Consider the following 112,679-nt stretch of genomic DNA (forward strand, 5'->3'; position numbering starts at 1 on the left):
CAAGCCCCGATCGCCTATCGCCAACGGCCGGCCCGCCTCACCGCGGCGCCGGCCGTATGCTTTTTGATCAATAGACGCCCGTCGACTGCTGAACGGTCTTTCTCATTTACTATGGTGCGGTGCGGCATGAAATTCGCCGCGGCCAAAGTTTGGCCCCAGGCGTCGGGCTCCCTCCAAGGCGGTGGGGAGGGCGAGCGCCGTAATCAGGTGAGGGCTTGAAACGCGCCTTCAGTAGACGTTGGAGACTTGCATGGGCGTCCAAACCCCGGCGGCTGGGACGCCGTCGCAGCAAACCTTGGCCAACGTTCAAATATTGAGGTTAGTCGCGGCTGTCATCGTGGTTTTTGGTCATGCCCAGCAGGAACTGCGGGAGATGGCGGGCCCCACAGCTTTGGCAAGCTGGCGCCCTATCCCCTGGGGGTTTGGCGTAGACATCTTCTTCGTCATCAGCGGTTTCATCATGTATATCGTGGCGGGCGACAGCTTCGGCTCCCTAAGCGCGTCGAGAAGGTTTCTAGCCCGACGCCTCGAAAGGATTGCTCCGCTCTACTGGATCTTCACCTCGGCGCTCCTCGCCTTGACCCTCTTGGGCTTCGGTAGTGCAGAGAAACCCGACTGGGTCCAGACGCTTGCGTCCTATCTGTTCTTTCCCGTGCATCGGGCAGATGGAGCCATCAGGCCGATCTTGAGTGTAGGATGGACGCTCAACTACGAGATGCTCTTCTATGTCCTGTTCGCCCTAGCCATGCTCTTGCCCAAGCGTGTAGGTATAGCGGCGTTATCGGCGACTCTGTTAACCCTCGTCGCGCTCGCGCCCCTGGCTCGGCAAGGCCCGGCCTTCGCTGTGTACTGGACCGATCCGATCATCCTGGAGTTTGCCGCCGGCCTTCTTCTAGGGTCTCTCTATAAGCGGCAGGTCAGGCTCTCGATGCTGGCCGCTGGAGCCATGGCCATCGGAGGCTTCGCGCTTGCAGCCGTGACCTGGCCGCAGGCGCCCCGGGCTCTCATCAGCGGGTTTCCGGCCGCTTTAATCGTCACTGCCGCCGCGCTCGGACCCAATCCGACACGACCGGGGGCCTTTCAGGGCGCGCTCATCGCTGGCGGCGACGCCTCCTACGCCTTGTACTTGAGCCATATCTTCGTGATCAACGCCGTGAGCCTGGTTTGGGCTCGGGCGGGCCTGAACGCGCCGCTGCTGTTTCTTGGCCTGACCCTGGCGGGCAGCATCTTGATCGGCGTCCTGGTTCGCCTGGGACTGGAGAAGCCCATCTTGTCGTTGATGCGAAAGCGTCGAGGTCAAGCCACGGGCCAGAGGCGCCGAGACGTGAAGCCCGAAAGAGCCAATTCTTCCGCGTCGGCCTATTTCGTCGAGCGATAAACAAGGGACGCCGCAGGGCGGCGTCCCTTTGGGCGGCTTGAGCCGCTCTCTTTGGGCGACCAGGGTCGCTCCTGCTAAACGGGTCGATCAATAGGCCTTTTGAAAGGGAACGAGCACGGCGGTCAGCACCAGGATCTTCAGATCGCCAAACAAACGCCATTCATCGATGTATCGGTTGTCGAACTCAATGCGGCGGCGCATGTCCTCCGTCGTCTGGGTCTCGCCCCGCGCGCCCATCACCTGCGCCAGCCCGGTCAAGCCGGGCTTCGTGCGATAGCGGGCTGCGTAGTCGGAGATCAGCGCGCCGTAGTAGCGGTCGTGGGCCAGGGCGTGAGGGCGAGGCCCGACAAGGGACATCTCGCCGCGAAGCACGTTGATGAGCTGGGGCAGCTCATCGATGCTGGCGCGACGCAGCAGGGCGCCGACGGGCGTGACGCGCTGATCGCCACGGGTGGCCTGGCGAATGGTATCGCCATCCTCCGTCACCGTCATGGTGCGAAACTTGAGAATTCGGAACGTCTGGCCGTGAAGTCCCGCGCGCTGCTGCCGGAACAATATGGGCCCCGGCGACGTCGCCTTCACGGCCAAGGCCGTCACGATCATCAACGGCGCGAGAAACACCAGCAGCCCCAGGGCCAGGCCGATGTCCACGATCCGCTTTCCGAGGCTTTCCGCAGGGCCGGCCACCGCCGCCATGGCCACATCGGTCATATCGATCCTCTCGTCGCCGTTAGCACCATCACCGCGCGCCAATTTGAAACAACCTTGTTCGTGCTCTTACCGCATCGCAATAGCCGTGCCGGGGCAAAGTGCAAGGTTCCTTGTAATCGCCGTAGCCGTCAGTCACATCTGCCTGTCACAGCCTACAGGCGTATGATTGTTGTGCATTAGCGCACCCCTGCGACAAGCCGATGAACCGATTGGCTGTTCGACTTCGCTAGAACGCGGGACTTTCTTGGGCCCGTCAATCCCGTCACGCGACGAAAGTTAACCTGGTTGCTAGAAGCTTGGCCATAAAATCCCTTTTTATCTCTACTGCGAACGGCGCAGATCAACGAAAACTGCGCGGTCGGCCCCCGTCAGCCGGAGCAACCTGAAGCGCCATCTGCCTAAAGATTCACCCGATGCGCGAAACCACGAGCCTGAATCCGCCAGTTCAGCTTCAGTAGGATCGGTCATTTGGGGAGGGGGCTGCGTCATGCAAACGATCAGGGTTGTTGAGACCGGAGACGGCTGGCAGGTCCGCTGCGGGGATGAAGTTCTGTTGCAAGACGCTGCCGAAGAACCCTGTTTTACATTCGCCCTGGCGACATCGAGCCGGATGTTCGACGCGGGCATGCGCTACGAAGTGGTGCTCCAACGCCTCGATAGTCTAATCGTTCCGGTGGACTGAGCCGTCGGCGCCTTCCAAATCGACTGCGGAGACGGTCGTCAAACGCCCGGACCGGCGCAGCAGCCGCGCAGCTTCACGCCGGACCTGCGGTGAACGGCTCGACCACGTGCTTGAACTGGCCGTGAGCGCGCGCTCCAGATCGGCGCAGAGGCACAGAGCTTCGACTTGGAGCCAGCGCTCGGATCTCTCCCTCAGCCACACCTTGCGCTCCCTACTCACCCCGCCAAGACTTGGCATTCTTCAGTCTGGGCGAGGGCGGCGCCTTGCGCTGTGCAAACTGGCACAGGCTCGCGCCGGCAAGCGCAAGAGGGCCCGGGGGCCCGTTGGGCCCCCGGGGTTTAAGTCGCCGCCGAGGCGCGGCTGCTTGAGACTAAGGTCTCGGAGGATCGGCTCCAACCGGCTTGTCGCCGAACGCCCCGCGCCGCCTGCGTCGGGTTCGTTTGGGGCTGTGGAGGCAGTCGCCGCTCAAGTTTTCAGCATAGCGGCCTGATTTCGTATCATCGACCTGAGTACCGCAAGACTACGGCGGCAAGCTGAGCCGGAGGCGATTGTCGGGTACGCGACGTTTCCAAAGATAATCTCGTGAAGGGCTTCCCAAGTCGGAAAAATCATTGATACTTTCGCCGCAGTACCGTCGCTTAACCGCTTAAATCATCATGGTCGTCTGTCGCGAGCCAAGCGCTCTACGGCGTCCTAGCAAGCGTGCGAGGGGACTTTGACGCCACGACCGCAACAAGTAGGCGACACGGCGGTGATGCTCGGAGTGGTGGCCAAGGCCCCTGCGAACCTTGCGCTTCTTGATGTTGACGGCGCCTACTTGGCGGCTTCTGGCCCGCACCGTCGTCAGCTCGGCCTGCCAAGTTCGGGCGAGATCGGCGGTCAACATCTCCACATGTTGAAGCCTGAACTCGCCGAGCGCTTCGATGCCCTCCTGGCGCTTCACTCAAGCGGGCGCCCCGCGCGCCTCAAGGTGCGGGTCAGCCGCGCCGGTCCGCTTTGCTGGTGGACCCTCACCCCCGGTCCTGACGGAAGCTATCTGCTTTGGTCCGAGGAGGACGTCGGCGAGCGGCACGGCGCCGACGACGCTCGCTTCAGACCGATCTTCGACAAGGCCGCCCTGGGCGTGGCGCATGTCGCCCTGACCGGAGACTTTCTCGACGTCAACAGGCGGTTCTGCGCGATTACCGGCTACTCCGCAGAGCAGCTGCTAAGTACGGGCTTTCAGGCGATCACCCATCCTGAGGATCTGACCAAAGACCTTCGCCTTATGGAGGCGCTTATACGGGGCGAGGTGGAAACCTACAGCCTCGAGAAGCGCTATCTGCGCGGCGACGGTTCGACGATCTGGGTTAATTTGACGGCGTCTGCGGTTCGCGACGAACTGGGTGAGCCTCAAGCGTTCATCGCCATTGTCGAGGACATCGAAGAGCGTCGGGCGGTCGCCGAGGCCTTGAAGATCAGTGAAGCTCAAGCGCGCGACCAACTCGAAGAGCTTGAGGCCATCTATCAATCTTCGCCCGTCGGCTTGGCGTTTCTGACGCCCGAACTTCGATATGTTAGGATCAATCATCGTCTGGCCGAGATGAATGGCGTGGAGGTCGGCGCACACTTGGGGCGTTCGGTCGGCGAAGTGGCCCCTGCACTTTTCGACCAGATCCGCGACATCGCCGAGCAGCTGGCCGGCCAGAGCACTGCCAAGGCCTACGAGGTTCACGGGGAAACGCGCGCTGCGCCGGGCCAGGAGCGATACTGGCTGGAGTATTGGGTTCCGCTCACGCGACCCGACGGAGCGTTACGCGGCTATAATGTCGTGGTCGAAGAGATCACCGAGCGACGGCGCAACGAGGAACGTCGGAAGTTGTTGATGGACGAGCTGAACCACAGGGTGAGAAATACGCTCGCCGTTGTTCAGTCGATCGCAAGGCAGACCTTCGCAGGCGTGCAGGCCGAAGATCAAAAACAAGCGTTCGAAGCGCGCCTGATGGCGCTGGCTGCGGCGCATGCTGTGCTTGTGCAGGATAGCTGGAGCGCGGCTGACCTTGCCCAGATCGCCACGGCCGCCGTCGGTTCACAGTCGGCCGACCGTCTGTCGATGACCGGCCCCCCTGTCGCCGTCTCACCCGAGACAGCGGTGTCTCTATCGCTAGTGCTGCACGAACTTGCGACCAACGCCAGCAAGTACGGCGCACTGGCCAACCATGATGGTCGTATCGAGCTGACCTGGGCCTTAGAGCAGGACGGCTTGATCCTGATATGGCGTGAACGCGACGGACCTAAGGTGGAGACGCCGACACGGCGCGGCTTTGGCTCGCGCCTGCTGTCGCGGGCCTTCAGCGGTCAGAACGACCGGGCGACGATCGAACTGCGCCCTGAAGGTCTCAACTGCACCATACGCCTGAACGCTACGGCCCTTGTCCTCAAATCCAATAGCCCAATTGAGTCTTGTGGGCAGGCCGATGCGCCGGGATCAGCGTGTTGACGACAAATCGATCGGTGGTTTGGCCCCGATTTGGAGAAACCGATGACGGCCCAAGAGCCCCGGATTATTCCGCCCGATCCCGACGCCTTGGAAGCCGAGGCCGAGGACCTGATGGACAGCGCCGTGAACGCCGACGATCCGATCGTCGTGGCGGCGTTGAGGCGTATGGCTATAGCCAGTCGTATCGCCGCAACCATGGCCAGGGCCGTGGAAGACAGTCCAGGCGTCCCACCGTCCAAGCCATGAAATCCTGCTTCAGCTTGCGCCGCCACCGGGCCCGCGGCCCGGTTCATGTTGCTAGTGAGCGGCGTTTTCATTAGCCGGACGCAGTGCGCAGCGCGCGTCGCGGATTTGGCCGATCATGCCAAGCGTTGAGGACTGAATCCTCTCCCAGCACAGACGCTGGGCGCGAGTGCCGGCCCTCGATTGCGCCTCGGTCATGTCCTGAGCCAGACGCTCCAGGATAAGATCAAGATCTATGGGCTCGTCAATCTGATCGCAGAGGTCAAGCAGATGGGCGAAGAAGACGTTGGCGACGATCTCCGCGGCCATGGCGCGCTCACGGTGACGGGCAAGCTCCGTCTCCAGCCGCTCCAGGCGATCCAAAAGGTCCATGCGCATCCCCCTGTCGGCCGCCGCCGCCCACTCTAGCCGTGACGGTGGTGAGATCCAGTCTGGTTGGATCACGACGGCCGCGCACACGCGCTTGGGCCATTCTCAAGGCAATCCATGCCGATCAGCGGCCAGACCCTCGGTGACGACCTCTGCCGCCTTATCCAAGGCGATCGGATCGCGATGTTCGCTCGCAACGGATTTGTGCTCGGCTTTGAAGGGGGCGAACATCGTGCTGAAATGGCTTTCGCCACGCGCCAGCAGAACACTTGGCGCGCCTTCTTCCACCACCTGCCCCCCCTTCATCACCACCAGGTGATCGACATGCAACACAGATGTCAGCCGGTGGGTGATAACGACGGTCGTGAGACCCCTGCGCGAGCTTTCCAAGTCTGCCTGGATGGCGTCTTCGAGGGCAGCGTCCAACGCGCTCGTGGCTTCGTCGAGAACGAGGACCTCCGGGCGTCGCAGTAAGGCCCGGGCCAGCCCCAGCCGCTGCCGCTGTCCGCCGGAAAAATTGGCCCCTTGATTGCCGATCCAATGGTCCATGCCTTCGGCCAGCTCATCGATCAGCGGCTGTAGACCGGCGATCTTCGCCGCGTTCGAAACCGATGCCGGACTTGCCTGACTATCGGCCACGGCGATGTTCTCACGCACCGTACTCTCCATCAGCTCGACATCCTGTCCGGCCACCGCGAGCCGGGTCAACCAATCCTCCCGGCGCAGCGTGTCTAGGCGTTGGCCATCGACGAGGATCTCACCCGCCGAGGGCTCATCGAGCCTTAGTAGAAGGTTGACGATGGTGGTCTTTCCAGCACCGCTCGGACCTACGATCGCTGTCCTCTTACCCGCCGGAATGGCGAAGGAGACAGCCTTGAGAATATCATCCTCGTTAGCGCCGTAGGCAAAGCAGACAGCCTCGAACCTGATGCCGTCACGCAATCCCTCGAAGGGCGCATCCCCGGTCGGCGCGTAGATTTTGCCCGGGCGCGCCAGCATGGCCGCAACCCGTTGCAGGGCCGCCTCGAGCTGGGCCAGGGACAGCATCCCGTTCTGGACTTCTCGTAGGGGGCCCTGCATCCGATAGAGCAGCGCGACGACAGCAAGCGTCGCCGCAAACGGCGCCGACAGGCCTTGGGCCAAAAGCGCGACCACCACGAGGATGATGACGTAGCCGAGCTCAGACAGAGGCGAGAGCAGCGAGAATAACATTGCCGTGCGCCGCGAGATTTGGCCCGCGTCGGCCGAGGCCGCCTCGAAGCGCTCCTGATAGGCGCTCTCTTGGGCGAACGCGCGAATGGTTTTCATGCCTTGCAGGCTATGCAACACTTTTTCGGCGACGGTCTGATTGACGTCGGCGGCGGCCAGGCCCAGCCGGCGCGCGGGACGGGCCATGACGTTGAGCAGGCCGAACAGCACAGCGCCCATCGTCACGGCCGCCACCGTCAGCGGCCATGAGATGGTAAGCAGAACAATGCTTATCACCGCCAGATAGGCAGAAGAGACGACAATCCTGCACAGGACGCCATAGGCTGTCGACACAGACCACGTTTCCTCGGCCAGCAGGCTGAGCAGACGGCCCTGATCCTGTCTTCGAAGATAGGCGTAGTCGACCGTCATCAGCTTGGCGTGCAGCCGCTCACGCACCAACTGCCCGAGACGATTTTGTCGATTGGCCGAGAGCACTGCGTAGCTGGTCGAGAAAAGAACCTTGGCCGCCATCATCAGCAATACGAAGGGCGCGACGAAGATCGGAGAGGGCAGCAGATCCAGCATGTGCGTCAGCAGCGCGCCGAATGCGCCGCTCAAGCCCCGTATACCCTCGGCCTGTCCCATGGCGGCGTAGAGAAAGAGCACCACCAGACTTATGCCGAGACTTTCGGCTAGTGAGGACAGAACACCAAGCAACACCACCAAGGCCAAAGGCCATGCGCGAATGTCCAGCAATATGGCGAGATCCGCCAACCGCCGTGCGGATAGCTGAAAACCGGTCTTTAGGCCGCTCGGTCTGATCATCGGGCCGCGTCCATGACAGCGGACACGAATGGGACGCGGGTTGACGCGCCTGGAGCGACGCGTCGACGCAACAGGCGGGCGCCAGCCCGGCGAACCGCGCTTTGCGACAGCCGGACAGCCTTGCGCGCGTCCAAACGCACGACATGCGCGAAGATGATGGCCGCAGACCGCAGACGCCGGTTGCGCACCGCCTTCCAGAACAGCCAGCCGGCAAGTTCGACCTCGCCGCGATCGACCTCCGCAGCGTAACGCGGATATTTTGCTTTCATCTCCTCGCCGACCATGCGGTACGAGCGCAGCATCTGGGTCACGTCCGATGACATCGCTTCGGGCAACCGGCGATAGCCGGTGAGGAAATCGGCGACTACGGCGAAGTCATGCCGTTCTGCAATTCTGAAATATAGCAGCAGGTCTTCGCAGCCTTGGGCGCGGCTGTCCCTCAGCCGGCTGCAATAGCCCCCGGCTTCAATGACGGCGGCTTTACGGATGAGGGGCGAGCTGCCGTTGCCGATCAGGTTACCCCTGCAGAGCCGCGCCAGGACGTCGCCTTCATCGCGGGGGCGATGGTTTGTCTCGACAATGCGCCCCTGCGCGTCGATCACCGCATACCAGGTGTAGACCAAAGCAACGCTTGGTCCACCGTGCTGAAGAACGCGCAACTGCCTCTCGATCTTGTCGGGAGACCACAGATCATCGGCGTCGACCGGAGCGATGAGCGCGCCGCGACAGGCGGAAATGCCCAGGTTGCGAGCAGCCGCCACACCGCCATTGGCTTGTGTGAGCAAGCGCACACGAGCGTCCTGCTGCATGTGCGCGCGAACGCGTGCGACAGTGCCGTCCGTGGAGCCGTCGTCCACGACCAAGATCTCGAGAGGGCTGTGGGTCTGGCCACGGACGCTGTGCAGCGTGGCGTCGATGGTGAGCTCGGCGTTGTAAGCCGGTATGATCACCGAGACTTCCTCCTCGCCAAAATCCTCGGCCTTGGGTCCGTGTGAAAGCGCGCCGGCGAACTGCGCCAATCCCCAGTCCCCGCGCACTTCCAGACGCGGCAGGCGCGCTTGATCGCCCCACACCGACGCTAGGCCTTGATGGCTCGTGAAGCCAAGCTGGAACCCAGCCGAAGAGATGACGCGCTGGTACCGCTCGTCGATCAGGCCGTAGGGCGCAGCAACCGCGACGACGGGCTTGCGCGTCCATGCTTCAAGCTTCGCCCGCGAGCTTATCGCCTCCTCGAGAAGTGCAAGGCTGCTCAGCGCAGTGGCTGCGCCATGGGTGGCCAGATGACTGCCAAAGTTCACACCCTCTTGGTTAAGCCTGTCCAGCACCAGCTGATCCATCAACCGCGCCGGCGGGCCGGCTGCCTGATCCCAATCGGCCGACTGGCCGACACGGTCGGTGACGGTGAACACCGTGGCGCCAAACCCGCAGGCTTGAAGGATCGGCCAAGCGGCGTCGGCGAAGTCCTGGTAGGCGTCATCGAACGTGATCAGGATAGGTCGGCCGGGGAAGGCGCGGCGCTGGCGGATGTGTTCAAGCAAACGTTCTGGGGTGACGGTGTAGTAACCGTGCCTTCTCAGGAACTGCATCTGTACGCGGAAGTCTCGCGGGCGCACGCGCCAGGCCGCCAGGGCCTCGGGGCCTTCGTCAGCAATGCGATGATAGGCGAGCACGGGGACGTCCCAGGTGGTGGTCTCGGCAAGCAGCTGGCTTTTCAACGCCGCCGCGCCGCCCCGGACGACATACTGCTCCAACGCCAGCGGCAAGTCGGCGACGATCGCGCGGCGCTGAATCTTAGGCGATGGGGAAGTGGCCTCGCCGCGCCGGAAACAGTCCACGCGGTAGAGCTCTGTAACCGTAGACGACTCAAGACGAAGCTCGGGGTGAGCCGAGAACGCCTCGTGGATCACCTTAGCGCCGTAGGCCTGGTCCCAATCAAACCCGGTGCTGTCGGGATCATCTCGTAACAGGAAGTGGTTGGCCATCACCAGCCGCCCGCCCGGCGCCAAGGCCTGTGCGATCTTGTCGACGACAGCGGTCAACGCCGGCCGATCAGGAAGATAGTAGAGCACCTCCGAGCAGACGATCATCTCCAGGTCGGCGGGCAAGGCGTCCTCGATGAGGTCCAGAACCTTAAAATCGACATTGTCGTGCGGCCGGCAGCGTTCGGCGGCGCGCGCAAGCGCGCGCGTCGAAATATCAGCCGCACTGACCTTCTCGACCGATGCCGCCAGACGTTCTGTGAACCGCCCTTCAGCACATGCCAGCTCCAAAACGTGCTTGGGCTTGCCGGTCAGCACCGCTTCCAAGGTCAGGTCATATTTCTCGGTCTCGTAGGCGCAACCGTAGTTCCACGGATCCTGCACCTCGAACACCCTGTCCCAGACCTGTTTGCGGTCGGGGGCGTCGAGAGGGGGAGGGGCGGCGGCGCTGTCGCAGGCCCGAGGGACGTCGCCCAGCACCTCCTGCCAGGCCCGACGCCTGGCGCTGGTCTGCGCGGCCAAGCTGAACGGCCCCGGCGGGCCCCATCTGGCCAAGGCCGCGTCCAGAAGAGCTCGCTTGAGCGCACGAGCGTAGGTGCGGCGCGACCGGGCCGAGGGAGCCGTCAGCGCAGCAATCAGACGCGTACAGGCCTCGCGCCAGAAGGTCATCGACCACAGGGCCCCGGAGGCGAAAAAAAATCGCTTCGGGGTCAAGGTCTGAGCGCAAAGACCGGCGAAGTCTCCGGCCGTCAAAGGCCCAAACAGCGGAACCTCCGGCGGAGCTCCCCGAGCGCCGGGCATTCGCACGACGAGGCGATCAACATTCGCCGGCGGGTCATAGCCCGTCAGGGCGTTGGGTCGCACGCGCCGCACGGCGGTATGCTGAATGGCGCCCTCAAAACTTTCTGGCGCATGCCCAATCGCCTCACGTTCCAGCGCGTAGATCAGGCCGCGAACGTCCAGGGGCGCGCGCGCCAAGCACTGCAAGACCGTCTGCAGCTTTGGCAGCATGGCCGACAACAGGTTTGGCGCCTGGCTCAACGGTCGCCGCGCGCCCACAGCGAGGCCCGCTAGGACCGTCTGAGCCAGACTATCGGCGCGGCCGCCAGTATCGATCCGTGGGATGGTCTCGAACAGGGCCTGGCCGTCTTGGCCGCTCCCGATCTTGGCTGCGGCGCACCAGGCGACGAAGTAGGTCTCGCGCGCAGCCAGATCGTTATCCTCAACTCCCTTCTTCCACTGCGCAAGGCTGCCGCCCACCCGAGGATCGGCCGCGTAACCGCGCCGAAGAACAGTCAAGCCGTCCCGGCACATCGCATCGAAATCCGACGATAGGGATCGCGCCGAAAGGCGGTAGTCGGCCAGCACGAGCGGGACGGCGCGTAGTTTCAAGCCCTGCCTGGCCAAGCGTTGCCAAAGATCCCAGTCCTCACAGGTCGGCAGATCCGGATCGAAACCGCCGACGGCCATAAGCCTTTCGCGCCGGGTGATCACGCAATGGAGCGCGATGGGACATTCCTTCGCCAGGAGCTTGAATCCGTCAGCGGCAAGACGCAGGTCGAGGCTCTCCGCGGCGATCGATCCGTTAGTGGTCACGCGCCGATAGCCGCAATAGATCGCCTCCCATCCGCGCGGGTCTTGCGAGGGTGCGAGCATGTGCGCGACATAAGCGGCGCTAACGACATCATCGGCGTCGAGAAACGCCACCCACGGGGTCTGCGCGAGCGAAAGGCCAAGATTTCTCGCCCGGCAGACGCCTTGATTGATTGTCGACCGCCTGATGATGCGGTGATCGCGCCTCGCATAGTCGTCGGCGAGCTTGGCGGTGCCATCCGTGGAACCATCGTCGATAACGATCGCCCTCCAATCGCCCCGCGTCTGCGCCATGAGGCTGTCCAGGGTGGCGCCCAGTGTCGCCGCGGCGTTGAACGCGGGAATAACGAAGGTCAGTTCGCTCATCGCGTCCTCCAAAGGCTGCGGCGGAAGTAGAAGACGATCCCGCTGATCAGGCCGCTAAGCTCTGTCAAGGTGAAGGCGTCTTCAGGACGGGCCCTGCCGAGCGCCCGTCGCTTAAGGCTGGCGGCGTAGTGCAGCGGCAAGGTCACCAACAGGCGGCGCAATTCACCACCTGAGGCGTGCGCTTCCCTTTGCACCAATAGGGCTGCGGCGTGTCCGCTCATGTAGGCGTGCAATTGCCGTTTGAGGCCTGGCTCGTCGCGGCGATGGTAGTGAAAGACCACGGCCGACGGCTCGTATCGGCAGAGGCCTCCGCGCTTTAGGATGCGGTGCCACATTTCGGAATCGCCCGAGCACCCGGCCGCCCCGACATCGAGACGTTCGTCGAACAGGCCCGCCGCAAGCAGCGCCTGGCGGCGGAAGGCCATGTTCGCACCAGCCCCGATGCGCCACACCGCTGGCGGATGAGGCGCAGACGCTTGCAGAAACTTGGGCGAGAAGTCGCGCCGACGATATCCGAGCCGTCGGCTCAGATGGCCACTCGACGAGCAGCAGGCGAGGGCGCTGACCTTAGAAAAAAGTCTGGAGACCCCCGCCGCCGGGCGCGGACGGCTGAGAGGCGCATGGCGGCTGTTTTGATTTCAGGTGGAACGTCGGCCGACGCTATGCGCTCGGCGCTGACCTCTCCATATTGTCGCTCCAAGCCTGCACACAGGCACAGAGCTTCGACCACGACCCACCTTTGGGCGCGTTCACTTTTTCCCATTGCTTGTCGCCTAGTCTTCCTAGGGCGCGATCCCTGCCGCGCCACGCCATTCGCGAGTTACGCTCACTCCTGCTCCGCCGACCGCGTCAGCAGGCCCCCCAGAACGCTACGCGCGACTGCGAATGCTCGGCACGTCCAGGCACCGCAGTCTGTTGCACCTTTGCAATAAGCTTCGCCCCGACCGGCTTGTCCAGCGCTTTGTATAACGCGGGTCGCAGATTCGCCCCTCAGGTGTGATTGCGGACTAAAATTTCAATCAATGATTGAAATCAATGCGTTAAGGCGGGGTGGGATGAGGGGGCGGGCCTCGTGGGGATTTTGAACCAGCGCCAGCCAGGCAGCGTCGCGCCAGCCCTAAGCCAGGCGGTCCCCGATCGCCAGGCGTGACGCCCAAGCCACCCCGCTGTCCCAAAATTGCATGTCCGCACCAAGCGCAAGGACATACGCGATTTGACGCCCGTCTCGCATGGCGCCGCTCCCAACGCCGGGCTCTCAATCAGGCGTGGGAGCGGCTGCCGCCGAGAACACCGTTCGCGGCATGGCAATCATCAACGGGGGCTGCGTGTTTGCAAGGCTTCCGGGAGCACGATCATCCTGTTTTCACATCGTTGGCGCAAATTGATCAGGGCGTCGCCTAGAACCGTCCCGACTGAGCCGCGTCCACGAACGCCTCGACGTTGGGTGATCAGCCGCAGACTCGCCGCTAGTACGTCTGGATGGAGGTTCTGGCGTAGCAATCGTTCGCAAGACGCCTCTCCGAATTCGCGCTCAAGGCGCGCGCATATGCAAAATGCCTCGACGCTGATCCATTGATTGGTGCGTTCAGCGCTTTTGATCATGTCCCACCCACCGTCAAGCGGGCGCACACGCGCCCGCGAGCGCGGGTCTCGGAACCGGCATTCCACGACGCGCGCTAACGAAGGGTTAAACTTTCGTGAGCGGCAAAGGTTGCAGCTTCATAATGCCCAGAGGGCCGCTAGCGACTGCGCGAGGCCACGAGGATGAAATCCGACTCTCGCTGCCCATATCGTCCGGCGGTCACGCCGCGGATGACGGCTGCGGCGCATTCGTAAAGAGCATATGCCAACGGTAAGCGTCGCTTGAAGGCGGCGACATGACTTGAGATGTATGTGTCGAAAAGCGCGATCTTGAAGCCACGGCGCTGCAGCTCGGCCTGAAGCTGGTCGGGATCGGAACCCTTCACCAAAGCAGTCGGGAAGGGCGCGTAGCCCGGCTTGCCGGCATTTTTGCTTCCTCTCACATACCGGTGAAAGGCGACATGCACCCAAAACGGGGTCCACTTGGTGATAAGGCCTTTGACCGAGCGGTTCAGGGGGCCTTTTATGATCATCAGGCCGCCCGGCTCCAGAGCCTGGGCGACGTTTTCAACCGCCGCGATTGGCCGTGGAAGGTGCTCCAAGACGTCCCAGAAGACCGCGGCGTCGAAGCGTCGGTGCGCGAAGTCGAAGTCGTGGATGTCGCCCACCAGCTTATCGTGAGCGTAACTGTTTCGCGCGATCTGCTCGGGTGACAGATCGATCACTGTGTATCTTGCCCCGTCCAGCGGGATCATCGTGCGCGAACCGCCGCCAGCCTCAAGGATGGAGCGCGGCGCCTTCACGGCCAGCAGAGCATCGAGCCTGTCGCGACACCGGCGAAGAGATGCTTCGAACTCGTCAGCGACCATAGGCTCGCCAAGATCTGCGCGTGCAGACCCGCGATCACGGATATAGGATTGCTTCAAGGCCTTCCCCCAAAGACCGCCGAACCGGCAGCTCAGCTGAGCTTTAATGCAATCTATCTTTTGAGGATCAAGTGCGCTGGGCGCTTGAGCGTTATCCGCTGGGCAGTCTAAAGCCGCTCGCGGCCCATAACATAACGCCGTTCGCCGCCTTCAGCCCGCCTCAAGGCCGCCGGCCAAGATCGCGCCGACGAACGCCCTGAAGCAAAAAGGCAAGCTCCGCCCACGCTCAAGGCAGGCCTTGCCTAAAAGCTGGGCGGAGCGCACGCGCTTGGCCGCCGCGAAATTTCCCCTACAGCAGCGACGAGATCGCCGCGCGGGCCGCTTCGCCGAGGTCGGGGCGCTTGAGTGCCAGGGCGACATTGGCCTTCAGCAGGCCGATCTTGTCGCCGCAGTCGTGGGTGTCGCCTTCGTAGACATAGGCGTGGAAGGCCTGGTCCTGCATCAGCTTGGCCATGGAGTCGGTGAGCTGGATCTCGTTGCCGGCCCCCTTCTCCTGGCTGGCCAGCAGGTCGAAGATCTCGGGTTGCAGGATGTAGCGGCCGGCGATGGCCCAGTTGGACGGGGCCGTGCCCTTGGCCGGCTTCTCGACCATGCCGCTCATGGTGGCCAGGCGTCCCTCGACCTTGCTGGGAGCGACGACGCCGTACTTGTGGGTCTCGCTCTCGGGCACTTCCTCGACGCCGATGATGTTGCCGCCGCCGACCTGATCATAGACCTCGATCAGCTGGCGGAGCGCCGACTTGGGGGAGTCGACGATGACGTCGGGCAGCAGCACGGCGAACGGCTCGTCGCCGATGATGTCGCGGGCGCACCACACCGCATGGCCCAGGCCCAGCGGGGCCATCTGGCGCACGAAGCTCATCTCGCCCGGCTTGGGCAGCTCGTCGCGCAGTTGCTTGAGGATCTCGAGCTTGCCCTTGGCCTCGAGCTGCATCTCCAGCTCGATCTGGTGATCGAAATAGTCCTCGATCGCGCCCTTGCTCCGACCCGTGACGAAAACGAAGTGCTCGATGCCGGCGGCGCGGCCTTCCTCGACGATATAGGACAGGATCGGACGGTCCACGACGTTGAGAAGCTCCTTCGGCGTCGACTTGGTCCCGGGCAGAACGCGAGTGCCCAAGCCGGCGACGGGAAGGACGGCCTTGCGGACGGGTTTCATGAGCACCTCCGAACGAAATTGCCCGGTGCGAACGCGCAAAGGCCAAGCTTGTTCCAGGCAAACGATCGCATCTCTCTGGTGATGCAACGCGACGCCTTGTCGCGGCACAACACGGTTCGACGACCCCGATTCCGCTACCGCCGCAACAAACTTTGCCTTACTCACGCAACGCTATCGTCGACCCAGGATTTTCGCCTGAGGGGCGCAGGATCGAGGCGCGGTGAATGCCGAAGACCAAGGAGCGAACGGACCGATGGGTCGAGGTTGAAGCGCTGTGCCTGTGCGCCAGGTTGGAGCGCCTCTATGGCGCGGCGGCTCCGGGCCAACTGGTCGGATTGGACGAGCACCCTGCTGTTCTCAGGCGGGCGTCCTCCTTGTCGCGGCGGCGCCGAACATTCGGCCTGCTTGGCTTTTGCTCTGTACTGATCGGCCTGTGCGTCATCGAGAGCGCTCCAGCAGCTCGACGGCCGATTGCTGCGAGCGCTGGCGGCGTGGTCGCGGCCTCGGTGATCTGGCGCTATGATCGCTGCGGGCCGAGCGTTGCCTGTCCAACCTAGCGTCAAAGCGGCCCAAAAGCGGTAGGAGGGGCACCTATGAGCGCGGATGTAGTCAGTCTGGCAGACGCGTTAACAGGCGTGACCGAGATAGACACTGGCTAGCCACACCAAGCTGACCGTCCGGACGGCGGCGGGACCAACTTCGGCTCACGACCATTAGTGGTGGGTGATGGCGCCCGCTTACTTGGAGCTGTGTCGGTAGCGGTGGAGTTGCCCAGTTCCCAGGGCAAGAATGGCGAGTTGTTCCATGATCTTAGGATCGAAACCACGCTTTCGACCAGCCAAGCGCGTCGGTAGCAGTTTCTTGCTCCGCCCAGCCATATGATGCAGCGCGAGCTCGGCCGGTCGCGCGCTGTAGTAAGTTTGATCGCCCAAGCCTTCAAGATGACCTCGCGAAAGGATCATCATCCATCAGGAAGATGAAGCAGAGGTTGGAGGCCCGGCCCGGAATCGAACCGGGGTAAACGGATTTGCAGTCCGGCGCGTAACCACTCCGCCACCGGGCCACCGGGTCGACACGCTTGCGTCGGCGAAGAGGGGGTCTGGCTATCAGAGGGGCGCCGCCCCCGCAATGGCCAACTTCATCTCATCCACACAAACTAGCGATTGTCACGGCGTGCTCCAGGCTGGCTCCAACAGCCTGGAAACGAAGGCTGCTTTGTCTCCGGGCAGGAACCGCCCATAATGTCGAGCTACAGTTGCGGCAGTGTCTTGGATGGCATAGCCGGCTTGCTCGAACGATCCAGTGCGCTTCAGGATATGCGTGGCCAGTACGTCGCGCACATTGTGCGGCCCGTGAGGCAATATCCCCGCTACCGCCCCTCTACCTGTGTAGGGATTGAAAACGCCGTATCGCTGAATTGCTTCTCTCCACGCCATGTAGAACGTTGCACTATCATAGCTCGCATCCTTGGTTGTTGACCTTTTGACCGTTTTCACAAAAAACGTGCCTGGATCACTGGCGATCGAAAGAAGTAACGCCCGGTGCCGGGATAGGTAGACTTCTATTTGCGCGTAGAGGCCGCCAACGTCGGGCAACCGCAGAATGTACGGCTGATCCGCAAAATAGGATGATCGCGCATTCTTGAATGCCACGGCAGGAATCCGGATCGTCCAGCCGTTTTTGTCTCCATCCCAATTCAATTCACCGCACCGCAATGCCTCAAGCTGATTCATTGGAGTTGGCCTGTCACCTCGATTGCTTGCCCGTAGCTCTCGAAGATTTCTCTGCCTCAAACCAGTGTGCAGCCCAAGCATGAGCATCAGGTACGAACGTGTCGCCTCTGCCGCCGCAATCGGGTATCGGCGGCGATCGGGTAAAGCACGGAGTATTTCGGCGGGGATGCGCGCGTAGACCTGAGCAGGGTTGTCGGCCTCCAGGATAGGGAGGATCGCTTCAAACGGATCTCGATGGACCTTGGCGACCCGCTTGACGTCTTTCGCCCAGGCAGAAAACTTTGCGCAGGCTTCATCGCAGTATGCGTCCCAGTCAGCCTGTGCGCGATTGACGTCTTCAGGCGTAATGACATTTGGAACTTCCGGCATGCGGCCAGCGAGATGCGGCGACTGGCCACTAGTCTCCGGATCGCACCCGGCCTCATTTCGCATGATGACTTGCTCAGGTCGAGGAGTAGATGGGACGAGCTTTGCGACGAAACTCACCACTACACGAAACTATGGTCTCGCGATGTACAGCGTATCGCTAAGGTGCATAGGGATGGCTTTGCCGCGATTGATACAGTTTTAGATGCCGACCGTCCCGCTGAGGCTTACAACAATATAGCGAAAGAAGTTTTCGGCAGATTGCCCCCGAGCGGAGCGCCCAGGTATGAGGCCATACGATCATTCTTGATGATTTCGATAGGATTACGCACAGGGTTTCGTCAAAAGAATTTGCGCGAATTGCGGATTTTTGAACAAGGCAACAGCGAGATTCCACTCGAACAACTCATCGAGTTGAGATGCGGGCAAATAAGCTTTTGCAAAGAGAGCAAACTATGGCGAGTGTTCGTCCCACATCATGCCTTCAAAAATAGCTCTTCCGGATACTTCAAGGGGAGGCACTATCGACTCGATTTGTCCGACTCCGGCGAACTTTACCCGCTTCTAGAGGAGTATGTGACCTACGGACGCCCCGCTCTTCTGGCTGGACGCACAGATGAAAATTTCCTCTTCACGAAAAATATGCGGTCTAAACGCGTGAATAGCTCCGGATATAGCGAAACCGGATTCTATGAAGCGTGGCGCCAAATAATCCAGCGATATGGCATCTATAATCCATACACGAAACGCGGAGCAATACGCGGGCTTTTACCTCATGGACCACACGCAGTTAGGCATATACTCGCAACACATGTGATTAAAACAACCGGCTCTTTCGAAATGGCGGGCTATGCCATTCAGGATACAGCAGAAATGGTTGAGCGGCACTATGCGCGCTTCCTGCCACAAGATAAAGCAGGGATAGCAGCAGCAGTTTTACGTGACTGCTGGACTTGATCCAAAGCTACAATCTTCTGTCACAACGACTAGTGCAGAAAGCCCGCCTGAGAATTAAATTCAGGAAATACAACTGAAGTGTCGCCATTCGCTTGGCGGCCGGCGTCGAGCGCTTCACGAACGCCCTGGTCGAGAGCGTCGAGGCCATTGCGCAGATCGCCGCCCACACCCGCACAAGCGCCCGTCGACTTCGTCGACGAAGCCCAAGCGATTACATGCAAAATACGCACAACAAAGATTATCGGAAATAATATGCTGGCCAATCTGGAGCGCCGAGGGTCTGAGCTTTCCGAATTGGCTGCAATCGCAACGCCACGTCGGATTCCGCATCCATATTGGCTGCAACTGTCCAAGATGGTTGCACGGGGTCATCATGCGTTTCGGGCCAAACTGACCCAGGCTGCAGCTGACATGCGCGATTGCATCGCCGGCGGCCATTGCAGAGCCTGAACAGCCAGGAGATCAGCTTCGTGGTCAACGGCGACGCTCAGCAGGATCGCAACGCTGGCATCGCGCTGAGCCTCGAACGCTCTCACTTACCGGGCTCAAAGAGTGACTAGCGCCACGGGCAGACGTTGATCGCCGGCCCGAAAGCAGATTTCCGGCGAGTCGCACAGAAGCCAGGCCTCTTCGCGGCGCCGGGATTATTCGAAGACCGGGATGTGCGAACCCTGGCCATGGCCCCCACCCCCACAGCGCCGGCACACCCTATCGGATGCGCCGTCAACAGGCCGCAGACGACGGCAAGCTGCGGGAACCGAAGACTTCAAATACGTCGTTGATGCGAGGTTGATCTCCAGAAGAGACGTGGAATATCAGCTCGACGCCAAAATGGGCGCACGCCCTCTGGTGGCCGCTCGCTGTCCATCAATCGACTTGGTCCTCACTGAGCGCTCGCGCCAGAGTGATAACGCTGCGCCTTTGCCGGGCTGACAATCGCGGGAACGCTCTGGCGAGCTCAAGACCTTCGCGCGTCGCCATGAACCTGTCGACCGTCTGCGCGATGCCGTCCTGCCTTGCGTTTTCAGGCCGCGGCTCGTCAAGCCCTTCGAAGAACCAGTCTGGGCGGACGCCGAGCGCAACCGCGATTCCCCGCAGCTTGGAGGCGCTGACGCGATTGGCTCCGCGCTCGTATTTCTGCAGCTGTTGAAAGGTGAGCCCCAGACGCTCGCCCAGTTCACCCTGGCTCATGCCGATCAATTTGCGGCGCATGCGGATCTTGGCCCCCACGTGCAGGTCGACGGGGTGTGGGGCTTGGTCTTCGGACAAGGTGCAAAGCTCCTGGGGCAGGCCGCCCTTGGAAAGACGCAGCGATAGTGAAGTTCCGCCACTTGAGAAAGAACATTATTCTCCAAGGGAAGCACGCTGACGGCCTCGCCCACGATCAAGGCGCTTCTGCTCCATGTCGCAAAATCGCGACGCAAGGCGCCGCTGACCATCGCCGGGATTGAGGCTTCTTTCGCCGCCTCGGCTCTGCCGGTTGTGGAGGCGATGACCGCCAGCGGCGGCGCGTCAGACCGCGGTGCGCGCCTAGGACCGAGCGTCCTTCCCAAGAAGCCTTTCGACGCTCGCCGTCAGCAGCTCGCTCGGAACAGGCTTGATCAGGGCCTCGTCCGCGCCGAGACCCAGCGCCATGTCTAGAACGCCGCCAGGGCTGAGCCGCCTTGCTCCGGCGCTCATGGCGATTATCCGCGTGGTCGGCCACCGCTGCCGGGCCTCGATGATCGTCTCGACCCCTTCGCGAACGGGCATCAGCAGATCGATAAGGACCAAATCGAAGCTTCGGATTTCGAGCTTTTCGATGGCCTTGCCGCCATGCTCGGCTTCCTCGACCTCATGACCCGCCTCACTCAGGGCATGGCCGTAGACCTGACGCGAGAGCTCGTCGTCATCGACAATCAGAACACGCCCCAACACCGCCTCCCCTCCTGATGACGCTTGGGGCGCACTGGCGCGCGCCCACAGGTTGCTCAACGGCGCAAGCCGCCCTGTGGTTTCGTGTGTCAGCACGGGAAATCCAACCCGAGTTTGTCGGGATGCGGCTGGGCGCCACGCTCGCCGATGGGCAGGGCATGGCTTCGCCCCTGTGCGCAGACCTTGGTTCAATCCGTCCGCTCGCCGCGCTGAAAGCGACGGCCACGCGCCGGCCGACATTCGCTGATCCGCCCCCGTCAATCACCATGGCCGCGCGGCCGGCGCTGATGGCGGTGATCCAGCATCCGCCCGCCGCCGTATCCAGCGCGACAGAGGAGGCGACATGTTCGACAAGGTCATCCGCATGGCCGCCGTGACAGGCCTGGCCGCCGCCTGCGCGGCGTGCGCCGGCGGCGGCGTCTCGCAGTCCGGTTTCCTCGCCAGCTACGAGGGCCTGGGCAAGCGGCCCGGAAGCCTTCGCGCCATGGTGTACGAGCGCCGCGACGAGGCGATGGCTGGAACCATAGAGCGGCTGTGGATCGCGCCGGCCACGAGCCACGCCGGCCAGACCTGGTCGGTCGACGAAGACGATCGCCAGGCCGTACTGACCGAGGTCGACCGCCAGGTCTGTTACGAACTCAGCAAGCGCTTCACCCTGATCGACGCGCCATCCCCCGAGGCCGGTACCGTCAGGGTCGGGGTGACCCGCATAGACCGCACCAACCAGGCCGGATCAGCCGCATCGGCCGCGGCCAACTTCTTCATTCCGGGTCCCGTGTCGGTGCGGGTCCCTGGCGGCGTGGGCGGGCTTTGGGCCGAAGCCGAACTCCTGACGCCCAGCGGCGCCCAGGCGGCCGCCCTGGTGTGGAGCCGCCAGGCCATGGTGCTGGGCGCCGACAAGCCTTCGCTGTCGCCGATCGGGGACGCCCATCAGTTGGCCGAACCGTTCGGCGACGCCGTGGCGAGCGCCCTGGCGCCGCGCGAGCGCAAGCCCCGTCCCGTGGCGACACCCGACCCGTGCGCGCGCTTTGGCCCGCGACTGCGTCCTGAGGGGCTGATCGTGCGCATGGCCACGGGGCTCTATCAGCCGGCGCTGAGCGGGAGCAAACCTCAGGCGCGCGATCCTCAGGAAGACCAAGAGAAGCCCCCGCCCAAATGACGACGGCCGGCCTCGATCGACAGCCGAGGCCGGCGTCACCCGACGCCTAAAGACGAACGAAAGGCGCCAGGAGCTTGCCCAGTCGGCCGGGCAGCAGGATCTGACCGTCGAGAGCGGCGACGCAAAGGCACGGCTCCTTGGAGACCACCTTGGGCTGGTGCGTCACGCTGGGATCGGCCTCTTCGAAATCCCCCCGCGAGAACACCCCGTCCTCGGTGGCGTAGGCGCCGTCGATCACGCAGGTCAGCTCGACGCCCCCGTGAGTGTGGCGGGGCGCCGATTGCCCCGAGGCGATCCTCAGCAGGATGACGCGGCAATCGCCTTGCCGGGTTCCGAGCACGTCGCGAACGTGCACGCCCGGCCCCAGCCAGCGCCAGGGTCCGAGCGCGAACTGGTCGAGCGGCGCAGGCAGGACAGGATCGGCCGAGGCCGGCCTGGGTTCGACCTCCAGCTCGACGGCGTCGAGCCGCGCCATGATCTCCTGCCGGGCCTGCGGGCTCAGCGTTTCGGGCGCCTGGTCGTCGAGCAGCACGCCGCCCACGGCCGCGCCGAGCTCGGCCCAGGGGCGCGTGGCCGGCCGCAGGCTGAGGTGTGCGGCCACGACGACGGCTTCGGGAAAGCTCAAGGTCCCCGCGGCGAAGGCCAGCAGCCGTTCTTCGCTGGGCTGTCGGCGAAGGCTCATGATGCGTCCCCCCTGTCCCTTTCGATGCAGGCCCGCAGCTTCATCATGCCAAACCGGATACGCGCCTTGACCGTCCCGAGCGGTACGCCCAGCGTCCTGGATATTTCCGCATGGGTCTGTTCCTGAAAAAAGGCCATTTCGATGGCCGCGGCCTGGTCAGCGTTGAGGCTGAGCATGGCCGCCCTCACCCGCTGGGCGTCCTGCGCCCCGCTGAGGATGGCGTCAGGCTGGGCGGGCTCTTCGGCCTCGAGATGAAAATCCAGCTCGTGAAGCGTCACCGAGCCACGCCGGAAATGGTCGATCCGCAGGTTGCGGGCGATGGTGAAAATCCAGGCCGCCGCCGAAGCGCGCGCCGGATCGAAGAGGTGCGCCTTGCGCCAGACGGTGAGGAGGGTTTCCTGGGCCAGTTCCTCGGCGGCCGAGGCGCTGGCGCCGCCGCGCATCAGGAGCGCCTTGATCCGCGGCGCATAGTGGTCGAACAGGCCTGCGAAGGCTTGCCGGTCGCGGCTTTCGCCGACCCTTACGACGAGCTCGTCGAGCGCGCGTGACGGGCTCACGGCGTGACGGCTTGCAGGGTGTGCGGATAGGGCCCGAGTCGCATGCATGGCGATGATACGGCAGAGCCTCGCGGCTGGATCACCGGAAGCAAAAAATACCCCGCGCGCCCATCCGATTGCTGAGCTCGGCCGTAAGGCCTCGTGACATGCACGCCCCTGCGGGGCGCCCCTTGCAACGAGACCGCCTCAGATGAGCGACACGTCCCCGGATTTCCCCATCGCCGGCCGCCCGCGCGGCTCGACCCTTTTTGATTTCGTGGTGCGGCTGCTCTCGGCCGGTTGGACTTGGGGAGAGCTGACGATCGTCACGCCCGGCGGCGAGCGCCGTCACCTGGCCGGCGCGGTTCCAGGGCGGGCTGCGACGATCGTCGTGCGCGACGCCCGCTTCGCAGCGCGGGTCCTGGCCAATGGCGACATAGGTTTCGCCGAGGGCTTCATGGCCGGGGAATGGGAAAGCCCCGACCTGGCGGCCCTGCTGACGACCCTGGCCAACAACTACGACCACATCCGGCGATTGTTCGACGGCGGACTGCCGATGCGCGTCGCCAACTGGGCGTTTCACCGGCTGCGGGCCAACACCCGGGCCGGATCGCGCCGCAACGTCCACGCCCACTACGATCTGGGGAACGCCTTCTACGAAGCCTGGCTTGACGAGACCATGACCTATTCCTCCGCCAGGTTCGAACACCCGGGCCAATCGCTGGAGGCGGCCCAGATCGCCAAGTACGAACAGCTCGCCGCCCTGATGGACCTCAAGCCCGGGCACAGCATGGTGGAGATCGGCTGCGGCTGGGGCGGGTTCGCCCAGTTCGCCGCCGCCAGGATCGGCGCTAGGGTCACCGCGGTGACCATCTCGCGCGAACAGCATGACTTCGCGCGCCGTCGGATCTTCGAGGCCGGTCTGGCCGAGCGGGTCGAAATCCGCCTGATCGACTACCGCGACCTCGAAGGCCAGTTCGACCGCCTGGCGTCGATCGAGATGCTGGAGGCGGTGGGGCGCGACTACTGGGGCGTCTACTTCGACAAGGTACGCTCGCTGCTAAAGCCCGGCGGCCGGGCCGCGCTCCAGGCCATCACCATCCAGGATGCGCTTTTCGACGACTACGACGCCCGCACCGACTTCATCCAGCGCTACGTGTTCCCGGGCGGGGCCCTGCCTTCGGAGAACCGACTGGCGCCGCTGATCGCCGCCCGGGGCCTGCGCTGGCGCCGGACCGAGCGGTTTGGCCAGGACTACGCCAAGACCCTGGCGCTGTGGGCCCAGCGCTTCGAGAAGGCCTATCCGCTCATCGCCCAGGGGTCCCAGACCTTCGACAGCCGCTTTCGCAGGCTGTGGACCTTCTACCTCGCCTACTGCGAGGCGGGCTTTCGCACCGGCCGCACCGACGTCATCCAGATGGCGATCGACAGGCAAGGCTGACCGCCCCGCCGCCTCTAGAATCTCGCCGTCCGCCAAAGGCTCGGGTCCGATAATCGACACCGGCGCCGCTGCCAGCGAGGACCGGCGCCGGCCATCCGCTGTGGGCTGCTGGATCGAGCGTCGCCGCTTCGCGCGAGCGACGCTCGACAGAGCGGCATCAGAGATCGACCTTGGCGTTGTCGCCCATCTGCGGCGCGGCGCCCGTCACGACGGCGGCCGCCATCTTCACCAGCGCCACCGCCTTGCCAGGACTGTCCCACAACTCGCCACGCTCGGGGGTGAGGGTCAGCAGCCGGATCGTCGGATCATCGGCGTCCTCCCACCAGGCCTCGTCGGCCTTAGTCCAGAGCTCGGCGATCTTGGCCCGGTCGTTGGACAGCCGGCCCTGGCCCGAGACCAGCACGTATTTGTAGGCGCCGTTGTCGGCCCAGGCGCACGACACCACCGGAAATCGCTCGAGCTGGGCGTTCTTCTCGCCGCTCTCATCGACCAGAAAATAGATCGCGTGCTCACCTCGCCGCACCCGGGCCGAAAGCGGCCGGCTTTGCTGCGCGCCGCCGTCCCAGGTGGTGAACATGCAGATGTCGATCTTCTCGGCCAGCTCCCAGATGCGATCGCGCACCTCTTCAGGGGGCTTGGGATTGTCGTCTTGCCGCTCTTTCACGGGCGCCTCCTTACTTTGAAGTGCGTCAACGCCTCGCTCGCCTCGCCGTTGCCCGCGTCAGCAACGACGTCCTGCGCAAATGATCCTGGCCGTCAAAGGCCGACCGCCAACGATACGTCGGCTTGCCGACAGACTGGGCAACGCAATCGGCTCAGACCCGTTCAAGCGTGACCGAGAAGTGTTCGGGAGGTTATGGATCGATGTCGGATGGGACTTCCCGCATTTCCACGGGCAACGAGGGCCTGGACCTCATCTTGAGGGGCGGGCTTCCGGCCAACCGCCTCTATCTGGTCGAGGGGGAGCCCGGGTCGGGCAAGACCACCCTGGGCCTGCAGTTTCTTCGTCACGGCGTCGCCGCCGGGGAGCGTGTCCTCTACATCACGCTGTCGGAGACAGCCGAGGAACTGCAGGGGGTGGCCGCCTCGCATGGCTGGGATCTCGACAAGATCGACCTCTTCGAACTCTCGTCGGCCGAGGAGGTGCTGGGCGAGGACCGCAAGCAGTCGGTGCTGCACGCCTGGGAGGTCGAACTGGGCGGAACGATCAAGCTCATCCAGGACGAGGTCGAGCGCGTATCGCCCACGCGCGTCGTGTTCGACAGCCTGTCGGAAATGCGCCTGCTGGCGCAGGATTCCCTGCGCTATCGCCGCCAGGTCCTGGCGCTCAAGCAGTATTTCGCCACGCGGGCCTGCACGGTGCTGCTGGTCGACGATCTGACGACCAACGAAGGCGGCCGCGACAGCCACCTCCACAGCCTTTGCCATGGCGTCATCACGCTGGAGCGCCTAACCCTCGAATTTGGCGCCGCAAGACGGCGGATGCAGGTCCAGAAGCTGCGCGGCGTCGACTTCATCGCCGGCTATCACGACATGGAGATCCGCCGTGGCGGCCTGCAGGTCTTCCCCCGCCTGATCGCCGCCGAGCACCACACCCCGTTCGTCGGCGAACCGACGCCCAGCGGCGTGGAGGAACTGGACGCGCTGTTCTCAGGCGGCCCCTTGCGCGGCACCTGCACCTTGCTGACCGGTCCGGCGGGCTCGGGCAAGTCGACCATCGCAATGCAGTACATCGTTGCGGCCTGCGCACGTGGCGAGAAGGCCACGCTGTTCGAGTTCGACGAACGGGTCGGCACCTTGATGGTCCGCGCCAAGGCGATGAACCTGGATCTCCAGCCCTTCATCGACCAGGGGCTGTTGAACGTGCAGCAGATGGATCCGGCCCAGATGTCGCCCGGCGAGTTCGCCGCGCTCATCCGCAAGGAGGTCGAGGCGCGCGGCGTGCGCATGGTCGCGATCGACAGCCTCAACGGCTATCTGGCGGCGATGCCCGAGGAAAAGCAGCTGATCCTGCAGATGCACGAGATGCTGTCCTACCTGAACCAGCAGGGCGTCGTGACCTTGCTGATCAACCCTCAGACCGGCCTCGTCGGTGGCATGACCACCTCGCTCAACGTCTCCTACATCTGCGACGCCGTGGTGCTCATTCGATTTTTCGAAGCCGACGGTCGGATCCGCAAGGCGATCTCGGTGCTTAAGAACCGGGGCGGGCCCCATGAGGACACCATTCGCGAGCTTCGCATCGACAGCGGCGGCGTCCGCGTCGGCGAGCCGCTCACCCAGTTCAAGGGCGTCATGACAGGCACACCGGAATATGTCGGCAAAGGCGGTCCCCTGATGGAAGACCGCGGCCTTGCCCAATAGGCGCATCCCCGAAGGCAGCTGCGTCCTGGTCGCGGCCCCCTACGGCAGCGACGCGCAGAACATCGGCCGTCTGCTGGACGGCCGAAACCTGCATTGGCGGGCTTGCCCCACGCCGCAGGCGATCGCCGAGCACCTGAATGAGAACACCGGCGTCGTGCTGGTCACCGACGAGGCGTTGCGCGGCGACCTGTCGGTGCTTCGCAAGGCCCTCGAGCGGCAGGCGGAGTGGTCCGACACCCCCTTCATTCTGCTCGTCGCCCGCAACGCCCGCGCGCCGGGCGGCGCGGAACTGGCGCGTCTGGCGCTCGGCGACCTGACGACCAACCTCATCGTCCTGGAACGCCCCCTGAGCTCTATCTCGCTATTGAGCGCGGTCGACACCGCGCTTCGGGCCCGGGCGCGGCAGTTCGATCTGCGCGATCGCCTGGCCGAGCTGCACGCCAGCCAGGCGGCGCTGATGGCCAGCGAGGCCGAGGTGCGGCTGATCGCCGACGCCCTGCCCGTCCTGATCGGCTTCATCGACAAGGATCTCGTCTACCGCTTCGCCAACAAGGCCTATGCCGACTGGTTCTATCGCGATCCAGCGGACGTCGTCGGCCGCCACGTCGGCGAGGTCGTCGGCGCCGAAGGCTTGGAAAGCCGAATGCCGGCCATGCGCCAGGCCCTGGCGGGCGAGCCCGCCCACCTCATCCTGGCCTGGCCTCACGCCGACGGGCGCCGCCGCGACGCCGACATACGCTATCTCCCGCGCTGGGGCGCCGATGGCCAGGTCGACGGCTTCCACGTCTTCGTCGCCGACGTCACCGACCACGTCCAGGGCGAGGAGATGCTGCGCCTGACGGCCCAGGCGCTGGAGCATCGGGTGCGCGAACGCACCGCGGCCCTGGAGACGGAGATGGAGCAGAGGGCCAGCGTCGAGGCGGCGCTGCGCCAAAGCCAGAAGATGGAGGCGGTCGGCCAGCTCACCGGCGGCATCGCCCACGACTTCAACAACATGCTGACGGGCGTGATCGGGGCGCTCGACATGATCAAGCGGCGACGGGCGGCCGGCCGCGACCAGGACATCGACCGCTATATGGAGACGGCGCTCGCCTCGGCTCACCGGGCCGCCGGACTGACCCATCGCCTGCTGGCGTTCTCCCGGCGCCAATCGCTCGACCCGCGGGCGCTCGACGTCAATGCGCTGGTCCTGTCGCTGGAGGATCTTATTCAGCGAACCGTGTCCGAGCAGATCACCGTCGACTTCCAGCTGACGGCCGACGCGCCGGCCATCGCCGACGCCAACCAGCTGGAAAGCGCGATCCTCAACCTGGCCATCAATGCGCGCGACGCCATGCCCAACGGCGGACGCCTGACCATCGAGACTTCCACCGTCGACATCGACAGCCGGTATGTAGAGACGCGGCCCGACACGAGGACGGGCCGATACGTGGTCATCGCCGTGTCCGACACCGGCGTCGGCATGGCGCCGGACGTTCTGGAGAAGGTTTTCGACCCGTTCTTCACCACCAAGCCCATCGGGCAGGGCACGGGCCTGGGCCTTTCGATGGTCTACGGCTTCGCCAAGCAGAGCGGCGGCCACGTGCGCATCCACAGCCAGCCTGGCTTTGGCGCGTCGGTGAAGGTCTTCCTGCCCCTCGCCGGCGACGAGGCCGCGGCGGTTCCTCAATCAAGACCGCCGGCGCCGGCCGACGGCGCGGGACGCACCGTGCTGCTGGTCGAGGACGAGGCCGCCGTACGCCTGCTGGTCCGCGAGGTTCTCGAGGAACTGGGCTATCGCGCCATCGAGGTGGCCGAACCTCAGGCGGCGATCTCGGTGCTGAAATCCAAAACGCCGATCGACCTGATGGTTTCCGACGTCGGGCTGCCCGGCATGAACGGGCGCCAACTGGCGGAGGTGGCGCGCGACGCCCGGCCCGACCTGGCGATCCTGTTCATCACCGGCTACGCCGAAAACGCCGCGATCCGCGCCGGCTTCCTGGGCTCCAACATGCAGATGATCAGCAAGCCCTTCGCGCTCGACGCCCTGGCGGCGAAGATCGGGGAAATGATCTCGCCGCCTCAATGCCCCTAGAAGCGCGAGCGACGCAGGATCCAGACTCGCGTCGAGAAGCCGACAGACTTGACGGCGGCGTTCGGGCCACGCCAGCCCCGCTCCCATCGAAGTTCGGATGTGAACAGCCCAGGCAGAACCAGCGGGCGCCTCGGCGGTCCGGTGAGGCCAATCGCGGTTATGGCTCTGGCGTGCGGAGAATTTTGCTATCCGCCATACCCCTTATGAGATTGAACGCGGACGCTCCACTCGCCTGGGCCGCACCCCGGAGCGATTGACCCAACGTCGACAATGAGAACAAAAAGGGAATAAATCTGTTCTCGTCTCCATGTCCCGCCCACCAGCCCGCCTGCCGCGCTCGACGCGCTCCGCCGCAAGGTCGCCGTTCGCGCGCGCCTGGGCGCCTGCAAACTCGAGACCTCTTCGGCGCGCTCTCCAGTCGGCAGGACCGCTCAGCTAACCCGGCGATCTGTCATGGGCCTCACAAGGAGCAACATGCCAAGCCAACCCGCCCTCTTCGACCTGCCCGATACGCTGCGACCAGCGCCGGCGACGGGCCTGCCGAAGGGTCTCGCCTATAGGCCCGATCTGATCGCCCCCGCCGAGGAGGCGGCGCTGATCGAGGCAATAGCCGCCCTGCCCTTGGCCCCGTTCCAGTTCCACGGCTATCAGGGCAATCGACGCGTCGTCTCCTTCGGCTGGTCCTACGACTTCGAACGCGGCGTCCTAGAGCCGGCCGCGCCGATCCCTGGCTTCCTGCTGCCCTTGCGCGGCAAGGTGGCGGCTCTGGCAGGACGCAATCCGGACGACTTCCGCCAGGCCCTGGTCATCGAGTACGCCCCCGGCGCCGGTATCGGCTGGCATCGCGACCGGCCGCAGTTCGAGATTATCGCGGGGGTTTCGCTGGGCTCCAGCTGTCCTTTGCGCTTTCGGCGCGCACTCGGCGACGGCTTCGAGCGCGCCACTCTGCGGCCCGCGCCGCGCTCGGCCTATGTGCTGACCGGTCCCGCGCGCGAGGTCTGGGAGCACTCGATCCCGCCAGTGGCGGCTCTGCGATATTCGGTGACCTTTCGCACGTTTCGCAAGGATCAAACCTAGCAAGCGGCCTTGCCAAGATCGAGCGCAGGCCCAGGGCGCCGACCCGCCGGTCCTGATCCCACACTTCCACGTCGACCGCCGAGACATGGTCGAGCAAGGCGAGGCGGGCGTAATCCAGCGCCTCCGCGTGGCTGGCAAAATCGACAGCTCCACGCATCAGGCGGGAGCACGGGGCGATGACCACTCTCTAAGCCGCCAGCGCCCGGAGGCTCGTAGCCGGCGATGGAGGCAAGGTTAGGCTGCATCATGGCGACATGCGGGCGCGAGCATGGGAACGAATTGTTACAAGCGCCCAGCGCCCGGAACGTCCTCTCGCACGAGGGATTGGAGAGCCAGGAGCCTTCCCATGTCCGAACACGCTCGTCACCCCGCGTCCCCGGCGCACCCACGCATCGACATCGACGACCCAATGGAGCTGGCCCGCTGGGCGCATCGTCTGGGCGTGGCGGAGGCGGACGTGATCAGCGCCGTGATCGAGATCGGGCCTAGCAGCGACGCTGTAGCCCAGCATGTTCGCACCATGCGCGACGCCGCCGGCTGAGCCGGCCTTTGCGGATCGCCACCTACAACATCAACAACGTCGGCAGCCGACTGGACAATCTGCTGGACTGGCTGGCCGAGGCCGAGCCCGATGTGGTCTGCCTGCAGGAACTGAAGGCTGAACAGAGCCGATTTCCGGCCGAGCCTCTGGAGCAGATTGGCTACGGCGCGGTGTGGAAAGGCCAGCGCACCTGGAACGGCGTGGCGATCCTCGCGCGGGGCATGACCCCGGTCCTCACTAGAACCGCCCTCCCCAGTGATCCCGATCCAGGGCAGGCCCGCTACATCGTGGCGGCGGTAAACGGCGTCCTCGTCGGCTGCCTCTATCTTCCCAACGGCAATCCCGCGCCGGGCCCCAATTTCACCTACAAGCTGGCGTGGTTCGACAGTCTGCTTTCCCACGCACGCGCTCTGCTCGATAGCGGAGCGCCCGTCGTCCTGGCAGGCGACTACAACGTCGTGCCCACCAAAGCCGACATCTACCCCAAGAATTCCTATGGCGGCGACGCCCTGCTGCGTCCCGAGACCCGTGAGGCCTTCAGCCGACTGCTCGACCAGGGCTGGACCGACGCCTTGAGGGAAGCACACCCCATGGCCCCGCCCTATACCTACTGGTCCTATCTTCGTGAGCGTTGGCCCAAGGACAAAGGCCTGCGCATCGATCACCTGCTGTTATCGCCCAGACTGGCCGATGTTCTCGTGGACGCGGGCGTCGACCGCTGGGTTCGGGGCCAGGACAAGGCCAGCGATCACGCGCCAGCCTGGATCCTGCTCAATCCATGACCTCTCCCCCCGTCACGCCCGACGGGCGTTACATCGTCGTGCGCGGCAGGCTCTGGCGTCGGAGCAATCCCGACCTGCCGCCCGCGCGACGCCAAACCCTGATCGAACAACTGATGACCGCGCGACGGGCGGTGCGCTGGGCGCGCGCCGCCGGCGACGAGGCGGCCCTTGCCGCCGCAAGAGCAGAGGTGCAGGCCGCAAAAGTCGAGCTTGGCGAGCGCGGAGCGGTCTGGTGGGCTGACGGCGCACCGGATCTGACCGGGCGCCAGGCCAAGACCACGCCCTATGCGGATTGGTGGGCGACCCAAGGGGACGGCTAGCGCAGCCGCCCATCGTGATCTAGCCTTCGATCATGCCCCCGCGCCTACGCCCGACCGCTCGCATACTGACCCCGGCTGGTTGGACCGGCCTCGCCATCTTGCTGGTGCTCGCTGCAAGCGCGTTTGCACTCGCCGTCCATTCGCGCATTTGAACTAGGAAGAGGCCGCCGAGCCGCGGCCAGGGGCGCGATAGGGGGGCAGGCCGGTCGCACCGGCGTGCGGCGGGTCAATCCAAACGGCGAACCTAACCACCCGCTCGACCAGACCATCCTGGAGAGCATGGCCGCCCTGCCCGACCTCCTTGGGCCAGCCTCGGGTGTCGTCGATCGGGCCGCAGTGCTGGATCAGCTCAATAGCCTGGCGCAGAACGCCAACTAGATGGTCACCCGCGACCTTGCCGCGCTGGTCGACACCGGCGCGCTGACTCGCACCGGTGCGAACAAGGCCACGCGCTATCATCTGAACATCGCCATCACGCCACTCTCGTCACTCGATGAGCACGACATCGCCTAAGCTCTACCGTCGCAGACCGATTTGGGAAACTGAGATTGAGGCAAGGCCTTAGCTTCGCGCACACGGCCGATGGGAGTGAAAGGGGGAGCTCTGGCGCGCTGATACGGACACCCTAGAGAACTATGAGTGGGCATTGGCGATCTGAATCGCAAGCATGCGTCCGCCATCTAGGTTTGAAACCACAAGCGCCCGCTTCCCCTCGGAGTTGTCGTAGGCCGTCTTTGACTGCGCGGCGACCCTAAACAATGTCTATGGATCGCCTCTGCTCTAGGGACGCGCCCGTGACCGATTACGCTAGGTACGCAGTTCGCAACGTGGTGATGGGCGGCGGTGTCGGCGTGCCGATCGAGCAGTCGCTTCGCGACTGTCTACAGCTGTCGCGCGCAGCCGGTCACCTTCGCGAGGTAATCCAGCTCGATCGGCGTGACGTGCGCCACGCCCTCCTGCTGACCCGTGAGCGTTCTGCGGCCATAGAGGCTCCAGAGGAACTGGTAGAGCCCCCGCGCCTCCGCCGAAGCCCGGGCATTGCTCAGCGACGCGGAGGCCATGGCCGGACCAACGGAGGCCAGCGCCAAGCCCGAAGCGAGGGCAGCACGCCACGACAGCCTCCGCATCGCCCCGACCCTCCAGGCCGCGGCCCCGGCGAGATCAGGCCCGGGCAAGCGGCACGATCTTCAGCTGAGTCTCGACAACCTCTTTCGCGGCTCCATCGATCGGAAGATTGCCCTGCTCCCGTCCCCAAACCTCCCGGAAGGCCGCGACCGTTTCGGCGGCGGTGCTGAGGACCAGCTCCTCAGGCAGCCCCGCCTTGCGAGACATGACGATCAGCTCTTCCTGGCCCAAGTCCGACCAGCGCTTGCTGCGTGACACCTTCAGGGCAGCCTTGTCATCGGGGATGTAGGCCTGGGTCGCGACGAAATCATAGGCCGGCGCCAGGGTCGCATTGATCCCGTCCCGATAGAGCAGGGACCAGTTCTTCAGATGCATGTCGGCGTTGCCAATCAGGGCGCTGAACACCAGCCGTCGGATGAACTCCGTCAGCCCCCGCTCGCCGGTCTCGCGCCAGATCACCCCAGCGATGCTGCGGTAGGAGGCGCGTTCGTACTTGTCCTCCGGATAGACGCCGAAGACCTGGGCGAAATCCTCCGTCTGCACACGCTCGCCTGTCTCGAGACGATCGAAGCGCCGGGTGGCGAACACACCGCCCTCCAGCCGGCCGACATCCGCTGGCAGACCATCGATGTCATCGAGATTGAGCAGCTTGATCTCAGGCGTCTCGATGCCGATCGCACACGCCAGCGACATCATCGCGTACTCGTTTTCTGAGACCCCGGCATACTGAGCCGATGGCAGCTTGACGATCCAGTCGCCGCCGTTGCCGTGCACCGGGATGGTCAGACCCTTCTTCGGGCCGGACAGGGCGGAAAACTTCAGTTGGACGCCGGCGAGCGAGAAGCGCAGCGCCCGATCGTTGCGCGCGGCGGGCGCGGCGTCGCCTGGCCCGCCGGCGCCGACTGGCGGACCTTCTCCGTCCCCTGACATGATCCGCGTCGCCCCAGGCAGGTCAGCGCCGAGCGCCCAGAGCAGAAAGAACTCGCGACTGGACTTCACCCCGGCGCGCTCAGCCAGATAGTCGCGCATGCGCCCTTCAGGGAGGAGATTGGAGAAGTACGGCAGGAGCCGCGTCTGGGTGCTCCTGTGGTCACGAATGAGCCCGCCCGTCGCGCTCTTGAACGACAGGCTCAGCGTCGGCCGCTGAGCGTCGTCGGTATAGTCATCATCGAACGTGAAAATAGAGCGGTCACCGCCCAGGGCCGTGATGGCGCCGACCCTGCGGTCGCCGATCCAGACTTGAAGGATATCGACCATGGCTCAGTCCTCATCGTCCAGCGTATAGGCTGGCCGCTCTCCGGTTTGCTGACCATGAACCAGCTTGTTGCGCAGCGACGCCAGCCGGTCGACGCCCCGGCGAAAACCACCAAGATCACTCCCTGGCTCACGAGCCCGCTCACGCAGGTCCTCGACGATGTCTGTCAGTTCGGCCTGGGCGGGAGACGACTGGAACAGCGGCTCAAGGGGATGAAGATCGCGAGCGAGCGTTTCGAGCCGGTCAAGCAGCGGGTCGTTGGGATAACGGACCCGCAGGTCACGAGCGATCCGCATAAGATCGTTGGCCGCGCCACGGACCGTGCGGGCATCCTGGCCCGCCTCAAGCTCCCGGAGCACGGCGTTGACGCCTGAAAGCGCCGAACGCGGAACCAGGACCGGCTCCAGGTCGAGAATACGAGCAAGCTCAACGAACGTGGCCAGGCGCACGTCGGAGGCCCCGCTTTCGATTCGGGAAAGCTGAGCCTGGGTCAGCTTCATTCGATCGCTGACATCGCGCTGGGACCAGCCCTTACGGCCCCGAGCATCGCGCAGGGCGTCTGTCAGGGCGCGTGTCCGGCTTTCCACTTTGATATACCTTTATGCATCAGATCCCAGCCATCATATAGGAAACTGTATCGTTCCGCCTACTACCATCAGCAGCACGATGTCGTATTTAATATCAATGCCCCATAGCGATACATTTTTCCATATCAAATGGAGTCGAGCCACCCGTTTACCTCGGGCCGCTGGCGCGTCGGCGAACACCGCAAGCCCAGAACAGAAAGGCAGACGCCCTTACACAGCGCTGCGGCTCCGACGCGCCTCCAGCGGCCCGAAAAACCTTCGCACAGGCGGCCAAGCAGCGCCTTCGCGCCGAAGACGGCTCATATCGCCGCGAACACGTCCGCGCCGTAGCTCAGCGCGTCGAGGTGCTTTCGACGAAAGAGATCCAGATAATGGGAAATCGAACCGATTTGCTGCGAACGCTGGTCGCCTCATCGGGCGAAACTACAGCGATCATCGAAGTTCGCAGTTTCAAACCGAAGTGGCGCGCCGCGATGCACAATAGCGAGCACTACGTATTCTCTATTTCACTCTAAACTACGCCAGACTACGACGATCGCATTTTCTTCATCTGCATTATCATGAGAACGATTCCAACCGTCAACACCTACGACATCTGACAGACCTAAAAGACCTTCGAACCTTTTGATTATATCGTGCGCTAACAGTCCTTGGTCCATACCGGAGCGCTAGCGTCGCGTCGGCTCTTCGGCACACGGCCTAATGGTTGCCTACGGGCGGGCACGCGCTTTGATTGGGCCTACGCCCCCGCGCTTTCACGCCGGAACGTAGACGCCTCCCACCATCTAGACGCCCCTGGATGACACCCTAGGCGTGGTGAAAGCTGTCATCAGGTATATTTTCATCCGAGAGGCGATCGAGGAAGCCACCACACTGGCCGCATTCGACTACCGCTCGCAGGCCACCCCATCCCCGTCGCGATCGAGGCCTGGCCGGTATCCCGGCTCGCCCACACGTAGCGGTGCCGCGCCCGCCGCCCGCGCAGCGGCGCAGTTCGGATAATAGGTCGCGCTCGAAGACAAGCTCTGAACCCGCTGTCGCGCGCCGCCCCCGCCTCTGGAGCCGCCGCCGCGATGGCAGTGGTAGTCGCCGGTCTTGCGGTTGGTGTGGCAGCCCTCGGCGTTAAGCTCGCCGCCGTGGGCCAGCGCTTCCCCGACGCTCGCCCAGGTCAGCACCGCCGTCGCCATCGCGATCTGTAGCGCTCGCGCCATGCCCGATCCTCTTCGTACTGCCGGATATCGATAGCGCTTGCCGCAAGCTCTACCATAAATTAGATCGCGCGTCCCTCTCTCGAAAGTCGAGCGATGTGAAGGGGGAAATTTTGAAGAGAGTGATTTGCGTTGCGAGCCTGCTCGCCGCTGCCGCTGGCCGGTCCGGTCCAGGCCCAGAACTGGACGGTGGAACTTAATGGCGCCAAGGCCGGCGACCTCTCCGGAGCAGAGCTTGGCCTCGGCTACACACTGTCCAAAGGCAAGTTCCGGCTCACCCCGATCGTCGGGGCCTTGATCTATCAGGGCGACAACGACCAGTACGCCAGCCAGACCTTGAGCAACGGCCGCACGATCTGCCGCGACACCAGCAACGGCCAATTCGCCGACAAGGAGAACTGCAACAACGTCGCGGCCAAGGCCTATGGAAAGCTCGAAGCGGCTTATCGTATGGGCAAGAGCCTTGAACTGGGCGTCGGGGTGCGGGTCAGCGACGAGACCACGCCCTATGGCGCGCTTGGCGTCTACACCAGCGAGACGCTCGCGATCCGCGGCTTTGCAGGCAAGGACTATTACGGCGCCGGCCTCATCGCCCGCTTCTGATGGTTCAACGTGCGGCGGGTCCCCGCCGCACGCCTTGCGAAGCCAAGCGCCTGGATAGCGCCCGAGCAGTTCATCCACCGAAAAACACCGCACGCCCCGATCCGCCCCCTGGCGGGAATCGTCGCCTCGCCACTCAATCAGGGTTAACGCCGAGATACTGGGGAGGGGTGAGCATGACGATGATCTGGGGCGCTGCGCGCCTTGTCGCCGACCGTCGTACGGACAGCCAGGGTAACGGCGTCATTATCGATGGACGGCGCTTCCTGAGCCTCCATCACCGCGACGGCGCCTTCCTGCGCGGCGGGGGCCATTTCGCCTTCAGCCGCCGCGCTCCCGACGGCGAGCGGACGATCCTGCACATGGAACGCGCAGACGACATCGCCATGATCGCAGGCCCTGGCCACCCGGCCTGGAGCGATGCCCTCAGCAAAGGCATGAACGAGCTCTTGATCAGCCTGACCGATTGACGCCTCGCGGCGGGGGCCCGAAGGCAGGCGAAAACCCCGCCCGACGGCAGCGCGCCTCAGGAATGCCGAGAGGCTTGAGGACCGCTGCTTGCACAATGGCCCGCGGCGACGCCCCCTGCCCGTCCACCCCATCGGCGCAGCCACGGCCCCGAGCACGCCGGGCGCCGAGCGATCGGCTAGGCGGGCCGAGGCGTTTGTGACCACCGGCGTCATCGAGCCGGCGATGGATGGCGCCGATGAGCGCGGAGCAATTCAGGGCAGTGTTCATGTCGGCTGGACGCGACAGACGCCGCCGAGTTTAGAGCCGTCGGCGGCTGAACCCCGATACCCGCGCCAGCACGTCGTTGACCGTCCGGGTCCTTAATCTCAAAGAGCCGCTAGCAGCGCCTCGTTCATGGCCTGCAGCTCGCTGCGCAAGGCGGCGATTTGGGACTCGGTCAACGGCAGCTGGCGCACGACGGAGCGCCGCGCCTCCAGAGCCTTCTCGCGCAGGGCCCAGCCCTGCGGCGTCAGGTCGACCCAAACCCTGCGTTCGTCCACATCGTCGCGCGAGCGGACAAGAAGACCCTTACTCTCCATGCGCTTGACGAGCGGGGTGACGGCCCCGGTGTCCATGCAGAGGATCCGCCGAAGGTCGCCCATCGTCGCCCGCCCGTTCTCTTGCCAGAGCGAGATCAGCACGAGATATTGCGGGTGAGTGAGGCCCAGCGGCGCGAGCATCTCGCGATAGAGCCTGGTCACCAGGCTGTCTGATGTCTGCAGCGCTAGGCACAGCTGCTGATCGACCCGCAATTCGTCGAACGCGCCTTCGGAACCCATCGGGCCCGTGGTGCCAGGATCTTTCTGCGCCATATGTCAGGTTCTAGACCAACTTTGCCGAGACATCAAAAGAGGTCGGCCGGAGTGGAAAATATCGACATCGATATAATCGACTCTTAAGCACCTGTGTGTGAACTAGGACGATGAGCTCGCGCGCATCCTCGCCGTCCCCGCAGGAACCCAACTCGCCCAACCATCTCGTGGTAGTCGGCCCGGCTGAAGCCGACGGCCGCCCGAGCGTGTCGACGATCGTCATCGCCCAAGGTCTTCGCTATTGGCTGTTGGGCGCTTGGGCCTTGCTGCTCGGCGTGTGCTGCGGCCCTTACCTCGCCTTTGGCTGGTTCATCGGCTGCTGCGCCCTGGGGCTGGTGAGGGGGCGCATCGAGCGCGCTCTCACGCGCAGCGCCCGGGTCAGCGTCGGCGCCGAGCTTACCGTGATCGCCACCCTGACCTCAGCGGCCTGGGCTTTGGCCCCGCTGTTGGCGTGGCGAACCCGTGGTCCCTGGTCATTGGTCGCGACCATCACCTTCCTGTTCGCGGGGGTCCTCCTGGTCGCGACCCAGTTTCGGCATCTCCCCAGGCGCGCCCTGATTGTCGCGACGCCCTATCTGGTGGTGCTGGCCTATGTGCTCGCGACCGCGCGCAGCGAGCCTGGGCGTTGGGCGCTGCTGGCGGCCGCGGGCGTGGCGGGCTCGGCGATCCTCACCAAGGCCTTCTTCGGCCGCGTCCACAAGGCGCAGATCGACGCCTTCCAGGCCGAGCAGGCGCGCTTGATCGCGGCGCTGGAGATCGCCCGCGACGAAGCGACCGCCGCCAGCGACGCCAAGTCGGCGTTCATGGCCGTCATCAGCCACGAACTGCGAACGCCCATGAACGGGGTGTTGGGGGCGGCGCAGCTCCTGCGCAACGGCGCCTTGGACGCGCAGGCGCAGGAACTGGTCTCGGTCATCGACGAGCAGGGCCGCACCCTGGCCTGCCTCCTGGACGACATACTGGATTTCGCGCGCATCGAGGCGGGCAAGCTGGAGGTCTCGCTCGTCGATGTCGAGCTTGCGCCGCTCGTGCGCCGCATCACCGCCCTTTGGAGGCCCCGGGCGCAGGAGAAGGGCCTTAGCCTCGAGGTGGCGTTCGCCCCGGATCTCCCTGACGCTTTGCTCTGCGACCCGATCCGTCTGGGCCAGATGCTTCATAATCTGCTCTCCAACGCGGTGAAGTTCACCCAGGCAGGCGGCGTCAGCGTCACCGTCGAGGCGGTCCCATCGCAAGGTTCCGAGCGCCTTTGGATCACGGTCGCCGACACCGGTCCGGGCGTGACGGCCGCCGGTCAGGCCCGTCTATTCCAGGCCTTCAGCCAGGTCGACAGCTCCAGCACGCGCCGCCACGGCGGCGCGGGCCTTGGCCTTGCGATCTCCCGCCGTGTGGCGGGCCTCCTGGGCGGCGATCTTCGTCTTGAGCCGAGCCAGGCGGGCTCACGGTTCGTCATCGATCTGCCGCTGGTGCGTCGCGCAGCGCCCGAGATCCTCGCCGAACCCGAGGCGCCAGATGCAGCCTCCCCCGCGCGCCGGGTCTTGGTCGTCGAGGATCACCCGGCCAACCAGCGCATCCTAGCCGCCTGGCTCGAGGGCCTTGGACACCAGTGCGTCGTGGCCGAGAATGGCGCCGAAGGTCTGGCGGCCGTCCGCCAGGGCGGCTTTGATGTGGTGCTGATGGACGTCAACATGCCGGTCATGGACGGGCTGGAGGCGGTCCGCGCCATAAGGTTCGAGGGATTTTCCGTGCCTATCGTGATGCTCAGCGCCAGCGCCGGAGAAGCTGACCGCGCGGCGGGCCTGCAGGCGGGGGCGGACGGCTATATGGCCAAGCCGGTGCAGTTTGCCGCGCTCCACGCGGTGGTGAGCCGCCTGGGCCCGAATGCTCGCGTTCCAGAGGCCGGGGCCGCGTGATGCGGCAGGGTCCTTTATTTCCGCGGCGATGACGAGCTCACGCAGATCGCCGCTCCAGGATCGTTTTGGAGATCAGGATCGCCGCCGACAGGCCCAGGCAGACGAGGTTGCTGAGCACCAGCGGCCAGCCTCCGCGCAAGAGCCCGTAGATCGCCCAGAGCGTGAAGCCGGCGACCGTGAGGGCGAACATTCGAAGCGAGACTGCTGAAGCATCGCCCTCACGCCAGATCTTGATCAACTGGGGCACGAAGCTCCCCATAGAGCAGAGGGCCGCGCCCAGCCCGATCAGCGCCACAAGGTCAAAATTTCTGGTCATTGCGCGCAGCCTGCCTGCCCTTTGGCGCAATAAGCGATCGGGGCGCTGATGGTTTCACGCCGCCGCGGCCAGGGCCAAAACCACCCTCCTCGCCTATCAAATGATGGCTGCGGCTCGCGATACGAACCTCTGGCGTCGCGCCCTTATCGCCCACCGCTATCCGCCAGGAACCGTCTGACGACGGCTGTGGTTTGGCCTCCAACGGACGACCGCCCTTGGGTGCGTCGCCAAGTCTCAAGCTCAGAGCGAGGGTTTCATGGTTCGCGTCCTGACCGACCATTGCGATGGCCAGACTTGTGCGGCCTTGGAGGCGCGCGGCTGGGAGGTCGTCGACGCCGAACAGGCGAGCCTGGATCGTCTGGGCGACCTGGCGCAGGTCGATTTCGTCATCGCCGGCCTGCGTCCGGACCACTATGAGGAGGACCTGCGCCGGCTCGCCATCCTCAAGGCCGTGTCTCCCGATTTACCGCTGGTGGCGGTGGCGGAAACCCTCGAGCACGACGGCGTGCTGGCCGCCGATGTGCTGATCGACGTTCCGATCCTCCGCTCAGGCGCAAGCCAGGAGCTTCTCGAGGTCGCCCTGGCCGCGGCCGAAACGTAAAGAGCCGGCTTGCCCTGTGGATGGCCGCCGGAGCCGTTGCGCGAGCAGACGATCGTCCGGCGCGCCGCGTCGCCGATGGCGTCAAGGCCTCGGCAGTCGAGCGCCATTTCCTTGCAGATCCTAACGGAGCTTCCCGCGTGAGCGACGCCTATGCCGCCATGGCCGACGATGGTCTCACCCTGCCTGCGGCCGCCTTTGCCGGGCCGCGCATCCTGCTGGCGGGGCCGGTCGACTACGACATGTATCGCCAATTCCGAGAAGCGCTGGGCAGCGCCGACCAGGACCTGGTCATTGTCGAACTTTCGACCCTGGGCGGCGATCCTGAGGTCGCGCGGATGATGGGCGAGGACGTGCGCTTCCACAGCGAGATCTCCCCGCAACGACGGTTCGTTTTCCTCGGCAAGGCGGCGATCTATTCGGCGGGCGCGACCTTCATGAGCTTCTTCGCCTCGGCCAACCGCTACCTGACGCGCGGCGCGAGACTGATGATCCACGAGCGAAAACTCTCCAAGAGCCTGGAGCTCAACGGCCCCCTCACCTCGTGCGTGGCGTCGGTCAAGGCCGTGCTGCACGAGATCGAGCATTCGATCGCTATCCAGAATGAAGGCTTCGCCAACCTGATCGCCGGCTCGTCCGTGGACATGGCCACCGTTTTGAAGCGCGCCCCGTCCAATTGGTACATCGAGGCCGAGGAGGCCCGCGCCCTGGGGCTGATCCGGGCGGTGATCTGAAACGGGGCCGGAAGGCTTTCAAGGCCGCGCGGCTCGCCATAGGCTTTCGAGGACCTGGAGGCTTGCTTGAACGCCCCTGCCCGCCCCGCGCCGGACGGCGCCTTCTTCGCGCCGGCGCATGATGAGACCTTGTGGTCGGACGCGCCCAGGATCACCGGCCATACCGTCGCCGACAGCGACGGCTATGACGTCAAGTTCGTCCAGGTGTGGCTGCGACCGCCGCGCGCCTCTGAGATCAGCGGGTTTGGAAGAACTCCGCGTCCCATCCCCGATCGCGCTCCCGACATTGCGTTTCACAATGTCGGCGACGCCCCACCGCTCGGCTTTTGGCACTTTCATCCCAGGATCGAGGCCTTCGAGGTGGCCTACGACGAGGATGATGGTTCGGCCTGGTGGGTGCGCGCTTGGCTGAGGCCCGCCCCATGATCGCCGCGGTTCGCTCGCCAGTCCGCTCTGCGTCTATCGGCGACAAGGTCGAGCGCCGCGACGAGGGCCTCCAGCCAGAGCTCGCCGCGAGCGTCCTGGGGAGCGTGGCAATGGCCAAACGGCAGGTTCCTGCCGGCCTGGCCAGACCTGTCGCCCAGCCTTAGCGAGCCGGCCATGTGCAACCTCTACAGCCTAAGGACCGGCGACCTCTTCGACCTTTGGTCCAAGGCCCTGAGGCTGCCGGTGGTGTGGGAGGGTCACGCCAGCAATTTCGAGCCGCGTCCAGAGATCCGCATGACCGAGACCGCGCCCGTCGTTCGCCACGTCGCCGACAAGGCCGTGGTGTCCATGACCAGGTGGGGCTGGCAGGGCGCCAAGGGCCCGGTGTTCAACTATGTCAGCCAAGCGCGGGATTTCTCCCAATGCGACCGCGTGCTAATCCCCACCGACGGGTTTTACGAGTTCACCGCGCCGCAAGCCGGCCAGAGGCGCAAGACCCGGTGGCGGTTCAAGATGCCAGGCGACCCGGTGTTCTGGATCGCCGGCATCGTCAAGCATGGCGCCTTCACCATGCTGACGACCGCGCCGGGCGCCGATATTGCGCCCGACCATGACCGTCAGGTGGTGGTGCTGCCCGCGCGCCGCGGCCTGGAATGGCTCGATCTGTCGCGGCCGGCGGCCGAAATCCTCACCGCCCTGCCGCCTGGATCCCTTGCGGTCGAGCGTGACTTCCCGCCGCCGCAGCCCGCCGGGCTTTTTGGATGACAGACGATGCGGTCGACTACTGGCGCGAGGTGGCGCGTCTAGGCGTCATGGCGCTGGGCTTCTCGATCGGCAGGGCCTTCGGCGCGCCTGTCCTGTCGGCCGAGTTCGTCGAACCGCTGGACGGATGGACGCGCCGGGCCGCCAAGGCGGCGCTGGCCCTGCATAAGGAAGCGCAGCTTAGCCAGGACGCTGTGTTGGTCGCCGCCCATGACGCGCTGCTGCAGGCGCTGAAAAGCAGCGCGGCCGTCGCCGAGCTCGCCGCTTACCAGACCCGGCTGGCCCAGACGCTCTGGACGTTCATCCAGGAAGATCCGCCCCGGCTGATCGAGGCCTTGGGCTACGCCGAGGATTAGGGCCTGGTGGTGGCCGGAACGCGGACATAGACCGTGCGCGGCCCGCGCAGCAGAAGGCCCAGCAGAATGCCGACGCCGATCGCAGCGGTCAGCGCCAGGGTGGGCCTTTCGCGAACCTTTTCCTTGACGACCAGCAGGCTGTCCTGGATGTGCTCGCGGCCGCCGGCATAGAGCTCTTCAGCGCCGGTCTTGAGGCTGCCATAGGCCTCCTTCGCCGACGCACCGGCCGCGCCAAGCTGGTCCTTGGCCTTGTCGCGATGGCGCACATTGGCCGGGGAAATGCCGATGTCGGTCATGATGTCTCCTGGGAGGTTGTTGGGCTCGTTTGCCACAACCGCGGGCAAGCCCGCCGGTTCCCTCGCGGCCAATGTGGCGTCTCGGCGGACGGTGGGTTACATCGGAGCGATGTTCACCGCGTTCGACGCCGCCCGCGCAGACGCTTGCGATGGCCTGACGCTGGCCCTGATCCCGGACCCGGCCCTAGCCTCAGCGTTAGGCAAGGCGGCGACCACCTTCGCCGGCGCTCATCGTCTGGTGGGTCGCCAGGCGCGGACCGACCAGTTGGCCTTGCCGCTGTTCGACCTTGGCCGGTACGCGGGCCTTCCTTACGGCATCGTCCGTCAGGCCCAGGAAGCCGCCCGGCGCCTGGTACTGCCCGCGCCGTTCGAACTCATCATCGACCGTGTCGAAGCGGTGCGAGGCCCTGGCGGCGCCTGGATGGCGCGCCTGACAGGACCAGAGACGCCGGCCTTGATCGCCTTGTACGCCGATCTGGCCGCGTCCCTTCGGCGCTCAGGCCTTGGCCGGCGCATCGCGATCGCTTGGAGCGCCGGCGCGCCGTTCCTGGAAACCAACATCGCCTTCCCAACCACGCCGATCTCGCCCATCGTCTGGCGGATCGACGCGCTGTCCCTGCTGCACGACACCCCGCCCCGGCGTCAGGTCAGCCTGGGACGATGGACCTTTGGCTAAGGCTTGGCTGCCGGTGGAGCAAGCGTGCGCCCAGCGGCGTTGACCCGCCATGACAGATCCACTTTCGCCCACCCCCGCGCCCGGCGAGCCGCCGACCGAAATTCCGCCAGGGACGCCCAGACCCGAATTCGACGATCCTGTGATCCCGTTCGAGGATCCAGGCCCGGCCCCGCCCATGCCCAAGCCCGATGATGGCCGCCCCTACGACACGCCCCCGCCTGGCCCTTGAGCTGGCGCGCATGATTTCGCGACCCGCGCCAAGGGCGCAACGCGCTCAGCGGATCGCTGCGACGTTCCGCCTCATCGAGATGGATCAGGCTGGTTGAGGGGGCGCCAGGCTGGAGACCTGGCGCCGGCGCCAAAGCGCCGGCGCACCCCGCTCACCCAGGTCAAGGACGCTCGAGCTACCGGCCGGAAAAGACGTGAACCTCCCCGCCTTCGGCCGCGATTGTGAAGGCATCGCCGCTGATCTCGGCGTCGCGGGCCATAGCCTCGTAATCGATATAGAGCCGCAGGACCTCCGGGATCTGCGTGCTCTCCTCGGTCAGCTCCTGGAGATAGTCGGCCAGGCTCGAAAACCGCCCGCGATAGCCGTCCTCGATCAGGCCTTCGGCCTCGCCAAGGTCGCCGTTGACGTGGCCGAGCACCAAGGCGCCCAGCTCGCCACGCTCGCGCAGGAAAGCGGCGATCTCCACCACCTTGGCCATCGGCGTATATTCGCCAATCTCCACCGCGCCAAAGCCCTCGTAATCGTGGATCGCGTACTCTTCGGCGTCCGGCTCGGGCGAGGCGGCCAGCATGGCGGCCACCGCCGCCAGCACGGCCTCAAGGTCGTCCTCGACCTCGATCCAGGCGCCGTGCAGCACGCCGCAATTGTAGGCGCCGAGGCACGCAACATAGATGCGCGGCTCAAGGATTTCAGCAGCTTGTCCCATGGTCCTCATCCTCAAGGCAGGGGTTCGTCATCGAACCCTTGCCCGTCGGCGAGACCGGGTGTGCAAGCGGAGGGGCGGCTTCGCGGGGACCCGGCTGCAGGGCACCTCAAGGCCCGAAGCTGGGCGGAAGACGATCCGAAGCGCGCCGAGGGCGGAGCCCTAAGCCATCCGGCCGCGGCAGCGGCCGGAGGGAAATTCCGCGCTAGCGCGCTCGCGCGCCAAGGCCCGTGGCGGCGCAGACCACCGCAATGGAGCCGGGCCGATCTTCCCGCTTATTGAAGGGTGCGTCGTCCCAGATCCCCGAGGCGCTTGAGAGGCCGCTATCGCGTCACTGAGCGCGCCGAGGGGCCATGGGAGGGGCGTCAATCTCGCCGCGCCTGCGACGAAGGCGTTGGCGTATCGCTGAACGGCGCGACCATCATGAGAGCTGGCTCCGCCCCATCAGGGGTTGGAGGAGGCGATGGCTGCGTCGCCGACGACTACGGAGTCTTACCCTTGAAGGTGTCGCCAACCTCGGCGGCGCTTGGGCCGTCGGGTCCGGCGGTCTTCTGTTCGGCCTTGCCCGTCTTGATCGTGCCGGCCTCCGAGACCAGCCCAGGCCGATCACCCAGCGGCAACGCCTCATTGGACTTTCGTCCATCGGTGTTGGGCTGTTCGCTCATGGTCTTCTCCTGTCTTGGGTTCGTTCGTTTGTCCGCTGTCGATCAGTCCGCGCCATTGCCCGGGTCATCGGCGCTCGGATCGGATGTCGCGTCGGTCTTGCGGTTCGGGTCGAGCGCCGGCGGCGGCGGCGCTTCCAGGCCGGCATCCTCGCCCGCCGGTTCAGGGATCGTCCCGTTGTCCTGGGCGTCCATCAGCGCTCTCCAGAGCCAGGCTCGGCCATCTTGCGGTGTTGCTCGGCCAGCACGCTCTGGGGCGTCACGGCCGCCATCGCCGCTTGCAGCTTATTCTTGAATCCGGCGACCACGTCGCCCTCGCCCTTCTGCATGGCGCGGTAGCCCACGAGCGCGACATCGGCCGGATCGGCCTTCTTGGGGTCCGCGCCGACCTTGGTGTCGAGCATGTCGGCGCGGTCGAAGAACTCGGTGTCGGTCGGGCCCGGCATCAGGCAGCTGACCGAGACCCCCGTGTCCTTGAGCTCGTTGCGCAAGGCCCAGGCGAAGCTGTCGAGGAAGGCCTTGGTGCCATTGTAGACCGCTTGGAACGAGCCTGGCATCAGACCCGCGATCGAGCCGGTGATGAGGATCCGCCCGCGGTCGCGATCACGCATGTCCCGGGCCACCTGCTGGATCAGATAGACTGTGCCGGTGATGTTGGTGTCGATCACGAACCGGGCTTCACCCCAGTCCTGGTCGAGGAATCCGTGTCCCAGGCCACGGCCGGCGTTAGCCATCAGGGCGTCCACGGAGCGATCGCCGATCAGGTCCACGAGTTGGTCGACGCCTTGCGTGGTCGACAGGTCCGCCTGCAGGCATTCGACCCGCGTGCCGTGCTGCTCCAGGCCGGCCTGGGCCTCGACAATCGACGGTTCGTCGGCGGCGATGATCAGGTCGTAGCCGTCCTCGGCGGCCAGCTTGGCCAGTTCGTAGCCGATCCCCGACGAAGCGCCGGTGATCACGGCCAGGGGGCGTTGATCTCCGATCATCAGGCGGCTTCCTTCTGCCAGTCGGGCTTGAGGACGACCTTGGTCACCTCGTTCTGGTTTTCCTTGAACATCTTGTAGCCGTCCGGGGCGCTCTCGAGCGGCAGCCGGTGGCTGATAAGGAAGGTGGTGTCGATGACCCCCTCGCCGATCAGGTCGAGCAACGGGCGCAGATACTTCTGCACGTGCGTCTGGCCGGTGCGGATCTGCAGGCCCTTCTCCATCAGGGCGCCGATCGGGATCTTGTCGCCCATGCCGCCATAGACGCCGGGGACCGACACCCGTCCGCCGGTGCGGCAGGCCATCAGCACTTCGCGGAGCACGTGGGCGCGATCGGTGCCGATCCGTGTAGCGACCTTCACCGCATCGACCACGTTGTCGATCGAAAAGCCGTGGCTTTCCATGCCGACCGCATCGATGCAGGCGTCCGGCCCAATGCCCCCGGTCATGGCCATCAAGGCCTCGCGAACCTTGACGTCGTGATAGTTCAAGACCCGCGCGCCCAGCGACCTGGCCAGTTCGAGCCGGTGCGGATGGTGATCGATGGCGATGACCTTGTGCGCGCCCTGGATCAGGGCGCTCTGGATGGCGAACAGGCCAACCGGGCCGCAGCCCCACACGGCCACCGTATCACCCGGCTCGATCTGGCAGTTCTCGGCCGCCATCCAGCCGGTGGGCAGGATGTCGGACAGGAAAAGCACCTTATCGTCCTCCAGGCCGTCGGGAATGACGATCGGTCCCACGTCGCTATAGGGCACGCGGACATACTCTGCCTGGCCGCCGGCATAGCCGCCGGTCATGTGCGAGTAGCCGAAGAGGCCCGTCATCGGCGCGCCATAGGCGATCTCGCCCAGGTCCTGGGTGTCGGAGGGATTAGAGTTCTCGCAGCCGGAGAACTGCTGCTTCTCGCAGTGGAAGCACTTGCCGCAGGCGATCACGAACGGGACCACGACGCGTTGGCCCTTCCGCAAGGTCGAGCCAGGTCCGGTTTCGACGACCTCGCCCATGAATTCATGTCCCAGAATGTCGCCCTTCTCCATCGATGGGATCATGCTGTCGTAGAGGTGCAGGTCCGAACCGCAGATGGCGGTCGAGGTGATCTTGATGATCGCATCGCGCGGATTGACGATCTGGGGATCTGGAACAGTGTCCATTCGCACGTCGTGTTTGCCGTGCCAGGTCAAAGCGCGCATCGGCGGCTCCGTCAAATGAGGTTGGGGTCAGCCTTGCGGCGCGGCGTTAGTGGTTTTCGCGGTGGAGATCTCGCCCGTCTCCATCAACTGCTTGAACCGGCGCAGCTCGCGGCGCGCCTGAATCTTGGGTTCCTTCTGGAAAAGCTTGGCGATGAGCTTGCCCAGGTCTCCCCCCGGCGGTTCGTAGACGATCGTGGCGGTCACTTCGGTCCCCCGTCCGGGCGGACCATCGCGAAACTCCACGCGCCCGAAGTTCTTGATGTCGGCGCCCTCGACCGACTCCCAGGCCAGAAGCTCGTTATCGACCTCGTCGGTGATCACGCTGTCCCACGCCACGGTCTTGCCCGCCGGCGCCTTGACCACCCAGCGCCAGCGGCGATCGTCGCTGGGCGTAATGCTTTCGACGCTCTCCATGAAGCGCGCCAGATTGCGAAAATCGCGCCAGAACGCATAGAGCTCGGCGCGCGGCCGATTGACGGTGACGGTGCGTCCGACGAGGGCCGCCTCGTGCCAGCCGCGTTCTTCGGCGATCTCGTGGGCGACGTCACGTTGGTGTACGGCGGCGGTCAGCGGCGCGTCGCTCTGCAGCGCACGGCCGATGGTCTCTTCGGACATCGTCGATCTCCTGGGTTCGGCCGATCAACCGCCCGCCCCCGTCGTTGTTCCGAAAGCCAAGGTCCAGGCCGACCGCCTCCATCAAATGACGGTCCGCGGCGAAAACCGTTCGATCACCTAGGCCGCAAGGCGTTTTCGGTGCGCGGCGCTGAGCCGACTTGTCGACATTGGAACGCGCGCTGGGGCGTGTCGTTTGTGCTGCTCGCCGCTGATGACGCGGCCAGTGCAACCGCGGGAGAAGGCCGGGACGTGCAATATGCGTTCAAGCCGAACCATTTCCCGCCTGAACGGAGTGCCAACCATGTTCGGTGGCGATCGCCTCTCGCGCCTTGGCGGCTTCAGCCCGCAATTTCCTGACGCCGACGCCTTGCACAAGGGCTTGGCGCACTGGAACCACCGCCGCCTGTCGCCCGGGGCGCCGAGCGCGGATTGGCGCTCCGCTATCGAGGAAGAGCGGCTCATGAAGGAGGTCGAGGGCGAGTTCATCGAAGCCTTCCGCGATCTCGTCGCGCCCCTGGTCGATGCGGTCCCGCAAGACGCCGAAGCCTTCGTCTCATGGTTCGAGGCGCTGAAGGACCACGGCCCTGGCCAATGGGATCCCCTGTTCGACTGGCTGCAGGGCGCGGCCAGCCTTGAGGATATCAAGTGGTTCCTGACCCAGGAGGCGGCGGGCGAGGCTGGTTTCGACGATCTGGTCGCCTTAACCCAGGTCAAGATCCCAGACCGCGCCAAGCTCGAACTGGCCCGCAACTACTGGGACGAGATGGGTCGCGGCAGCGCCAAGGGCATGCATGGCCCGATGCTCTCGCGAACCACCGCGACCCTGGGCCTGACCCCCACCATCGACACCACGCTCTGGCAGTCGCTGTGCCTGGCCAACACCATGACCGCCTTCGCCACCACGCGCCGTTATGCGTGGCACTCGATCGGCGCCTTGGGTGTGGTGGAGCTGACCGCGCCAACGCGGGTGTCTTGCGTCGACGCCGGTCTCAAGCGTGTCGGCGTCTCGCCCGAGGCCCGAAAATACTTCGCGCTGCACGCCCATCTCGATATCGAGCACTCCAAGGCCTGGAACACCGAGGCCCTGCTGCCGCTCGTGGACGAGGATCCCACGCGCGCCCGCTACATCGCCGAAGGCGCGGTAATGCGCCTGATCTGCGGCGAGCAGTGTTTTGAGACCTATCGCGCTCATCTTTGGGCCCACACCCACCCACTGGTTTACGCGGCCGAGTGATCGCGATGGCGACCATCCTGGATGTCCTGCCCTACGACGGCGGGTGGTGCGTGAAGATCGCCGAGACGGGCGAGGTTCTCTTCTTCACCGCGCGCCGGCGCGCGGTCGCTAAAGCCCAACGCCTGGCGCGCGTCTGGCCGCGGAGCGCCAGGGTCAAGGTCCACGCCCGACGGGCGCCAAGCCCTGAGCGCGGACGCGCGCCGGAGGACTTTGTCTATCCTTTGGGAGCGCCGGCATGACCAGCCAGGCGCGGCGCGCGCCCCGGCCGGCGGCAACGCGCTCGAAGATCGCCGCTGACGACGTGGTCGTCCGCTTCACCGTCTCGCCGACCCCGGCAGGCCACTGGCTCTGGCAGGTCTTCGACCACGATGGGCAGCCATGCGTACAGGGCTTGGCGGCGTCTCGAAAGCACGCCGCCGCGTTGATCATCCATGAGCTTCTCAGATCGCGGAGCGCCGCGGCCGCCCTTGCTGCCGAAAAGCTTTCGGCCAAGGCGGCCTGAGCCCGCCTCGTCTGCAGGCTTGCGCCGCGCAGCGGACCCGCGCACGTAAACGGCGCTCGACCGGGCGTTACAGCGCTGACGGCCGCGATCGGCGGCGGCGATCAGACCGGGTCGTTCTGGAGGCGAAGATAGGTTGGATCGAACTGGCCAAGCCGCGCCAGGGCCTCCCAATCGTTGATGGTCACGTGACCAGCCTTCCAGTCCACGAGCCCCTGTCGCCGCAGGTCCATCAGCACCCGATTGACGTGGACCTGGGTCAAGCCGAGCACGTCTCCCAGATCAACCTGCGTCATGGGCAGAACAAACCCGAAGTTCTGGGCGATGCCCGCCGCCTCGAGCCGCAAGTAGAGTTCGCAGATCAGGTGCGCCAAGCGACTGGCCGCGTTCTGTTGCCCAAGCGCCACCAGCCACTGACGATGGATCGCCGCGTCGACTACGGTTTCCAGCCACAGCAACCGCGTCAAATGCGGGTGCTGTTCGCTGAGGCGACGCAGATCGTCGTGGGCGGCGGGCGCGACGACGCAATCGGCCAAGGCCACGACGCCATGGTCCATCTGCCGCATCAGCAGGCTGTGCAGGTCGACGAAATCGCCGCCAATATTGATCTCGGTGAGCTGACGCCCGCCGGTCGGCGTCAGTGTGAACCGGGCGCAAAAGCCGCTGACGACGAAGGTGCTGAAATTGGGCCGGTCGCCGGGCTCGACCAGCGCCTTGCCGGCGGCGACCCGGCGCGTGGGCCCGAGAAGACCGGCCAGCGCCTCGCGCTCGATCGGGGAGATGACGTCGCGCCTGGCCATCTTTTCGATGAGAGGCGTGATCAAAGGGGCTGGCGACATGGCGAAATGGGGAACCTCCCCTCTCCCTTCACGGACAATGAGCTTTAAGGCCGTCAAACGATCGAGCCGATAACCTAGATCAACGCGGACCGGCTGCGATGGGCCTAGACTCCTCGCGCCCGGAGGTTTCGTTGCTCACCCCGTTTATCTTTATCGGCGTCACCGACGATTGCAGGACGACGTTTGTCGATCTGGATGTCGAGACCGTGGATCCTGAACGCCGCGCGCAGGCCTTGCTGGCCGAGCATCGCAGCTGTCAGGAGATCGAGGTCTGGCGCGACGACCAACGCATCGCCGTCATTTCCCGTGCGCCAGCGGAACCGACGGCTTGAACCGCCTTTTGATAGCCAGCCTCGACCGGTTCGGGCCCTTGCGCGAAGGCGTGCGCGAGCGCCTGTCGGCGTGCGCCCCCACGTCTGAGACATTCGAGGCTGGTGATCTGATCCTGGCTCCCGGCGAGCGCTCGTGCTTGCGGCTCCTGGCGCGCGGTCTGGCCGTGAAGCAAACGGTGCTCGGCGATGGTGGGCGCCAGATCTTCAGCGTGGCAACGCCCGGCGACCTGATCGACCTGGCCGGCCTCTTTGTCGGGGTCGACTACGAGGTGCGGGCGCTGGGGCCTTGCGAGGTGCGGAAATTCAGCACCCTGGAGCTTCGCGCCATGCTGAGCGACCATGCCAGTCTTCTGGCCACGCTCTGCCGTGCGGTGCTGACCGAGGCGCGCGCCCTGCGAGACGGCCTCGTCAGCCTGGGGCGTCGATCGGCGGCGGCGCGGACGGCCAATCTCTTTTGCGAGATCTACTGGCGGCAAAAGACCTTGGGCCTGGCCAGCGACAACCGCTGCGCCCTGCCGGCGGTGCAGGGCGACCTCGCCGATGCGCTGGGGCTTTCTGTGGTTCACATCCATAGGGTGCTGCGCGGCCTTCGCGACGATCACCTGGCGACGGTCAAGAACGGCGTTCTGCAAATTCTCGACTGGGATCGCCTGGCCGCGCTGGGCGGCTTTGATCCTGAAGTCTTTCGCCCCCAGACCGAGGCTGGAGAAGGGTCCGTCCTGCGTCGTCCCCAACCGAGCCGACGGGAGGCGTGATGCGCGACCAGGATCATCAATTGATCATCGGAACGCGGTCGGGGAACGGCGGGCTTGTCAGGGGGCTTCAGCCAAGGGTCAAGCCCGGCTCCAGGCGAGCCTTCAACTGTTGAACCGACGGGCGACAAGTCCGCGCAAGGGTCACCTCTCACCGACCACAGCGCGTCGACAGCCCAGGACCGAGGGATCGCCTTTCGATGACCCTGTCCGTGATCCGCCCCGGCCCCCTGCGTCCCGAAGGCTGGGCGAGAAAGGGCGGCGCCCGACGCTGGTCGCCGGTAGAAACGGCGGTAGGCCAAAGACCATCGAAAGCGGCGTCGAAGAAGCGGTCAGCGCACCTCCGACGGCGCCAGGCGGGCGTGTGAGCATGACCACCTTTCACTTCGACATCGACAGCGACGGCGCGGCCACGACCGAACAGGTTGATGCGGCCGACGCGCCCGCAGCGATCAGACAAGCCTTGCTGCTCGTCTCGGAAATTCTCCGCGACCATGCGCTTTGCGATCACACCGCCATATCCCTGCGCATCAGCGTCCGCGGCCAGGACGAGCAGGTCGTGTGGCAAGGCAGCGCCCGCGGGCTCCAGCCGGTCGCGGAGGACAACGAGGTCAAGGACGCAGGCCAGACCCCGAGCTGATCGCTCAGGGTCAAACCTTCTCCCAGGCCGTCGCCGCTTCAGTGTTCCCCCAGGCCAAACGGCCCACCCCAAGCGACCCCGGGATCGTCGTCCCAGACGCAAGGGGAGACAGCGCCTGCATCAGTTCGCTCCGATCAAGCCCGGCGCGGCAAGGGGCTGCTGACGCCCCTTGCTCGCGCGAGGAACGCCTAGCCGACACGCGGCTTCATCCAGACCTCGACCTTATCGACGGCGCCGGGGCCATCTTCGTTGAGGGCGATCTCTGCGCGCCAGGCGGCCACGTCAGGATGATGGTCGAAGAAGGCCAGGTCATGGGCCGCATGGACCTCGAAGAGGCTGTCTGCCGGACGATCGGGGATCTCGCCACGCGCCTCCAGGGCTGTCCCGCCGACGAGGCCCGGTTTGAGCCAGATCAGCACCTCCCAGTCCTCGACCTGCGCTTGGCCAGGCTTCATGGCCACCTTGTAGCGCTCGACATCGGGATGCTGGTCCCAGAAAGCCTCGTCGTGGGGCTTGCCGCGGATCAGAAGGTCGGCGCCTTCGGGGGCGGCCGGCGCGGGGATGGGCGCGGCCTGGGCGGGATCGGACGAAGGCGTCTCGAACATCGAGCATCTCCTTGGGGTGAGAACAGCGCGGCGGCGACCACCGCGAGGTCTGAACGCGCGGGACCTTCGGCGGTGTCGGGTCCTACGCCCATCCCGCCCGGTCAGGCGCGCCCTGCCCTGCCTTGCCGCCGACCTGGCGCCAGGAACCGCGTCCGCCTTCCCAGCAAATGATGATCATGGAACCTGGCCGCCGGTCTGGCGGCTTTGCCAGCATGGCCCGGTTTCTCAAGCGCAACGGATTGACCCTGGTGCTGATGTCGCTGTTCGCCGCCAGCCTTGTGGGTCAGTGGCTGACGGGATGGCGTGTGGCCGTCGAGGACCTTCAACGCCATGGTCAGGCTGATATCGGGCTGATCAGCTATCTCTCCGACCCTGCCTTCGTCTCGGCGGTTTTCGAGAACTGGGAGAGCGAGTTTCTGCAGATGGCCGTCTATGTCGTTCTGACGGCCTATCTCGTCCAGCGCGGATCATCGGAATCCAAGGACCCCGACGCCCCAGAGCGTGACCTGCTCCCCAGCAAAGATCCAGACGCCCCATCGCTGGCCCGACGCGTAGGGCTCTTGCCCTGGCTCTACGCCCACTCGCTTGGTCTGGTCTTGACCGGCCTGTTCCTGGCCGCCTTCCTGTTGCACTGGACATTCAGCGCCAAGCACGCTGCGCAGGAGGCGGCCACGCACGGTCTGGCCGCCAAGGGCGTCCTGGCCTATCTCGCCGACCCGCAGCTTTGGTTCGAATCCTTCCAGAACTGGCAAAGCGAGTTCCTGTCCACCGCCGTGCTCGTGGTGTTGTCGATCGTGCTGCGCCAAAAGAATTCGCCGGAGTCCAAGCCGGTCGCCGCGCCGGACAGCAAGACCGGCTCCTGAGCGGGCGTAAATCCTGCCTGTCGCAACCGAAGCTTTGCTTTGACGTTGTCGTGCCCGATGGGCTGCTGCATGCAAGAACGGCCCCACTCTCGACCTCGCCTTGCCGGATCGCCGCCTCCTCATGAGCTTCAACGTCTCCAAGATCCTGGCGGGTGGCGAAGTGGCCAAGCTGCTTGAGGCCAATAGGGACGTCGCGGGATTGGGCCAACCCTCGACATGGCCCCAAGCCTTGCGCCAGCAGGTCAATGTGGTGCTGGGCGCGGCGTTTCCGATGTTCCTGATCTGGGGTCCCGAGCGGATACTCATCTATAACGACGCCTATCGTCCCATTCTCGGCGACAAGCACCCGGCGGCGCTGGGCCAGCCCTTCTGGATGGTGTGGCCGGAGGTGCGTCCCGCCATCGAGCCGATCATCGAGGCGGCTTTCAGCGGCGCGGCCGCGTTCTACGAGGACTTGCCGGTCACACTTCACCGGCATGGCCAGGCCGAACCGGCGTGCTTCACCTTTTCCTACAGCCCGATACCGGTCGCGGACGAAGTTCCCGGCGTCCTGTGCGTGTGCGTCGAGACGACGTCGGCCGCGCAGGAGCGCGCCCGCCGCGAGGAGAGCGAGCGCACCTTGCTTTTCCTCGATCGCCTGACCCAGGCCACCTCGGCCTTGCCGACGGCCGAGGCGGTGATGATGCGCGCGGCCCAGATGATTGGCGAGCACATGGGCGTGGCGATCTGCGCCTATGCCGACATGGATGCCGATCAGGACGGTTTCACCATTCGCGGCGATTGGGCCGCGGCCGGCTCGACCTCGATCGTCGGCCGCTACCGGCTGGCCGACTTTGGCAAGATGGCGGTGGAAAGCCTCTCGCGCGGCCTGCCTCTGGTTATCAACGACAATCTTTCGGAAATCGCCACTCATGAGGCGGCCACCTTCCAGGCGATCGGCATCGGCGCGACCATCTGCATGCCGCTGGTGCGCGATGGCGCCCTTCGAGCGCTGATGGCGGTTCATCACAAGGGCCCCCATTTCTGGACTGATCGTGAGCTGGCCCTGGTTCGCGAGGTGACCGAGCGTTCATGGGCGTTCGTGGAGCGGGTGGCGTCTCAGGCGGAGCTGGCTGACAGCGAGGCCGAGCTGCGCCGGATCACCGATGCCGCGCCGCTGTTGATCGCCTATGTCGATAGCGACGAGCGCTACCGTTTCATCAATCGCGGCTATGAGGCCTGGTTTGGACGGCCGCGCGAAGCGTTGCAGGGCCAGCGCGTGGAGGCGGTGCTGGGCCCGGCCTATGACCGCGTCAAGCCCTACCTGGAAGCGGCGCTGGCCGGGGAACGGGTGAGGTTCGAAAGCCGCGTCGACTATCCCGCCAGCGGACCGCGCGAGGTGCAGGTCGACTATGTCCCGCGGCGCGGCGCCGACGGCGGCGTGGTCGGGCTCTATGCGGTGATCTCCGACGTCACCGAACGCTTCGAGGCCGAACGCGCGCTTTTGCAGAGCGAGACCCGCCTGCGACTGGCCACCGAGTTTGGCGAGGTGGGCTTATGGGACGTCGATAACGGCGATGGGGCGCTCTATTGGGACGACCGTGTCCGGGCGCTATTTGGCTACTCGCCCGGCGTGCCGGTCACCTTGAACGACTTCTACCGCGGGCTCCACCCCGATGACCGGGGGCCGACGTCCAGGGCCTATGCGGCCGCCTGCGACCCGCTGGCCCAGGACCTCTACGATGTGGAATATCGCACCATCGGCGCGGAGGACGGGATCGAGCGCTGGGTGGCCGCCAAGGGGCGCGGGGTGTTCGACGCCGGGGACCGGTGTTTGCGCGTTGTCGGCACGGCCATCGACATTACCGCCCGCAAGCACGCCGAGGCCGCGCGCGATCTGCTGATGCGCGAGGTCGATCATCGAGCTCGAAACGCCCTGGCCATCATCCAGTCTATCGTGCGCCTAACCGATGCGGCCGACCCCGCCGAGTTCCGCCAGGCCATCCACGGCCGCATCGAGGCCATGGCGCGGGCGCAGTCGGCGCTCGCCAGGACCCAATGGCGCGGCGGAACAATCGGCCAGGTGGTTCGCGAGGAGCTGGCCGGCGCGATCAGCGCGGGCGCCCGGGTGCGCCTTTCCGGCGGCGAGATCGCCCTGCCCGCCGACCAGCTCCAGCCCCTGAGCATGATCCTCCACGAGCTGGCCACGAACGCCACCAAGTATGGGGCGCTGTCGGTGCGCGGGGGCCGCCTGGAGGTCAGTTGGGCCAGCGAGCGGCAAGGCTGGTCGCTGGCTTGGGAGGAGCGTGAGGGTCCGTCGGTGACTGCGCCGTCGCGTTCGGGCTTCGGATCGCGGCTGATGGCCAGCCTGGCGCGCCAGCTTGAGGGCCAGATCGTCTTCGACTGGGCGCGCGACGGGCTGTCGGTGCGCTTGCGCGCGGGCGCTCCAGCCTGACGGAGCGCGCCTGAAAGCTGCGTTTGCCTGTGGGGTGGAAGGCCCTGCGATCGGCGCGTCCCATCGTTTGATGGTTGCCGGAACAGCCGGATGGGCGGGTGGTTAAGACCGCGTCCTTCCCCCATCCGGAATATCGACCATGGCCGTCACGGCGAAGACCAAAGCCAAGCAGAAATCCGCGCGCGCCGCCACCAAGGCGCAGGCCGCCCCCAAGGCGCTGGGCCAGGACGCCATCGCCTTGCTGGAGGCCGACCATCGCCTGGTCGAGGAGTATTTCGAGGCCTATGAAGGCCTTACCGACGCGGCCGAAAAGAAAGCTCTGGCCGACAAGATCTGCCTGGCCCTGAAGGTCCACACCCAGATCGAGGAAGAGCTCTTCTATCCGCCGGCCCGCGAGGCGACGGGCGACGGCGACCTCATCGACGAGGCCGTTGTCGAGCACATGGGCGCAAAGACCCTGATCGCCCAGATCGAAGCGGGAGCGCCCGGCCAGCCGCTCTATGACGCCAAGGTCAAGGTGCTGGGCGAACAGGTCCGTCACCATGTCGAGGAAGAGGAAAGCGAGCTCTTTCCCGAGGTGCGGGCCGCCGACCTGGATCTCGTCGCGCTCGGCGCCAAGCTGTCGGCCCGCAAGGCCGAACTGATGGCCCAACTCGCCCCGCCTGCCGCCTAAGGCCTGCCGGCCAGTTCCAAACCCCAAGGCCGTCCGGCCCGCTCACAACCGTCAGGATCTTCTCATGCCGACCAAGTCCAAGCCTTCGGCCGCCAAGCGCCCGATCGACACGCCCGACACCACGGTCGGCGTTGAGACCCTCGTGGCGCCAGGCGCAGAGCTGCACCAGCAGGCGGCCGACGAGGCGACGCAATTGACCACCAACCAGGGCGTGCCGATCGGCGATAACCAGAACTCGCTGAAGGCCGGCGCGCGCGGTCCGGTGCTGCTGCAGGACTTCATCCTGCGCGAGAAGATCATGCACTTCGACCACGAGCGTATTCCCGAGCGCGTGGTCCATGCTCGCGGCTCGGCCGCTCACGGCTTTTTCGAATGCCTGGAGGATCTGTCGGAGATCACTACCGCCGACTTCCTGCAGCGGCCCGGCGAGCGCATCCCCGTCTTCACCCGCTTCTCGACCGTGGCCGGCAACAAGGGCTCGATGGACCTGGCCCGCGACGTGCGCGGCTTTGCCGTCAAGTTCTACACCCAGCAAGGCAACTTCGATCTCGTCGGCAACAACATCCCGGTGTTCTTCATCCAGGACGCCATCAAGTTTCCCGACCTGATCCATGCCGCCAAGCAGGATCCCGATCGCGAGTTCCCCCAGGCCCAGACCGCTCACGACACCTTCTGGGACTACATCTCGCTGACGCCCGAGAGCCTGCACATGGTGATGTGGATCATGTCGGACCGCACCATCCCGCGCTCCTATCGGATGATGGAGGGGTTTGGCGTCCACACCTTCCGGCTGGTCAACGCCGCGGGTGAGAGCACTTTCGTCAAGTTCCACTGGCGGCCCAAACTCAATGCCCAGTCGGTGATCTGGGACGAGGCCCTGAAGATCAATGGCGCTGATCCGGACTTCCATCGCCGCGACCTGTGGGAAGCCATCGACAATGGTGATTTTCCCGAGTGGGAGTTCTGCCTGCAGACCTTCAGCCAGGAGGAGGCCGACGCCCTACCCTTCGACGTGCTGGACGCCACCAAGCTCATCCCCGAGGAGGTGATCCCGCTGCGGGTCGTCGGCCGCATGGTGCTGGACCGCAATCCCGACAACTTCTTCGCCGAGACCGAGCAGGTCGCCTACTGCGCCTCGCATGTGGTCCCGGGCATCGATTTCACTAACGATCCGCTGCTGCAGGGGAGACTGTTCTCCTACCAGGACACCCAACTCAAGCGGCTGGGCTCGGCCAACTTCCACCAGATCCCGATCAACCAGCCGCGCTGTCCTTTCCACAATCTGCAGCGCGACGGCCACATGCAGATGGCCGTGCCCAAGGGCCAGGTGAACTATGAGCCCTCAAGCCTAGGCGAGGATATCAAGCGCGAGAGCCAGGCCAGCGGCTATCGCACCTTCCCCAGTCTGGAGACTGGCGAGCAACTGCGCATCCGCCCCGAAACCTTCGCCGACCACTACAGCCAGGCGCGCCTGTTCTTCCTGAGCCAAACCCAGCCCGAGCGCGATCACATCGTCGCGGCGCTGATCTTCGAGCTCTCCAAGTGCAATGTCGCGCGGGTGCGTACGGCGATGCTGTCGCGCCTGGTCAATATCGACGAGAGCCTGGCGGCGCGGGTCGCCGCGGGCCTTGGCGTCAAGGAGCCGATCGTTGCGGCCCCCGCCCCGGTTCCGGCCCAGGACCTGGAGCCCTCGCCGGCGCTCAGCATCCTGGCCAAGGCCGCTCCGGGCCTGATGGGCCGCAAGGTCGGCGCCCTGGTCACCGACGGCGTCGACGACGCTGTGCTGGACGCGCTGAAAGCAGCGGTCGAAGACGCCGGCGCCAAGCTGGCCATCATCGCTCCGACGATTACGGGGGTCACAAGCGCCGGCGGCCAATTGATCCCCGCGGACTTCCGCGTCGATGGCGGGCCCTCGGTGCTGTTCGACGCCGTAGCCGTCCTGCCTTCGGACGAAGGCGGCGCGGCTCTGGCGCTGGAAGCCGCGGCGGTCAATTTCGTGCGCGACGCCTTTGGCCACCTCAAGGTCATCGCCTATCTGCCTGCAGCCGCACCGCTCTTCGTCAAGGGCGGCCTATCCGACGCCAATCCCGACGCCGACGGCGGCTTGATCAACCTGCCGACCAAGGCTGTGGGCGACTTCATCGTCGCGGCGCAGGCCGGCAGGATCTGGGCGCGCGAGCCCCTGGTGCGCAAGGTCTACTAGAGACGCCGCGTAGGCCAAGTCAGGCGGGCGGCTTGACCTTGAGGTCCGCGCCTGTCTCTGGGGCGGTGAAGCGCCGGCGCTGCTCAAGACGCAGCGGGTCTTTCGCGGCTCTTCGCCCCGCCGGTCGCCGGGCCGCACGGGCGCGTGCGCCTGGGCAACGGCGTCGAGGCGCCCACCGTCAAGCGGTCATTGGACGCGCCCGGCCGGCGACGGTTTTGCCCTTGGCCCGCCGCCATCGGGCAAGCCGTCCCAGGTCGGCTCAAATCCGCGCCAGCCACGCAAAGAGCCAGGACGAGCCCGACGCCTCGCGCGACGAGGCTGAGATGCGGCGCTTAGCGGCGAGAGCAGTTCGCGCGTGCAGCGCGCCCTCCTGCGCCAAGTCTCGAATCCTTCGGCGACCTCGCGCGTTGATGGCGCAAGGAGACCCAAGATGAGCAAGGCCGCCAACGACGACCGGCGTTTCAGCGTCCACGCCCGCCACGCCGGGGCCCACCGCGCGCGGATCGTCCAGGAGCCGTCTTACGAAGCGGCCGCGGTCGCCTATGTCGAGGACCTAGCGATCGCGCCGGACGACGACGGCGAAATCAGCGTGGTGGTGCGCGATCTCGATAGCGGCGGCGAGCATTGCTTCCGGATCGACCTGGAGACCGGCGAGACCGCGCCCTGCTCGGCCTGAGAACAAATCAGGGCGCCCGCCGTTTAATCCCTGAGCCCCGGTGGGCGGTAAGGATGCTCGACATGGCGTATCGCCCGACCTGGCAGGGACACCTTCGCCTGTCTCTCGTGACCTGCCCGGTGGCGCTCTACACGGCCACCGACAGCGGCGGCGAGGTGCACTTCAATCTGATCAATCCGAAGACCAACAACCGGATCAAGATGATCACCACCGATCCGGACACCGGGCCGATCGAGCGGTCGGAGCTGGTCAAAGGCTATGAAGTCTCCAAAGGCGAGTACATCCTGCTCTCCCAGGACGAGATCAACGCCGTCAAGCTGGAGAGCACCAAGACCATCGACATCGAACGGTTCGTGCCCGCCGAGGAGATCGATCGGGTCTATTGGGACAATCCCTATTATCTCGCCCCTGACGGCAAGCTTGCCCAGGAGGCCTTCGCGGTGATCCGCGAGGCGATGGCCAAGTCCGGGCAGATCGCTCTTGGCCGCGTGGTGATGTCGACGCGCGAGCGCCTCCTGGCGCTGGAGCCGCGTGGCAAGGGAATCCTCGCCTACACGCTGCGCACCGACGCGGAGGTGCGCAAGGAGAGCGAGATCTTTGACGCCATCAGCGACAAGGCGCCCGACAAGGCGATGATCGCCATCGCCGAAAAGATCATCGAGCAGCAGGAGGGACCGTTCGACCCCAGCCAGTTCGTCGATCGCTACGAGGAGGCGCTGAAGGATCTGATCAAGGCCAAGCAGAAGGGCCACAAGGTCGAGAAGGTGGCCGAACCCGAAGACACCAACGTCGTCGACCTGATAGCCGCCCTGCGCGCCAGCCTTGGCGGCAAGGCGCCCGCGTCGGCCAAACCCGAAGCGAAGACCAAGCCAAGGGCCAAATCCGCCACAAGCGCCAAGACCAAGGGCGCGGCCAAGGCGGCTCCCGCTCACAAGCCCCGCAAGGCGGGCTAGGGGTCTCCGCCGGCGGCGCGATAGGCGCGCAGCGCGGCCTCCAGCGCCTTCTCCGCGGCCTTGCGCGTCTTGGCCCAATCTCGTCGCGCGGCAAGCGCCTCGGTTTCCAGCGCCTCGCGCCGCTCCCGAAGCTCTGCCTCTTGCTGCAGGCGATCGCGATCGATCGCGCTCAGCGCCGCCCGCGCCGCCTCCAGCCTCGTTCGGTCGGCCGCGGGAGCTTTGGGGAGCGGCTTGGCCTTGGCCGGGCGCGGCGAGGCGGCCGCCACCTTCAGTTTCGGCTTGGCTTGGCGCTGCGGTTCAGGGACACCCGGCAAGCCGGGCTGGAGACTGAAAGGCTCCTTGGATCCGACGGCGCGGCGTAGCGGGATTTCCGGATGGGCCAGGGCCGCGGCGATGGCGTCGGGCTCGTCGCTGATCTTGGCGCGGCCTTCGACAAAGAGGTTCTGGCGCGTGCCCCAGGCGGCCAAGGCGGCGGCCTGATTGGGTGCGGCGACCACGCTGTCATGGAAGCCGAACTGGGCCTGATAAACCTTCATCCGGCGCGGCGATTTCGTTTTGGCCACCGCTAGACCTTTCCCCACCCAGTGACGGCCTGCGCCAACACCGGTTCGCCACCAGGGTCATGGTTCCAGACAGCCTGCCTGCGAAGCAGTGACGAAGGCGGTTCGAACCCTCCAGGCGACAAGGTCCGCTCCCTTCTTGCGCTGCGTCCACGACAGAGCCGCCAACGCCCGCGCGCCAGGCGTCCTAACGGAGACCAGCGGCATGGCGAAAGCCCAGCGGTCGTTGCCACCACTGTCCATGAAAGACCTTCGCCGTGCTTGGCCTTGGCCATCACGATAAGGCACTGGTGCAGATCGTCCTGGCTCATCGCCTTGCCGATAGGCGGTGAAAGCCTGTCGGCGCGGAAAGCCCCCGCGCCGACAGGGCCGCTCTTAATTGTAGAGACTGTCGGGAACCTGTCCGCCATTCTCGGCCAGCTTCTTCATCACCGCCTTGTGCAGGGCGATGTTCTGTTCGGCGCTGCCGGCCTCGCCGGCATGGACGCCCAGCTCGTCGGCCAGCTCCTTGCGCGCCTGCAGGCTGGAATCCAGCTTGAGGAGCTTGAGCAGGTCGACGATCGAGGTGCGCCAGTTGCCGCCCCCGCCGTCGATCTCGGCCATCGACGTCAGGACGGCCTCGACATCGACCGGAGCGGCTGGGGCGGACGGCGCCTGTCCCGTTGGTGCGGGAGCCGGCGCGACCGGCGCGACAGCGCTGGCCGTGGCGGGCGCGGGCGCCTCAGCCGACGGGGCCTTGGCCTTGTCGTGATGGAAGATCCTGTCGACGATCTTGGAAAAAAGACCCATGGGAGACGCCTCCTATCAAATGATGCCTAGTGGGCGGCCGAAGCCAGGCCCTGGACGTGGCTGAGGTGGGCCTTGATCTTGGGCAGGGCCTTGGCCGCGCCGCCCTTCAGTCCCGCGTCATCGCCGTGATCGGCATAGCCCTGCATCAGGGTCAGGGCCTCGTTGTGGGCGGCTTCCTGCTGGTTCAGGTAGACCTTGTCGAAGTCGGCCGGGGCCGCGGCGTTGAGGTTGTCGATGAGGCCCTTGCGGCGCTCGTCCAGCCCGGCCGGCGCGGTCTTGCCAGCGGCGATGATCAGCGGCTTGAGGGCGTTGGAAAGCGCGGTGTGGTCGGTGACCATCTGCTTGCCGAAGTCCTTGACCGCCTGGGTCTGGCCCTTTTGCTGGGCGATCTGGCCGGCCTGGATCTCGTACATGTCGCTGATCGCGGCGTTGGTGACGAAGGCGTCGGTAGACATCGGCCCGGTCACCGCGGCCGCCGTCCCCACGGCGGTGGACGTAGCGTCCTGTGCGGCGTTGACGGCCGCGTTGCCCGTGCCCGGATCGGCCGGGGCGGGTTCGGCGTCCTTCTTCTGGCAGGCGACGAGGCTCAGGGCGGCCAATGCGGCGGCGGCCAAAAGTGAGTATCGGGCCATGGTCGGCGTCTCCATCGGTTTCGCGATCGCCCCCGGGCGGGGCGGCAACTGAACGGCGCGGCTTGCCCGACGTTCCCACCAGGCGCCTGCTCGGCGTCGCCAGTTTCCAGACCAGAGCGGCGACCTCACCGTCCATCCGGAACGGCCTTGGCGAGCGCTCGTTAACGCGCCACCGGCCACCAGACGAACGCCCCCATGACAAAAGCCGCCGCTTTGCCGGACACCCCGAGGGTCGACGACTACGACGTGATCATCGTCGGCGCGGGTCCGGCCGGTCTGACGGCGGCGACTTACCTTGGGCGCTTTCGCCGCAAGGTGCTGATCCTCGACGGCGGGCGCCCCCGCGCCGACTGGATCCCCGAAAGCCACAACACGCCGGGCTTCCCCGGCGGCGTCGGCGGGCGCCAACTGCTCGCCGACATGGACCGGCAGGCAAGGCTCTACGGGGCCGAGCGCAGAGCCGCGCGGGCCCAAAGTCTGTCACGCATGGCCGAGCGTTTCGAGGTCACGCTGGAGACGGCGCGCGGCGATCTGGCCGGCGCTCCCGCCCAGGTGCGCGCGCGCTTCGTGTTGTTGGCTACAGGCGTCATTGATCGGCTGCCGGACTTGGACGGCATGGAGGCGGCGATCAAGGCGGCCAAGGTGCGCATGTGCCCGATCTGCGACGCCTACGAGGCCATCGATCAGACCATCGCCGTGCTCGGCGAGGGTGATCTGGGCGCGCGCGAGGCCGCGTTCCTGAGGACCTATTCGCCAAGGGTCACCCTGCTGCACCTTGGCGATCCGGCCATGCTCACCGCTCGGGAGACCCTTGACGAACATGGCGTGGAGATCATGCCGATCACGCTGGCCGACCTGGCCGTTGGACCCGAGACGGTCACAGTCGCGCGCAGCGATCAGGCGCCAAGAACCTTCGATTGCCTTTACCTGGCCCTGGGCTGCGAAATGCAGACAGGCCTGGCGACGGATTGGGGCGCGGCTCACGACGACGACGGCAACCTCATCGTCAGCGCCCACCAGGAAACCTCGGTCGAGGGCCTCTATGCGGCGGGCGATGTCGTGCGCGGGCTAAATCAGATCGCGGTGGCCGCCGCCGAGGCCGCCATCGCCGCCACCGACATCCACAAGCGCCTCAGAGCGCTGTCCCGCTGAGCACCCTCTCCCCTGCCCGTCAGTCCTGGACCAGGCCAAGGGCGTAGCGCCGACAATGCTCCAGATAGGCCGCCTCGTGCACGGCCACCAGATCTACGACGCTGGACCACAGCCAGGAGGGCGCGTCCAAGGCGCCGGACCGATTGCGCGACAGGTCGGCGATCCAGGCCTTGCGCGCGGCGCCATCCATCTGACGGCCATGGGCGTGGCCCACCACGCCAGCCAAGGCGCGAGCCGCGTCCATGGCCTGGGCCGGCGCTAGGCCCACGATCTCCAGCTTCATGTCCTGGGGCATCAGCTCGCGCACGAACACGGCCTTTTCGAGCAGTCGGCCTGAGGCCATGCGCTGGCCAAGATGGGGAGACAGGGCCAAGGCTCCCGCCACCACCCGCTCGGCGTTGTCGCGCGGCATGGAGGCTTCCCGATCGCGTGGCGCGGCGGCCTTGATGGCCTCCTTGATGTCGAGGAAGCAGATATCAGGCTCGCCGCCGCCGCCATTGACCTCCAGTAGCACGGCAAAGCGCAACCGGCCAAGCGAACTGCAGCCCTTGACCCAATAGGCCGCGTCCAAGACCCGAATGTCGTCCTTCTTGCTGCGGGACTTGAGGCTGGTGACAAGCGCGCGAACCGGATCGCTGGCGCAGATCGCCTCGATTTCGTCGCGCTCGGTCCTGGTGATCGGCCAAAAGCGCCGGCCGATGGGGATCACGGGCCGTGCGCCCCGCAGACGATCAGCCGCCAGATGTTTCCAGGTCCGGCGTTCGGCCTCGCGCACAACCGCGCCGATCATCGGCGGATGCGGCGTTTCGGCTTCGAAATCACCTGCCAAGGCCTCCTCGTATCCATCGACCATGGCCTCCATCATCTGGGCGGTGATGACGCCAGGCAGATCCGAGCCGCGCGCCGCGCAGGCCAGCGACAGCCCAAGCCGAATAAGATCATGAGCGGGATTTCCGACGACGGTCTGGTCCAGATCGCGGATCTGGATGTCGACATCGCCCCTGGCGCTGGCCAACGGTCCCAGATTGCCCAGGTGGCAGTCGCCGCAGATCCACACCGGCGGGCCGCTGGGCAGACCGGAGGGTCGCGCCTCGAGCCAATCGTAGAACTTGACCGTGCTGCCCCGGACATAGGCGTGGGCCGAGCGGGCCATTTTGAGATTGCGCGTGCGCGCCAACAAAGGACCGCGCTTGGCCGGGGTGGGCGCGCGCGCTTCTCGCGAAGCGGCCTTGGCGCGAGCGATGCGATCGTCCCTGGCCATCAGGCGAGCGCCTGGGCGGGACGGATGCGTCGGAACACCGCCTCTACGAAACCAAAGAGACCAAAGGCCGCCAGCCCCAAGGCTATCAGACCCAGGCCCCAGGATCCGAACGGCTGGCGCTCAAGCGCCTGCAAAGCGCCGCCCCAGCTGTGAACGTCAGCGCTACGCGCCTCCAGCCCCGCCTTTAGCAGGAAGACGCCGGCCGGCAGGCTGGCCAAGCCCCGCGCCCCATAACCGATCCGAGCCAGCGGCGCGACGACGCGGCACAGACGCGCATCGCACGCCAGGCGCTTGGAGAAATCCTGTATCAGGCCCTGGACGACGTTGCCTATCCCGACCCCGACGAGCGTCAGGCCCGCCGCCAGCAGCAGCGCCTCGCCGTGGGGCCAGTTCAGGACGGTGGCGGCCGCGCCGTGGACGGCCTGTTCCTCATCGGCCTCTGCGACATCCTCGAAAGCGTCGAGCAGTTCCAGGCCCCAGAGTCCAAGCCCGCCGTATATCAATCCGCTGACGGCTTGACCGACGCGCACGGCGATCGCCTTGGGCGAGACACCATGGCGATCGGCGTCGAGGCCGGCCTGCAGGCCGCGCCATATCGCAAAGCCCAGCAGGCCTAGCGAGACAAGAGTCACGATCACCAGACCAGGCGGCCAGGCGGCCCAGGCCGCCAGCATCGCCTTGGCGCCCCGCGCCCGCGGCGTCAGATCGACAGCGGCCATGAGCACGATCGCGCCCAGGCCCAGATAGACGACGCCGCGGGCGGCGTAGCCGAGCCGGCCGGCCCATTCGAGCCCTTGTATGATCTCATCCCGCGCCGCCAAGCGCCTGAGACGCCGGGCCCACGATTGTGCTTCTGCTCGCCCCAATTTGCGATCCTCGCGCCTGCGCCAACGCCCAAGCGCTGCCGTCGGGCAGGCTGAACGGCGCCCTCCCCGCGAACGTTCCGTGATCGATGCTGCGCCCAGTCAAAAGATCGCCAGGCGCCCTCGTAAACGCCTCCCTAAGCAGCGCCTGCAACCTCCTGTGGCATGACGTGTTTCGGCCCTGCTCGCGGCGGCGCGGGCGCGTCTTCAAGAGTTTCTTCCCCATGTCCCAGGCCGCGAGCCCCATCCCCACCGTCGGCGAAATCCTGGCGCCGGGCGCTCGCAACCACCGCGCGTCCAGCGCGCCAAGCATCCAGCCGCCCGCTTCGGCCGTGGCGCTGGCCCTGTCGCGCAAAGCCGCCAAGGGTCAAGCCCCCCTCGTTCACCTGGCGTCCAGCGAACGCCGCGCCGAGGAAATTGGCCGGGCCCTGGCCGGGTTTGCCCCCGGCCTCGAAGTACTGGTGCTGCCGCCGTGGGACTGCCTGCCCTATGATCGCGCCTCGCCGTCGCGGGATGTGATGGGGCGGCGCATGGCGATCCTTGGGCGACTTGCGCAGCCGGCGGGCCGGCGGGTTTTGGTCACCTCGCCCGAGGCTATCGTCCAGAAGCTGCCGCCAGCGGCGCTTGCGCGCGAGACGGCGCTTGAACTTCGGCGCGGCGACGTGCTCGACCGCCAGGCGCTTGGCGACTTCGCCGCCGCCGCTGGCTATGTGGCCGACGAGCGCATCGATGAGCCCGGCGAGATCGCCTTCCTGGGCGAGGTCATCGACATCTTTCCCGCGGACGGCGCCTGCCCGGTGCGTATCGCGCTCGAAGCTGGCCGGATCGCCGAAATAAGAACCTTCGACCCCTTGAGCCAGCGCTCTTCAGGCGAGCTCGAAACCCTGCGCCTTGGCCCGGCGAGCGAGCTGATCCTCAGGCCCGGCGCCGATGGCGCGGTTCCCGAGCGGCAAGCCGGGGCCGAGCACGCAATGGTCGACCACTACGGCGCTCTGGTCTCGCTGTTCGAGCTTTTGCCCAAGGCCAGGCTTTCCATGGACGTCAAGGCAGCAGCGCGCCTGGACGAGGTCGAGGCGCACGTGCTGGATGCTTTCGAGGCGCGAAAGACGCTTGGCGGGGCGGGCCCTGAGCCTGGCGCGCCCGAACTCCTGGGCGCGGACCTGAAGGCCGCGCTCGCCAGCTGGTCGGCCGTGCGCCTGGAGACGCGCGGCTTCGAACCGGTGACGAACCTTGCTCTCCAGCGCAATCCCGGCCGGGCCTTTTGCGATCTCGTCGACCATCATCGTCAGGCCGGGCGTCGCGTGGTCTTGACAGGCTTGGGGCAGGAGCTTCGGCCGCTTGCCCGCGCTCTGGCCCGCGGCCTTGACCTCAAGCCCGTGCCTTGCGCCGACTGGGCGCAGGCGCTCGCCACTCCGCTGGACGCAGTGGTCAGCATCGAGCTTGATCTCGACACCGGCTTCATCGAGGCGGCCAGCCAACTTGCCGTGATCGCCGCCAGCGACGTGGTCGGCGGGCGCACCGCCGCGCGCGGCGCGACCAACCTGCAGGATCTTTTGGCCGAACCCGAACTTCGCCCCGGCGACGTCGTCCTGCACGAAGATCACGGGGTGGGGGTGCTGCGTGATCTGGCCCGGATCGAGGTCGACGGCGTAGGCCATGACACCCTGCAACTGGAGTATCATGGCGGCGACATTCTGCAGGCGCCCGTCGAGGAGATCGGCCGTGTCTGGCGCTACGGCGCCGAAGAGAACGCGGTAACCCTCGACCGGCTCAAGGGCGAGGGTTGGTCCAACCGGCGCGCCGAGGTTCATCAACACCTGGAAGCGGCCGCCGCCCGACTGGTGGCCCTGGCCAAGGCGCGTGAGGAAAGGGCCTGCCCGCCCATCGTCGCGCCCAAGGCGGCCTACGCCAAGTTCGCCGCTCGCTTTGCCTATCCCGAGACGCCCGATCAGTCGGCCGCCATCGAGGCGGTCCTGGCCGACCTCGCCAGTGGACGGCCCATGGACCGTCTGGTGTGCGGCGACGTCGGCTTTGGCAAGACCGAGGTGGCCTTGCGGGCGGCGGCCGCCGTGGCCCTGAGCGGGCGCCAGGTGGCCCTGGCCGCCCCGACGACGGTCCTGGCTCGCCAACACGTCGAAACCTTCAAGCGGCGGTTCGCCGGCACTGGGATCGGCGTGGCTCACCTGTCGCGCCTGGTCAGTCCCGCCGAAGCCAAGGCGGTCAAGCAGGGCCTGGAAGCGGGCCAGATCGGCGTGGTGATCGGCACCCAGGCCCTGGCGGGCAAGGACATCGGCTTTAGTGACCTTGGGCTGATGATCATCGACGAGGAACAGAAGTTCGGCGCGGCGCTGAAGGCGAAATTGCGCGCCATGGCCGTGAACGGCCATCTCCTGACCCTGACGGCCACGCCGATCCCTCGCACCCTGCAAGCGGCGATGATCGGCGTGCAAGATGTCAGCGTCATCGCCAGCCCGCCAGCCCGCAGGCGTCCGATCCGCACGTTCCTGGCGCCTTTCGATGCGGCCAGCCTGCGTCTGGCGCTCATGCGCGAAAAGCGCCGGGGCGGGCAGAGCTTCGTCGTCGCACCTCGGATCGAGGACATCGATCTGCTGCAAGCCCAGTTGGCCAGCCTCGTCCCTGAGCTGCAAGTGCGTGTGGCCCACGGCGATCTGGCCGCCGAGGCGGCCGATGCGGTGATGGTCGGCTTCGCCGATGGCGACGGGGACGTTCTTCTGGCCACCAACATCATCGAAAGCGGGCTGGACGTGCCGCGGGCCAACACCATGGTGGTCTGGCGGCCCGACCGCTTTGGCCTGGCTCAGCTTCATCAGCTGCGCGGCCGGGTCGGCCGGGGCCGCATTCAAGGCGTGGCCTATCTTTTGTCGGATCCGGATGAGGACCTTTCCGAGGCGACCCGCGCGCGGCTTTCGACGCTGGAGGCGTTCGATCGCCTGGGATCGGGCCTGGCCATCAGCGCCCGCGACCTTGATCTGCGCGGCGGCGGCGACCTGGTCGGCGAGGATCAGGCCGGACATATGCGAATGATCGGCGCGGGGCTTTACCAGCGCTTGCTGGCCAGAGCCCTGCGGGTGGAGCGCGGCGAGACCGGGGCCGAGGATTGGACGCCCGATCTGCAGATAGGCCAGCCGGGCGCGATCCCGACCGCCTACGTGCCCGACGCGGTGACCCGGATCAATCTCTACGCCCGCCTCGCAAGAATGGACGACCAAGGCCAGATCGACGCTTTCGAGGAAGAGCTGGAGGATCGCTTCGGCGCCCTCCCCCCGCCGGTCGGCACGCTGCTCGACCACGCGCGCCTGCAGCGCCTGGCCAAAAGCGCGGGCGTGCGTCAGGTGCGCGCCGGCCCCAAGGGGGTGTCGCTCAGCCTGGCCAGCGCTTCGCCGGCAGAGGCCATGACCGCCCTGTCGCGGTGGCGCGAGGTTCTGACGGTCCGCGAGGACAAGCTCGTCGTAGCCAAGGCCAGCGACAGCGAGGTCGAGCGCCGCGCGCTGGTCCACGCCTTGCTTAGCGCGCTGAGCGGCTAGAGGCGATCGCCTCAAACTGTCGCGCGGTCTTGCCGCCGCCCGCTGGATGATTGCCGGGCCGGCCGCACTTGTCCCTAAGCCTGCAACACAGCCGCGCGCCGGCGCGTTGGCTTTGTTCACACCGTAAGGATCCGCGATGACCAAGGAACGTAGCGACGACAATCCCAAGCCGCCGCAAGAGGTGGCCGACCGGATCTGGGAGCTGGCGGAAAAGATCGACATCGCGATGTTCACCACCTGGGACGGCGAACAGCAGCACAGCCGGCCGCTTTCGGCCCGGGTGCGCCGCGGCGAGCACGCCGTCTATTTCCTCGTCGATGTCGAAGGCGGCAAGAACGACCAGGTCGAGCACTTCCCCGCCGTCTCCTGCGCCTGGGCAGACAACAGCCGCTACAAGTATGTGGTGATGGCCGGCTCGGCGCGTCTCAGCAACGACCGCGAGAAGATCACGGCGCTGTGGTCCGACTTCGACAAGGCCTGGTGGGAGGACGCCAGCGACCCATCCATCCGTCTGATCACCTTCACCCCCGACCAGGGCGAGCTCTGGGATAGCCCCGGCAAGACAGTGGCGCTGGTCAAGATGGTCCTGGCCGCGGTGACCAGCGCGGCCCCGCAAATGGGCGACAACGCCAAGGTCGATCTATGAGGCGGCGGCTGATCCGCACGCGGTAGGGGCAAGGGACTAGCCACCTGCGGCCATTTCCACCGCTCAGCTGATGGCCAAAACACGCTCGCCGCGGCCTCCCCTGCCGCGGCGGCTGGCTCAGAATTCTACGGCTCAAGCGACAGGCGGGCGCTTGCCGGCCTTGGCCAGGCCGCTCCACGCTCGTCGCGCCAATTCATCCTCAATCGCCAAGTCATCCGCATGAGGCGGGATGAGCCGGCGCTTCAACGCACCAAGCTCTGCTGCCTCGTGCGCCTAAGGCCTCATGGCGTTCGGCCCATCGCCAGCGGCGCGGACGCCTGGCTGACATCAACCCAGCTGAAGCTTTCGCCCCGCGCGCTGGCCTCCTCGCATAGTCTTGCTGCGCAGGCCCTCGCCATGTCCGCCTGGTCGAATTCCTCGACCAGGTCGCTCCCCACCAAGACGCCGAAGCCTGCCCCCGAACGCGCGACGATAATGATCATTTGATAGGATCGCGCGGCGCCGCATTCGGTTTCAGCTGCCGAATGGGAATTTTACCTCGCCTCGAAACAGGCGCAAAACTCGAGAAACTTGGATACGCCGGGCGCCTGCCGAGGGCGGCGCCGGACCCCCACGCCGCCGGCGCCAGGGCGCTATCGAGGTGATCTGCTGGCGATCGGAACGCGAGGGTCCGATCGGAGCAGCGCCCCACCTTCCCAAGCCTCGTCCGCACCGCTCGCCTGCGAAGATCTCGGCCGACCCGTCCCCGCTTTGGGCTGGCGTGGGTCCGCCTCAGCGGCAAAGCGATAAGGCAAGGCCGCTTTCCCCGGCTGGAAAATAAGACCCGGCTCCAACAGGATCGGCGCGACGAGGCTCAGTATGGCGACATGACCGCAGCGGGCGCGCGGCAGCCTTGCTGATCGATCGTCACAAACCATAACCTAGGATAATGCGCGACCTTGGGTTCTTGGCGATCCGGGACCCATGGATGAGCAAGCAGCGGCGCGGGCCGGCGCACCCGGGGCGCCGAGGGGACACCTTGACGAAGTCTTCGATCTTAGCGGCGCCGAACGTGCGGCGCTGACGGCCATCTTGGGTCCCGCACAGCATCTCCCGCGAGACCATGTGCTAAAGCGCGACGGAACCGAGCCGACACACCTCTTCTTGCTCGTCGACGGCTGGGTGGCGTCGTCGATCACGGTCGCTTCCGGTCGCCAGCAGACGGTCAAGATCCACCTTCCGCGCGATATCCTGGGAACGCCAAGCCTTTGCGTGACCCGGACGGCCGAATGCCTGACGGCGATCACCCCGATCACGGTGCGACCAGTGTCGCGCGGAGACCTGATGGGGGTGTTGGCGCGTTTTCCGCGCATCGCGGCGGCGCATTTCCTAGGCGCCCAGCGCGAGCGCGTAACGCTGATGGAGGCCCTGGCTCTGATGGGACAGACCGACGGATCGGTGCGCATCGCCGGCATGCTGGTCGAGCTCTTCGACCGCTTGGCCGCGCTTGGCCTGGCCGAGCAAGGAACCATGCCTTTCCCGCTGACCCAGGGCCAGGTCGGGGATCTGGTGGGCCTTAGTCCCGTCCATGTCAGCCGAAAATTCGGCGCGATGGAGCGCGCCGGCCTGATCCAACGCGGCGTGCGCACGATCAACCTGCTGGATCTTCGGCGGCTTCGGTCGATGACCGGCTTGCCTCGGCACGCCCTTGTGCGCGAACCGGAGTGGATCAAGATCACCTGACCGGCGCAGGAAAGCCCCCAAAGGTCGGTCCAGTCCGCCTTAAGGCCCGCTAGCCGCCGGCCTGCTCGGCGAGGTCGAAACCGCTTATCAGCAGATCGACGGGAAAGCTCGAGAGCCGGACCACGCCGCCTTGCGCCGCGGGGCCGTCGGGGAACTGACCGGCGTCGATCCTGGCCACGTCGGCCAGTTTTTCGCACGCCTGCCCCATCGACGGGTCGGCCGGAATCAGCACCACGGCCTGGGGGTGGCACTCCTGCAGCAGCTTGATCAGTTCGGCGACGATCATCGTTCTTCAACCCGACGCAGGCTCGGGGCCGCCGCCTTGCTCCTGGGCGACGTCCGGCGAGCTGGAGCCCGCCTGGGCGCTGGCCCGGGGGAGCCGGGCTCACCGGCCTCGTAGGCGGCAAAGCTGCGTGGCTCTTTGGGGCTCGCCGGCGCGATCGACACCAGCGCCGTCGTGGTCACATCTTGGGCTGGAGCGCGCAGAGGCCGCGCCGCAAGGCGCGCGAAAAGCGCGGCGTATTCGGCGGCCGACACGCGCCAAGAGCTATCGGAGGCCATGGCGTTGAGCTGGACGCGCCGCCAGCTGACCGGATCGCGGTAAAGAGCGCAGGTCCGGCGGATGGCGTCTTCAAGCATGTCCTGGGTGGCCGGCGCGAACTGCACGCCGGTGGCGGCCGAACGGGCGATCCCGGCTGTGTTGGCGTCGATGATGGTGTCTGACAACCCACCGGTGCGCGAAACGACCGGGATGGCCCCATACCGCATGGCGCAAAGCTGGGTGAGGCCGCAGGGCTCGAAACGTGACGGCGCCAGAATCGCGTCAGCGCCGGCCTGGATGAGGTGGGCGAGGTCTTCCCGGTAGCCCAGGAACCGGCCCATGGCGCCGGGATAGCGCTCGGCGGCCTGCGAGAACGCGGCCTCGTACCGCGGCTCGCCCTGGCCGCAGACGATCAACTGGGCGCCCTCGGCAAACAGCACCGGCAGGGCGCCCAGCAGCAGATCGACGCCCTTCTGGTCGGTCAGCCGGCTGAGGATGCCAAAGAGCGGGGCTTCGGCGTCCGGACGGAGGCCAAATTTGGCTTGAAGAGCCAGCTTGTTGATGGCGCGACGTTCGAGCGTCTCTGCCGTGTAGCGAGCACTGATGTCGGTGTCGGTCTCCGGGTTCCAGACGTCCGCGTCGATGCCATTGAGGATGCCGACCAGCGATTTGGCGCGGGCCTTCAAGAGCCCGCCCAGGCCCATGCCGCCCTCTTCGGTGGTGATCTCCGCCGCATAGCTTGGAGAGACGGTGGTGACCTGATCGGCGAACTGGATGCCGGCTTTGAGGAAGCCGATGTCGCCCCAGTATTCGACCCCGTCGATGGCCATGGCCTCCGCAGGCAGCCCGAGCTTGGCCCGCAGGCTGGCCGGGAACAATCCCTGGAAGGCCAGATTGTGGATCGACAGTACGACCGGCGGCGCCCGAAGACGGCGCTCCTTCTGGGCATAGTGGAGGTAGGCCGGGGTCAGGCCCGCATGCCAGTCATGGGCTTGGATGACGTCGGGCTGGTAGTCGGCCAGGAGGCCAAGGCCGATCTCGGCGGCGACCTTGGCCAGAGCAGCAAAGCGCTGACCGTTGTCAGGCCATTCGACGCCCGGCGCCTGCAGATAGGGATTGCCGGGTCGATCATAGAGGTGAGGCGCGTCGATCACCAAGAGGTCCAGGGCGCCCGCCCTCCCGCGCAGCAGCCGGGCCGGCGCGCCCATCAGGCTGGCGAAGCGGTGTACCACGCTGGACGTTTCCAGCGCGGCTTTCACAGCCGGATAGCCGGGGATCAGGGTCACGACCTTGACGCCCTCGCGCGCCAGAGCCAGCGGCAGCGCGCCGACGACGTCCGCCAGGCCGCCGGTCTTGATCAGGGGGAAAATCTCCGCAGCGACCGAAAGGATGCTGGGGGCGCTCATCGGACGGCGCCGAATTCAGGACCCCGATGCGCCTCCTCGCAACTGCACAATAAGCTCTGCCACGCCCCGAACGCCATTGCCGCTACTCCCTGAGATGCCTCGGAAACAACGGGAGAGAGCAAGGGTTCCTAGAATATTTTTTGACGGCTCCCGGCACAGATCGATCGCCTGATCGTTGTGCACTCGCAGCAATTTGGAGATGTCGGGTGGGGTTGAAGAGTGCGGTGTCCTGGGCGTCCGATCCATTCGGCTACCTTGGACGCCACGGGGACGTCGTGCGCACCTTTCAACCCGGCGCGGCGGGTGTCGAAGTTATCTCGCGCAAGAGCCGCCGACGCCTTGGCCGTCTCCAGGAGGCCTCTCCGGGCCTCTTCGTCGGCGAAATCAAGCCGACCGCAGACTATGCCCTGCGCGTGCTGTGGCCGGACAGCGCTTGGGAAACCGAGGACGTCTATAGCTTTGGTCCGGTGCTTTCAGAGGCCGACCTGACCGCGATCATACGGGGCGAGGTCACGGGCATGGCCGATCGGCTCGGCGCCGTCCCCCGCGCGCTTGAAGGCGTCGAGGGCGTGGCGTTCAGCGTTTGGGCGCCCAACGCCCGGCGCGTGAGCCTGGTAGGCGACTTCAACAGCTGGGACGGGGAGCGCCATCCCATGCGCCTGCGCCATGAGGCCGGCGTCTGGGAGATTTTCATTCCGCGTCTGGCCGCTGGCGCGCGCTACAAGTTCGATGTCGAAGGCGCCGACGGGGTCGTGCGCCGCAAGGCCGACCCCGTCGCTCGCGCCAGCGAGACCCCGCCAGCCACCGCCTCCATCGTTGCGCCCCTACTCGACCATGTCTGGGGGGACGACGGCTGGATGGCCGACCGCGCCGCCCGCCATCACGCCGGCGCGGCGATCTCGATCTACGAGGTCCACGCCGGATCCTGGCGACGCCCCTGGGACGGTCACCTATGTCACGACTGGGACGCCCTGGCCGACCACCTGATCCCCTACGTCGCCGGCCTCGACTTCACCCATGTTCAGCTGATGCCGATCATGGAGCATCCGTTTGGCGGCTCCTGGGGCTACCAGCCGCTCGGGCAGTTCGCGCCTTCCGCACGCTATGGCGCGCCCGAGGGACTGGCCCGCTTCGTCGATCGCTGCCATCAGGCGGGCCTCGGCGTCATTCTCGACTGGGTCCCGGCCCATTTTCCCAGCGACGCCCACGGGCTGGAGCGCTTCGACGGTACGGCCCTTTATGAACACGCCGATCCGCGCGAGGGCTTCCACCCGGACTGGAACACCCTGATCTACAATCTGGGCCGAGACGAGGTCGCAAGCTTCCTGGTGGCGTCGGCCCTCTACTGGCTCGATCGCTTCCACATCGACGGCTTGCGTGTCGATGCGGTGGCCTCGATGCTCTACCGCGATTACAGCCGCAAGGCCGGCGAGTGGACGCCCAATGTCCATGGCGGGCGCGAGAACCTGGAATCCATAGCCTTCTTGCGTCGGCTCAATGCGGCGGTCAGCGAGCACTTCCCAAGCGCCATCACCATCGCCGAGGAGTCGACCGCCTGGCCGGGCGTGACCACGCCTGTCGAACAGGGCGGTCTTGGCTTCTCGTACAAATGGAACATGGGGTGGATGAACGACACCCTGCGCTACATGCACCGTGATCCCGTCCATCGCGGCTGGCACGGCGGAGACCTGGCCTTTGGCCTCACCTACGCCTTCACCGAGCGCTTCGTCCTGCCGCTCAGCCATGACGAGGTCGTCCACGGCAAGGGTTCGCTGCTGTCCAAGATGCCGGGCGACCGCTGGCGACAATTCGCCAATCTGCGCGCGCTGCTGGCGCTGATGTGGGCCCATCCCGGCAAGAAGCTGCTGTTCATGGGCGGCGAGATCGGCCAATGGCGCGAATGGGACCACGACGGCGAGCTCGATTGGGCCTTGCTCGAGACGCCTGAGCACGCGGGGCTCCAGCGCCTGGTCGGCGATCTCAACCGTGTCTATCGCCAGGAAGGCGCTCTGCATCACACTGACGCGGATGCGCGCGGCTTTGGCTGGATCGCCGAGAACCACGATCGCGACGGCGTCTTTGTCTTCGAGCGCCGCTCCTTCCATGGCGGCGCGCCTTTGATCGTGGCCGTCAACATGACGCCGCAGCCGCAGATGCGGCGGGTGCGCGTTCCGCTGGAAGGCCGCTGGACCGAGATCCTCAACACCGACGCGGCCGTCTATGGCGGCGGCGACCTTGGCAACCAAGGCGGGGCGAGCGCCTTTCCCCATCCCGACGGCCCGGCCCTGGACCTGACCTTGCCGCCGCTGGCCGCTGTCTATCTCCGTTACGAAGGACCTAGCGCTTGACCCCCTCGCCTGAACGCCTGGACGCCGGATCGCCCTATCCCCTGGGCGCCACTTTCGATGGTCTTGGCGTCAATTTCGCGGTGTTCTCAGCCAACGCCGAGCGCATCGACCTTTGCCTCTTCGACCCATCGGGCCGCAAGGAACTGGCCCGCTATCCCCTGCCCGAGTGCACCGACGAGGTCTGGCACGGCTATCTGCCCGACGCGCGCCCTGGCCAGCTCTACGGCTTCCGCGCCTATGGCCCCTACGCGCCCGAACAGGGCCACCGGTTCAATCCCAACAAGCTCCTGCTGGACCCCTACGCCCGCCGCCTCGCCGGCCAGCTACGCTGGACCGACGCCCTGCACGGCTACCATGTCGGCTCGCCGCGCGCGGATCTTTCCTTCGATCGTCGCGACAGCGCCCCGGCCATGCCCAAGTCGGTCGTCACCGCCGACGCCTTCGACTGGGAAGGCGATCGCCGGCCCAACACGCCCTGGTCGGAGACGGTGATCTACGAGGCTCACGTTAAGGGCCTGACCGCCCTGCTCGAAGAGGTCGGCCCCAAGGATCGCGGCACCTTCGCGGCCCTCTCCCACCCCAAGGTCATCGAACACCTCAAGCGCCTGGGCGTCACGGCGCTGGAACTGCTGCCGGTCCACGCCTTCACCCAGGATCGCTTCCTGCAGGAGCGCGGCCTGTCCAACTACTGGGGCTACAACACCCTGGCCTTCTTCGCGCCCGAGGCGCGGTATCTCGCCAGCGGCAGCCACGATGAATTCCGCCTGGCCGTGCGCCGACTGCACGCCAGCGGCATCGAGGTCATCCTCGACGTCGTCTACAACCACACCGCCGAAGGCAGCGAGATGGGTCCGACCCTGTCCCTGCGCGGCCTCGACAACGCCACCTACTACCGATTGGTCGCCGACAACCCGCGCCACTGCATCAATGACACCGGCACCGGCAACTCGCTGAACATGGCCTCGGCCCGGGTCATCCAGATGGTGGCCGACTCTCTGCGCTATTGGGCTCAGTCCTTCCGAGTGGACGGCTTCCGCTTCGACCTGGGCGTGACGCTGGGCCGCGAGGGCGACGCGGGCTTCTCGCCAGGCGCGGCCTTCTTCGACGTCCTGCGCCAGGATCCAGTGCTCGGCCGGCTGAAGCTGATCTCCGAGCCCTGGGACATCGGTCCGGGCGGCTATCAGCTGGGCCAGCACCCGCCTAGCTTTGCCGAATGGAACGACAAGTTCCGCGACACCACCCGTCGGTTCTGGCGTGGCGATGCGGGTCAGCGGCCAGATCTGGCCGCGCGGCTGTCCGGTTCCGGCGACCTCTTCGATCGGCGCGCCCGCCGCCCCTGGGCCAGCATCAACATGCTGACCGCCCATGACGGCATGACCCTGCAGGATGTCGTCAGCTATGACGGCCGCCATAACGAGGCCAATGGCGAGAACGGCCAGGACGGTCACAGCGAGAACTATTCGCGCAACTGGGGCGTCGAAGGCCCGACCGAGGACGACGCGATCCTGGCCCAGCGTGGCCGCGTCCAGCGCTCGATGCTCACGACGCTGATGACGGCGCTCGGCACGCCGATGCTGCTGGGCGGCGATGAGTTTGGCCGCACCCAGCAGGGCAACAACAACGCCTATTGCCAGGACAACCCCATCAGCTGGTTTGACTGGACAACGGCGGCCAGTCCGGCGGGCCAGTCGCTGATCGCCTTTACCGGCCGTCTGATCGCCGTGCGCAAAGCCCACCCTCTGCTGCGCGCCGGCGCGTTCCTCTACGGCCAGGAGGAAGTCGCGCCGGGCGTATTGGACATCGACTGGTTCGATGAGCGCGGCGAGCGCCTGTCGCAGGGCGACTGGCAAAACCCCGAAGGCCGGGCGCTGGTGATGCGGCGCGCGCGCAGGCTGGGCGATGGCCGCCTCGAACTGCTGGCCCTGGCGCTCAACGGCGCGTCCGAGACCCTGACCTTCAACCTGCCTGGCGAGGGCCTGACGTTCGAGCGGCTGATCGACAGCGCCGAGCCGGACGCAGCCCCCGGGAAAGTCGGCCAGACACTGGACCTGGCCGGCGGCGGCGCGGTGGTGCTGCGCGCGGTCGAGTCTGCGGCATGACCGGGCGGGCCGGTCCATCCTGGACGGCGCCGGGCCGGGTGCGGTTCTCGCTCTGGGCCCCCGGCCGCGCGAGCGTCGCCCTTGAGCTGGACGGGGCGCCAGCGCAGGCGATGCAGGCGCTCGGCGAGGGATGGTTTGGCCTCGAGGCCGACGCTTCGCCAGGGTCTCGCTATCGCTTTCGCCTCGATGAAGAACTCGCGGTTCCCGACCCCGCCGCACAGGCCCTCGACAGCGACGTCCATGGCTGGAGCCTTCTGGTGGATCATGGCGCCTATCGCTGGCGCCAGGCCGACTGGCCAGGACGCCCGTGGTCCGACGCAGTGCTCTATGAAGTCCATTGCGGGGTCATGGGCGGCTTTGAAGGGCTGGCCGAACGTCTGCCAGACCTAGCGGGACTTGGTGTAACGGCCCTGCAGCTGATGCCGCTCAACGCGTTCTCCGGCACACGCAACTGGGGCTATGACGGCGTCCTGCCTTACGCCCTGGCGCCGGCCTATGGCTCGCCCGACCAACTGAAGGCCCTCGTCGACACAGCCCATGGCCTTGGGATGATGGTGCTGCTGGACGTGGTCTACAACCACTTCGGCCCCGACGGGAATTACCTGCCGCTCTATGCCGGCGCGTTCTTCGACGAGGATCGCAAGACGCCCTGGGGCCCGGCCATCGCTTTCGGAACGCCCGCGGTGGCGCGCTACTTCATCGACAATGCGCTCTATTGGCTCGAGACCTACAAGCTCGACGGCCTGAGGTTCGACGCGGTCCACGCCGTCGGCGACAACGCCTTTCTCGACGCCATGGCGGCCGAGATCCGCTCGCGCATCGTCGAGCGACCGATCCATCTGGTGCTCGAGAACGAAGCCAATGACGCCGCGCGGCTGACGGCCGGCTTCGACGCCCAATGGAACGACGACTTCCACAACGTCGTCCATGTCCTGCTCACCGGCGAGACCAGCAGCTACTACCAGGACTTCGCCGATCGCCCCGCCGAGCGCCTGGCGCGCTGTCTCGCCGAAGGCTTCATCTATCAGGGCCAGCCCTCCCCCAATCATGACGGCCGACCGCGCGGACTTTCCAGCGGGCATCTGCCACCGACCGCCTTCGTCAATTTCCTGCAGAACCACGACCAGGTCGGCAACCGCGCCCTGGGCGATCGACTGACGCGGCTGGTCGCGCCAGAGCGGCTGCAGGCGGCCATGGGCCTGCTGCTGCTTGGCCCGCAGATCCCGATGCTGTTCATGGGCGAGGAGGACGGCTCGACGAGCCCCTTCCTGTTCTTCACCGACTTTCACGACGTCCTGGCCGACGCCGTGCGCGAGGGTCGCCGACGCGAGTTCGCCAAGTTCCCGGCCTTCGCCGATCCGCAGGCCCGCGCGACCATCCCAGACCCCAACGCCAAGGAAACCTTCGAGGCCTCAAGGCCGCGCCCCGGCGCCGACGCAACCGCCTGGCGCGCCCTCGTCAGCCACCTCCTGTGCTTGCGGCGCGAACACCTTGCGCCTCACATCGAGACGGCTGTCAGCCTTGGCGCCGAGGCGATCGGCGCCAAGGCCGTCCAGGCCAGCTGGCGGCTTGAGACCAAGACCTTCACCATGGCCGTCAATCTTGGCGAGGAGCCGGCGGTGCTCTCAGCAGCGCCGGAAGGCCCGCCGCTGGCCGTGGTCGGTGCAGCCCCGAGCGGCGGCCTGCTTGCGCCGGCCAGCTTCGTCGCCTGGCTGGAGGCCGCGCCATGAGCCGCGAGCCGTTGCTGGCGCTGGCGCAGGCTGTCGGCGTCCTGGTCGACTGGACCGATTTCAACGGGGTCGAGCGTCAGGTCGGGCGCGAGACGATCGAGGCGGTGCTCGCCGCCCTTGGCCATGATCCCAAGGCGCCGCAAGAGACCCTGGCCCGGCTTGGCCGACGCGGCCGCGGCGGCCTCATGATCGTGCAGGCCGGCGCGCCCTTCAGCCTTGCCAGCGCATCGGGCCATGCCCGCCTGACGCTCGAGAACGGTCAAACCCTCGATCTTGCAGCCAGCGACGGCCAGATCAGCGCCACGATCGAGACGCCCGGCTACCATTGGCTGGATGTGGACGAGCAGCGCCTGTCCCTGGCGGTCTGTCCTGCGCGATGCCTGACGCCGCGCGATCTTCTGGGCCGTCCCGGCTGGGGTCTTGGCGTCCAGCTCTACGCCCTGAGCGACAGCGGCGCCTTCGGGGACTTTTCGTCTCTGGCTGCGTTCGCCAAGGCCGCCGGCGCTGCCGGGGCCGACGCCCTGGCCATCAGCCCGACCAATGCGCTGTTTCCAGCAGCGCCCGAGCGCTGCAGTCCCTATTCGCCCTCGAGCCGCGATCGCCTCAATATCCTGTTTGGCGATCCCAGCAGCATCGGCGGAACAGGCCCCGCGGCGACGGGCGAGGCCCTGATCGACTGGAGCGCGGGCGCGGCCGCCAAGCTTGCCCGGCTCAACGCGGCCTATCATGTGTTCGCCGGCGACCCGCGCCTGGACGACTTCATCGCCGCGGGCGGCCAAGCCTTGCGGCGGCACGCCTTGTTCGAGGCGCTGGACGAGCGCTTTGCGCCCACCTTCGGGGCGGGAAACTGGCGAGCCTGGCCCGCGCCGTTCCGCAGCCCTCAGAGCGCCGAACGCGAGGCCGAGACCCTGGGTCTGGGCGATCGGATCGGGTTTTTCCTCTTCGCTCAGTGGTTGGCCGATCTTGGCCTGGCCCAGAGTCAGGCCGCCGCCAAGGCCGCCGGTCTTGGGCTTGGGCTGATCGCCGATCTTGCGGTGGGCCTGGATCCTGGCGGCGCGCACGCCTGGAGCCGCCCGCAGGACCTGATGATGGGCTTGACGCTTGGCGCGCCGCCGGACGCGTTCCAGGCTGCGGGCCAAGCCTGGGGCATCACCAGCTTCGCACCCGACGCTCTCACCGAAAGCAGCTATGGGCCATTCTTGACCACCCTGCGCGCGGCGCTTGCCCATGCGGGAGGGGTACGCATCGACCACGCCTTGGGTCTGGGCCGGCTCTGGGTCGTGCCCGACGGCGCCGACGCCGATCAGGGCGCCTATCTGCGATACCCCATTGACGACCTCCTTAGCCTGATCGCCCTGGAATCGCACCGGGCCGGCGCGGTGGTGATCGGCGAGGACCTGGGCGTGGTCCCGCCCGGGTTTCGCAAGCGCCTGGCCGAACGCGGCCTCCTGGGCATGCGGGTCCTGCCCTTCGAACGAGATACCGACGGCGGGTTCAGGCCGCCCGGCGAATGGGACAGCCTGGCCGTAGCCATGACCAGCACCCATGACCTGGCGCCAGTCGCCGGCTGGTGGCGCGGCCGCGACATCGAATGGCGCCGCCGTCTTGCCGCGCCTGGCGATCGTGACGCCGAGACCCTCGAGCGCGCCGCCGAGCGTCAGGCCTTTTGGCAGGCGGCCAATCATGCGGGTTTGACGCGCGCGCCGCCGCCCGCGGCCCACGCCCCCCAAGCCGCCGACGCTACTGACGTCGCCGTCGATCTGGCCTTGGAGCTGGTCGCCGCGACCCCGTGCGAGCTGGCCCTGATCCCGATAGAGGATCTGGCGGGCCTGGACGAGGCGCCCAACCTGCCGGGCGTCGTCGACCTGCATCCCAACTGGCGCCGCCGGCTTCCCCAGCCAAGCCCTGCCCTGCTTGCTTCACCTCAAGTCGCCGCGCGCCTTGAACGCCTGCGCGCCCAGAGACCGCGATGACCCCGACCGCAACCTACCGCGTCCAGTTCCACGCCGGCTTCACCTTCGCCGACGCCGCCGCCCTCGCCCCCTATTGGGCCGCCCTGGGGATCAGCCACCTCTACGCCTCCCCTATCGCGACGGCTCGCCAGGGATCGACACACGGCTACGACGTCACCGATCCCACCACCATAAATCCCGCCTTGGGCGGCGAAGAGGGCTTTCGAGCCCTGGTCCACGCGCTCCGCGCCCAGGGCCTTGGATTGGTTCTCGACATCGTGCCCAACCACGTCGCGGTCGGCGGCGGCGACAACGCCTGGTGGCTCGACGTGCTCGAAAACGGCCAGGCCAGTCGCTACGCCGGCCATTTCGATATAGACTGGGCTCCGCCCGATCGCGATCTTGCCGGCAAGGTGCTGGCCCCGTTCCTGGGCGCGCCGTACGCCCAGGCGCTTGCGGCCGGCGATATCGTGCTCGACGTCGAAGCCGACCTGGGCCGCCTCTCCGTCCTGGCTCATGGCGCCCACCGCTTTCCGCTGAGGCGGGAGGATTATGCCGGCGTCCTGGCGGCGGTCGGGGCCGACACGGTGGCCGACATCGATCCTGAGCGCCTGGCCAGCGTCTTCGACCGCGCCAGCCTCCACGAGCTTCTGGAGCAGCAGCACTACCGGCTGGCCTGGTGGCGCACGGCCGGCGACGCCATCAACTGGCGGCGGTTCTTCGACATCACCGAGCTGGCGGGCTTGCGCATCGAAGATCCTGCCGTCTTCGACGCCGTTCACGCCCTGCCCCTGAGGCTTTATCGCGAGGGACTGATCGACGGCTTGCGGGTCGACCACGTTGATGGCCTAGCCCTGCCCGGCGCCTATGGTCGGCGCCTGCGAGAGGCGCTGGTGGAGGCCGCGCCCGACCGTACGCCCTGGGTGGTCGTCGAGAAGATCCTCGGAAGCGGCGAAGCCCTGGCCGACGACTGGGGCGTGGACGGCACGACCGGCTACGAGGTCATGAACGAGATTTCCGCCGTCCAGCACGCGGCGGAAGGCGCGCAGCCGCTGGCGGCGCTGTGGAACGCCGTCAGCGGCCGGCCCGCAGATTTCGCGATGGAGGAGCACGCCGCACGCCGTGAGGTGCTCACCCGCGATTTCGCCGCCCAGCTGGATGCCGCCGCCAGAGCTTTCCATCGGCTGGCCCAGGCCGACATCGCCACGCGGGATCTGCCGATGCCAGGCCTTCGCCGAGCCCTGGCGGCGCTGATCACCGCCTTCTCGACCTATCGCACCTATGCCAACGAGACGAACAAGGCGCCGCAAGACCCTTTCGATCGCGCCGCCGCGACGGAGCCCGCCTCGGCCTTCGCCCTGGCGCAGATCCGCCGCTGGTTGGCGGCGGACGGCGCCTTTCCCGCCGATCTCAGGGCGCTGGCCATCCGCCGCTTCGAGCAGCTCAGCGCCCCCGTGGCGGCCAAGGCCGTGGAGGACACCGCCTTCTATCGGTACGGCCGGCTCCTCTCACGCAACGATGTCGGTTTCGATCCTGGACGCCTGTCGACCTCCCCGGCCGATTTCCTGGCGCTCGCCGACGCACGCGGCCGGGCCTTCCCCAACAGTCTGCTGACCACCGCCACCCACGACCACAAGCGCGGTGAAGACGTCCGCGCGCGCTTGGCGGTGCTGAGCCACATGCCTGAGGCCTGGGCGGCTCGCGCCCGGGCCTGGCTGGACCTTGCGCCGCCTGGCCAGATGGATCCCGGCGACGCCCACATGCTGCACCAGACGATCCTGGGCGCCTGGCCCCTGGACCTCTCGCCGGCAGACGGCGCAGGCCTGACTGCCTTTGCCGACCGCCTGGCCGGCTGGCAGCGTAAGGCGCTGCGCGAAGCCAAGCTGCGCTCGGCCTGGAACGTTCCGGACGAGGCCTATGAAGCAATCTGCGAAGACTACCTGCGAGCCTTGCTCGAGGGGCCCGACGGGGTCTTCCGCGACGACTGCGCGGCGCTCGTGGCGACTATCGCGCCAGCCGGCGTCGCCAACAGCCTGGTGCAGGCGGGGCTGCGGCTGACCCTGCCGGGTGTGCCGGATCTCTTCCAGGGCGCCGAGTTTTGGGATTTCAGCCTGGTGGATCCCGACAACCGGCGGCCGGTCGACTACGCGGCGCGGATGAAGGCGCTTCAGAGCGAGCCGGAAGCGTTCGACTGGCGCGAGGGCGGCGCAAAACAGGCCTTGATCAAGCAGCTCCTGCACCTGCGCCGCCAGCATCCCGATCTCTTCTGCGCACCGCTGCAGGCTTTGGCGGTCCGGGGCCGACGCGCAGAGCGGGTGGTCGCCTTCGAGCTCCGTGCGGGGTCCAAGCGACTGGTCGTCGTCGCGTGCGTCGGCTGCGCGCCAGCCTGTCTGGCGAGCGGCGCGCCGAGCATCGCGCCCGACTGGTGGGACGACACCGCCCTGCCCGACGGCCGCTCGATCGCCGCCCTGACGCACGGCGCGCCTTTCTGGGCGGCCGTGGTCTGAGACCCTTGGTCGCGGCCTTGTCTGATTGACAGGACTCGCGTTCGGCGCGTCCATGGTCCGGCTTCTGGGGAGGGGCGCGGTGACCAAGGTCATGATCGACTACGAGGAAAAACTCTATCTGGCGCTCGCGGCCCTGCGCGGCGCGGGCTACGAGCCCGAGCGTCTGGTGCTCGATCGCCCCAGCCGCCTTGGCCCCACCAGCATAGACTGGACGGCGACCCGCTCAGGCGGCGCGCCTCGGGCGCTCGACCTGGCGATAGATTTTCAGGACCAACAGCCGCCGTCGATCGCCGTAAGCAAGGACGGCCGGGCCTTCCAGGCTCCGGTCAGCCTCAAGCCTCTGGCGCGTTGGCTGGCGTCGGCGGCCGGCGAGCGCGAGCCCCTGGCGCTCATCCCGACCTACGCGGTTGCGCGCCTGCGTGCGGTGCGTTGAGGACCGCACGGCGCTTGCCTCGGAAGGTTTGAACGCTCGTAGCTCCCTTGGACATTAGCCTCAAGATGCCGCGCGCTTAACCGTTGAGGTCGCAACGTCGACGCGGCGCATGAGCAAGTCGCCCCCGTGCTTGCACATCGAGGCTGCTCGACGCGAAGACGCTTGTGAGAAGCCCCTCGCAAGCGCCGAACCAAGAGTGCGCGACACGCGTTCCAAGCCGACAAAGCGCCGCCTGGAAGACCAACTTGACCGCCGCCGACGACGATCATTCGCCCCTCCTCCCTCAAGAGGACATCGAACGCGGCGGCCAGAGCCGCGGCGTGCCCGCAGCGGGGACCTTGGATGACGGGCCGTCCGAACCGCTCGGCACGCCTGGCATGCGCCATTGGCGCGAGAGCACGATCACCCGCCCCGACCTGAACGAGCGCGGAGGCGTCTTCTTCGCCGCGGTCGAGATGACGCGCATGCCGATGATCCTGACGGACCCTAACAAGGACGATAATCCCGTCGTCTTCGCCGAAGAACGAGACGATCACCAGGAGCGCCACGATTAGAAGGATCAGGATCTGGACTGCGTTTTCGAAGAAGCCGGGAAAGCCGCTGAGATCGTTGGCCGCTTGGAGGATCGGCTTGCTTGCCTCAAGGCCCAGCGCCGCCAGCTTGCCTGGGCGCAGGAAATCCTCGGCCGAGGTCCCCACCCCGCCGGCCTTCAGGCCAAGGCCCGAGAAGCTCGAAAGGACGATGCCGGTCAGGGTGTGGAAGTTGCCGATCAGGAAGGCGAAGAAGCCGACATAGAGGGTCTTCTTGACCAGCCTTGCGAGGATGTCCTCGCCGTGGGCCCAGGCCCAGAAGAGCGCGGCCAAGGTGACATCGATGGCCACCAGGGTCGTCGACAGGAAGGCCACCTCTCCGCCGAGCAGTCCAAACCCGCTGTCGATGTAGCGGCCAGGCGTGCGCGCAGGCGCGAGGGTTCTCGCGTGGACATCGAGACAATCTCCGGGGGTTCTAGGGGCGGGTTCTCAGGCGGGGCTGAGCTGGTAAGCGCCGTCGGGCGCGAGCCCATCCAGGCGCGTAAGGTCCGTCAGGCGGCGCTGTCGGCCCCGCCCCTGCAGGACCGCGATAAGGTCGATGGTTTCGGCGATCAGGCCCCGGGGTACGGTGACCACAGCTTCCTGGATCAGCTGCTCAAGCCGCAGCAGCGCGCCCAGAGCCGAACCGGCGTGCAAGGTCCCTACGCCGCCCGGATGGCCCGTCCCCCAGGCCTTGATCAGGTCGAGCGCTTCAGGCCCCCGGACCTCACCGATGATGATCCGGTCGGGGCGCAGCCGAAGGGACGAGCGGACTAGATCGGTCAGGCCGGCCACCCCGTCGCGTGTGCGCAGCGCGACTTGGCTCTCAGCAGCGCACTGCAGCTCGCGCAAATCCTCGGCGATGATCACCCGGTCGCCGGACGCGGCGACCTCAGCCAGCAGCGCGTTGACTAGGGTGGTCTTGCCGCTGGAGGTGGGACCCACCACTAGGATGTTGGCGCGGATGGCCACCGCATCGCGCAGCACCCTGCCCTGCACCTCGCTCATCACGCCTGAGCGGACATAGTCGGCCAGGGTGAAGACGAGGCTTGCGGGCTTGCGGATGGCGAAGGTCGGGGCGGCGACCAGCGGTGGAAGCAGGCCCTCGACCCGCTCGCCAGTTCCGGGCAGCTCCGCCGAGAGCCTGGGCCGCCCGGCGTGGATCTCGGCCTCGACGTGATGGGCCACCAGGCGAAGGATGCGCTCGGCGTCGGGCGCTGCGATCGTCAGCTCGGCGTCAACCAGGCCGACATCGAAGCGGTCGACCCAGACCCGTCCGTCGGGATTGAGCATGACCTCGGCCACGCCTGGATCTTCAAGCCGCGCCAGGAGCAGCGGCCCAAGGGCGGTGCGTAGCATCTGGCGGCTGCGCTCGCGTCCGGTCTCGGTTTCAGAAAGGCCCATGGCTGGTCCCCGTTTGCTTACGGGGACAAGCAAGAAGACCCAGGATCGGCCGATCTCAACAGCCAAATCTACGCGTCGTACCCTGGCGGACAAAGACAGGGAAACGACGGTCCGGACTAAGCCAGGTGGCGATGTCGATGTTCGCCCGCTGCGCCGTAAGGCGCCATCAGCGGAGCTTGGCCAACCACCGACTTCACGAGAAAGCCGACCGTCGGCGGTCCCTCGCTGAGGGACGAGCAAATGCCCAGTTGCTGGGTGTTAGCGACGCGCCTCAGCAACGCGCCGCTGTTGGCGCAAAGGCGGCTTGGGGGACACTTCGACTGCGTCCGGCCCCGCTTGGAGTCCGCAGATGTAGCAGCGCGCTTAAGGAACTTGGCCAGGCGCGCGTCGTTGGCAAGGCAGGTCGGGGCAGTCCCTGCCTCGCCCTAAGATCCCCTCTCGCCAGCGTGCGCGCCCAAGGACACCCATGCCCCCTCCCCCACCGTCCAAGCCAAAGGCCCGCGTCAAATCGTATGACGGGCCAGCCGGCGGTTACGGCTCGCTTTCCGGCATGGCCAAGGTCGCCAAGCACGCCGCCCCGCCACTCGTCGAGACGGCGCGGCAGTTGCTGCGGCAGAACAAGACCGACGGCTTTGCCTGCGTCAGCTGCGCCTGGCCCAAGCCCGCCAAGCCTCATCCCGCGGAATTCTGCGAAAACGGCGCCAAGGCCACGGCCTGGGACCTCACCCGCCGGCGCTGCACGCCGGAATTCTTCGCACGGCACACGCTGACGCAGCTGCTCAGCTGGAGCGACTATGATCTCGAACAGGCCGGCCGGCTGACCGAACCGATGCGGTACGACGCCGCCAGCGATCGCTACGTTGCCTGCGCCTGGGACGAGGCCTTTGCGGCGATCGGCGCGGAGCTCAGGGCGCTGGACCCGACCAAGGTCACCTTCTACGCGTCCGGCCGCGCGTCGCTGGAGACGTCCTACATGTGGGCGCTGATGGCGCGGCTTTACGGCAGCCAGAACCTGCCCGACAGCTCCAACATGTGCCACGAGTCCACCTCGGTGGGCCTCAAGCAGAGCATCGGCTCGCCGGTCGGCACGGTGCTGCTGGAGGACTTCGAGGCAACCGACGCGATCTTCTTCTTCGGCCAGAACGTCGGATCCAACAGCCCGCGCCTGTTGCACGACCTTCAAAAGGCGGTGCGGCGCGGCGTGCCGGTCGTTTCCTTCAACCCGTTGAAGGAAGCCGGCCTGGAGCGGTTTCAAAACCCGCAGTCGTTCCAGATGGTCACGGGTCAAGCGACGAAGATCAGCGCCCAGTATCACCAGCCTCGGGCCGGCGGGGACCTGGCGGTGCTGACGGGGCTTTGCAAGGCCGTGATCGCCGCAGACGAAGAGGCCCGGGCGAGCGGCGGCCTGCCGGTGCTCGATCACGGCTTCATCGCCGAGCACACGCAAGGCTTCGAGGCCTTCGCCGCCTTCTGCCGCGACGCTGACTGGAACGACATCGAGGCTGCCAGCGGCCTGCCACGCGCCAATATCGAAGCGGCCGCCGCTATCTATGCCGCCGCACCCGCGGCGATCTGCGTCTACGGCATGGGCCTGACACAGCATGTGCTCGGGGTCGAGAACGTCCACATGGTCTGCAACCTGCTGCTGCTGCGCGGCAATGTCGGACGGCCCGGAACGGGCCCCTGCCCCGTGCGTGGCCATTCCAACGTCCAGGGTCAGCGCACCGTCGGGATCACGGAGAAGCCGGAACTGGCGCCGCTCGACATCCTCAAGGCGCAATACGACTTCGAGCCGCCGCGCGAAAAGGGCTGGAACACAGTCGAGGTCTGCGAAGCGGTGCTGAAAGGCCAGGCTCAGGGCTTCATCGGCCTGGGCGGCAACTTCCTGCGCGCGGTCCCAGACAGCCCGCGTATCGAAGCCGCTTGGCGGCGCCAGCGTCTCACGGTGCAGATCGCCACCAAGCTCAATCGCAGCCACCTGGCCTGCGGCCAAGTCGCCTATCTGCTGCCGTGCCTGTCTCGCATCGAGCGCGATGAGCAGGCAAGCGGCCCGCAAACCGTTTCAGTCGAGGACAGCTCCAGTTGCATCCACGCCTCGTTTGGCGACAAGGATCCGGTCGGCCCGAACCTGCGCTCTGAGCCGGCGATCGTCGCCGGCATCGCCAAGGCGACCCTACCGTCCAATCCGAAACTCGATTGGGACGCCTGGCTCGGCGACTATGCCCTGGTGCGCGACGCCATCGAGGCGACCTATCCGGACTGGTTCAGGGGCTTCAACCAGCGCTTCCACCAGCCCGGCGGCTTTCATCGGCCCAACAAGGCCAGGCTGCGTAACTTCTCCGAAGCGACCGGCGGCAAGGCCAATTTCCTCAAGCCGACGAGCCTGTCGGCCACCGGCTTTGAGGACGCCCCGGACGTCTTCCGCCTGATGACGCTCCGGTCGAACGATCAGTTCAACACCACGGTCTATGGCTACGAAGACCGCTTCAGGGGCGTCAGCGACGGCCGCGACGTGCTGTTCGTCAACCGCGACGACATGCGCTCGCTCGGCTTGATCGAAGGCCAGCGCGCCGGCCTCGCCACCGTCTCCGAAGACGGGATCGAGCGGACGATGAGCGGGCTGCGCGTCACCGCCTACGACCTCCCGCGCGGATGCCTGGGAGCCTACTACCCCGAATGCAACGTCCTGGTGCCGGTGGGCCATCACGCCCAGGGGAGCATGACCCCTGCCTCCAAAAGCGTGCCCGTGCGGATCGTGCCGCAATAGGCTCAGCCGAGGTCGGCGACAGCGGCGGGCTCGTGCAGCGGGCAGCCGGTCCGCGTCAGGCGAAACGCCTGGGAGGCCTCGTAGACGGCCTTGCGCACGCGCATGATCGAGCCGAGCGGCTGGTGGGCGGCGATGCCATGCCACGGGCTGCAGGCCGACGCATCATTGATGCGCGGCGAGCGCGCCTCATCCCAACTGGCCTGAGGGCCGACCACGAGGCGGGCGACAGGCAGGTAGGGGCTTTCGTCCTCAGGCCAGGGTTTGTGGGCGTCCTCGATCGGCATGGTGTCTGCGCTGGTCCGCAACTGCACCACGACCTCCCATTCCCCGCCCTGACCCGCGAAGAACGCCGAGACCGCCTCGCGCAGGCCGTTTGGCTTGTCATCGAGGTGCACCGGCTTGTCGGTCAGCGCCGTCAGGGCCGGAGCGATCGGCCGTACGCCGAGCTTGGCCACGTAGTCGCCAAACCTGATCGGGGCCATGCTGAAGAAGCTTTCGCCCAGGACATGGGTCTTGGGGTGACCGCCCAGCGATTTGAGTGTGGCGCTCTGCCCGCCCGCCGCCTCAATGATGGTCTCGGCCCCGCCCAGAACCGCCGACAGCACCTTCTTGAGGCCCTCGGCCTTGTCCGTGGTGGCCGCCAGCAACTTGACGTTGGCCAAGAAGGCCTTGGCGTTCGGGGTGGCGAAGGCCTTGCCGTTCACCAGCAGGAAGTCCTGGGTCGTCGCGCCTTCCGACCCCGGCAGGCGTTCGCCCGCGACGTCGAAAACCTTGATCGCCAGGCCGCGCGGGGTTGAGACCTTGTCGTCGAGGATGTCGCCCGGAGAGGTCGAGAACCGCATCACCACGTCGTGGGCTCACGCCTGGGCGAAGAGACCCTGGGCCAACACCGGCGAAAGCCCCTGAGGGACAACCAATTGGCCCTGCACGACGCCGTGTGGCTTGGCGTGGACAGCGCGCATCGCATGACCGCCGTCTTCATAGGTGATCTCGGCGATCTTGCGCATCTGCTCGATCAGGCCCTGGGTGGTCTCGGCCTCGCCCTTCTCGGGCGTCTCGATCGACGGGTCGTAGGGCAGCGGGCGGATGGCGGGGTCGAGGATCATGGCGGCTCCGGTCGGCGTCCCATGCCAACCCCGGCGGCCGGCAAGCGTTCCGCGGCCCCTATGAACCAAAGGTCGTCCGGCGGTGTTGTCCTCGCGCCCCAGATGCGAGAACGACATGTCCGAAGATCCGTCCGCCATGCCGCTCCAACTGACTGTCAACGGCGAGGTGCGCGATCTGCGGGCCGCGCCCTGGGTGACCTTGCTTGACCTGCTGCGCGAAACTTTACAGCTGACCGGCTCGAAGAAGGGCTGCGACCATGGCCAGTGCGGCGCCTGCACGGTCCTGGTCGATGGGCGCCGGGTGAACAGCTGCCTGATCCTGGCGCTCACCCGCGATGGATCCGAGGTGACCACTATCGAGGGATTGGCCAAGGACGGTGCGCTACATCCCCTGCAGCAGGCCTTCATCGAACACGACGCCTTGCAGTGCGGCTACTGCACCCCGGGCCAGATCTGCTCGGCCGCCGGCCTTCTTTCCGAGGGCCAGGCCCGCTGCCGCGAGGAGGTGCGCGAGTTGATGAGCGGCAACCTCTGCCGCTGCGGCGCCTATACCCATATCGTCGAGGCCATCGAGACGGTGCGCCTGAGCGGCGCCGAGGCGGCGGCGTGAACCGCTTTTCCTACATCCGCGCCGAAACCCTCGATGAGGCGCTCAGCGCCATCGCCCTCCCCGGTTCAGCCCTCCTTGCGGGCGGCACCAACCTGGTCGATCTGATGAAATACGATGTCGCCAAGCCGGCGCGCCTGGTCGACATCAGTCGTTTGCCGCTGAGAGGGATCGAGGCGCTCGACGACGGCGGTCTGCGCCTGGGCGCGCTGGCGCCCAATGCCGACACCGCCTACGACGCCCGCGTTCAGGAACGCGCGCCGCTTCTGGCCAGCGCCATTCTGGCCGGCGCTTCGGCGCAGCTGCGCAATGTCGCCACCACCGGCGGCAACCTGCTGCAGCGCACCCGCTGCGCCTATTTCTACGACCCCTGCACGCCCTGCAACAAACGCGAGCCCGGCTCGGGATGCCCGGCCATCGGCGGCGTAAATCGCATGCACGCCATTCTCGGCGCGAGCGAGGCCTGCATCGCCGTGCACCCCTCCGACATGTGCGTGGCGCTGGCGGCGCTGGACGCCCGGGTCAATGTGCAGGGACCGGGCGGCGTCCGCGTGATCCCGATCGCCGACTTCCATCGTCTGCCCGGCGAGCAACCGCAGATCGACAGCACGCTCCTGGCCGGCGAGATCATCACTTCGGTGGATGTGCCGGCCGATCCGTTCGGACCTCATCATAGCTATCTGAAGCTTCGGGACCGGCTGTCCTACGCCTTTGCCCTAGTCTCTGTGGCTGCGGCCCTGAGGCTGGAGGATGGGATTATCGCCCAAGCCCGTGTCGCCCTGGGCGGTGTGGCTCACAAGCCCTGGCGAGACCAAGAGGCCGAGGCGCTACTGGTTGGCTTGCCGCCCGGGCGCGAAGCCTTCGACCAGGCCGCACGGGCCATCCTGGCGCCCGCTGTCGGTCACGGCGGCAACGACTTCAAGATTGAACTGGCTCGCCGCGCCGTCGTTCGCGCCCTCTCCCAGGCGGCGGCCGGCGCGCCGCAATCGCAATCCGACAAAAGGGTGCGTTGATGGCCGACGGTGACATGACGATCGGTAAGCCGATCAGCCGGATCGACGGATCCAAGAAGGTTGCGGGCCGGGCGCTCTACGCCGCGGAATACGACGCGCCCGGCTTGCTGCACGCCGCCGTGGTGTCCTCACGCATCGCCAAGGGCAAGATTACCGCCATCGACGCGATCGAGGCCCTGGCTCTACCCGGCGTCATCGCGGTTCTGACCCACGAGAACCGCCCGCGCGTGGCGGCCTTCCGCTACGCCTACAAGGACACGGTCGGACCGCCGGGCGGCCCGTTCAAGCCGCTGCATGACGGCAAGATCCGCTTCGCCGACCAACCGGTGGCCGTCGTCGTCGGCGAGACCTTGGAGGCCGCGCGCGATGGCGCGGCCCTGGTGCGGATCACCTACGAGGAAGAGGCTTTCGAGACCGATCTCGACGCCGCCAAGGCCGCATCGTTCAGGCCCAGGTTGCCGCGCCTTGGCGTCAAGCCGGCCCCAAAGCCACGAGGCGACTTCGACGCCGCCTTCGCGGCGGCGCCCATCAAGATCGCGGCGGCATACGAGACCGCGGCCCAGCACCACAACGCCATGGAGCTGTTCGCCACCACCGTGGTCTGGGAGGGCGAGGACAAGATCACCGTCTACGACAAGACCCAGGGCTCGCAGAACGTGCAGCTCTATCTCAAGCAGGCTCTGGGCTTCAAACTGAAGAACGTGCGGGTGGTCAACGCCTTCGTCGGCGGGGCCTTCGGCTCGGGGCTGAGACCGGCCCACTCGGCCTTCCTTGCCACGCTCGCCGCCAAACATCTCAAGCGCTCGGTGCGGCTGGTGCTGACGCGGGCGCAGATGTTTTCAATCACCTATCGCGCCGATACCCGCCAGGAGATCGCCCTGGCCTGCGACGCCGAGGGAAGGCTACTGGCCGTCCGGCACGCCTGCGTGGCGGCGACCTCCCGAAACGAGGATCAACAGGAGACCATCGTCAACTGGGCAGGCTTGGCCTACGCCTGCGACAACGCCGCCTTCGACTATCAGTTGGCGCGGGTCGACACGCCCACGCCCGGCGACATGCGCGCGCCCGGCGCCGCGGTCGGCGTGCATGTGCTGGAATGCGCCATGGACGAGCTGGCTTATGCCGCCGGGATCGATCCCCTGGACCTGCGTCTGCGCAATTGGGTCGAGCATGACCAGAATGACGACCTGCCCCTGACCTCCAAGGCTCAGAAAGCTTGCTATGCGCAGGCCGCCGAGCGCTTTGGCTGGAGCGAGCGCAGCTTTGGCCCGCGCACGATGCGCGACGGCCACGAGCTGATCGGCTGGGGTGTGGCTGGGGGCGTCTGGGACGCCTTCGTCGCGCCCGTCCCCACCCGCGCTCGCGTCACGTGGCGACGTGACGGTCGGCTGGAGGTCGCCGCGGCCGCCAGCGACATCGGCACTGGCACCTACACCATCCTGGCCCAGATCGCGGCGGAGGCTTTCGGTGTTTCTGTCGAGCGGGTCGAGGTGCGGCTGGGAGACTCCACCCTGCCCTTCAACCCGGTCGAAGGCGGGTCGTGGATGGCGGCCAGCACTGGCGCGGCCGTGGCCAAGGCCTGCGATAAGCTGAAGGCCGCCCTGGTCAAGACGGCCAGAAAGCAGTTCAAGCTGCGAGGCAAGAGCGCCTTGAGCGTGGCGCGCGGCGCCGTGATTGGAGAAGCCCTTCCGGGTGGGGCTGTGTCTCTGAACGAGATCTTGGCTGCGGTGGGTCAGGATATCGCCGCGACCGGCACGAACCTTCCTGATCTGGCCGGACAGCGAAAACACTCCAGCTACGTCCATTCGGCGGTGTTCGCCGAGGTTCGGGTCGACGAGGAGCTCGGCGTCATCCGGGTGAAGCGTATCGTCAGCGCCATAGCCGCCGGCCGTATTCTCAATCCCAAAACCGCCGGCAGCCAGATCATCGGCGGCATGGTCATGGGCATCGGCCAGGCGCTGCACGAGGAAGCCCAGACGGATCACCGCTTCGGCAAGGTCATGAACCACAGTTTTCAGGATTACCATGTTCCAGCCAACGCCGACGTCGGCGACATTGAGGTGATCTTCGTCCAGGAGCACGATCCCGATGTCAGCTCTCTGGGCGTCAAGGGTGTCGGGGAAATCGGCCTCGTCGGCGTCGCCCCCGCGATCGCCAATGCGGTCTTCCACGCCACCGGCAAGCGGATCCGCAGCACGCCGATCACCATCGACAAGCTTCTGGATTAAGACGGCTTCCCGTGACCCCGCGTTGCTGAATTCCGCCGATGCGACGCATCGCCCTACTGCGACGGCGTAAGTAACAGGCCACGACCGCACGCCGTCTTCTCAGAAGTTCCGTTGCCTGGCCGACCGTTGCGGAGCCAAATCCCCGCCAGCGCCGTTAAGTCTAGGAGAGCTTGACGGAGACTGACCATGACTGAGCACAACGAAGAGGCCTTCCGCGCCAGCCTGATCCCAGTCATTCCGCACATGCGCGCTTTCGCGCGCTCGCTTTGCGGCGACGCCACCGCCGCCGACGACCTCGTTCAGGACGCCTTGGCAAAGGCGTGGCAAGCTCGGACGAGCTTCCAGCTCGGCACCAACATGAAGGCCTGGACCTTCATGATCCTGCGCAATCAGTTCTATTCGGATAAACGCCGCTCGTGGCGACAGCAGCCGCTCGACCAGGAACAGGCCGAGCGCACTCTCAAGGCCTATGACGATCCCCACGCGGTCCTCGAACTCGACGATGTCCGCCGCGCCCTGGCGCTGTTGCCCATCGAGCAGCGCGAGGCCCTGATTATGGTCGGGGCCGGCGGCATGCCCTATGAGGAGGTCGCCGAGATCGCCGGGGTGGCGGTCGGCACGATCAAAAGTCGGGTCAGTCGCGCCCGCACCTCTCTGGCGACCATCCTGGCTAATGGCCTAGACCACGAAAGTAATGTCGCCCCGCAGACCGGGCCGATGGCTGCGATCCTTAGCCAACTGGAGGCGCTGCGCGGCCGCCAAGCCGCCTAGCTTCGGAACCTGTGTGCTGGTCGCCGCCAGAACCCAAAAGAACGCGGCGACCAGCACACCTCCGGTTTCATCGACCCGGAAGCCAAGCACTGGGCCAACGCGCAAATCATGATCGACAAGCCCTAAGCGCCCGTCGCCCCGGCGGCGCGGGGCTGCGCCATCCTCGCGATCTGAGCGTGGCTCTTCGACTTGGCGGCTCAGCCGCCGGGGACACCGGTCGAGGTCCAGGAAGCGCCGCCGGCGAGCACGCCCCCAACCCGGCGTCCCCCTACTGACCGCCTCTGGCGGGGACCAGATCCATGACCGTAATCCACTACAGCGGCCGCGACAGCCGCTTGGGAACCGCGGTGACGTGGGGGCTTTACCCAAGTCCGCCGGTGCGCCCTCGGTGACGGCGCAGGACGACGGAGACAGCCATGGCGGCAGAGCCCCCTGAGGTGCGCAAGGGCATGCCGAGCCCTCGGCTCGACGAGGCCACTTTCAAGGCGCGCTTTCTCAGTCGCTATCCCGATCCGGCCTTCGATCCGCTTCGCGATGAACTGGACAGGATCGCGGCCGCGGCTTGGGACGCCTACAGCCACGAGCGCAAGGCGCCCAAGACGCGTCCCGCCGGACCCGGCTATGCCGATCCCACATACGACCTCGCCGAAGACTGGATCGCGGCCAAGGCGGCCGTCGACGCGGCCCAGGCCCGACACGAAGACGCCGACGGGCCCTGCCGGGTGCTGCTGATCAACGGCTCGTCGCGCAGCGAACACACCTGCCCTGGCGAAATGTCCAAGAGCTGGCGACTGGCGCAGATCGCCCGTCAGGCGCTCGAGGGCCAGGACATCGTCGTCGAGATCCTCGACCTGTCGCGGCTGGCCTCGGAGTTCGGACGCGAGATCCATCCCTGCAAGGCCTGCTTCTCGACCGCGCCGGCGCTCTGCCATTGGCCGTGTTCCTGCTACCCCAACTACTCGCTGGGCCAGGTCCACGACTGGATGAATGATATCTACCCCCTGTGGGTGGAGGCCCACGGGATCATGATCATCACCCCGGTCAACTGGTACCAGGTGACCTCGCCGGTGAAGCTGATGATGGATCGCCTGGTCTGCGCCGACGGCGGCAATCCCGATCCGACCCTCACCCACGGCAAGCACGCCAATGAGGCCAAGGCCATCGAGATGCGGGGCTGGGACTACCCCAAGCACCTCGACGGTCGGGTGTTCTCGGTCGTCGTTCACGGCGATGTCGAGGGCGCGGAAAATGTCCGGCGCAGCCTGTCGGACTGGCTGCGGTTCATGGACCTGGCGCCGGCCGGCATCAACGCCGAGATCGACCGCTATATCGGCTATTGGAAGCCCTACGCCACCGGACACGACGAGCTGGATGCCGACCAGGCCATGCAGGACGAGGTCCGCAACGCCGCCCTGACCTTGGCGCAAGCCGCCCACGCCAAGCACGCCGGCAAGCTTCTGCAGGCGGGTCAGAACCTCTCTCCCCCGCGTCAGAAATAGCCCCCAGGCCTCGCGGCTATTTCCACATCCCGCGCATCTGCGCGGCCAGATCGACCTTCACGATCAGCGGCGCGGCCGTGCGGTCCTCGTGATCGACGAGCGGCCAGGTCGTGCGCTCGAACAGGCCCAGCATCGCCTTGGTGATGAACCGGCTGCGATTGGCGTAGACGTGCCGGTCGCCGCCCGGGGTTTGGCCGGTGACGTAGAAGCGCTGGGGCACGAGGAGATGCAGATCTTCCTTGGCCCTCGTCATGGCGACGTAGAGCAGGCGCCGCTCCTCCTCCAGCTCCGCGGCCGCGCCGGTCCCCAGGTCTGAAGGCATGCAGCCGTCGATGACGTTGAGGACATAGACCGACTTCCATTCCTGGCCCTTGGCCGAGTGGATGGTCGACAGGATCAGGTAGTCCTCGTCCAGCAGCGGCACCCCGGCCTGGTCGCTGACGGCGTCGGGCGGATCGAGGGTGAGCTCGGTCAGGAAGCGCTCGCGCGAAGCGTAGCCCGACGCGATCTGCTCCAGCTGCAGCAGGTCGGCCAGGCGGGTCTCGGCGTCGTCGTGCATTCGTTCCAGATGCGGCTCGTACCACTGCCGCGCCCGCTCGAGCTCCGCGGGCCATGGCGCGGCGCCGGTCCGCAGATCCCGCGCTGCCGAAACGAAGTCGCGCCACGCCGCCGCGGCCTTGGACGGCACTGGCGCCGACTCCAGCGAGAAGACGAGGTCCATGCCGCCATCGACATGGTCGAGGATTCTGGTCGCCGAGGCCGGGCCGATCCCGGCCAGCAGGGTCAGCAGGCGAAAGCCCGAGACCCGGTCGCGCGGGTTCTGCACGAAGCGCAGCAGCGCCATCAGGTCCTTGATGTGGGCCGCATCGAGGAACTTCAGGCCGCCGAACTTCACGAAAGGGATGTTGCGCCGGGTGAGCTCGACTTCGAGAGGCCCCGAATGGCTCGAGGTGCGGAAGAGCACGGCCTGATGCTTGAGGCGCTGGCCTTCCTCGCGCCGGGCCAGGACCTGCTCGACGATGTAGCGGGCCTGGTCGGCCTCCCCGCGGACAGTCACCAGCCCAGGCCGGCCACCACCCTGCTTGTCGGTCCAGAGGTTCTTGGTGAAACGCTCCGCGGCCTCGCCGATAACGGCGTTGGCCGCGGCCAGAACGCCGGCGGTGGAGCGGTAATTGCGGTCCAGGGTGAGCACCTGGGCCGGCGGCTCGAAGGCGGCGGGAAAGTCCAGGATGTTGCGCACGGTGGCCGCGCGGAAGGCGTAGATCGACTGGGCGTCGTCGCCGACCACGGTTAGGCCGCGCCCGCCCGGCTTCAGGGCCAGGAGGATCTGCGCCTGCAGGGCGTTGGTGTCCTGATACTCGTCGACCATGACATGGTCGAAGCGAGCGCTGAGCTCGGCGGCGATCTCCGGATGGGCCATCATCTGCGACCACCACAAGAGAAGGTCGTCGTAATCGAGCACGTTCTGGACCTGCTTGGCCTCGACATAGGCGCCAAACAGCGTCTTCAGCTCGGCGACCCAGGGCGAGCACCAGGGAAAGACCTTGGCCAGCACGACCTCGAGGGACTGCTGGCTGTTGACCACCCGCGAATAGATCGAGAGGCAGGTTCCCTTCGCCGGAAACCGGTTCTCGGTCTTCGAAAAGCCGAGCTGATGACGCACGAGGTTCATCAGGTCGGCGGCGTCTTCGCGATCATGGATGGTGAAGGCCGGGTCCAGGCCAACGACCTCCGCCTGCTCGCGCAGGATCCGCGCGCCAACGCCATGGAAGGTGCCCGACCAGCTGAGGGCCTCGGTCAAGACGTGGGCGCGATCACCCAGAACCTTCCGGGCGATGCGCTCGACCCGCCGGCCCATCTCGGACGCGGCCCGGCGCGAGAACGTCATCAGCAAGATACGATGCGGATCGGCGCCGTTGACCAGCAGGTGGGCGACGCGATGGGCCAGGGTGTTGGTCTTGCCTGAACCGGCGCCAGCGATGACCAGAAGCGGCGCCCCCGGCGTCGTGTCGCTCGCCGTCACGCCATGCTCGACGGCGCGGCGTTGCTGGTCGTTGAGACCATCGAGATAGGCGAAGGCGACCAAGGAAACTGGGGATCCAGGGAAAACGAAACAAGAACCAAGGTCGCAGGTTCGCGCTGTTGGGGCAATGGCAAAGGCGCCGGACACAAAGGCGCACCGCCCCTCGCCCCCAAGACGCCGAACAGCTTCGGCGACCCAGGCCGCGCAAGCCGCGATCAGGCCGCTCCGAAACTCGCCCCGTCGACATCCGACGGAACAGGCGCCGGGCGGCGGCCGTTTTGATGCCTTCCACGACAGGAGGCTTTCATGGCCGAGCGCGAAGACATCTACGATCCGTCCACCCCGGAAGCCAACCGTAACATCCAGCAGGGCGGCGGCGTCGGGGCGCGAGACCTGGCGCGCCAGGAAGAACCGGAGGAGACGGCCCAGACCGAAGACGCCGATGAGAGCCCGACGGAGCCGATGGGCAGGGCCCGTCCCGTGGACTGAGCCATCCCAGAAAGCCACGAAGCCGGAGCAAGCATGGACCTCGACCCCAAACCCCGCCCCCATCCCGACCTTGAGCCGCGGCCAGTGAAGCGAAGAGTCGCAAAGGCCGTAGGCCTTGCGGCTATCGTCATCGCCGTCCTGGCGATTGTGCTCTTCGTCGGATTCAACGCCTCTTACATCGGACAAGCCACCTAGGACGCCCACCGAGCCGACGGCCACGCAAGGCAAGAGAGCCAAGGAATGGTCCAAACCTTCCTTGGACCTCGAAGCGATCGGCAGATCAGTGATCCGCGCATCGATCCCGCCCTCGTCCGGCGCCCCTAACCCGCCCTTCTCTCAAGGAAGATTATTGGACCAGCGCAAGAGCGCTGAAGGAGACCCGACCGTTTCCCGGCGCGCCCCACGACGACAATGGGGCATCCAGACTTGTAGCAGGTCGATACAGTCGTGGGCGAACTTGGCCTATGAGGGCCACACTGAACCCATGCGCCGCGGCCCATTTCCGAACGGGACTTACACTCTGGGCGGCTGTGGACTGTCGGCGCGGGCACGTCGACCGCGCCCGCTTCGAGGTGTCCGGCGCTACATCTTTGACTGTGCAGCGCCGCGGCGCTGGTCGTCCCGGTCGGCTGGCTTGCGACCTCCAGCGGCGTCTAGCAGAGCCCTCGGCGAGCGCGCGATCGGCTCCATATTCCTCGCGCAACTTCGCCTACAAGTTGCGCCACGACCAAATCCATGGGATTCATCGGGCCATGCTGGTCGTCTCCCGCATTATCAGCCGGTCGCGCTCTCGACGCCCAAGCGCTGCGGATCGGCCAGAATGCCGGCGGTGTATTGTCGGGATGGCGGTGCTGCAACTGCTGTGCCTGGCTGTCGTCTGGGCTATGGCCTGCGTCGCGATCATCCCTCTCGTCGCCCTCAGACGTACAATTTTGTACTTCGCGACCTCCAGCTCGACGGGTGAGCGCGCTGAGGGGCGGTAAAGACGCCCTTTTGGATTCGGCGCGAGAAGCGCCTCGCGCGCCCCCGCACTTCCCACCGACGCTTCTGCCGCCTATTTGCCTCTCCCAGACGCCGGACCGTCCATGACGGCGACACCCTGCGCTGCGGCCCTGACCGCATCCGTCTCTATGGCGTCGACGCGCCGGAGGTCCGCCGCGGCGCCACGCCCGCCCCGCCGCTGTCCTATGACGCCCACGACCTGCTCATCAGTCTCACGCGCGGGCGGGCCGGAACAGGCGCTGGGCGCCCCTTGCGACGCCGACCCGGCTTCCGCCTCACCAACCGCCACCCCACCATCAACGATGGGTGTGATGTTCGGCGTTGCGCTTGCGGGTGGCGGCGGCTTTTTTGGCCGAGGCTGACCGCTCGGCGGCGCTGCGGCCGGCCGAGGCCTCGCCACCTTTCCTGCCGCCTTTGTGGGCCGCCGGACGGCCGGTGTCCTTGCCTCGGCCGGAGCCTGATTTCTTGCCGCCGCCGTCGTCCTTGTTGACGGTCGCCCAAGCCCTTCGCTCGGCTTCCTTGGTCGATACGCCCTTGTCCTGGTAGGACTCGGCGATGTGGTCGGCTTTGCGCTCCTGCTTGTCGGTATAGGCGCTCTTGTCACCTCGGGGCATGTCATCCTCCTGATGGACGCGGACCATGCGTCCGCCCTACGACAGCTCCCTGACCAACCAGGCGTTCCTAAAGCAAAGTCAAAGGTTTAGCTTGGGAAACCTTTGACGCTGAGAGGAACGTAGGTCGTCGCGCCCCGTTGCTGCCGTACCTTGCCGATCCTCGGCGAGGCCAGGGACGGAAACACGACCATGAACGAGAACCGCGACAATAACGGCCTGCAACAACAGCCGAACGACGCCCAGCGCCAGCAGGCCGGGCAGCAAAACCAGCAGGGCGAGACCCGTTCGCCGCAGCAGCAGTCGGACGAGCGCCAGCAGCCTCAGCCGGGCCAGCAGAACCAGCAAGCTGATCGCGATCGACGCGCCAACGAAGGCAGCGAAGGGACCGGCCAGGACGACCCCAACAACGGCTCGGTCGGCGGCGTCGACACCGGCGGCGACCTGCAGCCGGGCCGCACCGGCGACGGCGGCGCCGAACGTTAGATCGGATGATGGGCCGCTCCTTTCGAGCGGCCCTTTTCCTTGAAGCCCCGATGACCCATCCCGACCGCCGCCTCGTTCTCGTCGCCGCCGCCACCGGCGGCCTGAGCTGAAAATTTCCTATCATCGGCCCCTGACGGACAACACGGGCCTGGCGCGCGCCGAGGGCCGAGTGGTGGCCTTGGGCCGCCGCGCCGCCTTCGCCGAGGCCTCGGTCAAGGACGCCAGAGGGAGGATTGACGCCACCGCGACCTCCAGCCTTCTGGTGTTCGAGCGCACGACCTAGCCGCCTCGATGCGGCGAGCGCCGGATCCAAGTCCCATCGCCGTCTGCGGGGCGCATGACGGACAAGGGGCCTCCGCCTTCCCCGCTCGGCCGCCCTCAGACTCCAGGACGGCCCGCGCCGGCGCGTGGGGATCAGTCCTGCGCGATCCTGAAGGACTTTGGCTCGGACATGACGTCGGGGACGGTGAACTCGGCCCGCAGTCCGCTTGGTCGCCAGTTGAGCCGCGCCCTGCCTCGTAGTTGGCGCCTGATGATGGCGCCGATCATCGCCGAACCGAACCCCGAAGGCCTCGGCTCGACTGGCGGCGGCCCGCCGACCTCATCCCAAACCATCGTAAAACCACGCCCGGTTTCGCTTGGCATCCAGCGTACGACGAGTAAGCCCTGCGGCGTAGAAAGACAGCCATGGGTCGCAGCATTGGCGTGCATCTCGTGCAGGACCAGCGCCAGCGGCTGGACCAGCGGCGCCCCGATGTGGATTTCAGGTCCATCAAAGGTGGCGCGGCTAGCATCGAACGGCGCGATCTGCAGCTCGAAAAGCTCATGCAACGGGGCGGCTCGCCAGTGCCGCTCCGACAGGTAGGCATGGGTCCTGGCCAGAGCTTGGACCCGTCGCTGCACAGCGGCGGCATACTGGGCCGCGTCCCGCGCTCGGCTAAGTCGTACGATCCCTTCGACGATCGCCAGCGCGTTCATCGCCCGATGGTCGACCTCCCGAAGAAGAATGCGGTTTTCCTCTCGCGCCAGCTCGCTCGCTTGGCGCTCAATGCTGACATCGACGATGGAGGCGAAGAAATAGGCCAAGCCCCCCTGTTCGTCATGAGCCGGACTAAGATTGACGCGGTTCCAGAACGTGGAACCGTCTTTTCGATAGTTGAGGATCTCAACCTCCGCCGGGCGCGCCTGCCTGACCGCCTCATGCAGGACTCTGACCGCCTGAGAGCACGTCGACGGGCCTTGAAGGAAACGACAGTTCCGGCCGATGACGTCGTCGAGCCGATATCCCGTCAGATTCAGAAATGCCGCGTTAGCCAATATGATCGGGTTATCGTCCTTCGATGGATCGCATATGATTATGGGGGTGCTAGCCCGCTCGACGGCGAAGAACACCAGGTCGCGGCGATCAGCGTGAACGGTCGAGAGATGCGGCCCGTCGCTCAAAGACTTCTTCCTCCCTCGCCGGATGATCGTTCGGGGCTAACGCCAAGCCGCGTCGGGGGTTGCTGGGCGTCGATGAGGATCAACCTCGCGCCTGAATGTCGGTTGAGGCTCGACCTTGAGGTTCGCGGCGCTGCAAGCGCAAGCGCTCGACCCCTGTGTGGGGTATCCGCCCGCGCCCCAGGCGTCGCTGACAGGCCGATAACGTCCAGTCGCTCGGTCGATCAGTTCAGATCGAGCCCCTCCAAGTGCGACAAGCCGCACGGCCGCGCGGGGCGCTGATCTTTCAAGCCGGCGCACCGGTCCGGGCAACGGCGTCTCGGCCCAGGCCGCCCCCATGAATGTTCACGGTGCTTGCCGAGGGATCATACTGGAAGGGCTCGATCGCGAACGGGAGCGGGATCTCGCCGACAGGTCGCGCCAAAGCCCTCCGGCGGCCAGATCTGCAGCCCGCGCGCAGGTTAGGCCCGCATCGCTGAAGGCTCCGCACAGTCCCCCTGGCAGGGTGGAAAAAGAAAACGTCCGGCGCGCTCGCCGTTACGAAGCCGAATTTCCAGAACCACCGGTTCGCCCGCTTGCGCCAGGCTGTGACAAAGTTCCCGCGCGGCCTGTTCGGCGCGGGCGCCGGTGGCGAAGTTGCTAGGACTGGCCTCGAAGTCGCCACGGACAATCCAGCCGTTTCCTGACGGCTCGACAAAAATATAGGTAGGCATTGGCATAGTTTGGTTCAGATCGATGAAGTGGCGACCGACCTGCGAAGGTCGGCCGCCTGCCCCAACTCAAGAGAAGCTGTCGCGATCCAGGCGGCTCAGTGCGGACAATACCTCGCTGAGCGGCACAGGCGCCGGCGTTCCCAAGAGCCATCTTTGACTGGGCCGGTGCTCGACGGCGCTGGCGTCGGAAGCCCAGGCCGCCAGTATCTCGCGCTTTTCGGCCGGATCAAGTTCACCGTCCTTGAGCACCTCCAGCGGGTGGAGAAAGCCGACGGCGGGACGTGCTGGCCAGCGTCGCGCCCGCTCCGTCGTCCTGATGTCTCTGTCCACGACGAGCCTCCCTAGGCGGCCTTCTGGGAGGACGCGGCTTGGCGCAGCGGCGCTGATCGATCCGGCCCCGGCTTGATCGGAATCTGGCGGGGCTCGAGCCCCTCGGGGACCTGGCGCGCAAGGTCGATCACCAGCATCCCATGGGCGTGGCTCGCGCCGCTGACGATGACGTGGTCGGTCAGCTGAAACCGAAGCTCGAAGGGACGCTGCGCCAGCCCCTGGTGCAGATAGGTCCTGGCCTGCTGTCCGTGGCCTGTCGCCTTACGCCCGCTGATCACCAGCAGATTGGCCTGCGTGACGACCTGCAGATCCGCTGGCGAGAAGCCAGCCGCCGCCAGGGAAATACGATAGGCGCCCTCGCCGGTCATTTCGACATCGAAGGGCGGACAAGGCGCGCTGGCGTCGCCGCGCAGAGCGGTCTCGATCAGGTCAGCCATGCGATCGACGCCGATCATCGAGCCGTAGAGGGGCGCCAGATCAATAGCGGTGCTCATTTCCATCTCCTCGAAAGCAAGTTGGACATGAGGGGGCGTTGAACAGGCGTCAGCCGCCCCCGATCCGGGCGCTGTCGGCGTCCGGCAAGCAGGCGTTGAATTAGGACAGCGCGCAAATTCGTCAAGACGCCGTGGGGAAAAGTCGCTCACGCACCGCGCTTGCCGCTCCCGCCGAGAGCGGTTCTTCCGCCTTTCGGCGACCGGCCGTGACGCCGACAACGCGCCGTCGCAAGCCGCGTCGAAGTCAACGACGGATCGCTTCGGGCACGCCCGGGGCCTGGCGGCCGTCGACAGGGCGCCCGCAGGCGACGACGCGTCGCGAGATCTTCGCACGTTCGCCCCAGGTCACTTTCCAATTCGGAAAGTTTACACTTGCCATAGCGGAAAGTGATCGGTAGCTTTCCAATATGGAAAGTAAGGAGACGCCTGTGGGCCCCACCCCGTCGATCGATCCCGCCGAAGCCGTCCATATGCTGGCTAAGGTCAAGGCTGTCAGCACTGATCTGGCCCGCCGCGCCAGAGCGCCGATCTGGTATCATCCTGCCCTGGGGCTGTTGATGGGCGGCCTGGTCGCCGTGCAGGGCCAGGCCTTCCCGCTGATGATCGGCTACTACTTGGCTTTCCTCCTGGGCCTGGCTCTATTGGTGAGGGCCTACAAGCGCCATACCGGCATGTGGGTCAGCGGCTACCGCGCCGGCCGCACCCGCTGGGTCGCCGTCGGCCTGGCGGTTCTGACGGCCTTGTCGATCCTGCTCTCGGCGTGGCTGGCGCGCGATCACGCCCTGGCCGCAGCGCCGTTCGTCATCGGGGCCATCGCCGCCTCGGCGGTCACGATCGGAGGCTTCGTCTGGGAGGCCGCTTTCCGCCGCGACCTGCGCGACGGCGTCAACCTGTGAGCCTCGCCGTCCTCGACCCGGTCATCCACGCCCCCAACCGCCTGCAGATCTGCTGTATGTTGGCGAGCGTCGACACCATCGATTTCGCCACCCTTCGCGAGGCGCTGGACGTCTCGGAATCGGTGCTTTCCAAGCACATCAAGACCCTGGAGGAAGCGGGCTATCTGAAGGTCAGCAAGAGCCCTTCGGAGGGCCGGCTTCGCACCTGGACGGCGCTGACCTCCACCGGCCGAAAGGCGGTGAAAGGCCATTTGGCCGCGCTGAAGGCGATGATGGAGGGCGTACCCGGGGTCTGAGCGCTCGTGGGCGGCTAATGTCGCTGAAGCGGCCTGACCGCTGCGAACCTCGCGCCGCGTCGCATCCTGGGCCATGACGGGTCCGGGGCGTTAGCCGGCAGACCCTCGCCGTGCGTCCAGGCCCGCCGCAATCGTCGAGGGACGCGCGCATGCCGGTTTGAGGCCTCTCACTCCGAAGCGGCTCGCGCGAGGTCAGGCCTTGGCGCGAACACGGCGCCGCAGCGCTCGATCAACAGGCTCGCCTGGATCGGTTTGGACAGATGGCCGTCAGCTCCCGCCGCGAGCGACGCCTGGACGTGTTCGGGCATGGCGTTGGCGGTCAGTACATGGATCTGTGTCCGCGGCCGGCGCTCGGCCGCCTCCAGCGCGCGGATACGCCTGATGGCGGTCAGGCCGTCCATGACCGGCATCTGCATGTCCATCAGGATCATGTCGAAAGCGCCGTGCTGATAGGCCGCCACCGCTTCGGCGCCGTTCTCGACGCTGATCAGGTCGATCCCCGTGGCGCCGAGGATCAGCTCGACCACCCGGCGGTTGGTGGGATGATCCTCGGCGAGAAGGACGCGCATGCCGGCCAGGGGCACCTGGGCGTCGCAGCCCGCCGGCGCCGCCGCCTCATGCGCCGGGGCCGGGCCGCGGGGCAACGGCGCGGCGAAGGTGAAGGTCGCCCCCTGGCCGCAGCGCCCTTCGGCCTCGAGCCTGCCGCCCATCGCCTGGGCCAATGACTGGGAGATCGCCAGTCCCAGCCCGCTTCCTCCATATGAGCGGGTGTTGGAGCCGTCGGCCTGCTCGAAGCGGGAAAACAGCCGCGCCTTGGTCTTCTCGTCGAAGCCGATGCCGGTGTCGCAAACCTCGAATATGACCGTCGAATTCGTCTTGGTCTCAGCAACCCTCACCGAAAGGCGCACCTGGCCTGCCGAGGTGAACTTGACCGCGTTGCTGAGGAGGTTTGTCACGACCTGCCGAATGCGGATGGCGTCGCCAACGAAGATCCCTGCCGCGTCCGGGCCGATGTCGACCGTGAGATCCAGACCCTTGGCCTGGGCGGCCGCGTCGAAAAGTTCGGCGCAAGCCCCCACCGACGCCGCGAGGTCAAACGGCTCGGCCCGCAATTCCAACTTCCCCGCCTCGATCCTGGCCAGGTCCAGGATGTCGGTCAGCAGGGTTTCCAAGGTTCTGGCGGAGGTTTCGACCAGTTCGACCATGCTCCGCTGAGCCTGGGTCAGCGGCGTGCGCGCCAGAGCGCCGGCGACGCCCAGCACGCCATTGAGGGGCGTACGGATTTCGTGGCTCATATTGGCCAGGAACTGCGACTTGGCGTCGTTGGCCGCGTCGGCCTTGGCCGCAGCCTCCTTCAGGGCGTCGGCGGTCTGCTGCGCCAGGGCCAGCGAGGTCGCGACCGCCCGGGCGTCGGCCAGGCCCCGCCGCGTCGCCGCCGCCAGATGCGCTACATACATGAGGTTGGCCAGGCAGACGAAGGCCGCGGCCCCTTTCCCCGGTTCGGTGGCCAGAGAATAGATCGGCAAGCCGATCAGCAGGCAGATGAACGGGGTCGTACCCGCCCAGAGCATGGCCGCCGAAGAACTGGCGTGAAGCCGAACGTTCATCACGCCCCCGGCCAGCACCGTGACGGCCAACACCCGGCCCTGCCACCCTTCGTTGAACCAGGCCGCCGGGGCCACGCTTGCGAAGATGGCGGTGCTCAGAGCCACCGACCCGATGAACAGCCGCTTGCGCGCTTCGCTCGGCTGACAGCCAGCCTTGCGCATCGGCCGGGAAAGCCACGAGGTGACGAGTTGAGCCGCCACGGTCGCGACCAGCCAGACCGCAGGCCAGGCGCTGGCGTGGTTGAGATAGATCGCCGCGGCGATGCCGACGCTGAAGAAAAGCCGAAGGGGGAACTCCCGCACCCTTCGGTGAGCAATGCCATACCAGTCTTCCTGTCGCATCCGGACATGCTCGGCCCCGGCGCTTTAACAGTTCGATAATGTTGAGGCAGGTCGACCCGCGACAATCCGTCGCGAATGATCAGTAATGCCGCGCGGAGGGGCGAGAAATTATCAAATGTTATTGCCAGTAAGCCGGCTGTTCGCACCCGCCATGCGCTGCAAGCGCAAGCAGACCGGGTGCTGAAGGCGGCAAGCCACGCCGGATCGAGACGCTTCCGAGTTCTTTCGACAATCGCCTACGCTCCCGATCTGCGGAGCACGCAAAGGCTTGGAGCGGTGCTGGCGGCGCCCGTCCCGGTCTGCCACGACTACCTTCCGCAAGGCCGGACGGACTATCGCTGGGAAACCACGGTCGCCGAGCAGCGGGGCGGCGACACCGATGTGCGCGACGGTCAGGCCAAGGACCGCCGCGTCGCCCCGCGCAAGACGCGCGACCCGACCCCCTGGCCGCGGCCGCACAACCCTTATCTGCACGCTCTGCAGGTGAGCATCCGCGCCGGCGCCCTGCCCGCAGCGTCCGCCGAGGGGGCTTTCAGTCCGGGTCTGCCCGCTAGGTTCGCGCCATGACTCGGCGAGACTGGGGGTTGCCATTTGCCGGTCGCCGTTCCAAGGACGTCAAACATGTCGCCTTCGACCACTGTCGGGCTGGCGGCGATCGCCTTGGGGCCCTTTCTGGCGAGGGCCAAGGATCGCGGCGTCTTGCGCCTGAAGCGGCCCTAAGGCTCGAGCGCGAGAACTTCGGACGAGGAGCCCCCACTTGGTGACCACCAATCGCCTGAGCGGCAAGGGGGTGCTGACCGCTCCGGGCCTGACCTTCCCAGTAAGCTATACGCTCGTCCTGACCCTCGGAGGCCGCCGCCGCTCGGCGACCGGCGTCGTGGAAGGGCCCGATGCGAAGCTTCAGGAAGCCGTAGCCGCGCGCGCTCTTCGGTTAAGGCTCGAGGACGGGACGGAACTGGCCGTGGCGCTGCAGCGGAAGATTTCGACCGGCCCGGTGCTGATCCGCTCGGTCGGCGCCCTGGGCCGTCTTGCCAGGAGCGGGTGACGCGCGGTCGTGAACGGAGGTCGGGCAACCCAAAGCTTGGCTTTGACGTTCAGCTTTCGGGAACTGCTGGCTGCGACCTGATCGCGCGCATGGAGGGGCGCTAAGTCATGACATCCATCGCCTTCCTGGCGAGAACGACGGGTGACGTCGCCCAACTGATGGCGAGCGACGCGGGCTGGAATGGTCCATTGGGTCATCCGCGCGACTGGCCTGAGGCTCTGCGCCAGCAGGCCGCGGTCGTGCTGAACGCGCCGCTGCCGATGTTCCTGCTCTGGGGCCCCTCGCGCGCCCTGGTCTACAATGACGCCTATCGGGCCATCCTCGGCTCCAAGCATCCCTGGGCGCTTGGCCGCCCCTTCTTCGAGGTCTGGCCCGAAGTGCGCACGCGGATCGGCCCGGTCATCGAGGCGGCGTTCGCCGGCAGCCCAGCCGTTTCGAGGACCATAGGGTGTTGTTAAGCCGCGACGGCGTCGAACAGCCCGCCTGGTTCACCTTTTCCTACAGCGCCATTGCGGTCGATGAGGAGATCCCCGGCGTCCTCTGCGTGTGCATCGAAACGACATCGGCTGCGCTCGAGCGGGCGTCGCGGCAAGAAAGTCAGACCGCGCTGCTGTTTCTGGATCGCTTCACGCAGACAACCTCGGCCTTGGCAAGCGCCGAGGGGGTCATGGCGCGCGCGACCGAGCTTGTCGGCAAGCAGCTGCAGGTGGACATCTGCGCCTACGCCGACATGGACGAAAACCAGGACGACTTCTCGATCCGTGGCGACTGGACCGCCCCTGGTTCGAAGTCGATCGTCGGTCGCTATCGACTGGCGGATTTCGGACGCGCGGCGGTGGACAACCTGTCGCGCGGCCTTGCCCTCGTCATCAACGACAACCGCGTCGAGATCGCCCCGCACGAGGCGGCGACATTCCAGGCCATCGGCATCGCCTCGACGATCTGCATGCCGCTGATCCGCAACGGTCGCCTAAGCGCCCTCATGGCGGTGCATCGCAAAACGCCGCATATATGGTCGGACCAGGAACTGGCCTTGGTACGCGAGGCGACCGAACGATCCTGGGCCTTCGTCGAGCGCGCCAGGAGCGAGCGCGCGTTACATGAAAGCGAGACGCGGCTTCGCCTAGCCACCGAGTTCAGCGAGATTGGTCTGTGGGACGTCGAGCATGGCCATCGCGCGCTCTACTGGGACGACCGCGTCCGGGCCCTGTTTGGGGTCGCTCCGGGACGGGCTGTATCGCTGAGTGATTTCTACAACGGCCTGCATCCTGACGATGTCGAGGCCACTACCGCCGCCTATGTCGCGGCCGCAGACCCGGATCGGCGGGCGCTCTACGACGTGGAATATCGCACCGTGGGCGCCGACGACGGCGTGGTGCGCTGGGTCGCCGCCAAGGGCCGCGGCCTGTTCGACAGCCAGGGCCGTTGCGTACGGGTGGCTGGAACCGCGACGGACATCACCGCCCGCAAGCAGGCCGAGGAGACCAGCCAGCTATTGATGCGCGAGGTCGACCATCGCGCGCGCAACTCTCTTGCGGTCATCCAGTCGGTCGTCCGCCTGACGGACGCGGCCGATCAGAAGGCCCTGCGTCAGGCGCTCCACGGCAGGATCGACGCGATGTCGCGCGCCCAGGCCGCCCTGGCCAGGAGCAACTGGCGCGGCGGGACCATGGCTCAGCTGGTGCGCGAGGAGCTTTCGTCCACACTGACGCCTGGGAGCCGACTGCGGCTTTCGGGCGAGGAGGTCGCCCTGTCGGCCGAACAGATTCAGCCGCTCAGCATGATCCTTCATGAACTGGCGACCAACGCTGTAAAATATGGCGCGCTGTCGTCTAATGACGGCGCCGTAGACGTGCGCTGGTCGGGAAGCTTGAACCGTTGGTCGCTCCACTGGCAGGAGCATGGAGGTCCGCCCATCGCCGCGCCGACGCGGAAGGGTTTTGGCTCACGGCTGATGGCCAATCTGGCCCGACAGCTCGGCGCTCAGATCCGTTTCGACTGGCGCGGCGAAGGCCTGTCGGTCGATATGGTGCTCGACAAGGCCGCTTAGCAGCGCGAAGCCGCCGCGTTGGCGCGCTGGCGGGGGCGCTTGCCGGCCAGCGCCGGCGAGCCTTGAGAAAGCGCCTCTTTGATCCGGCGGCGGCCAGAGCCGCATAGCCAGCCCCGGCGGGGCGACCCATGGGCGCAAGACCTGCGCCCAGAGCCGCCAACTCGCCAAGCTCCGCGGCCACTGCGCCACCGGGTCCCAAGGCGTGCGCCCCGATCAGCCAGGGGTTCTGGGTCGCCAAGCTTATGGCCATGGCCAGAAGAAGAACAGCGCTTGCCGACAACAGCCTGAGCGCGGCGGCCTGCGATCGACGCCAACGGGCCAGACTGCAGACAATGCCGCCGCCCTGCCCGCCCCACCTCGATGCGATGCCAGCACAGCCTGCGACATTACTCCGACAAGACGCTCACGCTCGAGGGCAATGGCGCCGCGGAGGGACGCGCAGGACCACCCACGTTAACGTTACCATTTGATTCAGGCGAGCTAGGATCGCATCGCCGCCGAGTTCCGGCACCCCCAGGGCCGCTTTTGCCTGACATAAAAAGAACCGCACGTCAGCTGCAGGCGACACAGAGGAAACACATGTTCGAACCTGTTCGCCCACGCTCCCGGCCCGACGCCCACCGCCCGCCTGGACGAGCGTTCCACCTCACGCTGCTCCTGGCCGCCGGCATGGCCTCAGCGCTTGCCTTCACCTCCGCGAAGGCCGCTGAAGCGCCGGCAAAAACAGCCAGCGCAACCTTCGAATGGTTCGAGTACGAGGGCGCCGATCCGTCAGATGCAGCCTTCAAGCCCACCCCGGGTCAGTACGCGAACCCCATCCTCAAGGGCGCCTATCCCGACCCCGCCGTCATGAGAGTCGGCAGCGACTTCTACTTCGTCAGCTCGACCTTCGCCTGGTTCCCCGGCCTGCCGGTCTTCCATTCGACCGACCTCGCGCACTGGAACCAGATCGGCAACGCGATCGATCGTCCGGACATGCTGGAATTCGGACGCCTGGGCCTTTCGCGCGCGGTGTTCGCGCCGAGCCAAACCCTGGTGCAGGAAGGTTCGCGCGCCCTGGTCTTCGTTCGTCGCCCTTCGGCCTTTGATCACCAGGAGGTTCGGCAGGCCGCCTGGGGCAAGCAGCGGGCGATCCTTGCCGGCTACTCCTTCGGGGCCGACGTCCTGCCGATCATCGCCCAGCACCTGCCCGCCGACCTGCGCGGCCAGGTCCGCATCGTCGCCCTGCTGGGGACTGACTCCACCGGCGAGCTTGAGTTCCACCCCGGCGACTGGCTCGACGTCGGAGCCAAGGACAGCTACCCGATCGCGCCGGTCCTGGCCTCGCTCAGCGACCTGAAGATCGTATGCGTCTACGGCTCGCAGGAACACGCCGACGCCTGCCCGACCTTCCCAGCCCAGGTGCGCAAGATCGGCCTGCCCGGCGACCACCGTTTCAACGGCGACTACGACACGGTCGGCCAAACCCTGAGCCAGGCGGCCAATCTCTCACCGGCGCCATAACGCGCAAGCGGGACAAGGCCTCAGCGGGGCGGCTTAGCAGAACTTCGTCCCGCGCCGGAGACAAGACACCTGCGCGAGGCTTGCGCCCCACGCCAGTCAGGGCGCTCCTCTACAAACCGGCCGCCCAAAGCCGTGCGGACGCCTTGGCCGCCTGGCTGAGATCAGGTCCCTCGAAATTGTCCGCGGTGGCGACCGAAATGTCGGGCTCGACGAGAACGTAGAGGTAGCTTCGCCCGCCTGGCGCGGCGCTGCTCTGGCCGATCGCCGTGAAGGTCCCGGCCGGCGTTGCCCGGTTGTCCCGGCGGCTAGAGGATTTGCAACAGCCGCCTGGTGGCCGACTGCGGTCGGCCGCGATGACGAACGGCGCTTTTCCGCTTGCACCGGCCCCAAGGGCCGGCCGGATACAGCAAAGCGTTCGAGGAAGGCGTCACATGACCAAGACTGGTGCGTATCTCCGCTCTGCTGAAGCTGCCCGTCGCTTCGGCGTCAGCGGCAAGGCCCTGCGGCTGTACGAG

Annotated in this window: 108 protein-coding genes and 1 tRNA gene (1 of these 109 running past the window's edge); 62 read left to right on the forward strand and 47 right to left on the reverse strand. The window is 66.4% G+C overall.

From position 1 onward, the window contains the following. The first annotated feature begins 250 nt into the window (after positions 1–250). Complete coding sequence (locus tag P7A99_RS04625; RefSeq protein ID WP_277792766.1) at positions 251–1,378, forward strand: acyltransferase family protein; 1,128 nt, start codon at positions 251–253, stop codon at positions 1,376–1,378. Between the two features lie 87 nt (positions 1,379–1,465). Here the strand turns inward: P7A99_RS04625 and P7A99_RS04630 are convergent, their stop codons facing one another. Then, the gene (locus P7A99_RS04630) at positions 1,466–2,089 is read right to left on the reverse strand and encodes a sugar transferase (RefSeq protein ID WP_277792767.1); all 624 of its coding nucleotides are present in this window, start codon (positions 2,087–2,089) and stop codon (positions 1,466–1,468) included. 487 nt (positions 2,090–2,576) lie between these two features. On the opposite strand from P7A99_RS04630, the gene P7A99_RS04635 reads away from it, so the two are divergent. The 3 genes from P7A99_RS04635 (at position 2,577) to P7A99_RS04645 (ending at position 5,496) form a co-directional block, all read left to right on the forward strand. Further along, entirely contained in the window at positions 2,577–2,771 is a 195-nt protein-coding gene (locus P7A99_RS04635; protein WP_277792768.1) for a hypothetical protein, read from the forward strand. Positions 2,772–3,525: 754 nt separating this feature from the next. Further along, positions 3,526–5,250, forward strand: a complete 1,725-nt coding sequence (locus tag P7A99_RS04640) for a sensor histidine kinase (protein WP_277792769.1) — start codon at positions 3,526–3,528, stop codon at positions 5,248–5,250. Positions 5,251–5,292: 42 nt separating this feature from the next. Beyond that, positions 5,293–5,496 carry a hypothetical protein gene (locus P7A99_RS04645; RefSeq protein WP_277792770.1) on the forward strand — a complete coding sequence of 68 codons (204 nt, stop codon included), beginning with the start codon at positions 5,293–5,295 and terminating at the stop codon, positions 5,494–5,496. Positions 5,497–5,547: 51 nt separating this feature from the next. Here P7A99_RS04645 and P7A99_RS04650 read toward each other — a convergent pair whose 3' ends face one another. The 6 genes from P7A99_RS04650 to galU form a co-directional block, all read right to left on the reverse strand. Then, positions 5,548–5,865, reverse strand: coding sequence for a hypothetical protein (locus P7A99_RS04650; RefSeq protein WP_277792771.1), 318 nt, complete (start codon positions 5,863–5,865; stop codon positions 5,548–5,550). Positions 5,866–5,967: 102 nt separating this feature from the next. Continuing rightward, a complete protein-coding gene (locus tag P7A99_RS04655; protein WP_277792772.1) occupies positions 5,968–7,878 on the reverse strand; it encodes an ABC transporter ATP-binding protein in 1,911 nt (636 codons plus the stop codon). Then, positions 7,875–11,816, reverse strand: a complete 3,942-nt coding sequence (locus P7A99_RS04660) for a glycosyltransferase (protein ID WP_277792773.1) — start codon at positions 11,814–11,816, stop codon at positions 7,875–7,877. The genes P7A99_RS04655 and P7A99_RS04660 overlap by 4 nt, the downstream gene beginning before the upstream one ends. Further along, a complete protein-coding gene (locus P7A99_RS04665; RefSeq protein WP_277792774.1) occupies positions 11,813–12,241 on the reverse strand; it encodes a glycosyltransferase family 2 protein in 429 nt (142 codons plus the stop codon). Before P7A99_RS04665 ends, P7A99_RS04660 begins: the two co-directional genes overlap by 4 nt. Positions 12,242–13,555: 1,314 nt before the next feature. Then, entirely contained in the window at positions 13,556–14,323 is a 768-nt protein-coding gene (locus tag P7A99_RS04670; RefSeq protein ID WP_277792775.1) for a class I SAM-dependent methyltransferase, read from the reverse strand. A gap of 289 nt (positions 14,324–14,612) precedes the next feature. Then, positions 14,613–15,482: a UTP--glucose-1-phosphate uridylyltransferase GalU gene (gene galU, locus P7A99_RS04675; protein WP_277792776.1), complete on the reverse strand. Its 870-nt coding sequence runs from the start codon at positions 15,480–15,482 to the stop codon at positions 14,613–14,615. Between the two features lie 224 nt (positions 15,483–15,706). Between galU and P7A99_RS04680 the strand changes: the two genes are divergently transcribed. Beyond that, positions 15,707–16,039 (forward strand): hypothetical protein, encoded by a 333-nt coding sequence (locus P7A99_RS04680; protein ID WP_277792777.1) that lies wholly within the window; start codon positions 15,707–15,709, stop codon positions 16,037–16,039. A gap of 432 nt (positions 16,040–16,471) precedes the next feature. On the opposite strand, the gene P7A99_RS04685 is transcribed toward P7A99_RS04680, so the two are convergent. After that, positions 16,472–16,545, reverse strand: a tRNA-Cys gene (locus tag P7A99_RS04685). 103 nt (positions 16,546–16,648) lie between these two features. Further along, complete coding sequence (locus P7A99_RS04690; protein WP_277792778.1) at positions 16,649–17,584, reverse strand: hypothetical protein; 936 nt, start codon at positions 17,582–17,584, stop codon at positions 16,649–16,651. Positions 17,585–17,887: 303 nt separating this feature from the next. Here P7A99_RS04690 and P7A99_RS04695 point away from each other — a divergent pair, with 303 nt between their 5' ends. Then, a complete protein-coding gene (locus P7A99_RS04695; RefSeq protein ID WP_277792779.1) occupies positions 17,888–18,538 on the forward strand; it encodes a hypothetical protein in 651 nt (216 codons plus the stop codon). A gap of 867 nt (positions 18,539–19,405) precedes the next feature. Here the strand turns inward: P7A99_RS04695 and P7A99_RS04700 are convergent. Both P7A99_RS04700 and P7A99_RS04705 read right to left on the reverse strand, forming a co-directional pair. Next, entirely contained in the window at positions 19,406–19,807 is a 402-nt protein-coding gene (locus P7A99_RS04700) for a helix-turn-helix domain-containing protein (protein ID WP_277792780.1), read from the reverse strand. 261 nt (positions 19,808–20,068) lie between these two features. Then, positions 20,069–20,452 (reverse strand): response regulator, encoded by a 384-nt coding sequence (locus P7A99_RS04705; protein WP_277792781.1) that lies wholly within the window; start codon positions 20,450–20,452, stop codon positions 20,069–20,071. 343 nt (positions 20,453–20,795) lie between these two features. Between P7A99_RS04705 and P7A99_RS04710 the strand changes: the two genes are divergently transcribed. Next, positions 20,796–21,611: a DUF3313 family protein gene (locus P7A99_RS04710; protein WP_277792782.1), complete on the forward strand. Its 816-nt coding sequence runs from the start codon at positions 20,796–20,798 to the stop codon at positions 21,609–21,611. A gap of 46 nt (positions 21,612–21,657) precedes the next feature. On the opposite strand, the gene P7A99_RS04715 is transcribed toward P7A99_RS04710, so the two are convergent. Both P7A99_RS04715 and P7A99_RS04720 read right to left on the reverse strand, forming a co-directional pair. Continuing rightward, entirely contained in the window at positions 21,658–22,293 is a 636-nt protein-coding gene (locus P7A99_RS04715) for a ChrR family anti-sigma-E factor (protein ID WP_277792783.1), read from the reverse strand. Beyond that, entirely contained in the window at positions 22,290–22,850 is a 561-nt protein-coding gene (locus tag P7A99_RS04720; protein ID WP_277792784.1) for a sigma-70 family RNA polymerase sigma factor, read from the reverse strand. Before P7A99_RS04720 ends, P7A99_RS04715 begins: the two co-directional genes overlap by 4 nt. Positions 22,851–23,040: 190 nt before the next feature. Between P7A99_RS04720 and P7A99_RS04725 the strand changes: the two genes are divergently transcribed. Beyond that, positions 23,041–24,270, forward strand: a complete 1,230-nt coding sequence (locus P7A99_RS04725; RefSeq protein ID WP_277792785.1) for an SAM-dependent methyltransferase — start codon at positions 23,041–23,043, stop codon at positions 24,268–24,270. A 157-nt stretch (positions 24,271–24,427) separates the two neighbouring features. Here the strand turns inward: P7A99_RS04725 and P7A99_RS04730 are convergent, their stop codons facing one another. Further along, complete coding sequence (locus tag P7A99_RS04730) at positions 24,428–24,934, reverse strand: pyridoxamine 5'-phosphate oxidase family protein (protein ID WP_277792786.1); 507 nt, start codon at positions 24,932–24,934, stop codon at positions 24,428–24,430. A gap of 200 nt (positions 24,935–25,134) precedes the next feature. Here P7A99_RS04730 and P7A99_RS04735 point away from each other — a divergent pair, with 200 nt between their 5' ends. From P7A99_RS04735 to P7A99_RS04765, 7 genes are all read left to right on the forward strand, one after another. Then, positions 25,135–26,634 (forward strand): ATPase domain-containing protein, encoded by a 1,500-nt coding sequence (locus P7A99_RS04735; protein WP_347276679.1) that lies wholly within the window; start codon positions 25,135–25,137, stop codon positions 26,632–26,634. After that, the gene (locus tag P7A99_RS04740; RefSeq protein ID WP_277792788.1) at positions 26,624–28,708 is read left to right on the forward strand and encodes a hybrid sensor histidine kinase/response regulator; all 2,085 of its coding nucleotides are present in this window, start codon (positions 26,624–26,626) and stop codon (positions 28,706–28,708) included. The genes P7A99_RS04735 and P7A99_RS04740 overlap by 11 nt, the downstream gene beginning before the upstream one ends. A 474-nt stretch (positions 28,709–29,182) precedes the next feature. Further along, positions 29,183–29,785 (forward strand): alpha-ketoglutarate-dependent dioxygenase AlkB, encoded by a 603-nt coding sequence (locus P7A99_RS04745; protein WP_277792789.1) that lies wholly within the window; start codon positions 29,183–29,185, stop codon positions 29,783–29,785. 346 nt (positions 29,786–30,131) lie between these two features. After that, entirely contained in the window at positions 30,132–30,326 is a 195-nt protein-coding gene (locus tag P7A99_RS04750) for a DUF3606 domain-containing protein (protein ID WP_277792790.1), read from the forward strand. An 8-nt stretch (positions 30,327–30,334) separates the two neighbouring features. Next, positions 30,335–31,108, forward strand: a complete 774-nt coding sequence (locus P7A99_RS04755) for an exodeoxyribonuclease III (protein ID WP_277792791.1) — start codon at positions 30,335–30,337, stop codon at positions 31,106–31,108. Continuing rightward, on the forward strand, positions 31,105–31,428 hold the full coding sequence (locus tag P7A99_RS04760) for a hypothetical protein (RefSeq protein WP_277792792.1): 324 nt from the start codon (positions 31,105–31,107) through the stop codon (positions 31,426–31,428). The genes P7A99_RS04755 and P7A99_RS04760 overlap by 4 nt, the downstream gene beginning before the upstream one ends. A gap of 378 nt (positions 31,429–31,806) precedes the next feature. After that, entirely contained in the window at positions 31,807–31,941 is a 135-nt protein-coding gene (locus tag P7A99_RS04765) for a hypothetical protein (protein ID WP_277792793.1), read from the forward strand. Between the two features lie 368 nt (positions 31,942–32,309). Here P7A99_RS04765 and P7A99_RS04770 read toward each other — a convergent pair whose 3' ends face one another. The 4 genes from P7A99_RS04770 to P7A99_RS04785 form a co-directional block, all read right to left on the reverse strand. Then, entirely contained in the window at positions 32,310–32,555 is a 246-nt protein-coding gene (locus tag P7A99_RS04770; RefSeq protein WP_277792794.1) for a hypothetical protein, read from the reverse strand. A gap of 34 nt (positions 32,556–32,589) precedes the next feature. Beyond that, entirely contained in the window at positions 32,590–33,810 is a 1,221-nt protein-coding gene (locus tag P7A99_RS04775; RefSeq protein ID WP_277792795.1) for a type II toxin-antitoxin system HipA family toxin, read from the reverse strand. Positions 33,811–33,813: 3 nt separating this feature from the next. After that, positions 33,814–34,395 carry a helix-turn-helix domain-containing protein gene (locus P7A99_RS04780; protein ID WP_277792796.1) on the reverse strand — a complete coding sequence of 194 codons (582 nt, stop codon included), beginning with the start codon at positions 34,393–34,395 and terminating at the stop codon, positions 33,814–33,816. 887 nt (positions 34,396–35,282) lie between these two features. Continuing rightward, positions 35,283–35,606, reverse strand: a complete 324-nt coding sequence (locus P7A99_RS04785) for an excalibur calcium-binding domain-containing protein (RefSeq protein WP_277792797.1) — start codon at positions 35,604–35,606, stop codon at positions 35,283–35,285. Positions 35,607–35,735: 129 nt separating this feature from the next. On the opposite strand from P7A99_RS04785, the gene P7A99_RS04790 reads away from it, so the two are divergent. Then, entirely contained in the window at positions 35,736–36,206 is a 471-nt protein-coding gene (locus P7A99_RS04790) for a hypothetical protein (protein WP_277792798.1), read from the forward strand. A gap of 173 nt (positions 36,207–36,379) precedes the next feature. Beyond that, entirely contained in the window at positions 36,380–36,673 is a 294-nt protein-coding gene (locus tag P7A99_RS04795) for a hypothetical protein (protein WP_277792799.1), read from the forward strand. A 366-nt stretch (positions 36,674–37,039) separates the two neighbouring features. On the opposite strand, the gene P7A99_RS04800 is transcribed toward P7A99_RS04795, so the two are convergent. Continuing rightward, positions 37,040–37,525, reverse strand: coding sequence for a MarR family winged helix-turn-helix transcriptional regulator (locus P7A99_RS04800; protein ID WP_277792800.1), 486 nt, complete (start codon positions 37,523–37,525; stop codon positions 37,040–37,042). A gap of 110 nt (positions 37,526–37,635) precedes the next feature. Here P7A99_RS04800 and P7A99_RS04805 point away from each other — a divergent pair, with 110 nt between their 5' ends. Beyond that, positions 37,636–39,435 carry a response regulator gene (locus P7A99_RS04805; protein WP_277792801.1) on the forward strand — a complete coding sequence of 600 codons (1,800 nt, stop codon included), beginning with the start codon at positions 37,636–37,638 and terminating at the stop codon, positions 39,433–39,435. 37 nt (positions 39,436–39,472) lie between these two features. Here P7A99_RS04805 and P7A99_RS04810 read toward each other — a convergent pair whose 3' ends face one another. Beyond that, on the reverse strand, positions 39,473–39,751 hold the full coding sequence (locus tag P7A99_RS04810; protein ID WP_277792802.1) for a SemiSWEET family sugar transporter: 279 nt from the start codon (positions 39,749–39,751) through the stop codon (positions 39,473–39,475). Between the two features lie 256 nt (positions 39,752–40,007). Here P7A99_RS04810 and P7A99_RS04815 point away from each other — a divergent pair, with 256 nt between their 5' ends. The 5 genes from P7A99_RS04815 (at position 40,008) to P7A99_RS04835 (ending at position 42,627) form a co-directional block, all read left to right on the forward strand. Further along, positions 40,008–40,352: a hypothetical protein gene (locus P7A99_RS04815; protein ID WP_277792803.1), complete on the forward strand. Its 345-nt coding sequence runs from the start codon at positions 40,008–40,010 to the stop codon at positions 40,350–40,352. Between the two features lie 137 nt (positions 40,353–40,489). Further along, entirely contained in the window at positions 40,490–41,083 is a 594-nt protein-coding gene (locus P7A99_RS04820; RefSeq protein ID WP_277792804.1) for a peptidase S14, read from the forward strand. A gap of 66 nt (positions 41,084–41,149) precedes the next feature. Further along, entirely contained in the window at positions 41,150–41,509 is a 360-nt protein-coding gene (locus P7A99_RS04825) for a hypothetical protein (RefSeq protein WP_277792805.1), read from the forward strand. 174 nt (positions 41,510–41,683) lie between these two features. Continuing rightward, positions 41,684–42,274 (forward strand): SOS response-associated peptidase family protein, encoded by a 591-nt coding sequence (locus P7A99_RS04830; protein ID WP_277792806.1) that lies wholly within the window; start codon positions 41,684–41,686, stop codon positions 42,272–42,274. Then, a complete protein-coding gene (locus P7A99_RS04835) occupies positions 42,271–42,627 on the forward strand; it encodes a hypothetical protein (RefSeq protein WP_277792807.1) in 357 nt (118 codons plus the stop codon). Before P7A99_RS04830 ends, P7A99_RS04835 begins: the two co-directional genes overlap by 4 nt. Here the strand turns inward: P7A99_RS04835 and P7A99_RS04840 are convergent. Next, positions 42,624–42,923, reverse strand: a complete 300-nt coding sequence (locus tag P7A99_RS04840; RefSeq protein ID WP_277792808.1) for a hypothetical protein — start codon at positions 42,921–42,923, stop codon at positions 42,624–42,626. The genes P7A99_RS04835 and P7A99_RS04840 overlap by 4 nt on opposite strands. On the opposite strand from P7A99_RS04840, the gene P7A99_RS04845 reads away from it, so the two are divergent. Next, the gene (locus P7A99_RS04845; RefSeq protein WP_277792809.1) at positions 42,913–43,599 is read left to right on the forward strand and encodes a 2'-5' RNA ligase family protein; all 687 of its coding nucleotides are present in this window, start codon (positions 42,913–42,915) and stop codon (positions 43,597–43,599) included. The genes P7A99_RS04840 and P7A99_RS04845 overlap by 11 nt on opposite strands. A 404-nt stretch (positions 43,600–44,003) precedes the next feature. Here P7A99_RS04845 and P7A99_RS04850 read toward each other — a convergent pair whose 3' ends face one another. The 6 genes from P7A99_RS04850 to P7A99_RS04875 all read right to left on the reverse strand — a co-directional run bounded on the left by P7A99_RS04850 (position 44,004) and on the right by P7A99_RS04875 (position 47,984). Then, on the reverse strand, positions 44,004–44,534 hold the full coding sequence (locus P7A99_RS04850; protein ID WP_277792810.1) for an antirestriction protein ArdA: 531 nt from the start codon (positions 44,532–44,534) through the stop codon (positions 44,004–44,006). Positions 44,535–45,013: 479 nt separating this feature from the next. Then, entirely contained in the window at positions 45,014–45,196 is a 183-nt protein-coding gene (locus tag P7A99_RS04855) for a hypothetical protein (protein ID WP_277792811.1), read from the reverse strand. Between the two features lie 42 nt (positions 45,197–45,238). Further along, the gene (locus P7A99_RS04860; protein ID WP_277792812.1) at positions 45,239–45,388 is read right to left on the reverse strand and encodes a hypothetical protein; all 150 of its coding nucleotides are present in this window, start codon (positions 45,386–45,388) and stop codon (positions 45,239–45,241) included. After that, positions 45,388–46,179, reverse strand: coding sequence for an SDR family NAD(P)-dependent oxidoreductase (locus tag P7A99_RS04865; protein WP_277792813.1), 792 nt, complete (start codon positions 46,177–46,179; stop codon positions 45,388–45,390). Before P7A99_RS04865 ends, P7A99_RS04860 begins: the two co-directional genes overlap by 1 nt. Further along, a complete protein-coding gene (locus tag P7A99_RS04870) occupies positions 46,179–47,369 on the reverse strand; it encodes a zinc-dependent alcohol dehydrogenase (RefSeq protein ID WP_277792814.1) in 1,191 nt (396 codons plus the stop codon). Before P7A99_RS04870 ends, P7A99_RS04865 begins: the two co-directional genes overlap by 1 nt. 27 nt (positions 47,370–47,396) lie before the next feature. After that, on the reverse strand, positions 47,397–47,984 hold the full coding sequence (locus tag P7A99_RS04875) for an SRPBCC family protein (RefSeq protein ID WP_277792815.1): 588 nt from the start codon (positions 47,982–47,984) through the stop codon (positions 47,397–47,399). 301 nt (positions 47,985–48,285) lie between these two features. On the opposite strand from P7A99_RS04875, the gene P7A99_RS04880 reads away from it, so the two are divergent. Genes P7A99_RS04880 through P7A99_RS04890 form a run of 3 tightly spaced genes read left to right on the forward strand, consistent with a single transcriptional unit; the run spans position 48,286 to position 49,720 of the window. Continuing rightward, positions 48,286–49,218, forward strand: a complete 933-nt coding sequence (locus tag P7A99_RS04880; protein ID WP_277792816.1) for an iron-containing redox enzyme family protein — start codon at positions 48,286–48,288, stop codon at positions 49,216–49,218. 5 nt (positions 49,219–49,223) lie between these two features. Further along, positions 49,224–49,457 carry a hypothetical protein gene (locus P7A99_RS04885; protein WP_277792817.1) on the forward strand — a complete coding sequence of 78 codons (234 nt, stop codon included), beginning with the start codon at positions 49,224–49,226 and terminating at the stop codon, positions 49,455–49,457. Next, positions 49,454–49,720 (forward strand): hypothetical protein, encoded by a 267-nt coding sequence (locus tag P7A99_RS04890; RefSeq protein ID WP_277792818.1) that lies wholly within the window; start codon positions 49,454–49,456, stop codon positions 49,718–49,720. Before P7A99_RS04885 ends, P7A99_RS04890 begins: the two co-directional genes overlap by 4 nt. A gap of 101 nt (positions 49,721–49,821) precedes the next feature. Here the strand turns inward: P7A99_RS04890 and P7A99_RS04895 are convergent, their stop codons facing one another. Beyond that, entirely contained in the window at positions 49,822–50,556 is a 735-nt protein-coding gene (locus P7A99_RS04895) for a Crp/Fnr family transcriptional regulator (protein WP_277792819.1), read from the reverse strand. Between the two features lie 131 nt (positions 50,557–50,687). On the opposite strand from P7A99_RS04895, the gene P7A99_RS04900 reads away from it, so the two are divergent. From P7A99_RS04900 to P7A99_RS04910, 3 genes are all read left to right on the forward strand, one after another. Next, complete coding sequence (locus P7A99_RS04900) at positions 50,688–50,888, forward strand: hypothetical protein (RefSeq protein ID WP_277792820.1); 201 nt, start codon at positions 50,688–50,690, stop codon at positions 50,886–50,888. Beyond that, positions 50,885–51,643, forward strand: a complete 759-nt coding sequence (locus tag P7A99_RS04905) for a Crp/Fnr family transcriptional regulator (RefSeq protein ID WP_277792821.1) — start codon at positions 50,885–50,887, stop codon at positions 51,641–51,643. Before P7A99_RS04900 ends, P7A99_RS04905 begins: the two co-directional genes overlap by 4 nt. 367 nt (positions 51,644–52,010) lie before the next feature. Next, positions 52,011–52,280: a DUF6894 family protein gene (locus P7A99_RS04910; protein ID WP_277792822.1), complete on the forward strand. Its 270-nt coding sequence runs from the start codon at positions 52,011–52,013 to the stop codon at positions 52,278–52,280. 188 nt (positions 52,281–52,468) lie between these two features. On the opposite strand, the gene P7A99_RS04915 is transcribed toward P7A99_RS04910, so the two are convergent. Then, a complete protein-coding gene (locus tag P7A99_RS04915; protein ID WP_277792823.1) occupies positions 52,469–52,885 on the reverse strand; it encodes a hypothetical protein in 417 nt (138 codons plus the stop codon). A gap of 212 nt (positions 52,886–53,097) precedes the next feature. On the opposite strand from P7A99_RS04915, the gene P7A99_RS04920 reads away from it, so the two are divergent. The 6 genes from P7A99_RS04920 to P7A99_RS04945 all read left to right on the forward strand — a co-directional run bounded on the left by P7A99_RS04920 (position 53,098) and on the right by P7A99_RS04945 (position 60,687). Beyond that, on the forward strand, positions 53,098–53,748 hold the full coding sequence (locus P7A99_RS04920) for a DUF6766 family protein (protein WP_277792824.1): 651 nt from the start codon (positions 53,098–53,100) through the stop codon (positions 53,746–53,748). Positions 53,749–53,869: 121 nt separating this feature from the next. Continuing rightward, positions 53,870–56,182 carry a PAS domain-containing protein gene (locus tag P7A99_RS04925; protein WP_277792825.1) on the forward strand — a complete coding sequence of 771 codons (2,313 nt, stop codon included), beginning with the start codon at positions 53,870–53,872 and terminating at the stop codon, positions 56,180–56,182. 139 nt (positions 56,183–56,321) lie between these two features. After that, entirely contained in the window at positions 56,322–56,855 is a 534-nt protein-coding gene (locus tag P7A99_RS04930) for a hemerythrin domain-containing protein (RefSeq protein ID WP_277792826.1), read from the forward strand. A 64-nt stretch (positions 56,856–56,919) separates the two neighbouring features. Beyond that, positions 56,920–59,058 (forward strand): catalase, encoded by a 2,139-nt coding sequence (locus P7A99_RS04935; protein ID WP_277792827.1) that lies wholly within the window; start codon positions 56,920–56,922, stop codon positions 59,056–59,058. 430 nt (positions 59,059–59,488) lie between these two features. Then, positions 59,489–59,734: a DUF5961 family protein gene (locus P7A99_RS04940; protein ID WP_233245338.1), complete on the forward strand. Its 246-nt coding sequence runs from the start codon at positions 59,489–59,491 to the stop codon at positions 59,732–59,734. Positions 59,735–59,796: 62 nt separating this feature from the next. Beyond that, positions 59,797–60,687, forward strand: coding sequence for a Ku protein (locus P7A99_RS04945; RefSeq protein ID WP_277792828.1), 891 nt, complete (start codon positions 59,797–59,799; stop codon positions 60,685–60,687). On the opposite strand, the gene P7A99_RS04950 is transcribed toward P7A99_RS04945, so the two are convergent. The 3 genes from P7A99_RS04950 to P7A99_RS04960 all read right to left on the reverse strand — a co-directional run bounded on the left by P7A99_RS04950 (position 60,684) and on the right by P7A99_RS04960 (position 62,668). Then, on the reverse strand, positions 60,684–61,184 hold the full coding sequence (locus P7A99_RS04950; RefSeq protein ID WP_277792829.1) for a hypothetical protein: 501 nt from the start codon (positions 61,182–61,184) through the stop codon (positions 60,684–60,686). The genes P7A99_RS04945 and P7A99_RS04950 overlap by 4 nt on opposite strands. Positions 61,185–61,622: 438 nt before the next feature. After that, positions 61,623–62,036 (reverse strand): DUF3597 domain-containing protein, encoded by a 414-nt coding sequence (locus P7A99_RS04955; RefSeq protein WP_277792830.1) that lies wholly within the window; start codon positions 62,034–62,036, stop codon positions 61,623–61,625. Positions 62,037–62,062: 26 nt separating this feature from the next. Then, positions 62,063–62,668, reverse strand: coding sequence for a DUF4142 domain-containing protein (locus P7A99_RS04960; protein WP_277792831.1), 606 nt, complete (start codon positions 62,666–62,668; stop codon positions 62,063–62,065). A 195-nt stretch (positions 62,669–62,863) separates the two neighbouring features. On the opposite strand from P7A99_RS04960, the gene P7A99_RS04965 reads away from it, so the two are divergent. After that, positions 62,864–63,820 carry an NAD(P)/FAD-dependent oxidoreductase gene (locus tag P7A99_RS04965; RefSeq protein ID WP_277792832.1) on the forward strand — a complete coding sequence of 319 codons (957 nt, stop codon included), beginning with the start codon at positions 62,864–62,866 and terminating at the stop codon, positions 63,818–63,820. 19 nt (positions 63,821–63,839) lie between these two features. Here the strand turns inward: P7A99_RS04965 and P7A99_RS04970 are convergent, their stop codons facing one another. Both P7A99_RS04970 and P7A99_RS04975 read right to left on the reverse strand, forming a co-directional pair. Further along, positions 63,840–65,081, reverse strand: coding sequence for a DUF2252 family protein (locus P7A99_RS04970; protein ID WP_277792833.1), 1,242 nt, complete (start codon positions 65,079–65,081; stop codon positions 63,840–63,842). Then, entirely contained in the window at positions 65,081–65,902 is an 822-nt protein-coding gene (locus P7A99_RS04975; RefSeq protein ID WP_277792834.1) for a DUF1206 domain-containing protein, read from the reverse strand. Before P7A99_RS04975 ends, P7A99_RS04970 begins: the two co-directional genes overlap by 1 nt. Before the next feature lie 266 nt (positions 65,903–66,168). Here P7A99_RS04975 and P7A99_RS04980 point away from each other — a divergent pair, with 266 nt between their 5' ends. Both P7A99_RS04980 and P7A99_RS04985 read left to right on the forward strand, forming a co-directional pair. Further along, positions 66,169–69,489 carry a TRCF domain-containing protein gene (locus tag P7A99_RS04980; RefSeq protein WP_277792835.1) on the forward strand — a complete coding sequence of 1,107 codons (3,321 nt, stop codon included), beginning with the start codon at positions 66,169–66,171 and terminating at the stop codon, positions 69,487–69,489. 136 nt (positions 69,490–69,625) lie between these two features. Beyond that, a complete protein-coding gene (locus tag P7A99_RS04985; RefSeq protein WP_277792836.1) occupies positions 69,626–70,135 on the forward strand; it encodes a pyridoxamine 5'-phosphate oxidase family protein in 510 nt (169 codons plus the stop codon). Between the two features lie 281 nt (positions 70,136–70,416). Here P7A99_RS04985 and P7A99_RS04990 read toward each other — a convergent pair whose 3' ends face one another. Continuing rightward, complete coding sequence (locus tag P7A99_RS04990; RefSeq protein ID WP_277792837.1) at positions 70,417–70,617, reverse strand: hypothetical protein; 201 nt, start codon at positions 70,615–70,617, stop codon at positions 70,417–70,419. 481 nt (positions 70,618–71,098) lie between these two features. Here P7A99_RS04990 and P7A99_RS04995 point away from each other — a divergent pair, with 481 nt between their 5' ends. Next, positions 71,099–71,857 (forward strand): Crp/Fnr family transcriptional regulator, encoded by a 759-nt coding sequence (locus tag P7A99_RS04995; RefSeq protein ID WP_277792838.1) that lies wholly within the window; start codon positions 71,099–71,101, stop codon positions 71,855–71,857. Positions 71,858–71,906: 49 nt separating this feature from the next. On the opposite strand, the gene P7A99_RS05000 is transcribed toward P7A99_RS04995, so the two are convergent. Next, positions 71,907–72,143 (reverse strand): hypothetical protein, encoded by a 237-nt coding sequence (locus tag P7A99_RS05000; protein WP_277792839.1) that lies wholly within the window; start codon positions 72,141–72,143, stop codon positions 71,907–71,909. Beyond that, complete coding sequence (gene glgA / locus P7A99_RS05005) at positions 72,140–73,804, reverse strand: glycogen synthase GlgA (RefSeq protein ID WP_277792840.1); 1,665 nt, start codon at positions 73,802–73,804, stop codon at positions 72,140–72,142. The genes P7A99_RS05000 and glgA overlap by 4 nt, the downstream gene beginning before the upstream one ends. Positions 73,805–74,028: 224 nt before the next feature. Here glgA and glgB point away from each other — a divergent pair, with 224 nt between their 5' ends. From glgB to P7A99_RS05035, 6 genes are all read left to right on the forward strand, one after another. Next, positions 74,029–76,152 carry a 1,4-alpha-glucan branching protein GlgB gene (gene glgB / locus P7A99_RS05010; RefSeq protein WP_431307641.1) on the forward strand — a complete coding sequence of 708 codons (2,124 nt, stop codon included), beginning with the start codon at positions 74,029–74,031 and terminating at the stop codon, positions 76,150–76,152. After that, complete coding sequence (glgX, locus tag P7A99_RS05015) at positions 76,149–78,251, forward strand: glycogen debranching protein GlgX (protein ID WP_277792842.1); 2,103 nt, start codon at positions 76,149–76,151, stop codon at positions 78,249–78,251. Before glgB ends, glgX begins: the two co-directional genes overlap by 4 nt. Continuing rightward, complete coding sequence (gene treZ, locus P7A99_RS05020) at positions 78,248–79,981, forward strand: malto-oligosyltrehalose trehalohydrolase (RefSeq protein ID WP_277792843.1); 1,734 nt, start codon at positions 78,248–78,250, stop codon at positions 79,979–79,981. The genes glgX and treZ overlap by 4 nt, the downstream gene beginning before the upstream one ends. After that, the gene (malQ, locus tag P7A99_RS05025; RefSeq protein WP_277792844.1) at positions 79,978–81,954 is read left to right on the forward strand and encodes a 4-alpha-glucanotransferase; all 1,977 of its coding nucleotides are present in this window, start codon (positions 79,978–79,980) and stop codon (positions 81,952–81,954) included. Before treZ ends, malQ begins: the two co-directional genes overlap by 4 nt. Beyond that, positions 81,951–84,440 (forward strand): malto-oligosyltrehalose synthase, encoded by a 2,490-nt coding sequence (treY, locus tag P7A99_RS05030; RefSeq protein WP_277792845.1) that lies wholly within the window; start codon positions 81,951–81,953, stop codon positions 84,438–84,440. Before malQ ends, treY begins: the two co-directional genes overlap by 4 nt. A gap of 79 nt (positions 84,441–84,519) precedes the next feature. Next, positions 84,520–84,873, forward strand: a complete 354-nt coding sequence (locus P7A99_RS05035; RefSeq protein WP_277792846.1) for a hypothetical protein — start codon at positions 84,520–84,522, stop codon at positions 84,871–84,873. Here P7A99_RS05035 and P7A99_RS25175 read toward each other — a convergent pair. Together P7A99_RS25175 and trbB are read right to left on the reverse strand one after the other, a co-directional pair. After that, positions 84,840–85,778, reverse strand: coding sequence for a type IV secretion system protein (locus P7A99_RS25175; RefSeq protein ID WP_431307642.1), 939 nt, complete (start codon positions 85,776–85,778; stop codon positions 84,840–84,842). The genes P7A99_RS05035 and P7A99_RS25175 overlap by 34 nt on opposite strands. A 114-nt stretch (positions 85,779–85,892) precedes the next feature. Continuing rightward, the gene (gene trbB, locus P7A99_RS05045; RefSeq protein ID WP_277792847.1) at positions 85,893–86,846 is read right to left on the reverse strand and encodes a P-type conjugative transfer ATPase TrbB; all 954 of its coding nucleotides are present in this window, start codon (positions 86,844–86,846) and stop codon (positions 85,893–85,895) included. Positions 86,847–87,396: 550 nt separating this feature from the next. Between trbB and P7A99_RS05050 the strand changes: the two genes are divergently transcribed. Next, the gene (locus P7A99_RS05050; RefSeq protein ID WP_277792848.1) at positions 87,397–89,613 is read left to right on the forward strand and encodes an FdhF/YdeP family oxidoreductase; all 2,217 of its coding nucleotides are present in this window, start codon (positions 87,397–87,399) and stop codon (positions 89,611–89,613) included. A 2-nt stretch (positions 89,614–89,615) separates the two neighbouring features. Here the strand turns inward: P7A99_RS05050 and P7A99_RS05055 are convergent, their stop codons facing one another. Beyond that, complete coding sequence (locus P7A99_RS05055) at positions 89,616–90,455, reverse strand: catalase family protein (RefSeq protein WP_277792849.1); 840 nt, start codon at positions 90,453–90,455, stop codon at positions 89,616–89,618. Between the two features lie 15 nt (positions 90,456–90,470). Further along, positions 90,471–90,719 (reverse strand): hypothetical protein, encoded by a 249-nt coding sequence (locus P7A99_RS05060; RefSeq protein WP_277792850.1) that lies wholly within the window; start codon positions 90,717–90,719, stop codon positions 90,471–90,473. A gap of 115 nt (positions 90,720–90,834) precedes the next feature. Here P7A99_RS05060 and P7A99_RS05065 point away from each other — a divergent pair, with 115 nt between their 5' ends. From P7A99_RS05065 to P7A99_RS05085, 5 genes are all read left to right on the forward strand, one after another. Next, entirely contained in the window at positions 90,835–91,329 is a 495-nt protein-coding gene (locus tag P7A99_RS05065; RefSeq protein ID WP_277792851.1) for a (2Fe-2S)-binding protein, read from the forward strand. Beyond that, on the forward strand, positions 91,326–92,339 hold the full coding sequence (locus P7A99_RS05070; protein ID WP_277792852.1) for an FAD binding domain-containing protein: 1,014 nt from the start codon (positions 91,326–91,328) through the stop codon (positions 92,337–92,339). The genes P7A99_RS05065 and P7A99_RS05070 overlap by 4 nt, the downstream gene beginning before the upstream one ends. Then, positions 92,339–94,567 carry a xanthine dehydrogenase family protein molybdopterin-binding subunit gene (locus P7A99_RS05075; protein WP_277792853.1) on the forward strand — a complete coding sequence of 743 codons (2,229 nt, stop codon included), beginning with the start codon at positions 92,339–92,341 and terminating at the stop codon, positions 94,565–94,567. The genes P7A99_RS05070 and P7A99_RS05075 overlap by 1 nt, the downstream gene beginning before the upstream one ends. Positions 94,568–94,753: 186 nt before the next feature. Next, entirely contained in the window at positions 94,754–95,338 is a 585-nt protein-coding gene (locus P7A99_RS05080; RefSeq protein WP_277792854.1) for a sigma-70 family RNA polymerase sigma factor, read from the forward strand. A gap of 416 nt (positions 95,339–95,754) precedes the next feature. Beyond that, positions 95,755–96,837: a flavodoxin family protein gene (locus P7A99_RS05085; protein WP_277792855.1), complete on the forward strand. Its 1,083-nt coding sequence runs from the start codon at positions 95,755–95,757 to the stop codon at positions 96,835–96,837. Positions 96,838–96,853: 16 nt separating this feature from the next. On the opposite strand, the gene P7A99_RS05090 is transcribed toward P7A99_RS05085, so the two are convergent. Then, positions 96,854–98,923: an ATP-dependent helicase gene (locus P7A99_RS05090; RefSeq protein ID WP_277792856.1), complete on the reverse strand. Its 2,070-nt coding sequence runs from the start codon at positions 98,921–98,923 to the stop codon at positions 96,854–96,856. Between the two features lie 243 nt (positions 98,924–99,166). Between P7A99_RS05090 and P7A99_RS05095 the strand changes: the two genes are divergently transcribed. Next, entirely contained in the window at positions 99,167–99,349 is a 183-nt protein-coding gene (locus P7A99_RS05095; protein WP_277792857.1) for a hypothetical protein, read from the forward strand. A gap of 1,298 nt (positions 99,350–100,647) precedes the next feature. On the opposite strand, the gene P7A99_RS05100 is transcribed toward P7A99_RS05095, so the two are convergent. Further along, complete coding sequence (locus P7A99_RS05100) at positions 100,648–100,965, reverse strand: plasmid stabilization protein (protein WP_277792858.1); 318 nt, start codon at positions 100,963–100,965, stop codon at positions 100,648–100,650. A gap of 189 nt (positions 100,966–101,154) precedes the next feature. On the opposite strand from P7A99_RS05100, the gene P7A99_RS05105 reads away from it, so the two are divergent. Further along, the gene (locus P7A99_RS05105) at positions 101,155–101,448 is read left to right on the forward strand and encodes a hypothetical protein (protein ID WP_277792859.1); all 294 of its coding nucleotides are present in this window, start codon (positions 101,155–101,157) and stop codon (positions 101,446–101,448) included. Between the two features lie 414 nt (positions 101,449–101,862). Here P7A99_RS05105 and P7A99_RS05110 read toward each other — a convergent pair whose 3' ends face one another. The 3 genes from P7A99_RS05110 to P7A99_RS05120 form a co-directional block, all read right to left on the reverse strand. After that, positions 101,863–102,891: a PAS domain-containing protein gene (locus tag P7A99_RS05110; RefSeq protein ID WP_277792860.1), complete on the reverse strand. Its 1,029-nt coding sequence runs from the start codon at positions 102,889–102,891 to the stop codon at positions 101,863–101,865. Between the two features lie 776 nt (positions 102,892–103,667). Beyond that, the gene (locus P7A99_RS05115) at positions 103,668–103,931 is read right to left on the reverse strand and encodes a hypothetical protein (protein WP_277792861.1); all 264 of its coding nucleotides are present in this window, start codon (positions 103,929–103,931) and stop codon (positions 103,668–103,670) included. Between the two features lie 11 nt (positions 103,932–103,942). After that, complete coding sequence (locus tag P7A99_RS05120; RefSeq protein WP_277792862.1) at positions 103,943–104,425, reverse strand: Hsp20 family protein; 483 nt, start codon at positions 104,423–104,425, stop codon at positions 103,943–103,945. 428 nt (positions 104,426–104,853) lie between these two features. Between P7A99_RS05120 and P7A99_RS05125 the strand changes: the two genes are divergently transcribed. Further along, positions 104,854–105,321: a hypothetical protein gene (locus P7A99_RS05125; RefSeq protein ID WP_277792863.1), complete on the forward strand. Its 468-nt coding sequence runs from the start codon at positions 104,854–104,856 to the stop codon at positions 105,319–105,321. After that, positions 105,318–105,617 (forward strand): transcriptional regulator, encoded by a 300-nt coding sequence (locus P7A99_RS05130; RefSeq protein WP_165257223.1) that lies wholly within the window; start codon positions 105,318–105,320, stop codon positions 105,615–105,617. Before P7A99_RS05125 ends, P7A99_RS05130 begins: the two co-directional genes overlap by 4 nt. 167 nt (positions 105,618–105,784) lie before the next feature. Here P7A99_RS05130 and P7A99_RS05135 read toward each other — a convergent pair whose 3' ends face one another. Continuing rightward, a complete protein-coding gene (locus tag P7A99_RS05135) occupies positions 105,785–107,566 on the reverse strand; it encodes an ATP-binding protein (RefSeq protein WP_277792864.1) in 1,782 nt (593 codons plus the stop codon). Positions 107,567–107,641: 75 nt separating this feature from the next. Here P7A99_RS05135 and P7A99_RS05140 point away from each other — a divergent pair, with 75 nt between their 5' ends. The 6 genes from P7A99_RS05140 to P7A99_RS05170 form a co-directional block, all read left to right on the forward strand. Next, on the forward strand, positions 107,642–108,133 hold the full coding sequence (locus P7A99_RS05140) for a hypothetical protein (protein WP_277792865.1): 492 nt from the start codon (positions 107,642–107,644) through the stop codon (positions 108,131–108,133). Between the two features lie 193 nt (positions 108,134–108,326). Beyond that, a complete protein-coding gene (locus P7A99_RS05145) occupies positions 108,327–108,611 on the forward strand; it encodes a hypothetical protein (RefSeq protein WP_277792866.1) in 285 nt (94 codons plus the stop codon). 107 nt (positions 108,612–108,718) lie between these two features. Then, entirely contained in the window at positions 108,719–109,069 is a 351-nt protein-coding gene (locus P7A99_RS05150) for a hypothetical protein (protein ID WP_277792867.1), read from the forward strand. Continuing rightward, complete coding sequence (locus P7A99_RS05155; protein WP_277792868.1) at positions 109,063–110,661, forward strand: sensor histidine kinase; 1,599 nt, start codon at positions 109,063–109,065, stop codon at positions 110,659–110,661. The genes P7A99_RS05150 and P7A99_RS05155 overlap by 7 nt, the downstream gene beginning before the upstream one ends. Positions 110,662–111,240: 579 nt before the next feature. Further along, positions 111,241–112,164 (forward strand): AcvB/VirJ family lysyl-phosphatidylglycerol hydrolase, encoded by a 924-nt coding sequence (locus tag P7A99_RS25180; protein ID WP_431307643.1) that lies wholly within the window; start codon positions 111,241–111,243, stop codon positions 112,162–112,164. Positions 112,165–112,595: 431 nt separating this feature from the next. Continuing rightward, positions 112,596–112,679 carry the 5' portion of a MerR family transcriptional regulator gene (locus tag P7A99_RS05170; protein WP_277792869.1) on the forward strand. 723 nt of this gene lie beyond the right edge of the window, so only the first 84 of its 807 coding nucleotides appear in the window; it begins with the start codon at positions 112,596–112,598; its stop codon lies off the right edge, out of view.

Origin of the sequence: Caulobacter endophyticus, assembly GCF_029543245.1 — a bacterium.
GTDB classification, from domain to species: Bacteria; Pseudomonadota; Alphaproteobacteria; order Caulobacterales; family Caulobacteraceae; genus Caulobacter; species Caulobacter endophyticus_A.

Bases quoted from the DNA above. Each gene is read 5' to 3' on its own strand.
- P7A99_RS04625 (WP_277792766.1), top strand. From the start codon at position 251: ATGGGCGTCCAAACCCCGGCGGCTGGGACGCCGTCGCAGCAAACCTTG.
- P7A99_RS04630 (WP_277792767.1), bottom strand. From the start codon at position 2,089: ATGACCGATGTGGCCATGGCGGCGGTGGCCGGCCCTGCGGAAAGCCTC.
- P7A99_RS04635 (WP_277792768.1), top strand. From the start codon at position 2,577: ATGCAAACGATCAGGGTTGTTGAGACCGGAGACGGCTGGCAGGTCCGC.
- P7A99_RS04640 (WP_277792769.1), top strand. From the start codon at position 3,526: ATGCTCGGAGTGGTGGCCAAGGCCCCTGCGAACCTTGCGCTTCTTGAT.
- P7A99_RS04645 (WP_277792770.1), top strand. From the start codon at position 5,293: ATGACGGCCCAAGAGCCCCGGATTATTCCGCCCGATCCCGACGCCTTG.
- P7A99_RS04650 (WP_277792771.1), bottom strand. From the start codon at position 5,865: ATGGACCTTTTGGATCGCCTGGAGCGGCTGGAGACGGAGCTTGCCCGT.
- P7A99_RS04655 (WP_277792772.1), bottom strand. From the start codon at position 7,878: ATGATCAGACCGAGCGGCCTAAAGACCGGTTTTCAGCTATCCGCACGG.
- P7A99_RS04660 (WP_277792773.1), bottom strand. From the start codon at position 11,816: ATGAGCGAACTGACCTTCGTTATTCCCGCGTTCAACGCCGCGGCGACA.
- P7A99_RS04665 (WP_277792774.1), bottom strand. From the start codon at position 12,241: ATGGCCTTCCGCCGCCAGGCGCTGCTTGCGGCGGGCCTGTTCGACGAA.
- galU (WP_277792776.1), bottom strand. From the start codon at position 15,482: ATGAAACCCGTCCGCAAGGCCGTCCTTCCCGTCGCCGGCTTGGGCACT.
- P7A99_RS04680 (WP_277792777.1), top strand. From the start codon at position 15,707: ATGCCGAAGACCAAGGAGCGAACGGACCGATGGGTCGAGGTTGAAGCG.
- P7A99_RS04690 (WP_277792778.1), bottom strand. From the start codon at position 17,584: ATGCCGGAAGTTCCAAATGTCATTACGCCTGAAGACGTCAATCGCGCA.
- P7A99_RS04710 (WP_277792782.1), top strand. From the start codon at position 20,796: ATGTTCGACAAGGTCATCCGCATGGCCGCCGTGACAGGCCTGGCCGCC.
- P7A99_RS04715 (WP_277792783.1), bottom strand. From the start codon at position 22,293: ATGAGCCTTCGCCGACAGCCCAGCGAAGAACGGCTGCTGGCCTTCGCC.
- P7A99_RS04725 (WP_277792785.1), top strand. From the start codon at position 23,041: ATGAGCGACACGTCCCCGGATTTCCCCATCGCCGGCCGCCCGCGCGGC.
- P7A99_RS04735 (WP_347276679.1), top strand. From the start codon at position 25,135: ATGTCGGATGGGACTTCCCGCATTTCCACGGGCAACGAGGGCCTGGAC.
- P7A99_RS04745 (WP_277792789.1), top strand. From the start codon at position 29,183: ATGCCAAGCCAACCCGCCCTCTTCGACCTGCCCGATACGCTGCGACCA.
- P7A99_RS04750 (WP_277792790.1), top strand. From the start codon at position 30,132: ATGTCCGAACACGCTCGTCACCCCGCGTCCCCGGCGCACCCACGCATC.
- P7A99_RS04760 (WP_277792792.1), top strand. From the start codon at position 31,105: ATGACCTCTCCCCCCGTCACGCCCGACGGGCGTTACATCGTCGTGCGC.
- P7A99_RS04765 (WP_277792793.1), top strand. From the start codon at position 31,807: ATGGTCACCCGCGACCTTGCCGCGCTGGTCGACACCGGCGCGCTGACT.
- P7A99_RS04770 (WP_277792794.1), bottom strand. From the start codon at position 32,555: ATGCGGAGGCTGTCGTGGCGTGCTGCCCTCGCTTCGGGCTTGGCGCTG.
- P7A99_RS04775 (WP_277792795.1), bottom strand. From the start codon at position 33,810: ATGGTCGATATCCTTCAAGTCTGGATCGGCGACCGCAGGGTCGGCGCC.
- P7A99_RS04785 (WP_277792797.1), bottom strand. From the start codon at position 35,606: ATGGCGCGAGCGCTACAGATCGCGATGGCGACGGCGGTGCTGACCTGG.
- P7A99_RS04795 (WP_277792799.1), top strand. From the start codon at position 36,380: ATGACGATGATCTGGGGCGCTGCGCGCCTTGTCGCCGACCGTCGTACG.
- P7A99_RS04800 (WP_277792800.1), bottom strand. From the start codon at position 37,525: ATGGCGCAGAAAGATCCTGGCACCACGGGCCCGATGGGTTCCGAAGGC.
- P7A99_RS04805 (WP_277792801.1), top strand. From the start codon at position 37,636: ATGAGCTCGCGCGCATCCTCGCCGTCCCCGCAGGAACCCAACTCGCCC.
- P7A99_RS04810 (WP_277792802.1), bottom strand. From the start codon at position 39,751: ATGACCAGAAATTTTGACCTTGTGGCGCTGATCGGGCTGGGCGCGGCC.
- P7A99_RS04815 (WP_277792803.1), top strand. From the start codon at position 40,008: ATGGTTCGCGTCCTGACCGACCATTGCGATGGCCAGACTTGTGCGGCC.
- P7A99_RS04830 (WP_277792806.1), top strand. From the start codon at position 41,684: ATGTGCAACCTCTACAGCCTAAGGACCGGCGACCTCTTCGACCTTTGG.
- P7A99_RS04835 (WP_277792807.1), top strand. From the start codon at position 42,271: ATGACAGACGATGCGGTCGACTACTGGCGCGAGGTGGCGCGTCTAGGC.
- P7A99_RS04845 (WP_277792809.1), top strand. From the start codon at position 42,913: ATGTCGGTCATGATGTCTCCTGGGAGGTTGTTGGGCTCGTTTGCCACA.
- P7A99_RS04840 (WP_277792808.1), bottom strand. From the start codon at position 42,923: ATGACCGACATCGGCATTTCCCCGGCCAATGTGCGCCATCGCGACAAG.
- P7A99_RS04850 (WP_277792810.1), bottom strand. From the start codon at position 44,534: ATGGGACAAGCTGCTGAAATCCTTGAGCCGCGCATCTATGTTGCGTGC.
- P7A99_RS04855 (WP_277792811.1), bottom strand. From the start codon at position 45,196: ATGAGCGAACAGCCCAACACCGATGGACGAAAGTCCAATGAGGCGTTG.
- P7A99_RS04860 (WP_277792812.1), bottom strand. From the start codon at position 45,388: ATGGACGCCCAGGACAACGGGACGATCCCTGAACCGGCGGGCGAGGAT.
- P7A99_RS04865 (WP_277792813.1), bottom strand. From the start codon at position 46,179: ATGATCGGAGATCAACGCCCCCTGGCCGTGATCACCGGCGCTTCGTCG.
- P7A99_RS04870 (WP_277792814.1), bottom strand. From the start codon at position 47,369: ATGCGCGCTTTGACCTGGCACGGCAAACACGACGTGCGAATGGACACT.
- P7A99_RS04875 (WP_277792815.1), bottom strand. From the start codon at position 47,984: ATGTCCGAAGAGACCATCGGCCGTGCGCTGCAGAGCGACGCGCCGCTG.
- P7A99_RS04880 (WP_277792816.1), top strand. From the start codon at position 48,286: ATGTTCGGTGGCGATCGCCTCTCGCGCCTTGGCGGCTTCAGCCCGCAA.
- P7A99_RS04885 (WP_277792817.1), top strand. From the start codon at position 49,224: ATGGCGACCATCCTGGATGTCCTGCCCTACGACGGCGGGTGGTGCGTG.
- P7A99_RS04890 (WP_277792818.1), top strand. From the start codon at position 49,454: ATGACCAGCCAGGCGCGGCGCGCGCCCCGGCCGGCGGCAACGCGCTCG.
- P7A99_RS04895 (WP_277792819.1), bottom strand. From the start codon at position 50,556: ATGTCGCCAGCCCCTTTGATCACGCCTCTCATCGAAAAGATGGCCAGG.
- P7A99_RS04910 (WP_277792822.1), top strand. From the start codon at position 52,011: ATGACCACCTTTCACTTCGACATCGACAGCGACGGCGCGGCCACGACC.
- P7A99_RS04915 (WP_277792823.1), bottom strand. From the start codon at position 52,885: ATGTTCGAGACGCCTTCGTCCGATCCCGCCCAGGCCGCGCCCATCCCC.
- P7A99_RS04920 (WP_277792824.1), top strand. From the start codon at position 53,098: ATGGCCCGGTTTCTCAAGCGCAACGGATTGACCCTGGTGCTGATGTCG.
- P7A99_RS04925 (WP_277792825.1), top strand. From the start codon at position 53,870: ATGAGCTTCAACGTCTCCAAGATCCTGGCGGGTGGCGAAGTGGCCAAG.
- P7A99_RS04930 (WP_277792826.1), top strand. From the start codon at position 56,322: ATGGCCGTCACGGCGAAGACCAAAGCCAAGCAGAAATCCGCGCGCGCC.
- P7A99_RS04935 (WP_277792827.1), top strand. From the start codon at position 56,920: ATGCCGACCAAGTCCAAGCCTTCGGCCGCCAAGCGCCCGATCGACACG.
- P7A99_RS04940 (WP_233245338.1), top strand. From the start codon at position 59,489: ATGAGCAAGGCCGCCAACGACGACCGGCGTTTCAGCGTCCACGCCCGC.
- P7A99_RS04945 (WP_277792828.1), top strand. From the start codon at position 59,797: ATGGCGTATCGCCCGACCTGGCAGGGACACCTTCGCCTGTCTCTCGTG.
- P7A99_RS04955 (WP_277792830.1), bottom strand. From the start codon at position 62,036: ATGGGTCTTTTTTCCAAGATCGTCGACAGGATCTTCCATCACGACAAG.
- P7A99_RS04960 (WP_277792831.1), bottom strand. From the start codon at position 62,668: ATGGCCCGATACTCACTTTTGGCCGCCGCCGCATTGGCCGCCCTGAGC.
- P7A99_RS04965 (WP_277792832.1), top strand. From the start codon at position 62,864: ATGACAAAAGCCGCCGCTTTGCCGGACACCCCGAGGGTCGACGACTAC.
- P7A99_RS04970 (WP_277792833.1), bottom strand. From the start codon at position 65,081: ATGGCCAGGGACGATCGCATCGCTCGCGCCAAGGCCGCTTCGCGAGAA.
- P7A99_RS04980 (WP_277792835.1), top strand. From the start codon at position 66,169: ATGTCCCAGGCCGCGAGCCCCATCCCCACCGTCGGCGAAATCCTGGCG.
- P7A99_RS04985 (WP_277792836.1), top strand. From the start codon at position 69,626: ATGACCAAGGAACGTAGCGACGACAATCCCAAGCCGCCGCAAGAGGTG.
- P7A99_RS04990 (WP_277792837.1), bottom strand. From the start codon at position 70,617: ATGATCATTATCGTCGCGCGTTCGGGGGCAGGCTTCGGCGTCTTGGTG.
- P7A99_RS04995 (WP_277792838.1), top strand. From the start codon at position 71,099: ATGGATGAGCAAGCAGCGGCGCGGGCCGGCGCACCCGGGGCGCCGAGG.
- P7A99_RS05000 (WP_277792839.1), bottom strand. From the start codon at position 72,143: ATGATCGTCGCCGAACTGATCAAGCTGCTGCAGGAGTGCCACCCCCAG.
- glgA (WP_277792840.1), bottom strand. From the start codon at position 73,804: ATGAGCGCCCCCAGCATCCTTTCGGTCGCTGCGGAGATTTTCCCCCTG.
- treZ (WP_277792843.1), top strand. From the start codon at position 78,248: ATGACCGGGCGGGCCGGTCCATCCTGGACGGCGCCGGGCCGGGTGCGG.
- malQ (WP_277792844.1), top strand. From the start codon at position 79,978: ATGAGCCGCGAGCCGTTGCTGGCGCTGGCGCAGGCTGTCGGCGTCCTG.
- treY (WP_277792845.1), top strand. From the start codon at position 81,951: ATGACCCCGACCGCAACCTACCGCGTCCAGTTCCACGCCGGCTTCACC.
- trbB (WP_277792847.1), bottom strand. From the start codon at position 86,846: ATGGGCCTTTCTGAAACCGAGACCGGACGCGAGCGCAGCCGCCAGATG.
- P7A99_RS05050 (WP_277792848.1), top strand. From the start codon at position 87,397: ATGGCCAAGGTCGCCAAGCACGCCGCCCCGCCACTCGTCGAGACGGCG.
- P7A99_RS05055 (WP_277792849.1), bottom strand. From the start codon at position 90,455: ATGCGGTTCTCGACCTCTCCGGGCGACATCCTCGACGACAAGGTCTCA.
- P7A99_RS05060 (WP_277792850.1), bottom strand. From the start codon at position 90,719: ATGATCCTCGACCCCGCCATCCGCCCGCTGCCCTACGACCCGTCGATC.
- P7A99_RS05065 (WP_277792851.1), top strand. From the start codon at position 90,835: ATGTCCGAAGATCCGTCCGCCATGCCGCTCCAACTGACTGTCAACGGC.
- P7A99_RS05075 (WP_277792853.1), top strand. From the start codon at position 92,339: ATGGCCGACGGTGACATGACGATCGGTAAGCCGATCAGCCGGATCGAC.
- P7A99_RS05080 (WP_277792854.1), top strand. From the start codon at position 94,754: ATGACTGAGCACAACGAAGAGGCCTTCCGCGCCAGCCTGATCCCAGTC.
- P7A99_RS05085 (WP_277792855.1), top strand. From the start codon at position 95,755: ATGGCGGCAGAGCCCCCTGAGGTGCGCAAGGGCATGCCGAGCCCTCGG.
- P7A99_RS05095 (WP_277792857.1), top strand. From the start codon at position 99,167: ATGGCCGAGCGCGAAGACATCTACGATCCGTCCACCCCGGAAGCCAAC.
- P7A99_RS05100 (WP_277792858.1), bottom strand. From the start codon at position 100,965: ATGCCCCGAGGTGACAAGAGCGCCTATACCGACAAGCAGGAGCGCAAA.
- P7A99_RS05105 (WP_277792859.1), top strand. From the start codon at position 101,155: ATGAACGAGAACCGCGACAATAACGGCCTGCAACAACAGCCGAACGAC.
- P7A99_RS05120 (WP_277792862.1), bottom strand. From the start codon at position 104,425: ATGAGCACCGCTATTGATCTGGCGCCCCTCTACGGCTCGATGATCGGC.
- P7A99_RS05135 (WP_277792864.1), bottom strand. From the start codon at position 107,566: ATGCGACAGGAAGACTGGTATGGCATTGCTCACCGAAGGGTGCGGGAG.
- P7A99_RS05140 (WP_277792865.1), top strand. From the start codon at position 107,642: ATGATCAGTAATGCCGCGCGGAGGGGCGAGAAATTATCAAATGTTATT.
- P7A99_RS05150 (WP_277792867.1), top strand. From the start codon at position 108,719: ATGACATCCATCGCCTTCCTGGCGAGAACGACGGGTGACGTCGCCCAA.
- P7A99_RS25180 (WP_431307643.1), top strand. From the start codon at position 111,241: ATGTTCGAACCTGTTCGCCCACGCTCCCGGCCCGACGCCCACCGCCCG.